Genomic DNA, 114,408 nt, shown 5'->3' with positions numbered 1-114,408 from the left:
GGATATAGGCCCATGCCTCGCCATAGCCCGCGCCCGCGCTCACGGCCTTGCGCCGGGGCGGTTCGCGGAACAGGAAGACGAGGAAGGCGAGCAGGATGCCGGGCGCGCCGGTCATGATGAACACCTGCTGCCAGGGCTGGAGCGTGCCGAAGAGCGGCCAGGTGGCAGGGCCGGCCTTCATCGCCGCGCCGACGATCGGGCCGCCCAGCAGGAAGACGATGCCCGCGCCCATGACGCCGCCCATGATGAAGACCGACATGGCGAGCGAGACGCGGTGTGGCGGGAAGCTGTCGCCGACGACCGAATAGCTGCCGGTGCCAAAGCCCGACTCGCCCGCGCCCACCCCGGCCCGCGCCATGGCGAGGCCGATGAAGCTGCCGGCAAGGCCGCAGGAGGCGGCGGCGATGCTCCACACCGTCACCGACAGATAGAGGACGATGCGGCGGCTGAAGCGGTCGAGCGCCATGCCGAGCGGAATGGCGCACAGGCAAAAGAGGAGGGCGAAGGCCGGTCCCTGGAGCAGGCTGATCTGGAGGTCGGAGAGACCCAGATCCTGTTTGATCGGGCCGACCATCAGCGCCATGATGTTCCGGTCGGTCAGCGACAGGATATAGAGCAGGAACAGGATCGCGACCGTGAGCCAGCCCATGAAGGGACTGGGATAGTCGGCGGTGGCCGGGGCAGGGGACGGCGGCGCGGGGCTGTCGATCGGCGCGGAGGGTGACGGCGAAGCGGACAGGGACAGGGCAGGTTCGCTCATCGACGGAACGCCCTGATTATCACCGATTCTCTGTTGCGCAGGCTCGACACCGACCTTCTCCATGCTGATCGCCGTGCCTGGTCCGCGGAGCGGCACGATCTGTTGCCGGCATAACGCACATTTTTGCACCATAGGTCAATATATGATGCGCCGCTTTTCGCGGCTTTATCCCCTGTCCCTAATAAGAAGGCCGGATTTCCGTTGCGGCAAGGCGGCAAATTCTTTTCGATCAAACATTTACCACTGGTGCAAAATTAGTTGACATCCACCGCTGGAGCGATAGAAATAAAAATGCACACCGGGATAATAATGACAGGTGTGGGCCAACGAGCCGACACATTGCGTCCAGGGAGAGGAAAGACCAATGTCCAAGCACAAGATTTTTGCGTCGTCGCTGGCGATCGGCGCCAGCATCGTCGCGATGACCGGCAGCGCGCTGGCGCAGGATGCGGCGGCGCCCGCACCGGCACCGGAGCAGGCCGCCGAGCAGGGTAGTGCCGCACCGGTCAGCACATCCGACATCGTCGTGACCGGCTCGCGCATCGTGCGCGATGGCTATACCGCGCCGACGCCGGTGACGGTCGCCACGACCGAGGAATTGTCGCGCACGACGCCGTCGAGCATTCCGGACGCGCTCAACAAGCTGCCGCAATTCTCCAATTCGCTGAGCCCGTCCAAGTCGGCGTCGAATTTCTCGAACGCGCCGATCCACGGCAATGTGCTCAACCTGCGCGGCCTGGGCACGCCCAGCGCCAATCCCAAGGGGCCGCTGCGCACGCTGATCCTGTTCGACGGCATGCGCGTATCGCCGACCGAATATATCGGCACGATCGACACCAATGTGCTGCCGCAGCTGCTGATGCAGCGGGTTGACGTGGTGACCGGCGGTGCCTCGGCCCAATGGGGCTCTGACGCGGTCGCGGGCGTCGTCAACTTCGTGCTCGACAAGAAATTCACCGGCATCAAGGGCGTGGCCCAGGCGGGCATTTCCGACGAGGGCGACAATGCCAACCAGCGCCTCGGCCTGGCAGTCGGCCAGGATTTTGCCGGCGGACGCGGGCATATTCTGCTGAGCGGCGAATATTCCAACAATGAAGGCATGCTGCGCAGCGATCGCGACTATGCGACCAAGGGCTATAGCTATGTCGGCAGCGTCGTGGGCTGCACCAAGCTGGCGAGCGAGCCGGCGTCGGTCTGTGCGCCCGGCGGCGCGCGCAACCCCTATACGATCGGGTCGAACATCCTGATTTCGGCGCTGGCGCCCAATGGCCGCATCACCGCCTCCAGCGTGGCGGGCAATCCCTATGTCGGGCAGGTCATCAACAATGATGGCACGACCCGGCCATTCAACACCGGCACGGCGGTCGGCACGACCGGCTTCCAGTCGGGCGGCGACGGTTACCAGATCCCGACCACCGGCGCGGCGGTCATCCCGCTGACCACCTATCAGGCCTTCGGGCGGCTGAGCTATGATCTGACCGACGACATCAACGCCTTCGTTCAGGGCAGTTGGTCGCGCTCGGACCTGGAATATTCGACCCAGGTGAATGCGCTGGTTCCCGCGTCGCAGGGCGTCACCATCTACAAGGGCAATCCCTATCTGTCGTCCGCGCTGAATTCGGCGCTGACGTCCGCGACGGACAGCTACACGGTCGGCCAATATGATGCCGGCCAGCCGACCGCCATCGCCAAGGAACGTACCGATTACTGGATGGTCAATGCCGGCTTCACCGGCAAGCTGGGCGGGCTCGACTGGAGCGCCACCTATTCGCATGGCGACTCCAAGCACATCCTGGCCAATTCCGGCCTCTATGACAGCAAGAAGCTCTATGCGGCGGCCGACGCCGTGGTCGATCCGAGCACTGGCCAGATCACCTGCCGCGTGCTGCTCGATCCGACCTATGCCAGCCAATATGCGGGCTGCAAGCCGATCGACGTGCTGCATGGCGATCCGTCCAAGTCGACGCCCGAAGGCTATGCCTATGCCACCGGCACGTCGCGTTACCGGGCCAGCATCCGTCAGGACAGCTTTGCGGTGAACCTGAGTGGCAGCCTGTTCGATTTGCCGGCCGGGCCGGTCGACTTCGCGGTCGGCGCGGAATATCGCAAGCAGACGCTGAACCTCACCAGCAATGCCGATCCCTCGCTGCTCGACACGGCGGCCGAGCGCAGCGCCTATTTCGCCGGCCTGCGCGGCGTGCCGGCCACCACCAACTTCTACTGGCTGACCAATGTCGGCACCGCGCATGGCAGCCTGAACGTCAAGGAAGCCTATGCCGAACTGGCGGTGCCGATCCTGAAGGACAAGCCCTTCTTCCGGGAACTCAGCATCAACGGCGCGGGCCGCATCACCGACTATTCGACGTCGGGCACGGTCGAAACCTGGAAGGTCGGTGCAACTTGGAAGCCGGTCGACGACCTGCTGCTGCGTGCCACCTTGTCGCGCGACATCCGTGCGCCCAACCTGTTCGAACTCTATTCGGGCGCGCAGAGCGGCATCGGCATCGTCAACGATCTGCAGACAGCCGATGGCAGCTATGGCAGCGGCCTCAACCAGAATGTGAACACGGTCACCAGCGGCAACGCCAATCTGAAGCCGGAAAAGGCCAAGACGCTGACGATCGGTGGCGTGCTGACGCCGTCCTTCTTCCCCGGCTTTTCGCTGTCGGTCGACTATTACAAGATCAAGGTCACGGGCCTGATCGACACGCTTTCGTCGCAGCAGATCATCACCAACTGCTATAATGCGGGCGGATCGGGCGTGGCCGAATGCGGCCTGATCGATCGGGCGACGCCGACCAGCCTGCCCTCGCTGGTGCATATCGTGCCGGCCAACATCGCCTTCCTGAAGACCGCCGGCATCGATTTCGACGCCAGCTATCGCACGGCGATGGGCGATGGGGCGCTCAGCCTGCGCCTCTACATGAACTATCTCGACAAGTTCGATGCCCAGCAATATGCGGGCGCGCCGATCGCCCATTATGCGGGCGTCAGCGTGGTCGGCAGCAACCCGGCCGGCTTCCCGCGCTGGCGCGGCAATTTCTCGATCGACTACAGCAACGGGCCGTTCGGCATCACCCTGTCCGAACAATATATTCACAAGATGCGGCTGGATATTCCCGGTGGGCCGGTGCCGATCCAGTTCGTCGACGATAAGGTGAAGGCGGTCTGGTATACCGACCTGGCCATGCGCTTCACCGTGCCTCAGGGGAATGGCAATTTCGAGCTGTTCGCCAACGTCAACAACCTGTTCGACAAGCAGCCGCCGATCATTCCGGGCACCGTGCCGGGGGTGAACCTGCCCACCAATATCGCAGTCTACGACTTTATCGGCCGGGCCTTCACGGCGGGCGTCCGCTTCAAATTCTGATAAAAGCCGAAGAGCCATTCGGGGCAAGCCGCTGGAGGCCGGATCATCCGGTTTTCAGCGGCTTTTTTTGTGTCGATGGGGTTGGCCAGCCGACTTGGAGATACCGGCGCCAAATAGCCGCAAAAGCGCCCAATGGCGGATCTGCGGTCGTCGCCTTTCACCGTCCTGTTCGGGTCGTTTGACGCTTGGGTCGAGCAGGAGGTACTGCCTGGCATTGAGGGCGGGACGCTGGACCGGCGGGATATGGTGGCGGTCGTCACTGCCCTGCATCGCTGGGAAGCGGACGGCACATGGGGGCAGGCATATGCTCGCTGATGGTGAACCCGCATGGCTGGTAGCATGGCGCGAGCGCGACCGTCAGTAGCAGTTGCCGTCGTAGGTAGTCACCGATAGGTTATCGCTCATGTGGGCGACAATCATTTCTGCGCTTGTGGCGCTTATCGGTTCAGCGGGTGCGATTTTGCTCACGAAGAGGCAAGAGCGTGAAGCGGCATGGCGGGCTAAGAAACTTGCTTACTACGAAGAGTTCTTGGGCGCGGCGAGCGGCATCGTAGGCGCTGCGCCCACCGAAGCCAAGATTAGGTTTGCGACGGCCGTGAACAACTTGCACCTGATTGGGTCGGGATCGGTAATCCGCGCCCTTCATGCTTTCACCGATGAAATCGCGGAGTCAAATTCACCCGGCATGACCAAGGAGCGCCACGACTTTCTGTGGTCAGAGCTGGTCTGGGAGATTCGTGCTGACCTTGGTGATGCCCCAGACGATCGTGCGTCCTTCAAGGCGAGGTTGTGGGCATCGGGCGCTGGCACAAACGCTCTACCGCGTCCCTAGCGCACTCTTACACGATGCTTATTGGTGGCGTGTAAGACCCAGTCCCGAACGGGGTAAGTTACTATATTTACTTGGAAAGTTTGGTGGACGCACTTGGGCTCGAACCAAGGACCCGCTGATTAAGAGTCAGCTGCTCTACCAACTGAGCTATGCGTCCACACTGGCCTATAAGCGATCCGCTGGGGGATCGAACCTGCATCAGGCCGATGCAGGATTTGGTGGACGCACTTGGGCTCGAACCAAGGACCCGCTGATTAAGAGTCAGCTGCTCTACCAACTGAGCTATGCGTCCATCCCGTTGCCGGTCAGTCTTGGTGGCTGATCGCTTCGGTGTGGGCGGGCTGTTAGCAGGCACATTTGATTCTGCAAACAGTAAATTGCGTTATCGCACAATTTTTTCGCGAGAGGCCCGCTCAGGCCCAGTTGCCGATGCGCGTGGTGCGCTTGGTCGAGCGGTCGATCGACATGATGATGCCCACGCACAGCATGACGGTCAGCATCGACGAACCGCCATAGGACATGAAGGGCAGGGGGATGCCGACCACCGGCGCAAGGCCCATGACCATCATTAGGTTGATCGCCATGTAGAAGAAGATGGTGGTGGTGAGGCCCGCCGCGACCAGGCGCGCGAACTTGTCGGGTGTGCGCAGCGACACGCGGATGCCCCAGCGGAACAGCAGCATGAAGGCGCCGATCAGGAACACGCCGCCGGCCATGCCCCATTCCTCCGCCATGGTGGCGAAGACGAAGTCGGTATGGCCTTCGGGCAGATATTGGAGATGGCTCTGCGTGCCCTGGAGGAAGCCCTTGCCCCAGATGCCGCCGGAGCCGATCGCGATCTTCGACTGGCTGATATGATAGCCTGCGCCCAGCGGATCGCTTTCCGGGTCCATGAAGATCAGGACGCGCTTCTTTTGATAGTCATGCAGGAAGCTGAAGGCGATCGGGATGATCGCGGCGACGGTGAGGCCGGAGCCGATGAACAGGCGCAGCGGCAGGCCGGCCAGGAACATGACGGTGATGCCGCCCGCCAGGATCATCGTCGCAGTGCCCAGGTCCGGCTGTACCAGCACCAGCGCCCAGGGAACGCCGATCAGCACCAGCGCGGGCCAGATGGCGTTCCAGCGGCGGATTTCCCCCACTGGCAGCATCGCATAGAAGCGGGCGACCGCCAGCACGATGATCGGCTTCATGAATTCCGACGGCTGCAACTGCATGAAGCCCAGGTTGATCCAGCGCTGACTACCGCCGGCGACGCCGCCGATCAGTTCCACCAGCACCAGCGACACCAGCACTGCGCCATAGGCCGGGAAGGCAAAGCGGGCGAACAGCTCCAGCGGGATGCGGCTCAGCACCAGCGCCATGACGGCGAAGATGACGAAGCGCACCCCCTGGTTGATCGCCCAGGGGGTGATGCTACCGCCCGCGGCGCTGTAGAGCACCAGGGTGCCGAACAGGGCGATGGCGGCAAGCAGGCCCAGCACGCGCCAGGGAAATTCGGTGACGGACTGGGGTATGATGCTCATTACGGGTTTCCAGGGCCGGGGGGCGCGGGCAGGTCGTCGCCATCATCGGCGTCCGCCGGGGGCGTTGCTGGTGGTGGCGGGCTGGCGGCGGGCGTGCTGGCGGTCGGCGCGGTCGCATGGGCGGCCTCGCTACCATTGGCGGCCGCCGCCGCCGGTGGCGGCGCCTGTCCCTTCTCGATCGCCTTGGCCAGGCGGAAGGCGGCCATCTGCCGGGCCTGGCGTTCGGCCGGGGTGCCGCCCCAGCCCTTTTCCAGCGTGACCAGCTTCTCCATCGCCTTCTGCGGATCGAACAGATAGGACATGGTGTCGCTCGCGATCATCGGCGCATCCTCGTTGCGGATGGTGTGGCCGCCATGTTCGATGATGCAGGCGATGGCATAACGGGGATTGTCGAACGGCGCGAAGCCCTGGAACAGGGCGTGGTCGCGCAGCTTGAAGGGCAGGCCGGCATTGCCGCGCACGCCGCCGGCGCGCTCCGCCATGGTGATGCGACGCACCTGCGCGGTGCCGGTCTTGCCGGCGATCAGCACATCGGGAATGCTCATGCGCGCCGCGCCGCCGGTGCCGCCGCCATTGACCACCGCGCTCATCGCGTCGCGGATCGTCACCAGATGCTCCTCGGGCACGCCGACCAGTGCCGGCTCGGGCCGGGCTGCGCCATGCAGGAAATTGGGCATCAACTGCCGCCCGGTCGCCAGCCGCGCCGCCATCACCGCCATCTGCAGCGGGTTGATCAGCATATAGCCCTGACCGATGGTCGCGTTGACGGTGTCGTACACCTGCCATTTCTGGTTATATTTCTTGAGCTTCCACGCCGGGTCCGGGACCGTGCCATAGCTCTGGCTGGGGAAGGGCAGGTCGAAGCGCTGGCCCATGCCGACGCGCCGGGCCATGCTGGCGATGCGGTCCATGCCGATCCGCTGGGCCATCTGGTAGAAATAGATGTCGCAGCTCTGGGCGATCGCGCCGCGCATGTTGAGCGGGCCATGGCCGCGCTTCTTGTGGCAGTGGAACAATGTGTTGCCGACGCGGATTGCGCCGCCGCAACTGACCGTCTCGGCCGGCGATACGCCCGCCTCCAGCAGCGCCAGCGCCACCATCGGCTTGACGGTCGATCCGGGCGGATAGAGGCCCTGCAGCACCTTGTTGCGCAGCGGGACATGGTCGTCCTTCGACAGCATTTCCCATTCCAGATGGCTGATGCCGTCGGAAAAGCTGTTGGGGTCGAAGCTGGGCATCGACGCGCAGGCCAGCACGTCGCCATTATGGCAGTCGATCACCACCACCGCGCCGCTCTGGGTGGCGAGGCGCCGGCCGGCATATTCCTGCAGGCCCGCGTCGATCGTCAGCTTGATCGGATTGCCGGGCGTGTCGGGGCGGGTGGTCAGTTCGCGCACGATCTTGCCGCGCGCGGTGACTTCCACCCGCTTGGCGCCGGGCTTGCCGGTCAGATGCTCGTCATAGGCGCGCTCCAGCCCGTCCTTGCCGACCTTGAAGCCCGGCGTGATGAGCAGCGGATCCTTGCGCTTCTTATAGTCTTCCGCGGTCGCCGCGCCGACATAGCCGAGCAGATGGCCGACCGTGGCGCCGGCGGGATAATGGCGCGAAAAGCCCTGGCTCGGCGCGACGCCGGGCAGGTCGGTCAGGCGGACGGAGACAGCGGCGAACTGGTCATAGGTCAGCTTGTCGGCGACCTGGACCGGACGGAAGCCGGCCGACTTGTCCAGTTCCTCCTTGATCCGATCGACATCGTCGGGCTGGAGCGAGAGGAGTTGCGCCAGATGGCCCACCGTCGCCTCGGCATCGACGATCCGCTGCGGGATCAGGTCGACGCGGAAATCGGTGCGGTTATTGGCCAGCGGACGGCCGTTGCGATCAACGATCCAGCCGCGCCGGGGCGGAATCAGCGTCAGGTTTACGCGATTGCTTTCCGACAGGAGCTGATATTTCTCGTTCTCGGCAATGCTGATCCAGCCCATGCGGCCGACCAGCAATGCGCCGATCGCGCCCTGCAGCCCGCCGACCACCATGGCCCGGCGGCTGAAGGTGAAACTCTGGGTGGCTTCGGTGACGATCTTGCGCTTGGGCGTCGGGAATTTCATGCCATCACGCGCCAGCGGTCGATCCGGGCGCATTGCCGGACGACGAAGGGAAAGAGCAATATCGTCCAGAGCATTTGGGGCGCGACCAGCAACAGTTTCACAGGACCTCCGCCGGTAATCCGCGCGAAGAAGACGCCGCCGGCGAGGCAGAAGATAATCGCCATGGTCGCGATTAACCAGTCCTGACGATAGCTGCGCCAGACGAGCCGATGCTCGATCGCGTCGATCCCGATCAGCATCACGGTCCACAGGAACATGGCCGAACCGATCGGCTGGCCGCTCATCATGTCGTCGAACAGGCCAAGCGGCAGGCCGACCCAGGCGCGCCACAATTCCGGGCGCAGCAACCGCCAGGCCAGCAGGACCAGCAGGCCGAAGGGCGGCATCGCCGGCGACTGGGCGATGACGGGCAGGATCGTCAGCATCGACCCCAGCATCACGGTCACCACCGGCGTTCCCGCCAGGCGCCAGCGCGACGGATGGCGGCCCAGGCGGGGAACCGGCGGCAGATTGCGATCGATCATGGCGTCGCGGCGTTCCCGGCGGCCAGGCCATTGGGGTCGCTGGTCGCGGCCACGCCCGGATCGGGGCGGGTCACGATCTGCTCGAAGGCGCGCTCCACCACCACGGCATCGACCTTGGTCGGGTTGGCGAGCGGCACGCCATAGGCGATCTCGCCCTGGACGCGGACGACCACGGCGACCGGGATATTGGGCTGGAAGATGCCGCCAATGCCCGACGTCACCAGCAGGTCACCCGGCTTGAACGGATTGCGACCGGCCGCGAGCGCACGGATCTCCAGCGATCCGTCGCCGCCGCCGGTGGAAATGGCCGGGACATTGTCGTTGGCGCGGCGCACCGGCACGATATTGCTCGTGTCGGTCAGCAGCAGCACTTCGGCGGTGTTGGGCGTGGTGGTATGGACGCGGCCGATCAGCCCCTCGGCTGCGCGGACCGGCATGCCCGGACGCACGCCCTGCCAGCTGCCGGCGTTGAGCCGGGCGAAGCGACGCGCGCTGCTGGCGGACGAACTGATGAGGCGCGCCGACAGCAGCGCGCTGCTGTCGACATCGACCAGCTTCAACAGCTTCTTGAGCCGCGCATTTTCCTGCGCGATGCCCTTTGCCTCGATGATCCGGTTGCGATCGGCCTCGACCTGACGGCGCAGGCCGACATTCTGGGAACCGGCGCGCCAATAGGCGGCCAGAACCTCGTCGATCGAGCTGACGCCGCTCACCGTCCGCTTCATGCCGGTGGACAGGGGGCGGGTGATTTCCGCCGTCCCTGTCCGGATCGCGGCAAAGCCGGTCGGATCGAAGATGGCGACAACGATCAGCAGCAGCGCGATCGCTGCCCCGGCCATTGCCACCACATAGCTGGCGAAGAGGCTATATTGCGCCTTCCGGTTATGACCGGGGCGTCGGCTGGGTGGCCGCGCCATCGTCTATGTCCCCCGGATCAGGCAGTCTGCAACACGCCCCGGAAGATCGGATCCTCCATCGCGCGGCCGGTGCCGATCGCGACGCAGGTCAGCGGATCTTCCGCGATGGTGACCGGCAGGCCGGTCTCGTCGCGCAATTCATCGTCCAGCCCCTTGAGCAGCGCGCCGCCGCCGGTCAGGACGATGCCCTGATCGACAATGTCGGCCGCCAGTTCGGGCGCGGTGTTTTCCAGGGCGATGCGCACGCCTTCGACGATCGTGCTGATCGGCTCGGCCAGTGCGTCGGCGATCTGGCCCTGGTTGATGCTGATTTCCTTGGGCACGCCGTTGACGAGGTCGCGACCCTTGATGTGGATCGTCTCGCCGACGCCGTCCTCGGGCGGCTGGGCAACGCCGAACTGCTTCTTGATGCGCTCGGCAGTGGCTTCGCCGATCAGCAGATTATGGTGGCGACGCACGAAGCTCACGATCGCCTCGTCCATCTTGTCGCCGCCGACGCGGACCGAGGTGGTGTAGGCCAGGCCGCGCAGCGACAGCACCGCGACTTCGGTGGTGCCACCGCCAATGTCGACGACCATCGAGCCGATCGGCTCGGTCACCGGCATGTCGGCGCCGATTGCGGCGGCCATCGGTTCCTCGATCAGGAACACCTGGCTGGCACCGGCATTGCTGGCGGCGTCGCGGATGGCGCGGCGCTCGACGCTGGTCGAACCCGACGGCACGCAGATCACGATCTCGGGCGCGCGCCAGGGGCTGTGCTTGCCGCCGTGCACCTTGTTGATGAAGTGCTTGATCATCTGCTCGGCCACGTCGATGTCGGCGATGACGCCGTCGCGCAGCGGGCGGATCGCCTCGATCGAATCCGGGGTCTTGCCCATCATCAGCTTGGCATCGTCGCCGACCGCCTTGACGCGCTTGACGCCGTTCAGCGTCTCGACCGCGACCACGGAAGGTTCATTGAGGACGATGCCGCGGCCACGGACATAGACCACGGTGTTGGCGGTGCCCAGGTCGATGGCCATGTCCTGGGAGGAAAATTTGAAGAGGCGCGAGAAGATCGACATGCTTCATCCTGTTTCGCCCGGTTGCGCCGGGACGGCAGTGTTCGTGTCCGCGCTCCGTCCCGCCCAAATCTATGCTGGAATATTTTTGGGGTCGCGGCTCGCGGAAAGCGCTCGCTTGGGCTAGTCACTAATCAATGTCAATACGCCGTCTGCCCGAACATCTGGTCAATCGCATTGCCGCAGGCGAAGTGGTCGAAAGACCCGCCAGCGCGCTCAAGGAAATCGTCGAAAACGCGCTGGATGCCGGCGCGACGCGCATCGCCGTGCGCCTGTCGAGCGGCGGGCTCGACCGGATCGAGGTCAGCGATGACGGCTGCGGCATGGATTCGCAGGACATGGCCCTGGCGCTGGAGCGCCATGCCACATCCAAGATGCCCGACGACGCGATCGAGAATGTCGCGACGCTCGGTTTCCGGGGCGAGGCGCTGCCCTCGATCGCGTCGGTCGCGCGCCTGTCGATCGACAGCCGGCCGCGCGGTGCCGATGGCTGGAACCGCACCGTCGACAATGGCGTGCTGGTGGCCGAAGGGCCGGCCGCACTGCCACCCGGCACCCGCGTTACCGTCGACCAGCTCTTCGCCAGGGTGCCCGCGCGGCGCAAATTCCTGCGCTCGGCCAAGTCGGAATATGCCGCCTGCCTCGACGTCATGCGCCGCCTCGCCATGGCGCATCCGTCGGTCGCCTTCTCGGTCGAGCATGACGGCCGCCGCGTGCTGGGCGTGCAGGCGGGCGAGGCGCGCGAGGAGCGGGTCGCCGCGCTCACCGACCGGCAGCTGGCCGACAATCATGTGATCGTCAGCCTGGAGCGGGACGGGGTGCAACTTTCCGGCGTCGCCTCGCTGCCGACCTACAATCGGGGCGTTGGCGATCATCAATATCTGTTCGTCAATGGCCGCCCGGTCCGTGATCGGCTGCTGATCGGCGCGCTGCGCGGCGCCTATGCCGACATGCTGGCGCGCGATCGCCATCCGGTGGTCGCCCTGTTCCTCGACGTCCCGCCGCTGGAGGTGGACGTCAATGTCCACCCCGCCAAGACCGAGGTGCGTTTCCGCGACCCGGCGCTGATTCGCGGCATGATCGTCTCAGGCCTGCGCCGCGCGCTTGATGCCGAGGGCTTTCGCGCCGTGCAGCATGCCGATCCCGCCGCGCTCAACGCCTGGCGGCCCGAACCGCTGTCGCCCACGCCGATCGGTGCCATGCCGATCTTCGAGGCGGCGGCCACGCCCTATGCGCCGCCCAGCTACAGCCAGTTCGCGCCATCCTCGCCCGCCAGCTATCAGGGGGTAGGGGATCGACGGCCGAATTTCCTGACCCCGCCGCCCCAGGCGCGCGCGGAGCCCGCCGCCGCGCCCGCACCCGAAGGGCACAGCTTCCCGCTGGGCGTCGCGCGCGGCCAGGTAGCCCGCACCTATATCGTCGCCGAGGCCGAGGATGGGTTGGTCATCGTCGATCAGCATGCCGCGCATGAGCGGCTGACGCTGGAACGGATGCGCCGGGCGATGGAGGGGCAGGGCGTCGCGTCCCAGGCACTGCTGCTGCCCGAGGTGGTCGAACTGGACGAGCCGGCCTGCGACCGGCTGGAGGCGCGGGTCGCCGAACTCAAGGAATTCGGCCTGGAACTGGAGCGCTTCGGCCCCTCCGCCATGCTGGTGCGCGCCACTCCGGCGATGCTGGGGCAGGGCGATGTGCAGGGGCTGGTCTCCGACCTTGCCGATGATCTTGCCGCCTATGACAGCGCCTTGTCGCTCAAGGAACGGCTCGATCTGGTCGCGGCGACCATGGCCTGCCACGGCTCGGTCCGCGCCGGTCGTATCCTGAGCGTCGCGGAAATGAACGCCCTGCTGCGCGAAATGGAGGTGACCCCGCGATCTGGCCAATGCAATCATGGCCGGCCCACCTGGGTGAAGCTCGGCCATGGCGATATCGAGAAATTGTTCGGGCGGAAGTGACGGCCTGGCGTCAGTGCCAGGCTGATCCCAGCAACGCCAGCCATCCGCGCGCATCCGCCTGGCTTGCAGGCCTGGGCGCGCCATAGCCGCGGCATTCCAGGCAGTCGGCGCGCACGCCCGCGCCGCTCACCAGCCGGCGCACATCGGCGACGGCCTGCAGCGCCCAACGCTGCTGCAGCTTCGCTTCGCGACCGATCAGGTCGCGCGGGGCGCCGGCATCGTCCTTCTCGCGGTCGGCGATCGACTGGATGAACTCGGCGAACTTGTCCGGCTGCTTCTCGATCCAGTAGGGCTTGGCCTTGGCCGGATCGATCTTGGCGCGGCGCGCGGCTTCGGCGATCGCGTCATTGAGGTCGCCGAACCGGTCAATGAGGCCGATCTGGCGGGCGGTGCCGCCGTCCCAGACGCGGCCCTGGGCGATGGTGTCGATCTGCGCCGGCGTCTTGTGCCGCGCCTGTGCGACCAGGCCGACGAACCGGCGATAGATATCCTCGACCCCCATCTGCATGATCTGGTCGAATTGCGGCGTGGTGCCGCCGGCGATGTCGGGCTGGCCCGACAAAGGCGTGGTGCGCACGCCGTCGGTGGTGATGCCCATCTTGGCCAGCGTGCCCTCGAAGCTCGGAATGATGCCGAACACGCCGATCGATCCGGTGATGGTATCGGGTTCGGCAAAGACGATGTCGGCCGGGGTCGAGACCCAATAGCCGCCGCTTGCCGCGACATTGCCCATCGACACGACGATCGGCAGGCCGCCGGACTTGGCCTCCATGATGGCACGGCGGATCTTCTCCGACGCCTGCACCGATCCGCCCGGCGAATCGACGCGCACGACCAGGGCCTTCAAGTCCTTCTCGTCCAGTGCCTTGAGCAGCAGGTCGGAAATCGTGTCGCCCGCCGCGGTGCCGGGGCCGGCCTCGCCATCGACAATGTCGCCGGCCACGGTCAGCACGCCGATCTGCCCGTCATTGGCGGGCTTCCTGGCCTTCACATAGGCGGCATAGTCGATCGCGGCATAATCGGTCTCGTCCTTGTCGGATGGATCGCCCGCAACCTTGGCCACGCGCTCTTCAAAGGCTTCCTGATCGCCCAGCTGGTCGACCAGCCCGGCGGCCAGCGCAGCCTTGGCCATGTCGCCGCCGGCAGCGCTGGCGGCGGTGGCGGGATCGGCGGCGTAGGCCGCGACCTTGGCCTTCGGGCGCGCCTTGGTCACGTCATCCTGCCAGTTCTGCCACAGCGCGCCAGCCAGTTCCTGATTGGCCTGCTTGGCCGCGGGCGACTGGTCGGCGCGGATATAGGGTTCGACGAAGCTCTTGTAGGTGCCGACGCGATAGACATGGGTGTTGACGCCCAGCTTGTCGATCAGCCCCTTATAATAGAGGCCGGAGCCGCCGCGTCCGGCGATGGCGACGCCGCCCATCGGGTCGACCCAGGCTTCGCTGGCATGGGCCGCGAGCTGGTAACTGTCGTCGCTATAGAGGGTGGCAAAGGCGAAGACCGGCTTCTTGGCGGCGCGCACCGCGTCCAGCGCCTTGCCGACGCGGGCGATGGCGACCTGACCGCCGCCGGTGAAATCGTCGAGGTCGAGCACGACCGCCTTCACCTTGTCGTCGGTGCGGGCGGCGTCGAGCGCGGTCAATATGTCGGACAGGCGATATTCCTTCGCCTGGTCGCCCGAGCCCGACAGGATGGCGGTGGCGCTGACCTCGGCCGGTTGTTCGACGATGCTGCCGTCCAGGTCCAGCAACAGCGCGCCGCTGCCGATCGGCTTGGCCGGCTTGGGCGAGAAGGACAGGGCGGCATAGAGCAGCCCGAAGAAGAGCAGGAGGAACAGGAGCACCAGTCCGTCCTTGATCGCGACCAGGATGCGCCACGCGCCCTTCACAAATGCCAAATCGCCGTTCCTTTTCCGTTGGTCGTCCCGAGCTATCGCATCGCCGGTTTGACTGCAATGTGGGCTTGTCCTGACCCGCGACAAGCTTGCGCGCATAATTTTGCCCGCTATGGCAGGCGCATCTTTCGCCCCTATCGTGCAGGAGACACGCCCGATGCCCACGCTCGTCCTCATCCGCCATGGTCAGTCGACCTGGAACCTGGAAAACCGCTTCACCGGCTGGTGGGATGTCGACGTGACGGAAAAGGGCGCGGAAGAGGCGCGCGCCGCCGGCCGGCTGATGAAGGAAAAGGGGCTGGATTTCGACCAGTGCTTCACCTCGCTCCAGACTCGCGCGATCAAGACGCTGAACCTGGCGCTGGAGGAAATGACCCGGCTGTGGCTGCCGGTCGAGAAGGACTGGCGCCTCAACGAGCGCCATTATGGCGGCCTCACCGGCCTCAACAAGGCCGAGACCGCGGCCAAGCATGGCGACGATCAGGTCAAGATCTGGCGCCGCAGCTTCGACATTCCGCCGCCGGTGCTGGAAGCGGGCAGCGAGTTCGACCTGTCGAAGGACCGCCGCTATGACGGCATCGCCATCCCGTCGACCGAGAGCCTGAAGGACACGATCGCCCGCGTGCTGCCCTATTGGGAAGGCCGCATTGCGCCGGAACTGCGCGCCGGCAAGCGCGTGCTGATCTCCGCCCATGGCAATTCGCTGCGCGCGCTGGTCAAGCATCTGTCGAACATCCCCGATGACGAGATCACCGAGCTGGAAATCCCGACCGGCCAGCCGATCGTCTATGAACTGGCCGACGATCTGACCGCGACCGATCGCTATTATCTGTCGGAACGCTGATCCTCCCCGGCACGGGGGGGGGGGCGCGAAGCGGCGTGGTGGAGGGGCACGCGCCCTCTTGCGCTTCTCTTCTTCCCCTGTGTCAGGCGGCACCTGCCCCTCCGTCAGGCCTTTGGCCTGCGACCTCCCCTGAAGGGGAGGAATAGCATTGCCCCTTGGCGGCCCGGCCGCTAAGGGGCTTTGCTTTCCGGGCAGGCCGGCGGGCCGCCCCATCAGGGGAAGCAAATTATGAGCGGGGCAGTGGAAGTCGGCATCATCATGGGCTCGCGCTCCGACTGGGAGACGATGCGTCATGCCGCCGAGACGCTGGAAGCGCTGGGCGTCGCCCATGAGTGCAAGGTCGTGTCCGCCCATCGCACCCCGCAGCGCCTCTATGATTATGCCACCAGTGCCGCCGGCCGCGGCCTCAAGGTCATCATCGCCGGTGCCGGCGGGGCCGCCCATCTGCCCGGCATGGCCGCATCGATGACCCGCCTGCCGGTGCTGGGCGTGCCGGTGGAGTCCAAGGCATTGAAGGGCATGGATTCGCTGCTCTCCATCGTCCAGATGCCCGGCGGCATCCCGGTCGGCACGCTGGCCATCGGCAAGCCCGGCGCGATCAATGCGGGCCTGCTCGCCGCGTCGATCCTGGCGACGCATGACGATGCGCTGGCGCAGCGGCTGGACGCCTGGCGCGCGCGCCAGACCGACGCCGTCGCCGAAACCGTCGAGGACTGATCCCGATCATGACGACCATTGCCCCCGGCGCCACCATCGGCATCCTTGGCGGCGGCCAGCTTGGCCGGATGATCGCCATGGCCGCGGCCCAGCTTGGCTATCGGACCCATATCTACGCGCCAGAGGAAAGCGGCCCCGCCGCCGATGTCTCGCCGAGCTGGACCCAGGGCGCCTATGAGGATGCCGCCGCGCTCGCCGCCTTTGCCGAGGGCGTGGACGTCGTCACCTATGAGTTCGAGAATATCGATCCGTCGGCGGTTGAGGTGCTGGCGAGCCATGGGCTGGTCCGTCCCGGCGCCGGTGCGCTGCGCGTCGCGCAGGATCGTCTGGCCGAAAAGCGTTTCGTCGCCGATCTGGGCGGCCTGACCGCGCCGTTCGCGCCGGTCGACAGCCTGGACGATCTGGAAACCGCGATCGAAACGATCGGCAGCCGCGCGATCCTCAAGACGAACCGCATGGGCTATGACGGCAAGGGCCAGGCCCGGATCAACGAGCCGGGCGACGCGGTCGGCGCCTGGAATGCGATCGGCCGCCAGCCCGCGATCCTTGAAGGCTTCGTCACCTTCGATCAGGAATATTCGGTGATCCTGGTGCGCGGCGCCGATGGCGCGGTGTGCTTCTGGGATTCGGCCGCCAACGTCCATGTCGACGGCATCCTCGCCACTTCGACCGTGCCGGCCGGCTCGCTGATCGAGGGGCAGTTGCCCGCCGCCCGCGCGCTGGCCAAGCAGGTCGCCGATGCGCTCGACTATGTCGGCGTGCTGACGCTGGAATTCTTTGCCAGCGCCGACGGCCCGGTGTTCAACGAAATGGCGCCGCGCGTCCATAATAGCGGCCACTGGACGACCGAAGGCGCGCTCACCAGCCAGTTCGAGAACCATGTTCGTGCGATCTGCGGCCTGCCGCTTGGCGATACGGGCCTGGCCGCCCGGCAGGTCGAGATGCGTAACCTGATCGGCGACGATGCGGCGGAATGGCTGGCGATCCTGTCCGACCCGGAAAATCACCTTCACCTCTATGGCAAGCATGAGGCGCGTCCGGGCCGCAAGATGGGGCATGTGACGCGGTTGTCGCTTTAATCTATTCACGTCGTCATCCCCGCGAAGGCGGGGATCCATCTCGCGCGTTCGCCCTATTGGCTTGGTTCGGTGATGGATTCCCGCCTGCGGGAATGACGAAATTTTTTGGCGGAGGAAGCGCGATCATGAGCGAGCAGCCCGACATCGTCCTGATCCTGGCCCGCGCCGACAATGGCGTGATCGGCCGGGATGGCGATCTGCCCTGGCGGCTGCCGGCCGACCTCAGGCATTTCAAGGCGCTGACCGCCGGCCATCCGATGCTGATGGGGCGCAAGACATTCGACAGCCTGCCCGGCCTGCTGCCCGGCCGTCGCCATATAGTGCTGACCCGCGACCGGGACTGGACGGGCGAGGGGGCGGAGGTCGCCCATGATGTCGACGCGGCGATCGCGCTGGCCGACGCGCCGGTGCTGATGGTGATCGGCGGCGCGGAAATCTATCGCCTGTTCCTCGACCGGGCCGACCGGATCGAACTGACCGAGGTGCATGTCGACGCCGAAGGCGACACCCATATCGCCTATCCCGATCCGGCGGGCTGGCGCGAGACGGCGCGTGCGGATCATCCCGCGCTGGACGGGCGGCCGGCCTACAGCTTTGTGACGTTCGGGCGGAAGCCATAAACTTTCCTTCCGTTCGCCCTGAGCGAAGTCGAAGGGGCCCGTCGAGCGCAGCGAGACGCCCCCCTCCAGTTAAGTTTGGCGTTGAGGTGCACTTCGCTCCGCTCAGTGCAAGGCTTCGACTTCGCTCAGCCCGAACGGGAGGTGGTGATCGCCAATTGCCACGCCCTGTGCGTCACCCTATAGCCCCGGCCATGGAGCGGCTTACCAGCAATGCCCCGATCCCTGCGCATCTGCGCGGCGGTGTCATGGCGCTTGGCAATTTCGACGGCTTTCATGCCGGCCATCAGGCGGTGGTCGGCCGCGCGATCGCGCGTGCGCGGGCGGAGGGGCGGCCGGCGATCGTCGCCACCTTCGATCCGCATCCGATGCGCCTGTTCCAGCCCGATACGCCGCCCTTTCGCCTGACCACGCTGGACCAGCGCCAGGCGCTGTTCGCCGCCGCCGGGGCCGACGCGATGCTGGTGTTCGACTTCACCCGTGAACTCGCCGCGCTCGACCCGGCCGGCTATGTCCGTTTGCTGATGGAGCAACTGGGCGTCGCCGCTGTGGTCACGGGCGAGGATTTCACCTTCGGCAAGGGGCGCAGCGGCACCGTCGCCAGCTTCGGCGAACTGGGCCTGTCGGCCGAGGCGGTCGCGCCGGTCATGGACGCGGAAGGGGTTATCAGCTCCAGCCGCATCCGTGCCGCATTGCAGGCGGGCGATTGCGCCACTGCCACCCGCTTGCTGACGCGTCCCTTCACGATCCAGGGCTTGGTCCAGCATGGCGACAAGCTGGGCCGCACCATCGGCTTCCCGACCGCCAATATCGACCTTGGCCCCTATCTGCGCCCGGCCTTCGGCATTTATGCCGTGCGCGGGCGGCTGGCCGATGGCCGGGTGCTGGACGGCGCCGCCAATCTGGGCATCCGCCCGACCTTCGATCCGCCCAAGCTGCTGCTGGAGCCGCATTTCTTCGATTTCGCCGAAAGCCTCTATGACCAGAGCATCGAGGTGCAGTTGATCCACTATCTCCGGCCGGAGGCGAAATATGACGGCCTCGACCCGCTGATCGCGCAGATCGCACGCGACTGCGACGACGCACGGCAAATCCTTGCGGGAACGCCTTACCTCGCGTAGGGCGACGCTTCCACTTTTCCCGTTCGTGTCGAGCGAAGTCGAGACACGCGGCCGAGCGGAGCCGAGGCCCGGTTAGAGCCCTCGCTTCCCTCGGGCCGGCCCTTCGACTTCGCTCAGGGCGAACGGATTCATAAACTTGCACGGACATTCGATGACCGACCAGCCCGATTATAAAAGCACCGTCTTCCTTCCCGTCACCGACTTTCCGATGAAGGCCGGCCTCGCGCAGAAGGAACCGGCGATTGCCGCGCGCTGGGCGGCGATGGACCTTTACGGCAAGCTGCGCGAGAAGCGCGCCGGCCGCGAACGCTTCATCCTGCATGATGGCCCGCCCTACGCCAATGGCGACATCCATATGGGCCATGCGATGAACAAGGTCTTGAAGGACATCATCGTCCGCAGCCAGTCGCTGCTCGGCAAGGATGCACCTTATGTGCCCGGCTGGGACTGCCACGGCCTTCCGATCGAATGGAAGATCGAGGAGGAATATCGCAAGAAGAAGCTGAACAAGGACGAGGTGCCCGCGTCCGAGTTCCGCGCCCAGTGCCGCGCCTATGCCGACAAGTGGGTGGACGTGCAGAAGGAGCAGTTCAAGCGCCTGGGCGTGATGGGCGACTGGGCCGATCCCTATCTGACCATGAAGTTTGATGCCGAGGCGACGATCGTCGGCGAACTGCTGAAGTTCGCGGAAAGCGGTCAGCTCTATCGCGGCGCCAAGCCCGTCATGTGGTCCCCGGTCGAAAAGACCGCGCTGGCCGAGGCGGAAGTGGAATATGAGGACATCACCTCGACCCAGATCGACGTGGCGTTCGAGATCATGGAAGCGCCGAATGCGCCCGAACTGGTCGGCGCCCATGCGGTGATCTGGACGACGACGCCCTGGACGATCCCGGTCAACCAGGCTTTGGCCTATGGGCCGGAGATTGAGTACTCGATCGGCAAACTCTTTGAAGGTGAAGCAGCAGTTCTCCGCCCCGGAGAACCGATGCCGATCATTAAGGAGCGCGGTTTCTATTTGATCGCCACTCCTCTGATCGCTGCCTTTGAAGAGCGGTTCGATCGTACGTTTCATGTCCAAGGTACGATCAAGGGTTCGCAACTCGCCGGCGCCGTCGCGCGTCACCCGATGCACGCGCTGGGCGGCTTCTTCGCCAAGCCGCGTCCGTTGCTAGCGGGCGATTTCGTCACGACCGACGCGGGCACCGGCCTTGTCCATATGGCGCCCGACCATGGCGAGGATGACTTTGCGCTCTGCAAGGCGAACGGCCTGAACCCCGTCTTCGCGGTCGAGGGCGACGGCAAATATCGCGCCGACTGGCTGTGGCTGGGCGGGCAGGGGTCGGTCATCAACCCCAAATTCGTCGGCAAGGATGGCCCGATCTGTACCGACCTGCGCGAAGCGGGCGCGCTGCTCGCCGCATCGGACGATTTCAAGCACAGCTATCCGCATAGCTGGCGCTCCAAGGCGAAGATCATCTTCCGCTGCACCCCGCAATGGTTCATCCCGATGGACAAGCCACAGGAAGGCGGGATTGCCGATGTCGATGGCGGCGTGATGCCGACCCCGATCGTCACCGGCAACGGCCCGACCCTGCGCGAGATCGCGCTCGATGCGATCGAGCATACGCGCTGGGTGCCCGAGCGTTCGACCAACCGCATCCGTTCGATGGTGGAAGGCCGCCCCGACTGGGTGATCAGCCGCCAGCGCGCCTGGGGCGTGCCGATCGCGCTCTATGTCCATCGCAAGACTGGCGACTATCTTGTTGATCCGGCAGTCAATGCCCGCATCATCGAAGCGTTCAAGGGTGCCGGTGCGGATGCCTGGTTCGGCGCCGATCATCAGGCGCTGCTCGGCCCCGATTATGACCTCAATGACTATGAGGTCGTGAACGACATTCTCGACGTCTGGTTCGACAGCGGCTCGACCCACAGCTTCGTGGTCGAGGGCCGCTATGGCGAGGGCACCCGCGCCGACCTCTATATTGAAGGGTCGGACCAGCATCGCGGCTGGTTCCAGTCCTCGCTGCTGGAAAGCTGCGGCACCCGTGGCCAGGCCCCCTACAAGGCGGTGCTGACCCATGGCTTCGCGCTCGACGGTTCGGGCAAGAAGATGTCCAAGAGCCTTGGCAATGTCGTCGATCCGCTCAAGATCATGGCCGAAAGCGGTGCCGATATCCTGCGCGTCTGGGTCGCCAGCACCGACTATTTCGATGACGTCCGCATCGGCAAGGAAGTGCTGGCCGGTTCGTCCGATGCCTATCGCAAGCTGCGCAACACCTTCCGCTACATGCTCGGCGCCCTGTCCGACTATGATGAGAGCGAGGCGGTGTCCTATGCCGAGATGCCGGAGCTGGAGCGCTATATGCTCCACCGTCTGGCCCAGCTCGACGCGGAACTGCGCGCGGTGGTCGACAAGGCGGCGAAGAGCGAGAACTGGCTGGAATTCAGCCGCTACACCCGCGCGATCTTCGACTTCGCGAACAGCGACCTGTCGGCCTTCTTCTTCGACATCCGGAAGGACTGCCTCTATTGCGATGCGAAGTCGGACCCCAAGCGTCGCGCCTATCGCACCTTGCTCGATACGCTGTTCCACGCGCTGGTCCGCTATGTCGCGCCGATCATCCCCTTCACCGCTGAGGAAGTGTGGCAGAGCCGCTTCCCAAGTGACGAGGATAGCGTCCATTTCCTGGAATGGCCGGAGGTCGACCATCGCTGGATCGACAGCCATCTGAACGACAAATGGGCGGAACTGCGCGACCAGCGCGAGCAGGTCAACGAGGCGATCGAACCCTTCCGCCGCGAAAAGGTGATCCGCTCCAGCCTGGAGGCCGACGTCACCATGGGCGAATTGCTGCCCAGCGACGGTGTGAACTTCGCCGAAATCGCCATCGTCGCCCGGATCGAGATGGGCGTGGGCGACGGCATCATCGTCAAGCCCAGCGAGTGGCACAAGTGCGGCCGCTGCTGGCGCCTGCTGCCCGAGGTCGAGGAAGACGGCACGCTGTGCAACCGCTGTGACGAGGTATTGAAGGCATGAGTGCCATCAATCACCGCCCGCTGGGGCTGACGGTCGCGATCGTCACCCTCGCGCTCGACCAACTGGTCAAATATACCGTCACCTATCCGCTCGCGCTGCAGAGCCGGGCGGATGCGGGGATCGAGATATTGCCCTTCTTCCGCCTGCGCTGGCTGGAAAATCGCGGCGTCTCGATGGGTTTCTTCCATGCCGACAACGACACGATGCGCTGGATGCTGGTCGGCATGACCATGTTGATCGCCGGCTTCGTGGGTGTGTGGATGTGGCGCGAAAAGGCGCGGTCTGACGTCGCGGCGCTCGGCCTGGTGCTGGGCGGCGCGATCGGCAATATCGTCGACCGGATGCGGCTGGGCTATGTCGTCGACTATGCCGACCTGCATTTCGGCGAATGGCGGCCCTTCCTGATTTTCAACCTGGCCGACGCGGCCATCACGTTCGGCGTGCTGATCCTGCTTGCGCGGGCGCTGCTGCTGCGCGAGAAGGGCGCAAAGACGGAGACCCTGAAGTAATGCGTAAACTGATCCTCGCCGCCGGCCTTGTTGCAACCCTGTCGGCGTGCGGCGGCGGTGGTAACGGCCTGCTCAATCGTGGCCGTCCCGACGAGTTCGCTGTGACGCGCCAGGCGCCGCTGGTCGTGCCGCCTGATTTCGCGCTGGTCCCGCCCGCGCCGGGCACCCCGGCTGCTGCCACGGTCGATTCGAGCCGCGCCGCACAGGAAGCGCTGTTCGGCGGTCCGGCCCCGCGCAGCGCATCGGAAAGCGCGGCGCTGAACTCGGCCGGCCGTGGCACCGCCGCTGCCGGTATCCGCTCGCAGGCGGGTGATCCGGGCACCGAAGTGGTCGACAAGGGCGCGACCACCCGCGACATCATCGCTGCGCCGGAAGGCGACGGCCAGGACGCCCGCGCCGCCACCGGCACGCAGACGACCCCGCCGCAGCAATAATCTAGGGGGAGGGGGGCGTCTGATCGTCCCCTTCCACGAGGGCCTTGAGCCGGGCGAGCGTGCCATCCCATTGCGCGCCGACCCGGCCGAGCCAGTCCTGCGCCGCCGCAACCGCCTCCCGGCGTAGCGCGAAATGCACTTCCCGCCCTTGCTTGCGCCTGCGCACCAGCCCGGCGCCGTGCAGTACATCCAGATGCTTGGCCACCGCCTGACGGCTGATCGGCAGGCCTTCGCCCAGTTGCACGATCGACCGGCCATTGCCGTCGCCCAGCCGCGCGATGAGGCTGAGGCGCGTGGGATCACCCAGTGCCGCGAAAATCTCAGCCGGTGACATGGTCGCGGATATTCTTCACCTGTTCCGCCCAGCCGCCGTCATTGTCGCGCATGACATTGGTCCGGCGCGGTTCGGGCACCGCATCAAACCCGCTTTCTGTCACGGTCAGGCGCGTGCCGCCGTCGATCGGCTCCAGCACGAATTCCACCAGCGTCCATTCGGGCACCGGCACGCCGCTCTCCATCAGCGCCTTGTCGCCGCCGGTCGCAGGCCATTCATAGGCAAAACGGGTCATCGGCTCGATCGCCACGACCCGCGCTTCCCAGCGATATGCCTCATAGCCCGGATAGGTCATATGCCCGGTCGAGGGCTGGCCGATGGCAAAGGGCTGGTCGAGCGCGACCTGGAACCAGGTGCCGAATTGCGCATGGTCGGTCAGGGCGTCCCATACCCGCTCTACCGGCGCGGCGATGTCGATCGTCTTGATGATGCTGTCGGTCATGATAGGCAACCTCCTGATTGCCTATATGCGCCTCATGCCAGGAATATGCAACTATATGGTTGCTCTATAGTGGCCCGCCGGCGTAGCGGATCGAGGCTCGTCCGGTCGCCCGCACCGGCAGATACAGGCCCTGGCCATGGGCGCTTATCTGGCCGATTTCCGTGCTGTCCAAATTGGTGCGGATGCGGAAATGCGGGGTTTTGCGGTCGCCGATGGCGCGCCGGATCTTGCCCTTCAACTCCTCCAGATCATGGGTGAAATTCTGGCTGAGCGCGCCAGCGATGACGCTGGAAAAGGCCGGGCTGCCGGCCAGCGCGATCAGGATGTCGCCGCCAATGCCGTCGCTGGTGCCGGTCACCTGCAGATCCTCGAAATGGACCAGCGCAGAATTGGGCTGGTTGACGGGGCGGGCGGTCAGCCAGACGGTGCCATGGGTGTCTCCTACCTTGCCGCTTGCCGGACGCGCCGCGAGCGTGACGCCCACCGCAATGCGGTTGCCCGTCGTGCCATAGGCGGTCAGCTTGTCGAACCGGGCGATGATGGGGCCCAGCTTGGGCAGGTCGAACGGGCGCACGGCGCGCTTGTGCAGGGCGCGCAGGATCACCGGCTCCAGCTGCGCATAATCGGCCCGCACCGGCAGGAAGAAATGCAGCGCGTCATTGATCGGCGCACGCGCGGGCGGTGGCAGTCCGGTCGGCTGCGGATCGACCGGTCGGTCACCGACCACGGTTTCGGTCAGCGCCTCTATCCCCAGCCGGAAGCGCAGTTGGGCGCCGCTGTTGCCATAACCGTCGAACAGGAAGCGTTGCGGGGTGATGCGCATCCATACCGGCGGATCATGGTCGTTGAGCGAAAGGCTGGTGAAGGCCGCGCGCCACAGCCGCTCGATCTTGCTGCGCAGGTCGACCTTGGCCAGTTCGCGCGGCAATTGCCGTTCGAGGTCGCGGACAACGGGCGCGATCTTGCGATCCACCTTGTCGGCGAAGGTGATGCGCTGGCCGAGGAAATCGATGCCGGGCGTCTGGGTCCAGTCATAGCTGAGCTTCAGCGTGCCGTGAGGGCGCCACTGGTCATCGATGCCGAGCTGAATCCGGGCATGGGCCATGGCGTCGCCGGTGGCCGTCTCGCCCTTCAGCAATCCGGCAACGTCGCGCGCGCTGACCTGCGCATGGATCGGGATGTCAGCGATCAGGTCGCGGCCATTGCCGCGCAGGCGGATCGGTCCGCGCGTGACTTCACCGATGATGTGGCAGTCGATCGGCGGCGTCACCTTGATCTGCTTGCCGAACAATTTGACCCGCTTGGGCTGGACGCAGCGCGTGCCTGGCCGGTCGATGCGCCACAGCTGTCGCGGCATGGCGCGTTCGATCGCCTGGGCAATCAGGGCGCGGTCGATTTCCACCGGAACGCTGATGATGGAAGATGCGCTGGTTGCCGGCACGGGATCATTGGCGCGCGGCGGCGGTTCTACCACCTGTTTCTCCGAACAGGCAGCTAGCAGCGGCAGGAGCAGCAGCCAGCGATGATGTCGACCCGGCAATGCTCTGCCCAACCGCCTTCTCCCGGACATGGTCCAGCGGAAGGCAGGCTAGGGCAGTTGGGTGAGGAGGTCCAGCGCGGACCTTCAGGCCCGTGCTTCCTCCACGCCGGCGCTGTTGTGGCGCAGCGCCGTCAGCACCGTGTCGACGATCGCATCGGCATCCAGCCGCGCATCGGCATATTGCTGTTCGGGCTTGTCCTGATCCTGGAAGATGTCGGGCAGGCGCATGGTGCGGATCTTGAGGCCATTGTCGGTTAGGCCAAGATCGCTCGCCAGCGTGAGGACATGGGCGCCCAGACCGCCGATCGATCCTTCCTCGATCGTCACCGCCACCTCATGGGTGGTCAGCATCCGGCGGATCAGCGCCTCGTCCAGCGGCTTGGCGAAGCGCAGGTCGACGACCGAGGCCGACAGGCCCTTGGCCTCCAGCGTGTCGGCGGCCTTCATCGCTTCTTCCAGCCGGGTGCCGAGCGACAGGATCGCGACCTGGCGCCCTTCGCGCACGACGCGGCCCTTGCCGATCTCCAGCGCTTCGGGGACCTCCGGCATGGCGACGCCGGTGCCGTTGCCGCGCGGATAGCGCACCGCGATCGGCCCGCTGTCATGCACGGCGCAGGTATGGACCATGTGCGTCAGTTCCGCCTCGTCGGCCGCGGCCATCACGACGAAATTCGGCAGGCTGGCGAGATAGGTGACGTCGAAGCTGCCGGCATGGGTGGAGCCGTCGGCGCCGACCAGACCGGCGCGGTCGATGGCGAAGCGCACGGGCAGGTTCTGGATGGCGACATCATGCACCACCTGGTCATAGGCGCGCTGCAGGAAGGTCGAATAGATAGCGCAGAAGGGCCGCATCCCTTGCGCCGCGAGGCCCGCCGCGAAGGTCACGGCATGCTGTTCGGCGATGCCGACGTCGAAGGTCCGGTCAGGGAAGGCCAACTCGAACTTGTCGAGCCCTGTGCCCGACGGCATGGCGGCGGTGATCGCGCAGACGCGCGGGTCGCGCTGCGCTTCGGCGATCAGCGCCTGGGCGAAGACATTGGTGTAGCTGGGCGGACCCGGAGGGGCCTTGGCCTGGGTGCCGGTGATGACGTCGAATTTCTGCACGCCATGATATTTGTCGGCGGCCGCTTCGGCCGGGCCATAGCCCTTGCCCTTCTGGGTCACGACATGGATCAGGCACGGTCCTTCGGCCGCATCGCGGACATTCTCCAGCACCGGGATCAGATGTTCGAGATTATGGCCGTCGATCGGGCCGACATAATAGAAGCCCAGTTCCTCGAACAGAGTGCCGCCGGTCGCCATGCCGCGGGCAAACTCGTCGGTCTTCTTGGCCGCCTTGTGCAGCGGGCGGGGCAGCTTGCGCGCCAGCTTCTTGGCCATGTCGCGCAGGCCCAGAAACTCGCGGCTCGACACCAGCCGGGCGAGATAGGCGGACAGGCCACCGACCGGGGGCGCGATCGACATGTCATTGTCGTTGAGGATGACGACCAGACGGTTGCCCGCCTCGCGTGCATTGTTCATCGCCTCATAGGCCATGCCGGCCGACATGGCGCCGTCGCCGATCACGGCGATGCCCTTGCCCGGCTTGTCCTGCATCTTGTTGGCGACGGCAAAGCCGAGCGCCGCGCTGATCGAGGTCGAGCTGTGCGCCGCGCCGAACGGGTCATATTCGGATTCGGCGCGCTTGGTGAAACCGCTGAGGCCGCCGCCCTGGCGCAGGGTGCGGATGCGGTCGCGCCGGCCGGTCAATATCTTGTGCGGATAGCATTGATGGCCCACGTCCCAGACCAGCTTGTCGTTGGGCGTGTCGAACACATAATGGATGGCGGTGGTCAGTTCCACGACACCCAGGCCCGACCCGAGATGGCCGCCGGTCACGCCGACGGCGGCGATGGTTTCGGCGCGCAGTTCATCGGCCAGCTGGCGGAGCTGGTCGGGCTGCAGCTTGCGCAGGTCGGCGGGGATCTTGACGGTGTCGAGCAACGGCGTGGACGGATTGGACATGGGGAACTGCCTACTCGCTTTCCTGCGCCAAGTCGAACCCTGACGTCATGCAGGGGGGCGCCAAATCTTCAATCAGGGAAACGGCGCGGGTGAAACGGCTGTCCCAATCCCCGCCGACCGAAGCCCAGGTAACGCCGCTGTCGATCAGCACGTTCCGGCTGATATCGGCAAATCGCGCCCGCACTGGATCGTCGCCATAGATGCGCGTGCCATCGTCGATCCAGGCGACATCGGGTTCCAGCAGCAGATAGAGGTCGGCCTTCGGGTAGGTGAGCAGCGCGTCGGGCGCATGGCCGATCATCATCTCGGCCCAGGCCGCCGTCATCAGCGCGTCGGTGTCGGCGAACAGGCGACGGTTCGCCAGCCGCTGGCCGGCCGCAATCGTCGCGGACTGGGCGGCACCGATCAGCAGCAGGTCGGCCTCGTCCATATCGACACTGTGAACTTCGGCCTGGGCACGGCCATATTCGGGCACCCAGATCGTGTCGAAACGCCGGGCGAGCCGTTCGGCCAGCACTGACTTGCCGGTGCTTTCGACGCCATGCAGCACGATCGTCCGGGTGAAATGCGCGCGGACCGGCGGCGCGATCCAGCGCCAATGGCTCCAGGGATCGGCGCGCACGGCACTGGCGGACAGGCCGCCCAGTCCGTCCTGGTCCGCGCCCAGGATGCGGGCACCCAGCGGCACGAAGCGCCCGCCCACTTCCTGCGCCAGCCGCAGCCCATAGGCTTCGCCCGCGAACAGCAGGTCGATCGGCTCGGGATGGGCCTGTGCCACGATGGCGCGCCAGATCGGCCAGAAGTCGTCGGAGTCCTCAGGCGCCTGCGGCACGATGGCATCATGGCCGATGACCCGGCATCCCGGCGCCAATTCGCGCATCCATTGCAGCCGCAGCGGTCCTGGGATCGGATCGTCCGGCAACCAGCAGACCAGGATGGTGAGTTGATCCACCATCGCCCGCGCACTGTCGATCAGCATCTGGTGCCCGGCATGGGGCGGCATGAACTTGCCGAGCAGGAAGCCGCGGGTCATGCCGGCGCCTGGTCCATCGTGCGGCGCCAGGCGATCAGGCCCCATAGCGCGATGAAGAAGAAGATGGCGTAGAGGATCGACGTCGCGATCAGGCCGCGGCTCCAGAACAGGCCAGTGGCAAGGGCATCGACCGCCACCCACAGCACCCAGCTTTCCACCTTGCGCTGCGACTGCAATATCTGCGCGGCGACGCTCATGCCGGCGATCATGGCGTCGGCGAAGGGCGCGGCGGCATCGGTGAAGCGGGCCATGCCCATGCCCCAGGCCAGGCTGGCGAGCGCAGTGCCCGCGATCCAGGCGAGGCGGGCCGGAACGCTAAGGCGCGCCACCGCTATGCCGCCGTCGGCGACCTTCTCGCTATGCACCCAGTTCCACCAGCCATAGGCGTTGATCACCAGGAAGAAGATTTGCAGCAGCGCGTCGCTGTAGAGCTTCGCCTCGAAGAAGACGAAGAAATAGAGCGCGACCATGGCGATGCCGAACGGATAGTTCCACAGCGAACGGCGCGCCACCAGCGCGACATTGACCAGGCCGAGCGCCGCTGCGACCCATTCGATGATGGTCATGAACCGCCCGTCAGTGGCAGGCGCTACAGGTGCCGCGCACCTCGATCACTGGACGCGCCGGCGCGAATCCGGCCTTTTCCGCCACCGACCGCAGCGATCCGGTGATGGGATCATTGTCGATATGCGTCACCTGGCCGCAGCTGTCGCAGACCAGGAAGATACAGTCATGATGGCAACCGGGATGCGCGTTGGCGATATAGGCGTTCGCGCTTTCCACCCGCATCGCGATATTGTTCGCCACGAACAGGTCGAGGATGCGGTAGACGCTGTTGGGCGCGACCCGCTTGCCGCGCGCCTTGGACACAGTGTCGGCGATATCATAGGCCGATGCCGGCTTTTCTTCGGCCGCCAGTGCGTCGAAGATGGCGGCGCGCATCGGCGTCCACTGCTCATCCTTCGCCTCCAGCGTAGCCCGCGCCGCGTCGGCCAGCTTCTTGCCGGTGGGTTCCTGATGATGATGGTGCTGATGGTCTGCCATGGCGATTATCTAGGCGTCTCCTCCGGCGGCGGCAAGTGGCTGGGTCAGCCCCGCTGCCAGTAGTTGAAGGCGGCCCAGAACCAGCCGCCGATCATCATCGCGCCGCCGATCGGCGTCACTGCGCCCAGCCAGCGCGGGCACCCCAGCGCCATGGCATAGAGGCTGACGGCAAAGATCGCCGCGCCGATCAGCAGCAACAGGGCGCCGCCGCGCGTGATGCCCATGATCGTCAGGACCGCGACGGCATGGATCAACTGATAGAGGCCGCCGGTGCGCAGCCACTCCGCCGCCTGCGGGCTGGCGGCGCCATGGGCGCCAAAGGCACCGGCAGCAATAGCGAGCGCTGCCGACAGGGCGGCCAGAATGGCGATCATGCTTCTTCTCCATCTCCGCGCGCGCGCAGGCGCATGCCCCGACCGGGGCGATACATCAGATCCTTGGCCGCCAGCAAATTTCCATGCTCGATCTGCAGGGCGAGCCGCTGGCCGTCATTCTCGCGATATTGGCGCTCGACTTCCTCGACCTCTTCGGGCGGCACACCCAGCGTCTGCATCGCCTGGACGCCCATGCAGATGGCCGATTCGAACACTTCCCGCACCACGCCGGCCAGTTCGATATCCTGCATCGCCAGGATCTGGCGACGATCGAACACGCGCGCCATCAGCGCGGCCTGGGGGAAGGCCTCGGCAATGGGCTGCAAGACGCGCCCGTCCAGCGAGGGATCGTCAATGCAGAAGGCGATCAGCCGGGCTTCGTCGGCACCGGCGCGGCGGAGCAGATCGATCCGCGTGCCGTCGCCATAATAGACCTTCATGTCGAAGCGGCTCGACACCTCGATCTGGGCGGGCTTCTTGTCGATCAGCACGACGCCGAAGCCATGGCCCATCAGCATCTGGGCCACGGTCTGGCCGAACCGGCCATAGCCCACGATGATGGCGCTGCCGCGCGGCGCATCCTCCGGCCCCGGCAGGTCGTCGCGATCCTTGGGCTGGGCGAATTCGAAGCGGCGGGCAAACAGCATCAGGAAGGGCGTGGTCGCCATGGAGAAGGTGACGATCGCGCTGAACAGGCTCGCCGCCTGCGGTGCGATCAGATAGGCATTCTGCGCCTGGGCGAAGAGAACGAAGCCGAATTCACCGCCTTGGGAGAGTAGCAGGCCGGCGCTCAGCGCCTGTTGCCAGGCCATGCCGAACAGCCGGGCGAGCAGGGCGATGATCGCGGTCTTGGCGGCCACCAGCATTGCCGCCATGCCGATGACGAACAGGGGATTGGCGGCGACGGCGCGCAGGTCCAGCACCATGCCGACGGCCAGGAAGAAGAGGCCGAGCAGGATCGAACGGAACGGTTCGACGTCGGACTCGATCTCGTGGCGATAGGGCGAATCGGCCAGCATCACGCCGGCGACGAAGGCGCCAAGCGCGGTCGAGAGGTGCAGGCTGTGCATCACCGATGCGGCGGCCAGCACGGTGAACAGGCCGACCGCGACGAACAGTTCGCGCTCGCCCTGCCGACCAACCAGGTTGAGCAACGGCCGCAGGATGAAGCGGCCGGCCAGCACCAGCCCGGCGATCGCGGCGACGGTATAGCCCGCCAGCACCCATCCGGGCGGGCCGCCAGCGTCTGCCGGATTGCGGGACAGGGCGGCGACGATGGTGATCAGCGGGACGATCGAGAGATCCTGGAAGAGCAGGATCGAGAAGACCTTCTCGCCAAAGGGCGAGTTGATGCGGCCACTGGATTTGAGGCTGGGCAGCACCTGTGCGGTCGAGGAGAGGGCGAGCGGCAAGCCGAGTGCGATCGCTGCGCCCCAGGTGAAGCCGGTCGAATAGAAGATGATGGCGGTAAGGGCGAGGCCGCACAGAACGACCTGTGCCAGGCCGAGCGCAAAGATGTCGCGCTTCAGTCGCCACAGGCGCGCGGGATGGAGTTCGAGGCCGACGAGAAAGAGCAGCAGGACGATGCCGATTTCTGCAATCGCTAGCTTTGATTCCGCGCCACCGACCAGACCAAGCCCCTGCGGGCCGACGAGGGCGCCGGCGACCAGATAGCCCAGCACCGCACCCAGGCCGAAGCGGCGGAACAGCAGGACGAAGGCGACGGCGACGCCGAGCAGGATCACGCCTTCGGACAGGAGGACGTCGGTGGCCGACATGGCGGTTTCGGCGACCGGCATCAGGCGTCCGCCATCCGCGCGGCTTCGGCAATCGCTTCGAAACCAAGCCGGATCGAGGGGTGGCGCGCGGGATAGCCGCGGGCCGGCGCCAGCACTGCAAGGCCGGGCCAGAAATCCAGATCCTCGCTCTCGCCCGACAGATAGGCGGCCAGCTTGTCGCGCGCCTCTGCCAGTTCGTCAGCAGTGAGGCCGATCGCCTGCGCCGCCATCAGCGCGGCGGAGGCCTGGCCCAGGGCGCAGGCCTTCACGTCCAGGCCCATTTCGGCGAGCCTGCCGTCGGCCATGCGGACATCGGCGGTGATGCGCGAGCCGCAGGTCGGCGATCGCTTTTCCACGCTGGCCTGCGGATCGGCCAGCCGCTGGTGGTGCGGGATGCTCGCGGCGAGGCGAAGAATGTCGTTATTGTAGAGGGATGCGCTCATTGTCCCTCCATGTAGGACAGTTATGCCTGCGGGAGAAGGCGGCAAAATGGCCTAGGGGCCGCGATAGCGCAGCGCGTCGACCAAGATGCTGAACGCAGCGGCCGGCTGGCGGCGGCTGGGATAATAGAGATGATAACCGGCAAAGGGCGGGCACCAGTCCTCCAGCACCGGGATCAGCCGGTCTTCGTCGATATCCGCGCGCACCTGATCCTCCATCACGAAGGCGAGGCCGAAGCCGGCGAGGGCGGCGCGGCGGATCATCTCGATGCTGTTGAACGCCAGTTGCCCCTCCACCCGCACCCGGATTTCATGGCCGTCCTTTTCCAGTTCCCAGGCATAAAGGCCGCCGGCGCTGCGCAGGCGCAGATTGATGCAGTCATGCGCGGCCAGATCCTGGGGTGCGCGTGGCACCGGGCGGCTGGCGAAATAGGCGGGCGCGCCGACCACGATCATGCGCAGGTCCGGGCCGATGCGCACGGCGACCATATCCTTGGCGATCGCCTCGCCCAGCCGCACGCCGGCATCGAAGCGTTCCTTGACGATGTCGACAAAGCCGGAATCGATGCTCAATTCGACATGGATGTCGGGATAGCGCGGCAACAGCCGTTGCAATGCTGGCCAGATGACCGTGTTGCTGGCATGTTCGGCGGCGGTGATGCGGATGGTACCGGCCGGCCGTTCGCGCAGGTCGCCGAGCGAAGCCAGTTCGGTCGCGATGCTGTCGAGCGCCGGGCGCAGCGTGGCGGACAGGCGATCGCCGGCCTCGGTCAAGGAGACGCTGCGGGTGGTGCGGGTGAGCAGGCGCACGCCCAGGCGCGTTTCCAGCCGCCTTATGGTATGGCTGAGCGCGGACTGCGACGTGCCGAGCAGCGCGGCCGCTCGGGTGAAATTGCCGGTGTCGGCGACCATCAGGAAGGCGTTGAGGTCGACCAGCTCTTCGCGCCGCATTCATGAACTCCGGATATAAAGTCTTGCCGCTTTTATGATCTAATCCGCCACTTGGCGACAGCCTATCTTCCGTTCGGACATCAAATCGGAGTGACCGCTATGGAAAAGCGACTTTTGGGCAAGAGCGGGCTGGAGGTTTCGGCCATTGGCCTGGGCTGCATGGGCCTCAACTTCGGCTATGGCACAGCCGTCAGCCAGGATGAAGGGATCAAGCTGATCCGCGCAGCTGTCGACTTCGGTGTCACCTTCTTCGACACCGCGGAGGTCTATGGCCCCTATACCAACGAGGAAATGGTCGGCGCCGCGCTGGCGCCGGTGCGCGACCAGGTGGTGATCGCCACCAAGTTCGGCTTCGACATCGGCGCCGGTCTTGGCGCGCTCAACAGCCGGCCGGACAATATCCGCGCGGTGGCGGACGCCTCGCTCAAGCGGCTGGGTGTCGAGGTGATCGATCTTTTCTACCAGCATCGCGTCGATCCGGCCGTGCCGATCGAGGATGTGGCGGGAGCCGTCAAGGACCTGATCGCCGAGGGCAAGGTCAGGCATTTCGGCCTGTCCGAGCCGTCGGCCGCGACGGTCCGCCGCGCCCATGCGGTGCAGCCGGTCGCCGCGCTCCAGAATGAATATTCGCTCTGGACCCGTGGCCCGGAAACCAACGGCATCCTTGAAACCTGCGAGGAACTGGGCATCGGCTTCGTGCCCTACAGCCCGCTCGGCAAGGGCTTTCTGACCGGCGCGATCGGCAAGGATACCGCACTGGCCGAGGGCGATTTCCGCAACAGCCTGCCGCGCTTTGCCGCCGAAGCGCGGGAGAAGAACCTGGCGCTGGTCGACCTGCTCAAGGGCATCGCGGCCGAGAAGGACGCGACCCCGGCACAGATCGCGATCGCCTGGCTGCTGGCGCAGAAGCCCTGGATCGTGCCGATCCCCGGCACGACCAAGCTGCACCGGCTGGAGGAAAATCTGGGCGCGGCCAAGGTCGAACTGAGTGACGCCGACCTGAGCCGGATCCGTGCGGCGGCCGATGCCATCCCGGTGGAGGGCGAGCGCTACCCGCCGCATCTGCTCGAAATCGTCGGGCGCTGACGACAGGATGGGCCGGGGCGTTTCCCCGGCCCATTGCGCGTTTGTCCCTGTCCGCCTATCGCCGCCGCGAATGGCCGGAACGAAAGGACAGCGCGGCGATGCACATATTGGTCGATGCCGACGCCTGCCCGGTGAAGGAGGAAATCTACAAGGTTGCCTTCCGCCATGGCGTGCCGGTCACCATCGTCAGCAACAGCCCGATCCGCATTCCGGCGCATGAGTTGATCGACCGCGTGGTGGTGAGCGACGGGTTCGACGCCGCCGACGACTGGATCGCCGAACGCGCCGGTGCCGATACGCTGTGCATCACCGCTGATATCCTGCTCGCCGACCGTTGCCTCAAGGCCGAGGCGGGGGTGATCGCGCCCAATGGCAAGCCCTTCACCAGCGCTTCGATCGGCAGCGCGATCGCGGTGCGGGCGATCATGGCGGACCTGCGCGCCGGCGCCGTGGGCGATCCGGTCGGCGGGCCGCCGCCTTTCTCCAAGACGGATCGATCCCGCTTCCTGTCCGCGCTGGACGAGGCCATCGTGCGCATGAAGCGGGGGCGGTGATGGGCGATTATGACGCGATAATCCTGGGCGCCGGCGCCGCGGGTATGATGTGCGCTGCCACCGCCGGCCAGCGTGGACGCCGGGTGCTGCTGGCCGACCATGCCGATGCACCGGGCAAGAAGATCCTGATCTCCGGCGGCGGACGCTGCAATTTCACCAATATCCATACCGCTGCCGACCGCTATCTGTCGGCCAATCCGCATTTCGCCAAATCAGCGCTGGGCCGCTACACGCCGCAGGATTTCCTTACCCTGATCGGCCGCTATGGCATCGCCTGGCATGAAAAGACGCTGGGGCAACTCTTCTGCGACGGATCGGCGAAGCAGGTCGTGGCGATGCTGGAAGAGGAATGCGCGGCCGGCGGCGTGACCATGGCGCTGGGCCAGCCGGTGACGGATATCAGCCATGGCGATGGCCTGTTTCGCGTCAAGCTGGGCGATCGCATCGTGTCGGCGCCGTCTTTGGTGCTGGCGACCGGTGGCCCGTCCATCCCGAAATTGGGCGCTACGGGCTTCGCCTATGAGGTCGCGCGCCAGTTCGATCTCAAGGTGGTGCAGCCCCGGCCGGCGCTGGTGCCCTTCACCTTGGGGCCGGATGACGCGCTGTTCCAGTCGCTGTCGGGCGTCTCGGCGGAGGTGGAGGTGCGCTGGAACAAGACCCGGTTCCGCGAGGCGGCGCTCTTCACCCATCGGGGCCTCTCCGGCCCGGCGATGCTGCAGATTTCCTCCTATTGGGAACATCGCACGCCGATCCACGTCAATTTCCTGCCCGATCTCGGCGTGGACTGGTTGCTGGCCGAAAAGCGCAATCGTCCGCGCACCGGCTTGCGGCGCGTGCTGGTCGAGCGCTTCCCCGAGCGCATGGCCGATGCCCTGCTCGAACGGATCGGCACGCAGGGTGACCTTGGCAATCTGCCCGACAAGACCCTGCGCCAGATTGGCGAGCGGCTGGCGGGCTGGTCCTTCATCCCGTCCGGCACCGAAGGCTATGCCAAGGCGGAGGTCACGGTCGGCGGAATCGCCACCGCTGGCCTGTCGTCGCGGACGATGGAAGCCGCCAAGGTGCCGGGCCTCTACGCCATTGGCGAGGCGGTCGATGTCACTGGCTGGCTCGGCGGCTATAATTTCCAATGGGCCTGGGCCAGCGGCTGGGCGGCCGGGCAGGCGCTCTAGGCGCGCCCTACGGTCTGGGCCTGCGCTGCTGCGATGCTGGCCTGAAGATGCTGGCGGCGGAAGGGCTTGGAAAGGCGCGGAATATCCGGCGCGATCAGGTCGACGCCTTCATAGCCGGATATGATGAGCAACGCGATTTCGGGATGGTCGACGCGCAGCCGCAGCGCCAGTTCGGCGCCGGTCATGCCGGGCATGATATGGTCGGTGACGACGATGTCGGGCCGGAAGTCGGCGGCGATCATGCTGAGCCCCAGTTCGGCATTGTCGATGTCGACCACGTCATAGCCAAGGTCGGTCAGCATTTCCCGCGTGCCATGGCGGACCAGGGCATTGTCGTCGATCAGCAGCACCTTGCCTTGCGTTGCTGCGATCTCGCCGCCATCGCCATCCGCCACGATGGCCACCGGCTTCTGCTTCTCGATTGGCAGCCAGAGCTGGACTTCCGTGCCCTGACCCACTTCACTGACGATTTCCAGCGCACCGCCCAACTGGCCGGCCAGGCCATGGGCCATCGACAGGCCAAGCCCGGTGCCATGACCGACCGGCTTGGTCGTGAAGAAGGGCTCGGTCGCGGACGCCTTGACTGCCGGGGTCATGCCAATGCCGGTGTCGGTGATACGCAAGCAGACAAATTGGCCGGGGATCAGTGGCACGGGGAGGCGGCTCTTGCACCGTTCGGCAGAAATGATGACCTGGCCGCCGTTCGGCATGGCGTCGCGCGCGTTGACCACCAGGTTGAGGATGGCCAGTTCCAGCTGATGTCGATCGGCGCGCACCGGCGGCACATCCGGCGCGGCGTCGACATGGAGAATGATCTGCGGGCCGACCGTGCTGACCAGCAAGGTCTGCATATTCTCCAGCGTCTCGGAAAGATTGACCGATGTCGGTTGCAACGGCTGGCGACGGCCAAAGGCGAGCAGCCGCTTGACCAGCGTCTGCGCGGTTTCCGCCGCCTGCATCGCGATATTGGCGGTGCGCGCTACCGCTTCGGGGGATCGGCCGCCGGCGATGATCTGGTCCAGCCCGCCGATGATCGGCGTCAGCAGATTGTTGAAGTCGTGCGCGACATGCCCGGTCAACTGGCCCAGCACGTCCATCTTCTGGATTTGCCGCAGCTTGTCCTGCGCGCTTTCCAGTTCGCTCGTGCGTTCGCGCACGCGCTGGTCCAGATGATCGTTCAGGGATTCGAGTGCGCTGAAGAGCCGGCCATTTTCGAGTGCGGTGGACGCGGCCCGCGCCAGCGCTTCGAGCAGCGAAATCTCATTGTCGGTCGGCATCGCCGGCTCGGACCAATAGGCGCCCACGGCGGCGATCGGGTCGACCCGGCCGATCGGCACCATGATCATGCTGCGGACGAAGGTCTGGCTATAGGCATCGACCGGCACCCGGACATCGTCGAATATGTCGGCGATGACCGCGGTTTCCTGGTTCAGCATCGCCCAGCCGGACACACAGGTTTCCGCCGGAAATCGTTGCCCGGCCCATAAAGGCGCCTTGGCGTCCTCGGCGATATAATGGCATTTGTCGCCGTCGCGCAGCACGACCGCGATACCGTCTGCGCCGACGGCGCGGCGGGCGAAGGCGCGCAGGACGGCGACCACCGCATCCAGGGACCGCGCGCCGGCCAGGGCTTCCATGGCCTCGGCCGCTATGGTCCAGCGGGCCGCGAGCGCCTTCTGCGTCGAATGGTCCTCTCGGCCATATGCTCCATTCATCGTATGACCTCTGAAGTGGAAGGGAATCGCACTATATCATCGATCAGACGGGCAGGGGAAATGGAGATTTGTCAGTAGGTTAAGACTAGGTATGATTACATAATATACGCAATTTTACGGCTTGTTCGTGTGGGCGCGAAGCCATGAAATGCGGGGTATCGAAATCGCCGTCATGGCTGCGGCGGTTCATTTTCCTGTGGCTGGGTCGGCGCGATCCGCGGTGGGGGCACGCCCTGCGGCGGCAGCGGCAAAGGCTGGTCGGACGGAATGCGAAGCTGGTTGCCATCGATTGTGACGGTCATTCCGCCCTGATCCATGCCGACGCCGACATTGCCGATGCCGGTTTCGACGCTGGCATTGGCGATGGCGTTGACCAGATCGGGGTCTTGCTCTTCCTCGGGCACCTTCTCGACCGGCTCGTTGATGGCGCCGGCCATGAAATTGCGCCAAATACGTGCTGGCACACCGCCACCGGCCGCGCCGCCGGGCAGCGGGGCATTGTCATCATTGCCGATCCACACCGCCGTCACCAGGCCGCCGGCATAGCCGACGAAAATCGCGTCGCGACTATCCTGTGTCGTCCCGGTCTTGCCAAAGGTGCTGGTGCGCAACGCCGCGGCGCTGCCGGTGCCGCGATTGGCGGCAGAGGACAGGAGGTCGCGGATCATTTCGAGCTGGTCGTCGCTGAAATGACGCTGGCGCTTCATGAGGCGGTCGAACCAGCCCTGTTCCTCGGGCGGCAGGCCATGGGCGAGCACCGGATAGGCGCCGGCTGCCACCGACGCATAGGCCTCGGCCAGTTCCACCAGCGGGATTTCCGACGTGCCGAGCGCGAGGCTGAGATCTTCGGTCAGCGGCGCGGTAACGCCCAGATCGCGGGCAACCTTGATGACATTGTCGACGCCGACCTTCTGGGTCAGGCGCACCGCCGCCACATTGCTCGACGCGGCAAAGGCCTGACGCAACGTGATGCGGCCGCGATATTTGCCGCCATGATTGGCCGGGCGATAGGTGCCGGTGGTGATCGGCGTATCCTCGATCATGTCGTCGGGCGTCATGCCGGCGCGGAAGGCCGCGAGATAGACGAACAGCTTGAAGGTGGAGCCGGGCTGGCGCTTGGCCTGCACGGCGCGGTTGAAGCTGCTCTTCTCGTAATTCTTGCCGCCGATCATGGCGACGACGCTGCCGTCGGGCTTCATCGCCACCAGCGCCACCTGTGCCCCGCCCAGCGGCGCGCGCCGGATCGCGGCTTCGGCGAGGCGCTGGATGCGCCAGTCGAGCGTCGTTTTCACCTCCTGCGCGCCATAGACGGCGCCGGCCCGGTCGCGCGCTTCCGGCAGCACCCAGTCGGCAAAATAGGTGCCGCTGGTGGCATCCGGGGACTCGCGGACATCCAGGCGGGCCGGGGCGAGCTGATCGCGCTGGGCCTTGCTGATATAGCCGGCCTCGACCATCGCTTGCGTCACCAGCGCGGCGCGGGCACGTGCGCCCTTCAGATTGCTGGTCGGCGCGAGACGCGATGGCGCCTTCAACAGGCCGGCCAGCATCGCGGCCTGGGATATGGTCAGCCGTTCGGGCTGACGATCGAAATAATGGAGCGAGGCGGCGCGCAGGCCATAGACATTGTCGCCGAAATAGACGTTCGAGAGGTAGCGTTCGAGGATCTGGTCCTTGGTCAGCCAGGCCTCCAGCCAGAAGGCGATCAGCGCTTCGCGCGCCTTGCGGCCCATGGTCCGGTCGCTGGACAGGAATACGCCCTTGGCCAGCTGCTGGGTGATGGTGCTGCCGCCCTGCGACGATCCGTCTGACCAGATATTGTGCCACATGGCGCGGGCGATGCCGCGCGGATCGACACCCCAATGGTCATAGAAGCGGCGATCCTCGATCGCCATGAAGGCCTGGGGCACATGGGCGGGCAGCTTGGCCACCTCCACCGGCTTGTCGATGATGGCGCCGCGCCGCGCGACCAGATGGCCGTCGGCCGACATCAGGCTGATGCTGGGCGGGGCAATGGGCTGGAGCGAACGCGACATCGGCGCCGTCACCGCCAGCCAGGCGATGATCAGCATCAACAGGGCCAGCCCTGCCGCCACGATCCAGCCGAAAATCTGCAGCCGCCGCTTCCACGGGGTGGGCGGGGTAAAGGCGCTGGGCGGGCCGGCGCCGAACGGGCGCGCTTCGTCAGCGGCCGGGGCAGGCGTGCCGGTAGGGGCGGGATTGGGCATTTCGGTCATCGGCACGGCCATGCTGTATTATGTTGTTGATACGGTCAAGTCTGTCCCGCGACGGGACATCCCGGATTTTACGAAATTTGCCATGGAACTAATGGTAAATATCGCGTTAACCAATCCTTATGAGAAACCGAGTCCTCGTCCTCACCAACGAAGCCGCCCGTCACCCCTTTCGGCAGCGGCTACCCCGTCACATCTTCCAGCTGACGGACGATGCGTCGTCGCAGGCGCGTCGGCGCCGTGATGTTGCCGTCTCCGACGATAATGACTGGAAGCTGTTCGTGCTGAGCTTTTCGGCCTTCTTCACGGCTTTCTACAGCTTCATCTTCTAAAGCTCGCCGCCGCAGGTCGGGCCGTCACAGGCCTTGTGCAGCCGCCAGGCCAGCCAGGCGCAGGGCAGGCACATCGCCGCCACCAGCAGCAGCTGATAGACCACCTCCAGGCCGGCCAGGGTCAGGCCGATCGCGATCAGCGATCCGACCACCATGGCGCCGGAATTGACGATATTATTGGCCGCCACGGTGCGCGCCGCCTCGCACTTCTCGACCGTGGTCGTGAGGAAGGCGTAGAGCGGCACCACGAACATGCCGCCAAAGGTCGCCACGCCGAGCAGGCAGAGCGACAGCGGGATCGCCATCGGATGGGCGAGGAAGCCGGCGAGCGGCAGCATCTGGCCACCGGGTGCCGGCGTCCACAGGTCGCACACCACATGGAAGGCGATGATGCAGCAGCCCATGCCGATCACCGATGCGGGGGCATATTTGGCCGAGACATGGCCGGCGAGCAGCCGGTTGATCGCGATCGATCCGATCGCGATGCCGATCGAGAAGATCGCCAGGAACAGGCTGGCAACCGACTTGTCGGCGGTCAGGACATTCTTCACCAGCGGCGGGAACTGGATGAACAGCACCGATCCCACGGCCCAGAAGAAGCTGATCGACATGATCGCCAGATAGAGGCGCGGAATGTGCATCGTGCCCCGTACCAGCGCGACCGAGGATCGGATGACGTGGAAGTCGATCGGCTGCTTGGCGAGCAGCGACGGGGCGGGCGGCACGGCCCGGCTGGCAAAATAGCCGATGAAGGCGGTCACCACCACGCCGATGGCCGCGGCCTCGATCGGGATGATGCCGGCCAGGATGGTGCCGGCCAGGATCGCGATATAGGTGCCGGCTTCCACCAGCCCGGTGCCGCCCAGGACCTCGTCATCATGCAGATGCTGGGGCAGGATCGCATATTTGATCGGGCCGAAGAAGGTGGAGTGGATACCCATCGCGAACAGGGCGGCGAGCAGCAGCGGGATCGCCAGGATATGGACGGCGATGCCGCTCCAGATCAGCGCCAGGCCGGTCGCGCCGACCGTCATGATGACGATTTCGGCTGCCTTCACCCAGCGGATGATGACGGCCTTGTCGCGCTGGTCGGCCAATTGGCCCGACAGGGCGGACAGCAGGAAGAAGGGGATGATGAAGATGCCGGTGGCCAGCGCACTGAACCAGGTTTCGGACCGCTCGTCATTATAGACCTGATACACCACGAACAGCACCATGGCGTTCTTGAACAGGTTATCGTTGAAGGCGCCGAGAAGCTGGGTGATGAAAAGCGGCAGAAAACGGCGCTTTTTGAGGAGCCTGAGTGAGGCTTGCATGAGTGCGTTTGGCTTTTCGCTGTGGACGACCGGGGGGCGGTCTAGCCGCTGCAGGCGGGCCTGTCCAATTTCCTGTTCACTTCTTGCTGCCTTCGCTTGTGCCCGATGCGGGACTGTGGCAGGTCGCCCTGATGCTGACGCTGCCCAATTTGCTGACGCTTTCGCGCATCATCACCGTGCCCTTGCTGGTGGCCCTGTTGTGGCCCGGCGAGATGGGCGCGCGCTGGACCACGGGCTATGGCCTTGCCTTCGGTCTCTACTGCCTGATGGGCATCACCGACTATTTCGACGGCTACCTCGCCCGTGCGCAGGGCGCCGTGTCCAAGCTGGGCGTGTTCCTTGATCCGATCGCGGACAAGATCATGGTCGGCGCGGTCATCCTGATGCTCGCCGCGACGCGCGACATTGCCGGCATCCATATCGCAGCCGCGATGATCATCCTGCTGCGCGAGATCGCCGTGTCGGGGCTGCGGGAATTTCTGGCCGGCCTTCAGGTGTCTGTCCCGGTGTCGCGCCTGGCCAAGTGGAAGACCACGTTCCAGTTGATCGCGCTGGGCGCCCTGATCCTGGCCGGTGCCGTGCCGCAATTCCCCTTCGTGCAGAGCGTTGGCATACTGACCCTGTGGGCCGCGGCCATCCTGACGCTGATTACCGGCTGGGATTATCTGCGCGTCGGCATCAAGCATATGGACTGACCGGCATGGCCGCTGTGACCCTCGTCTATTTTGCCTGGGTGCGCGAAGCCATTGGCCGCGATGACGAGCGGGTCGAACTGGCTTCGCCAGATGAGACCGTAGCGGAACTGGTAGCGCGACTGGCGGCACAGGGCGGTGGCTATGCCGAGGCGCTGGCCGATCCCGATCGGTTGCGCGCGGCGCTGGACCAGCAATTTGTCGGTTTCGATCAGGCAATCGGCACGGCGCGGGAACTGGCGCTGTTCCCGCCGGTCACGGGTGGATGAAACGGGTCGCCATCCAGGCGGATGATTTCGATATTTCGGCTGAACTGGCCGCGCTCGAAGCGCTGGGCGGCGGCGGGGTGGCCAGTTTCACCGGTATCGTCCGCGGCGAAGAGGGGCTGGTGGCGCTGGAACTGGAACATTATCCGGCGATGACGCAGCGCCAGGCTGAACGGATCGCGGAGGAGGCGATGGCGCGCTGGCCGCTGCTGGGGCTGTCGATCATCCATCGCCATGGTCGGTTGCTGCCGGGCGAGCGGATCGTGTTCGTCGGCACGGCATCGCGGCATCGCGCGGCGGCGCTGGAAAGCTGCGCCTTCCTGATCGACTGGCTGAAATCGCGCGCGCCCTTCTGGAAAAAGGCGTATTATGCCGATGGCGCAGGCGCCTGGGTCGCGCCCCGCGCCGAGGATGAGGCCAAGGCGCAGGGCTGGGATCGCTGATCGATCAGGCGGCGTTGGCGCGGATCGCGGGATGGTCCGCTGCGTCGCGCAATATCTCGGCGAGCAGATGGAATTCCTTTTCGCGCGGACTGTTCTTGCGCCAGACTAGGGCAATATCGCGCCAGGCATGATCGGACTGCAGCGGGCGCGCGGTGATATTGGTATGTTCCAATATGCCGCCGGCCAGCGCCATTTCCGGCAGCATCGTGACGCCCAGGCCATTGTCGACCATCTGGATCAGCGTGTGGAGCGAGGTGCCCATCATCGTCGCGCTGGCGCGCAGGTCGGGGCGATTGCAGGCAGCCAGCGCATGGTCCTTCAGGCAATGCCCGTCCTCCAGCAGCAGCAGCTTGTTCTCGTCGATCATGTCCGGCTTGATCCAGTCCGGCGGATTGGTCGGATCGTCGCGCGGGAAGGCAACATAGAGCGGATCCTGGAACAATATCTCGCTGTCCAGTTCGCCGGTGGGATAGGGCAGAGCCATCAGCACGCAGTCGACATTGCCATGGCGCAGCGAATCGATCGCCGCCTGGGTCGTTTCCTCGCGCAGGTAGAGCTTCAATTCCGGCCGGTCGGCCCGCAGGCGCGGCAGCAGGCGCGGCAGCAGGAAGGGCGCGATCGTCGGGATGACGCTCATCCGCAATTCACCGGTCAGCGGCTTGCCCGACGCCTCGGCGATCGCGGCTAGCTCCTCCGCCTCGCGCAGGACGCGGTGCGCCTTTTCGACGATGCGATCGCCCAGCGCCGTGAAGCGCACGACGCGGCGCGTTCGCTCGACCAGTGTGACGCCGATCAGGGACTCCAGTTCGCGGATGCCGGCCGACAGGGTGGACTGGGTCACATAGCAGCTGTCGGCCGCCTTGCCGAAATGGCCATGTTCCTTCAGCGCAACCAGATATTGCAGCTGCTTGAGCGTGGGCATGTAGTTCGACATTTATCGGATTCCTGAATTAGAAATCCGAATATAAGCGAATTATCCGATATAACCAAGATATTTGGCGATGCCGAAGGCCGACGTCAGGGTCAGGATGATGCCGACGGCCACGAACAGCACCTTGGGGGCGACATGGCGGGCCAGCATGGCGCCAAAGGGGGCTGCCACCACGCCGCCGATCAGCAGGCCGATCGTGTAGGTGGTGAAGCTTTCCCAGCCCAAATGGAACAGGAAGGTCAGGCTGATCGACAGGGTCAGGATGAATTCGACGCTGTTGACCGTGCCGATGGTGTGTCGCGGGCTCGATCCCTGGATCAGCAGGTTGGACGTCACGACCGGGCCCCAGCCCCCGCCGCCCGATGCGTCCATGAATCCGCCGACCAGGCCCAGCGGCGCGACCCATTTCGGGCTCTTGCTGTGCGGGGGGAAATGGAAGCCGCGCCAGATCAGGTAGATGCCGATCGCTGCCAGATAGAATTGGACGAAGGGCTTGATGATCGCGCCGTCGATATTGGAGAGCAGGTAGGCGCCGGCCACGCCGCCGATCACGCCGGGAATGACGAGCCGGGCGAACAGGCCCCAGTCGACATTGCGGTGCAGGATATGGCTGATCGCTGACACGCCGGTGGTGAAGGTTTCGGCGGCATGGACGCTGGCGGACGCGCGGCTGGGCGGCACGCCCATGGCCAGCAACAGGGTGCTGGAAATCACGCCATAGGCCATGCCGAGGGCGCCATCGATAATCTGCGCGCCGAAGCCGATCAGGATGAAGGGCAGTATTTCGCCAAAATGGGCGATAAATGTGTCGATCATCCAAACACCTTCGTTCTAATTGTCTACCTCAATGATTGGTATATCTTGAGGCGCCAAGCAAGTTTCTGTTTTGGGCCGGGAAGGCGAATTAGGGCGCGCTCTGGAAAAATTGCCGCTTAATCTCTATGTTGCTGGCAACAGGGTAAAAGGGGCGCGCCAGCAGGGCGGGTCCGTTCAGGGACGTTTCGATGCTGCGTAATCTCATCGCCTATCTGGATTCGGTCAAGTCGCGCGACCCTGCGCCGCGATCGCGGGCGGAAATCCTGCTCTATCCCGGTATCTGGTCGCTGGCCTTCCATCGCGTGGCGCATCGTCTCTATCGGGCGCGGCTCTATTTCCTGGCGCGGGCAGTCAATCATCTGTCGCGCTTCCTGACCGGCAATGACATTCATCCCGGCGCGAAGATCGGCAAGCGCTTCTTCATCGATCATGGCTTCACCGTGATCGGCGAGACGGCGGAGATTGGCGACGACGTCACTCTCTATCAGAATGTGACGCTGGGCGGGACCGATCCCGCCAACGGGATCGCCGGCAAGCGCCATCCGACGCTGGAAAATGGCGTGATCGTGGGGTCGGGCGCGCAGGTGCTGGGCCCGGTCCGTGTCGGCGCCCGTGCCCGTGTCGGCGCCAATGCGGTGGTGACCAAGGATGTTGCGGAGGCCGCGACCATGGTCGGCATCCCCGCGCGCGCGATGCTGGTCGATGTCACCGCCTATCAGCGCGACTTCCTGCCCTATGGCACGCCCTGCTCCGATTGCTTCGATCCGGAAAAGCAAAAGCTGGAATTGCTGCAGTGCGAAGTGGAGCAGTTGCAGAAGCGTCTGGCCGAGTTGCTGGCGCAGAAGCAGGCGCCCGAACTGCCTGCCGATGACGTAGCCCTGTTCAAGGAGCGTGGCCGGGCCTGATGTCCAATGTGACGCCGTTCCCAGCACCCAACGGCCAGCAACAGGGGCAGGTCGGGTTCGATCGCCTGGAGTTGCAGCGGATCATGGATCTCTATGGCCGCATGGTCGCCGCCGGACACTGGCGCGACTATGCCATGGACCTGGGGCGCGAGGCGGCAATTTTCTCCGCTTTCCGGCGTTCTGCCGAGCGTCCTGAATATCGGATCGAGAAGCGGCCGGCGTTGCGCAACCGTCAGGGCATGTGGGCGCTGGTGGGTGAAGCGGGTCATGTGCTCAAGCGCGGGCAGGAGTTGCAGGGCATCTTGGCGCCTGTCGAACGCAAATTGATGCGCATCGTCGAGGATTGACCCGCAGATCCGGTTAATCGTGCCCGCATGCTTCGGCGGTTCGGCGCATTTTCCCTTCGCCCCACGTCCACATGTGCCCGCGTAGCGCCAAGTCGCGTTGCAACGGCGTCATGACCCGACTTATGCTGCATCGCGTCAACAGGTGGCTGGTTCCACTGACGCGGCAACTGTCCGAACAGGCCGGGGGCTTCGATCTTTGTCAGGGCGAGAGGTGCGCGCATCCGGATTTTCCGGAGTGCTCTGTCGCGTCCTGTCCGGATCGGGGCGATCGGTTGCGGGCATATTGTCGATTAGCTTGCACATTGGACAAGGAGAATTGTCATGCGGATCGTGATGACCGGATCTGGTTATGTTGGTCTGGTATCGGGCGCCTGCCTCGCGGATTTCGGACACGAAATCATCTGCGTCGACAAGGATGAGCGCAAGATCGCCAAGTTGCGCGAAGGCGGCGTGCCGATCTATGAGCCGGGCCTGGCCGATCTCATCGCGCGCAACGTCAAGGCGGGCCGGTTGAGCTTCACGACCGATCTGGCAACGTCCGTGGCAGACGCCGATGTCGTCTTCATTGCGGTCGGTACGCCGGCGCGTCGGGGCGATGGCCATGCCGACCTCAGCTATGTCTATGATGCTGCGCGCGAGATTGCCGGGGCGCTCAAGGGCTTTACCGTTGTGGTTACGAAGTCGACCGTGCCGGTCGGCACCGGTGACGAGGTCGAACGGATCATTCGTGAAACCAATCCCGACGCCCAGTTTGCGGTCGCCTCCAATCCCGAATTCCTGCGCGAGGGGGCCGCGATCGAGGATTTCAAGCGCCCGGATCGCATCGTCGTCGGCATCGAGGACGAGCGTGCTCGTCCGGTGATGGAAGAGGTCTATCGCCCGCTCTATCTCAACCAGGCGCCGCTGCTGTTCACCGGTCGTCGCACCAGCGAACTGATCAAATATGCCGCCAACGCCTTCCTGGCGATGAAGATCACCTATATCAACGAGATGGCCGAACTGTGCGAACGGGTCGGCGCGGATGTGCAGCAGGTGGCGCGCGGCATTGGCCTGGATAACCGGATCGGTTCGAAATTCCTGCATGCCGGACCCGGCTATGGCGGCTCCTGCTTCCCCAAGGATACGTTGGCGCTGGTCAAGACGGCAGAAGATTCCGGCGCGCCCATTCGCCTGATCGAAACCACCGTCGCGATCAACGAAAGCCGCAAGCGGGCCATGGCGCGCAAGGTGATCGGCGTGTGCAACGGATCGGTGCGTGGCAAGACGATCGCGGTGCTGGGCCTGACCTTCAAGCCCAATACCGACGATATGCGTGATGCGCCGTCGCTGTCGATCATCCAGGCACTGCAGGACGGTGGCGCGCAGATCCGCGCCTTCGACCCCGAAGGGATCGAGGCTGCCCAGCCGCTGCTGCAGAATGTCGATTTCTTCCACGATCCCTATGCCGCAGCGCAGGGGGCATCGGCCGTCGTGCTGGTCACCGAATGGGATGCGCTGCGCGCGCTCGACCTGTCGCGCCTGCGCGGCGTGATGGCTGGCAATGGCCTGGTCGACCTGCGCAACATCTATCGGCCCGAAGTCGCTGAAGCGGCTGGATTTATCTATGACAGCGTTGGCCGTGGCATGGCGCCGGAGCCCGAAATGCTGGTTGAAGCTGCCGAGTAAAAGTTCCTCGCCTCGTCGCAAAAATGGCTGATTTGCGACGAGGCGAGCTTGTCTGGAAGCAATTGTTAACCCTCGTGGCGGACCCTTTAGGGACACCAAAACGGGGGTTGCATTATGCGCAGCAAATCGGCTGGCTCCATGATCGGAGCCGGAGCAATCATTACGTCTGTCTTCGCGGCGGGCGCCGCCACGATCCTGTCGGGCGGAACCAGTACGACCAGCAGTTCATCGACCAGCACGGCCGATAGCGGCACGGTCACCATCTCCAGCAGCAGTGCGAGCAGTGCGACGACCAGCACGGCGACGACCAGCAGCACCAGCAACAGCTTTGCCGACTTCGACTTCGCCAACGGCACGGTGTTGCCGGGCAAGGCGACGCTCTGGATCGGCAACGCCACCTACAAGCCGGGCAGCAGCACCGCCTATGTCCCGGTCTATCTCGATCGGGCGACGCCCAACACGGTGATCGCGCGGATCACCACGGTGAACGGCACCGGCACGCTGAAGGCCACGTCCGGCACCAACTACAGGACGGTCGATACCGTCGTCATCTTCCGGCCGGGCGACCCGCTGGAACAGACGGTGGAAGTGCCGGTTATCAGCGCGACCGAAGGCCAGCAGTTCAGCGTGAAGCTGCGTGAGGCGCCCTGGGGCGCATTGCAGGGGCAGTCGACGGCAACCGTCACGGCCAAGGCCTATGTCGCGGCGACCGAGAAGGCGAGCGGCACCTTCCGCGAAGCGCGGACCTTCGCGGCCTCGGGCACGCTGCAGTTCGAACTGCTCAAGGACACGCACAAGCGGTCGGTCGATGGCGGCTGGGACCGCTGGGCCACGACCCTGTCGCATGGCCGGGCGCAGACCGGCAATGGCGAGACCGGCCTCTATGTCGACACCACCACCTATCCGGGGATCGAAGGGCCGGTCTACTGGAGCAACAAGGGCCTGGTGCTGCACAGCCAGGTGCTCAAGACGCCGATCAGCTATCAGGGCGTGACCTATAATTATGGCGCGTCGATTCTGGATGGCCGAAATTTCCTCGCCTCGCAGATCGGCTATGGCCAATATGAGTGGGAAGCGAAGATGCCCAACCGGCGCGGTTCCTGGCCCGCTTTCTGGCTGATCTCGACCAGCGGCTGGCCGCCGGAAATCGATGTCTATGAAGGCTTTGGCTATCAGAGCTATTGGGATTTCGATCGCCATGTCGGCCAGACGATCCATGTCGGCGCCAACAGCACCCGCTATGACCAGCGTGGCATCGTCATCCAGACCGAACAGGCCTATGGCCTGTCGGGCTATTCGCAGGATTTCCACAAGTTCGCGGTCGATATCCAGCGTGACTACATCACCTGGTTCGTCGACGGCAAGGAAACCTACCAGTCGGTCAACCCGTTCAAGGGCTTCCGCTTCTATCCGCTGATGAATGTCGCGGTGAAGACGACGGGTGCCTATGACGATGGCAGCGGCGACATGACCATCCGCAGCTTCAAGGTCTATTCGGCGCCATAATAAGCCCGGCTGCCCCGGCCCGTCAGGGCATAGAGGCGGCCCCAGCATTTGATCCACTGCCCGGCGATGTCGACCCGTCGCGCGCCGGGCAGTAACATGGCGAGGAGGCCGGCGGTGCGCATCGCGAACACCGCCAACGTCCGCCCGAACAGGGTGAGGGTGCCGACGATGCCGGGCCGATGCTTCCGGCGGGTCAGCGTCTCGGTAAAGCCGATCCGCCACATGCGGGACAGTATCCAGCCGAGCCGGACCCGTTCGGGCGGCACCCATTCGCTGACGCGCGCATCTGCGGCCCAGCCGAAACCGATGCCGGCATCGCGCAGGCGCGTCAGATAATCCAGATCCTCGCCGCCGCTAAGGTTGAAACGCGGATCGAACCAGGGGGCGGGCAGCTGCTCCAGCGCCGCGCGGCTGAGCAGCAGATTGTTGCTGGCCCAAAGCATGTCGGTGGCGCCCGAGGGCCGATCCTCGGCCCGGAATACCAGCGCTTCGCGTGCCCAGTGTGGCGGGGGACGCAGGAAATGGGCGTCGACGGGGCCGCCAACCACATCGGCGCCACACATTTCTCGGGCCGCAAGGAGTGCGTCAAGCCAACCGGGCTGTGGCCATTCGTCATCATCGATCATCGCCAGATACTGCATAGCCGGAGCCGCGAGCGCGGTGGCGACGATCGCGTTGCGGACCGAGCAAAGGCCTGGCTCTGGCACATGCAGGATATGGATCGGCAAAGGATAATCGGGGTCATCCTGCATCTCGTGCGCGACCAGCGCGCCTTCCTGCCCGACGGGGTCGTTGTCGGCGACCAGCAACTGGACATCGTCATGCGGCACGACGGCGGCTAGGCTTTCGAGCAGGTGGCGCAACTGCCCCGGCCGGCGGAAGGTCGGGATCGCGATCCAGATGGTCGGGGCGGGGGGCATCAGGCAGCAACCTTGACCGGGGCCGGGCGGGCACGCCCGCCGCGTTGCAGCCATTTGATGATCTTGTGGCCCGGCAGTTCGATCAGGCGATAGCTGGCCCAGCAGAGCAACCAGGTAGCGACCAGCATGGCGGCGATGAAGATCCAGTCATGGCCGACAAAGCCATGGCGATGGGCGATCCCCATGACGCGGGCCATGATGTCGCGGACCAGCGGATGCCACAGATAGATGGAGTAGCTGATCAGGCCCAGATGATAGCTGACCGGGTTGGCCATCACCGCGCGGGCGGCGGCGCCATCATAATAGCAGGTGAGGACCAGCGCCGGCATCAGGCACACGACCAGCACGTCGGCGGCTCGGGGCAGCATCAAGGCGACAGCGATGATGACACATATGGCGGCGAATCGGCCGGGGCCGGCAAGCAGGCTGCGGGTCAGCGCCATGTCGCGGATGCGATAGGTCAGGACGCCCAGCGCAAAGCCGGCAAGGCAGCGCAGCAGCGTCAGCACTGTGTCATAATCGTTGACATCCATGGGGCCACTGGCGCCTCGGCCGGAACTGGCGACCAGCACCAGGATGCCGACGCACAGCGCGAGTTGCGCCCAGGCCCAGCGGGAAAAGGCCATGATCGCGATCAGCGGGTAGAGGAGATAGGCGGCGACCTCCGTGCTGACCGACCAGCTATTGCCGGCAATCGGCTGCGTGCCCCAGCCCCAGCTCTGGATCATCAGCAGGTTGGTGAGGATGTTCGGCAGGTCGAGCGGGATCGCCTGCGTCCCCGATACATTGACCAGGATGCGGGCCATGAAGACCAGGGTGACGATCAGGTGCAACGGCCAGACGCGGGCGGTGCGGTTGATCAGGAAGTCCATGTAACTGGACCGCCCCAGATTGTGCATCAGCCGGTCATAATAGCCGTAGGAAATGACGAAGCCGCTGAGAATGAAGAAAAGATCGACCGCCAGATAGGCGCGCGAGAAAAGCGGGATCGCGAAGGCCTGAAAGGCCGGCGCATGGGGAATATGGTAGAGCAGGACCGAAACGGCGGCGATACCGCGCAGGCCCGTGAGCGAGGAAATTCTCATGCGGCATGTCTCCCGGCCGGCGGCGCGTCGTCGAAGGCGGCGGCGATGGCGTCCCACAGCGGCTTGCGGCGCAGGGAACCGTCCAGCGGCAATCCGCGCGACAGCTGGCCGTCGGGCCATTTATAATCCTTGTAGTTGGACAGCCAGGAATAGCGGTCCGACAGACCCCAGCAGAGCACGGCCTGCATCGCCGGATTGTCCAGCGCGACATCGATGAAGGCCCGGCCGACACTGGCAACTTCGCTGTCACGCTTGGCCGGGTTGGGCGGTCCGCCAATGTCGGCAATGTCGAACTCGGTAATCTCCAGCTTCAGGCCATAGCCGCGCAACTGGTCGAGGAAATCGGCGAAGCGGCGCTCGTTGAACCCTTCCTTATAGGGTTTGAGATGACCCTGGATGCCGATCGCGTCGATTGGCACGTCGCGGGCCTTCAACCGGTCAAGCAGCTTCAGCATCGCGGTCCGGCGCCGTTCGCAGCGGGGCGAGTCATGTTCGATGCCATAATCGGTCAGGAACAGGGTCGCCTTGGGATCGGTCTCGCGCGCGGTGTGGAAGGCGATGTCGATATAATGTTCGCCCAGCGCCTGCATCCACATGCTGTCGGCGCGCATCCCGTCGGCGCGGCCGTCATTGGGCTCCAGCGCCTCGTTCACCACGTCCCATTCCTGGATGCGGCCGGCATAGCGGGGCATGGCCGTGGTGATATAGCTGGTCATCAGTTTCCGGCGGCCGCGATCGCTGGCGGCTTGCAGTGCGGGTTCCAGCCATTTGGGCTGGGCGGCATACCAGACCAGGGCATGACCGCGCGCGCGCATGTCATGCTTCTGGGCGAAATCGATGATCTGGTCGGCACCGCTGAAATCATATTGGCCCGGCTTGGGCTCGGTCGTGCCGCGCTTCAGCTCATATTCCTGCACCAGGATATTGCATTCTTGCGCTACCGCCTGGGTGAAGCCGGCATCCTCGCGCAACTGGCGCGACTTGACCGCCGCGCCGAAATAACGGCCCTTGGCGCGGGCATGGGTGGCGAGGCCGGGCGGCATGGCGGCTGCCGCAACGCCGACGGGCAGCGTCGCCGCCAGCGCCATGCCGCCGGCCAGAAATTCGCGACGCTTCACAGGCGCGGCCTCCCGCCCACCATCTGGGCCATGTCGATCCATCGGTCGGAAATCCGGCGATAGACCGGGTCGGGCAGGATGATCTGCATCAGCACGGTGGCGGCCAGCCGCGGGCCGAAGGCGCCACGCAGCACCGCGCCGACATAATAGCGCATCGCCTGAAACCGGCTGGTCGGCCAGATGCTCTTGGCCGCATGCCAGCCCATATAGGCGGAAAAGGCACGGGCCGAGATATGCGGGCGCAGGTCGCGCAGCCAGATCAGGCTGCCGACGCTGCCGCGCACCGCCGACAGTCGATGTTCGGCATCGCGGTCGGCCCAGATCGTGCCGGGCCGCGCGGTCATCTGGAACTGGCCGCCGGCCAGCGCCAGGCGAACGGCAAAGTCGGTATCGTCGCCGAACTTCACATCCTCGCGATAGCGGACCTTGTTGGCGAGGCCGCGACTGAGCGCCAGGCTGCTGGTCTGGATGAAACCCCGATCGCACATGAGATAGCGGTCGATCGTCTCGCCGGTCGCGATCGCGCGCGGGGGCTTGAGGAAATTGCGGCCCTGGCCGCGATCGACCAGCACCTGGCCATAGGCGACCACATTTTCGTCCTGTTGCAGCAGGGGCAGCAGGTCGGCGAGATGATGGGGCAGGAAACGGTCGTCGCAGTCGAGGAAGGCGATATAGCGTCCGCGGGCCTGCGCGATCCCGGTGTTGCGCGCCGCGGATGCGCCGCGATTGGGCTGGACGATGACGCGCAGGCGCGGGTCTGCGATCCCGGCCAGTACCTGTTCGGTGTCGTCGGTCGATCCGTCGATCACGACGATCACCTCGATAAGCGCGATTGTCTGGTCGAGAGCGGACAGGACCGCGTCGACCACCTTGTCGCGGCGCTGATAGGTCGGGATGACCACGGAAAAGAGCGGCGAGGCCGCCTGTTCCTGCAGCGCGGACGGAGGTTGCCAGGCCGCCATCACGAACGGGCGCCGCTACTGAGGGCATCGGCCTTGCCGAAGCGCAGGACGAAGCCGTTGACGAGCGAACGATAGAGCGACTTGGGCATGTAGGAGCGCAGCAGCTGGCGCGCGATCACCCGTGGCGGCACGCCGCCGGCGGTCAGGCCGATGGCAAGGTCGCGGATCGCCGCGACCGGGCGGATCGGCGCCATATGATAGGCGAGCACGGTGGCGCGATAGCCACGCCGCGCCCGGTTGGTCAGCATATGGCCGCAGCGATCGAGCCAGTCGAGCGAGGTTTCATAGCCGCGCACATAGGAGGTGCGGCCGACCTCGGTCGCGTCCAGCCAGATGGTGAGCGGGCGCTCGATCATCCGGAAGCGCGCACCGGCGCCCTGAAGTCGGACGCAGAAGTCGAGATCCTGCCCCTTCTTGAGCGCGGGGTCGAACAGCACCTGCTGGGCCATGCGGGTCGGCACGACCATCGTCGAGGTCTGCATGAACTGGTTGGCGCAGAAGAGATATTCGCCGACATCCTCGTCTTCTCGAATGCCGCGGTCGGGGCGGATCCAGTAGCGATCGACGCCTCGATCGACTTTCATCCGCGAATAGAGAACCGTGCGGCCGCCGTCGCCCGCCAGCGCTTCCGCCATGGTCGACAGCTTGCCGGGCAGGAACAGGTCGTCGGAATCGAGGAAGGCGATGTAGCGCCCCTCGGCGGCGAGGATGCCCCGATTGCGCGCCGCGCCACCGCCGGCATTGTCCTGCCGGATGTAACGCAGGCGCGGGTCGCCGATCGCCTCGATCACCGGGCGGGGATTGTCATGCGAGCCGTCATCGACGACCACGATCTCGAAATCGGTCCAGTCCTGTGCCAGCACCGATCGGATCGTGTCGGTGACCACGTCGGCGCGGTTGTAGAGCGGGATGACGACGGAGAAGAAGGGGATGTTGGTCATGCGCCATGGACCTTTCGATATTCTTCATAATGGACGCCGGTGAGGCCGGCGATCTTGCCCGCGGCGCGATAGAGCTTGCCGAGGCGCTCCACCCGCTTGCCGCGGTCCAATGTGGTGAGGGGGCCGACCGCGCCGACCAGGAAGCCGACCGCGATGCGGGGGCTTTCGCTGAGCGCTGCACGAAGGGCGCCGCCATGGGTGCGGGCGACGATCATGTCGGTCATGCCGACGCGATAACCGCGCATCAGCAGCCATTTGGCGGTGACGCGGCTGGCCGGGATGAGTTCGGTGACCAGCGCTTCCTCCGACCAGGCGAAGCGGAAGCCGGCGCGCTGCATTCGGGTGAAGAGCTGCTTGTCCGACCCGCCGGTGAGCGCCATGCGCTCGTCGAACGGACGGGCGCCGATGCGACGCAATGCGTTGGCGGACATCAGCACATTGGCGGTGCTGTCGACCAGCGAGACCGGGCCGGACTTGTCGCGGCGCTTGGGCTGGAGCAGCGGATGACGCGAGGCCCAGGCGGGCAGCGGGCTGTCCATCTCGCGCAGCACCGCGCCGCCGACGACATCGGCGTCCCAGCGATCGGCCGCCGTCACCAGCGCGTCGATCCAGCCAGGGCATGCCGCCTCGTCATCGTCCATCATCGCCACATGGGTGACACCGGGACGGGCGAGAGCCGCCTCGACCAAGGCGTTGCGGACCAGGGGGATACCGCGTTCCCGCACCAGCAGCGCCTCGATCGGCCAGCGATAGCCCGATGTCGCCAGCGCCTCCACCACGGCCAGCCCCTGCTGCTCCCTGGCGTCATTGTCGGCGACCAGCACATCGATTCGGTGCCGGGTTTCCAGCGCGGCGAGCGAGGCAAGCGTGCGCCGCAACCCCTGAGGGCGATTGCAGGTCGCGATGCAGATGACGACATTAGCCATGGGTAGCCTCCGGGCGGGCGAGAAAGCGGCGGCGCCACTGCGGAAGCGGGCGCGCCTTGTAGGTGGCGTGGGCAGCGGCGATGGCCGCCAGGAAGATCACCCAGACCTGCCGATCCTTGTCGAAGAACGAGGTTTCCAGCAGATTCTGGTAAAGGACGAAGACCCAGATCGCGAAGCAGGGCACCATGATCGGCCGGTTCTGCGGCGTCGCCCCGGTCAGGAACCAGATGGCGGGCAGCGCCAGGAAGGTCAGCAGCAGCATGATGAGGCCGAGCGGTCCGGTCGTCACCAGGATTTCCAGATAGCCATTGTGCGAATGGGCGGTCAGCGTCTGGAACGCCTGGTTGAGATAATCGAGCGAGGGGCTGCGATCGCCGACCTGCCAGAAGCCGCCGAAACCCGCACCCAGGAAGGGATGATCCTTGAGATAGGCCAGATCGACTTCCCAGATGGACACGCGGCCAGTGAAGGAGGTGGGGTCGGCGAAGATCCGCTCCACCACCGGCTGGAAAGCGACATAGAGCCACAGCACCCCGACCATGCCGAGCGCGACCATGATCAGCAGCACGGCCCGTTTCTGGGTGGAATCGCTCAGTGCCCGATAGACGGCGCAGACGCCCAGGATGGCGAAGGACAGGGCGAGCGAGGTCTTGCTCTTGGTGCCGATCACGAAGACGAAGGCCATCACCGAGAAGAGGGCATAATACCATTTCTTGGTATCGACCCAGGCATTGGCCGCAACCATGAAGGTGAGCGCCATGACCGCGCCGGCAATATTCTTGTGGAAGAAGAAGCCGCGCCAGGCGCCGATCAGCGCCTTGTCGCTCTCGGTCGGCGGATGGACCGCCGCCGAGGTCAGGGGCAGCGAGACCCAGCAGATGATGAGGGACAGGATCAGGGCATAGCGCAGCGCCTGGAGCAATCTTTCAGGACCGATCAGGCTGAGCGCGCTGAAGGTGATATAGATCACGATCAGCTGCTGCATCGCCCGCTTGAACGATACGAACGGATCGACGCCCCAGCTGCAGGTGATGAAGAACCAGGCAAGCATGATGGCCAGCGGCCAGAGCGTGAAGCGATAGCGTGGCGGATAGCGGCGGATCAGCTGCACGCCGGTCAGCAGCATGGCAAAACCGATGAACAGCGCCTGCTTGAACAGGTCCGATCCGTTATTTTCCTGTGCCATGGCCACAAGTTCATCCTGGGTGCGCGAGGCGAAGGGCTGCTGGCCGATGAAGACCAGCATCAGGAAGGTGAAATAGAAGATTTGGGCGACCAGGATCAGCCGGGCGCTTTCGGTCTTCTTGATGGCGGCGACGCCCGGCCGGGTCAGGACCGGGGCGGGAATGTCACGATGCCAGGGGGTGCTTGCCATCGCTCAACCCTCCGCCTGGTTGCGGCGCCAGCTGCGGTCCAGCTGCCAGATGCCGAGCATCATGACGAGTTGCGACAGCACGACGCCGGCGATCGAGAAGACGGGCGCGACCAGCAGGGTCAGCAAGGTGACGGCGGCAATGCCGACGCCGCAGCTGCGCAGGCTCTGGGCTGCGAGCGGACGGAACGCCTTGCGGGCCTGGGTCATGACGCTCATCGGCGTCTGCACGCACTGGACCAGCGAGAGCAGCGCGCAGAGCGCCACGGCAGTGATCACCAGCTGATGGTCGAGCGTGGGCTTGAGGATCAGGCCGGGGAAGAAATAAAGCGCGCCGGCCGCGACGACGCAGGTGCCGAGCCACAGGAAGACAAGGGCGCCCATGAAGATGCGTTCCGACTGGATCGCGGCCTGATGATCGCCGCGTGCCACCGCGCGGGTCATGCGCGGGCGTTCCAGCTGGGTGAGGGCGGTGATGCAGACATTGACCGGGCGGAAGAACAGCATGCCGACGGCGATCGGCGCGAAGGCGGTCGGCCCCGCGAGCAGGGTCACGGCATAGCTGTGGGCGTTCGACGTCGCCTCGGTCGACAGCACGCCGACCAGCGTCCAGGCCGACTGTTCCTTCCACACCGGGCGGTAGGCGCGCAGGGCGGCCAGCGGCGACATGGCGACATGGCGGCGCAGATAGGGACTGCCGAAGGGCAGCAGGCCAGCGAGGCTGGCGGCGACCAGCATGGTGCCGATGCCGGTCAGGTCCGCGCCGGTGCGCATCGCGACCAGCAGGCCGATGAGGATGGTCGCGGCATAGGCGATGTCGGATCGGGCCGCCTGCATCGGCGCATGATGGGCATAGGCGTTGGACCGGCCGAACCAGCGGACCAGCGACAATGTGCCCGCCAGGCCGAAGACCAGCGCGGCCTGTGGCGAGGCGGTGGTCCAGGCGATGGCGGCGCAGATCAGCCCCTGGCTGAGCGAGAGCAGCAGGTTGACCGGGAAGAAGAAGCCATGCGCCGCGCGATCGACATCCTCGCCCTGATTGACGGCGATCGTATAGGGCGTCGACACCAGCGCGTTGGACAGGCTGTAGCCGAACTGGATGATGACCAGCAGGAAGGCGAGCACGCCGATGCCGGTGGTAGCGAGATGGTGGATCGAGAAGAGCTGGACCAGCAGATGGCTGACCGAGACGATCGCCGAGGAGAAGCTGGCGAGGCCGAAGCGGCCGAATATGGTGCCCAGGCGCTGGGTACGGCCGGAAGCCGCCTGCGCCTCAGCCATGGCGGTGCTTCCAGATCAGCCACAGGGCATGAGGATTGGTGGTGATGTAGCGCCAGGCCAGTTCCTTGGGCCGGGTGCCCATGCGGTGCAGCCATTCCAGGCCATTGCGCTGCATCCACATCGGCGCGCGCGGATAATCGCCGGTGATATAGTTGAACAGGCCGCCGCAGGTGACGATCCAGCCGGCCTTGATCCGATCGCGATTGCGCACGCAAAAGGCCTGCTCGCGCGGCTTGCCGGTGCCGACCCAGAGGACGTCAGGCGCGGCCGCGTTGATCGCGTCGATCACCGCATCTTCTTCCTCCGGCTTCCAGAAGCCGTTGCGGCGTCCCGCGACGGTGAGGCCGGGTGCCATCTCGATGATCCGATCGGCGCAGGCGGCGTTCACCTTCTCCTCGCCGCCGAGCAGATAGTAGCTGACCCTCGCCTTGGCTGCGGGCACCAGGCTGTCGATGAACATGTCGGTGGTGCTCGACCGATCGGCGATCGGCGGCTGGCCGACCCAGCGCGAGGCGGCGACGACGATCTGGCCATCGGCATGGATCAGGTCCGCCTGCGCCAGATTGTCGCGAAACCCCTTGTCGGTGGCGTTCATCGACAGGCCCTGACCATTGCAGTCGAAGATCAGCAGCGGACGCTGGTCGAGCGCGCGGCGCAGCGGCGCCTCGCCCAGCATCCGGTCGATCAGCGCGTCGAGCGACAGGGTCGACACCGGAATGCCGCCGACCAGGGCGATCTCCTCAGGTGTGGACACGGGCTGTTGCAGCGGCTGACGGGGAATGGCCTGCTCCAGGCTCATGCGATCACGCTCCCTGCGATGCTGATATTATGACGGTCCAGATCGTCGATCACGCGGCGCATGTCGGCGATCGCGGTCTCGCCGCGCCGGGCGACGATAGTGACGGCATCAAAGCCCGCGAGGATAGAGCCGAACGGCGTCTGCTCGCCGCGCCGCTGGGCGAGGTAAAAGAGCATCGACGTGTCGTGCAGGCCCCAGCCGGCGGCGGTGTCCGCCAGCGGTCCCTTGGTCACCAGGCTGGATGCGCTGCCCGATGCCCGGCCGGCGGTCATCAGCCACAGGCCATCGACCGCCGTGCGCGCGGCAGGCAGCAGCGCGGCGCTGCCAAGCAATTGTTCGGCCAGACCCGCCTTGTTGGCGACGCGGAACAGCCGATCGAGCGAGGGGCGGTCGATATCGACATCGACCAGCATCGTCTGCCCGTCCATCTGCGCCATCACGACGGCCAGATTGGCGGCAAGGATCGCGGCCTCGTCGCCCGCGTCGATCGACAGGATGGCAAGGCGCAGGGCTGCGCCGTCGCTGTCCTTTGCCGCCGCGCGCATCTTGGCGCGGATGGTGCGGACCTTGGCGGCATAGGCGTCCGCCGGGTCGAAGGCGCTGACCACCAGCGGATCGACCCGCTGGTCACCGGCCGCCAGCAGCGGGAAGCCGCCCTGCATGGCGAGGATGATGCCCGCCGTCTCGGGATCGAGCAGGCCAAGGTCGATCGCGGCCTGCTGGAAGGGCTGGCCGGCGGCATGGCCATGGGCTTCGATCCGGCCGATGTCGGTTTCGGCGAGGAAGCCATGTTCGACCGCGAGCTGCGCGAAATCCTTGGTGTCGCGGGCGCGGGGCTTGAGGCCGGTCGTGGCGCCGGCGGTCAGATGGGGATGGGCACTAGCCGTGGAACGCAGTCTCATGCGGCCTCCTGTCGCTTGGGGAGCCAGCCGCCCCGTGCGGGGGCAGGCAGCAATTCGGTGATGACTTCGACCTCGGTCGCGCGGGCCACGCCGGCGGCGGAGCGGACGCGGGGCTGGGCGATTTCGATCAGGACGACCGCCGCAATGCCGCCGACCAGGCCAAGGGCGATGCCGCCCACCAGCCAGAGCAGCAGGTTGGGCTTGGCGGGTAGCAGCGGTACGGTCGCCTCGTCGAGCAGGCTGGCATTGGGTTGCGAGATCTGGCTCTTGAGCGCCGCTTCGTTGAAGCGCTGGCGCACCGTGTCATAGGTCTGGCGGGCAGCATCGACGTCGCGTTGCATGACCATCAACTGGTCCTGCACGTCGGACATGCGGATCATGCGGTCTTCCTGCGACGCCATGTTCGACTTGAGGTCGCCCTCGCGGCGGCTGGCGGCGACGCTGTTGGCGCTGACCGCACCGGCCTGGCTGGCGCGGGCGGCGCCAAGCTTGGTCTGGAGTTCGGACAATTGCGCCGAAGCGGCCGCCATGGTCGGATGGTTCGGACCAAGCGTCTTGCCCAGTTCCTGCACCTTGGCCGACTGGGCAGCAACCTGTTCCTGCAAATTCTGGACGATCAGCGATCCTTCGATGTCGGACACCGAACCGGCGCCGGCCTTGCCGCGCGCGGCGGCGGCTTCGGCCTGGGCTTGGGTCAGCTGATAGGACATGTTCTTCAGCTTCTCGGCCTCAAGATCCATGCGGTTGATGCCGATGATGTCATGGGCGCGCTGGAAGTCGGACAGGCGCTTCTGCGCATCCTCATAGCGGCGGCGCACGTCGGCGGTCTGTTCGTTGAACCATTTGGCCGAGGTGCGCGCCGGCGAGGCACGCAGTTCCACCTGCTCGCGCATGTAGATCTGCGCGGCGAGGTTGGCGACGCGGGCGGCGACCTGCGGATCGGGATCGAGATACTGAATCTGCAGCACGTTGCTCTGGCGGCCGGTGGTCACCAGCAGCCCGGCCCGCACGCGCGCGGCGGCCTGTTGCAGGCGGGCATCGGCCGGCATGTCCGCGGGCAGCGCGTCGATGAAACCCGCTTCCTTGGCGACCGCGTTGATCACCTTGGCACTGCGGATGATGTCGGTCTGGGTGCCCAGGATCGAGTCCACCTCGACCCGGCCCTGATTCTGGGTCGTGTCGGTCGGATCGGTCTGCGACAGGTCCAGCATCAGCGAGGTGGTCGCCATATATTGGCGCGACTGCATGAAGGCCGCGACCGCGATCAGCAGGAACAGGGCGCCGCCGATCATCGCGGCGACCCGCCAGCGCGCCTTGACGGCGGCGGCAAGGTCCAGGGGGTTCATCGTCATAGTCCGTCCACTCCTCGGAGCATGGCGCGCATTTCCTCGGCCGGCGTCGGCGCGACCGTGCGCGGCGCGGGCTGCTTGGCCATCAGCAGCAGGAATTGCGGCGCCAGCGTATCTTCAAACATCCACAATTCGCCGCCCGGCGTGGGCGTAAGGGCTGGCTGCAACCGGGCCAGCGCATCGCTGGCATCGGCCTCCATGCCCGGATATTCGCCCAATATGTCGCTGCCGACGCGCAGCAGCCGCTCCAGCGAAGTTGCCGACATCTGCGATGCGACGATGCCGGCCAGCGCGATCATCCGGCGCCCCGATGCGCTGTCACGCAGGGCGCGGGTGAACAGGCCATGGCTGGCGCTGCTCATTTCCGCCCAGTCGTCCAGCGCGCTGGCCAGCCCCTGTTCGACATCGCTGGCGGTCACCTGCTCGCGGCCGCCGGCCTCGGTCACAAGCGCCGCCTGCATGCCGAACAGCCGGGCATGATAGGGCGACCCCATTGCCGCGCCGGCCAGCGCCTCCACGGCTTCGGGCGTGATCGACAGCCCGGCCTTCTCGCCGCAGCTTGCCAGCAGCAGTTCCAGTTCGGGGCGGGCGATCGGGCTGACCCGCTGGGGCGCGATATGGCGGCGAAGCGAGGGATGGGCGGCGATCAGGCCGTCGACATCGCCGGCGATGCCGACCAGCACCACCTGCACCGGCGAATGGATATCGGTCAGCAGCTTGAGCAGCGTTGCGACATCCTGCTTGGCGGTGTCGGAGCGGACCCGGTCATATTCGTCGAGGATCAGGATGGAGCGCTGGCGCACCTCCTCGACCAGCAGGGTCGCAAGGCCATTCACGTCCAGCGGACCGGTGGCGAGCTTGCGGGCCCGTTCCTGACCCGCGCCGCTCATCGGCAGTTCGGTGAGGAAGGGACGGAACAGCGAGTCGAAATCGGCCTCGCCGCTCGCCGATCCATAGAGAGCAACGCAGCCCGCCTCGTCCGCCAGATCGCCGAAGACGCGCGCAAGCGAGGTCTTGCCCGATCCGCGCGTGCCGAAGATGATCGCATGCTTGCGCTGGACCACGATCGCTTCGACCAGCTTTTCCAGCTCATTGTTGCGGCCGGCCAGGCCATGGCGGTCGGTCACCGGCATGGCGGTGTTGAAGGCGCTGTAGATCGAATCCCGGCGCAGGCTGATGGGCTTGAGCGGCGTTGCCATCGCGCCCATCGAAAGCGGTCGCGGGGTGTCGTCGGGCACCGGTTCGGGCTCGGCCGTCCGGTGGAAGCTCGGTGCGACCGGTTCCTCCAGCAGCAACGGGGCCTGATCGGGGATGACACGGGCGGAGGGGCTGGAGCCGCCGGCCAGTCGGCGCGGCAGGGACCAGAGCCAGTCGAGCGTGCCCGCCGAGCGGGCGCCGAAATCATGTTCCATCGCGGTCAAAACAGCTTCTCCCGGATGATGAGGACGTCTTCGGGCTTTACCGGATCATCCAGCTTGGCCTGGACCTCCTGTCCGCCGCGCTTCACCTTGATGCTGCGGGTCGAACCGGCCAGGGTCGGACCACCGGCCAGGGCAAGCGCCTGGCGGAAGGTCTGGCCCGCGACATAGGAGAAGGCGCCGGGTTGCTGGACCTGGCCATAGACATAGACCTTCTCGGCCGGCGGCACGAACAGGATGTCGCCGGCCTGGAGCGGCCGGCCGGCGCCGGCGCTCATGTCGGTGAGCGAGATGCGCACGGCGCCGCTGCCATCGGCCGGGGTCAGGATGACGGCATTGGCGCCGGCCGTCGTCGCGCCGCCGGCCTTGGCCAGCATCGACGCCACGGTATAGTTGCGGTCGAGCGGATAATTGCCGGCCTGGGGCACATTGCCCAGCACCGTGACCGAGCGGCTGACATAGTCGCTCACTTCGACACTGACCGAGGGTTTGGTCAGATAGCCGCCACCGGCATAGCTGGCGGCGATGTCGGACGCGAGCTGGGACGTGGTCTTGCCTTTCGCATCCACCGGCCCGACCAGCGCGAGCAGCACCGTGCCGTCGGCCTTGATCCGGGTTTCGGTCGACAGGTCGGGCTGGCCGAAGATCGAGATCTTCAGCTGATCGTCCGGGCCGAGCAGATAGCCAGCTGGCGCGGGCGTCGCCGGCCGCGCTGGCGTGGCGGCAACCGCCGCAGCCGCCGCAGGCGCCTGTGCCGTCTGAGTTTGCGCCGACAATGCGGTCGGCACCGCCAGCAGGGGGAGGGCGGCAAGGATATGGAAGCGTGTCGCTATTCTCATGGGTCAGGCTCCCTTCGGGTCAAAAGCGCAGCAGGGCTGAGAGCGTCACCTGCGTGCCGCTATAGTTGGAGACATCGGTGTCGGTCCGACGGCGGTAATGCTGGGCGTCGAGGCTGAGATCGAAGCGATCGGTCAGCTTGCGCTTGAGCGTCGCGCCGAACTGGCGATTACGGTCCGCCTCGATCGAGAAGGGGCGCAGCGCCGCATCCTGCCGGAACTTGCGCCTCTGCCAGTCGGCATAAAGGCCGGCCGAGGTCAGTTCGCTGATCGCGAACTCCCCTTCGATCCGATAGCTGGACCGGATCGCGAAGCCGCTGGCGATCAGGCTGTCGTTCATGATGTCGCGGGCGGTGGAGGCGGTCAGCTTCACGCGCGGGATGATGCTGGTCGACAGCCGCACATCCCAGCCCATGCCATTATAATTACCGACGGCGGCGGAATCGCTGCTGACATCCAGCCATTGCAGGTCGGCGTCGATCTGGGTGATCGGCGTCACCGACCGCTGGAAGCGCAGGCCATAGGCGTTGATGCGGTTTTTGATGCCCAGCGTGCGCCGGTCGCTGACCGTGCGCTCATAATAAGTGGTGAGCGTGCCGAAGCTGGGCTTGTTATAGCCAAGGCCAACCTTGAAGCTGTCGCTGTCCTGGTCGGCATAGTCGAAATCATCGGCGTTGCGGGTCGTGTCATGCTGGTAGCCGGCGACCGGGAAGAAGCCTGGCCGTTCGCACGACAGGTCGGCCCCCAGCGTGGAGAAACGCTGGAGATTTTCGGTCGCGGCGTTGATGTCGCCATAATCGGCCCGCTGCTGGCGATAGCTGGCGCGCGGCGTGATGCCGCAGGTCGCTCCGAATCGAATCGTCGCCCTGGCCTCTGCATCGAGTCGCAGCTTGCTGCGCTGGGTCTCCGATACGAACTGGTCATAGCCGGCCTTGGCCCGGATCTGGATGTCGTGCCGCCCGATCGGATGGGCATAGGTCGCCTCGATCGAGGGCGTGACGATCAGGTCGCCGGTGGGGTCTTCGATCCGGTCGTCGACGCGATAGACATTGTCGTCATAGAGAAGATCGAGCCCAGCCGTCAGGTGCAGGCCGAGCGTATCTATGCGCTTGTCATCATCCTGAGCCTGCGCCGTGGAGGGCAGGCCGGCGAACAGCATTGCGCCGCCAAGAGCGGCCATGGCGGCCGCATGCGGCCATGCAAAATCATTTGCTGCGGGCGCACAGGGGCGCGCCCGCAAACACGGGTTATGGGCATTATCCAAACGCATGAATCCTTATTGCATTGCAGCAACAAGGGGCATGCTAATCGTATTTTTACGTAATGCACACGGGTCCGGACGCGACTTGTCGCGCCAAAACAACGGCTCGTTTCATCGACGAAAGGAGCCGTTAACAGCCGATCCCGGCTGTTAATCTGAGGGCAAGGAAACTGGCCCCGATCAGAAGATCAGATAAGCGATCGCACCGATTGCCGCGCAGAAGGCGAGGATGCCTGCCCAGCGCGAAACAAACTGAATCGGCCCTTCCGCGCGGTCGGCGATCGACAGCACATGGCCGTTTTCGGGGAGATCGCGGACGGCGATGCCCGCATCGGAAAAGGAGGTTTTCGTTGCGGCAACTGCCGCCAATTCATCAGCCACGACCGTCATCCTGGGAACTTTATGAACGGTCGTTAATATAGGATTCTAGGGTTCACAAATAGTTTACATCGGCATGAAAGCCGGCTCAGCTCATCGCAAAAGCCGGCTTCTGATGCTGAAAATCCTCAATCCTGGTCAAAGCCCCTGTAAACATTGGGGCTTCGTCAGGGCGTGGGATCAATAGGCGTTGCGGTGAACCAGAACCCGTGCCGTGCCGACCAGGATGCCGATGTCGCGCATCAGGCTCCAGCCGTGCAGATATTCAAGATCCGCCTCGACCCGGTTCAGAATGTCGCGCCGGGTTTCGGTCGCGCCGCGGAAGCCGCGGATCTGGGCCAGGCCGGTGATGCCAGGCTTGAGCGCATGGCGATGCCAATATTGGCGGTCGACCTGCCAGAACAGCTGGTCCTCGGCGGTCGAACCCAGCGCATGGGGGCGCGGGCCAACCAGGCTCATCTCGCCAAGCAGCACGTTGAGGAGCTGGGGCAGCTCGTCGATGCTGGTGCTGCGGATGAAGCGGCCGACGCGGGTGATGCGGTTATCGTCGCGCTGGGTCGAGGTGGCGCCGGCGGTGTCGCACTGTTCCACCCGCATGCTGCGGAACTTGAGGATGTGGAACAGGCGGTTGCCACGGCCGATCCGTTCCTGGCGGAAGAAGACCGGGCCCGGCGAGTCCAGTCGGATGGCGACGGCAACGGCGATCATCAGCGGCGCCAGCGCGATCAGCACCGGCACGGTCAGGATGATGTCGAGCAGCCGCTTCTTGGCGCGATTGGCAAGGTTGAGCGGACCGCGGGCGACCACCAGCGTCGACACGCCGCGATGGCTCTGCACCGCGAGCGGCGCCATCGGGTCGAGTTCCGGCACGATGATCTCGCCCAGGATATTGCCGCCCTTGAGCATCTGCGCCCAGTCGGCCTTGCGCTCCAGCGGGCAAGAAATGACCACGCGATCGAAATCGCGCAGCAGCATGCCCAGGCGATGCAGCATATAGGGATCGTCCAGATCGGCGCGCAGGCCAAGCGTCGGTGCGTCCACAATCGTCATGCCGTTGACATCGTCGGGGATCAGGCCGTCGTCGATGATCAGCAATTGGGCGAACAGTCCTTCGGCGAAATGGCGACGAACGGCGCGGACGACCAGCACCCGCTGCATCACGATCAGCGCGCCGCTGAAGAACAGGCCAGTGCTGATGCCCAGGCGCGAGAAATTGTCGGTGACCTTCAGCGAGAAGACGACCAGCAGGAAGATCAGCAGGGTTCCGGCGAAGGCCATTACTGCACTGCGGCATGAAGCCGTCATGCTGGTCAGGCAGCGCGGGTTGTAGGCCTGATTGTGAAAGGCGATGGTGCCATAGACCAAGATCCCGCCGGCGAGCGGCTGCCAGACCTCCATCGACAGGATCGGAATACCCGCCACGCGCAGGCCGATGACGAACCCTGCGGCGAGGGCCATCATGTCTGCAAGCAGCAGAACTAGGCTCAGCCACAGGCGCGCGTTCCGCTGGAAAGCGGCGGTGGCGGGCTGGCGACTGGGGGTTCCTGCAATCGCCAGATCTATTTTGGACATCGGCAACCCTTTAAATGCGTCGTGACGTCATGGTCCGCCCGCCCGTCGTCAGACGGTGGCGATCTTTCCCCAGGACATCCGCTGCCTTTGATTTATGTTGCGTAGCAGCAGGACATAGTTGCTCGGTTGTTACAATTGGGGGAGGGATATTCGGACGCACATTTCCGACGATCCGTTGAGCGCCCATTTTTCATCCTGCCGCCCCTTCGTTCTGTCGCAGGGAAAAACGATCAGACGCGGTGAGAGGCCTTGCCGGCCTGATGGAAACGACGTCGAATCAAATCGCTCAGCGAAACAGCCACCAGCCGATCAGAAGGAATGCGCCGACGAGGGCCACGGGGCCGGCCCAACGTGACAGAAATTGCACGCCGGATTCGGCCAGATGATGGGGGAAAGGCCAGATTCTCGGGCCATCCGCATCCTCGCCATGCTGCGGGACGGGATCATGCCGTGGCGCCGACCGGGCGCTGTCGTGTCCGGCATTGCGATCCTGTGGTGGCGGAAACAGATCGACCATCATCATTCCCGATGCGATGCGAGAATAGCGACCGCAGATCACGATAACCTGCGGCCGGGCAAAGATAAACCATTATCCCCACCCGGCCACGTTCGGTTCAATAGCGGAAACGCGCCGATGCATAGACGGTGCGTCCCGGTTCGGGAAAACCATCCGTCAGCGTGTAATAGTCATCTAACAGATTGCGCCCACCAATGCTGAGGTCGATCTGGTCGGTCAGCGCCAGATCGACGCGCAGGCTGGCATTCACATAGGCGCCGGTGCGGTAATAGCGGGCTGGCTGCGACGCCGGGGTTGCGGTGAACAGGGTCCAGCGGTTCGACGCCAGATCGACGCTGGGGACGATGTGCAGCCGTTCGACCGGCGCCCAGTCGAGATAGGCAAAGCCCTTGTGCGTGGGAACCCCGGTGGGACGGAAGCGCGCATTGGACGGATCGGTCAGGTCGCGCTTGATGCCGGTATAGTTGATGCCCGCGTCCAGCCACGGCAGCAGCGTCGCCGACGCCGACAGTTCGATGCCATAATATTCGCCCTTGCCGACATTGCGGCTCTGGCTGAGGTTGGTGAGGGCGCAGCCCGTGGTCGGCACGGCGGGCGGCGTGGTCGATGCGGTGCAGGGATAGGCCGGCGTCGGCACGCTGAAGATCGCGTCCCGCACCCAACTGTAGAAGAGCGCGCCTTCCAGCCGGATCGATCCCTGACTCCAGCTTCCGCCGATCTCCGCATTGGTCGCCCGTTCGGCCTTCAGGTCGGGGTTGGGAATGGCGGTGTTGAAGCGCTGGCTGAACCGTTCAAAGATGGTCGGGAAGCGGGCGCGAGACGAGAGGCTGGCGTGGAGCGCGAGGGCGTCGCCTGCCTGCCAGTCGAATCGGCCCTGCGCATTCCAAGTGTCGGCGTCCCTGCGCGGGTAATTGTAGATGACCGATGGCGTCCCCGACGTGCCGAGCGGGGCGCCATATTCCTCGGCCCGTTCCAGGTTGCGCCAGTCATAGCTGCCACCCAGGGTGAAGCGAAGCGTCGGGCTCAGCGCCAGCTCATTTTCCAGCGCAATGGAATAGGTGGCCTCGCTCTGGGTCTGTTTCGGCTCCGTGGTGGCGACGCCGGCCGTCGAAAAGCTGGTCTGATATTCGACATGCTCATCATGGCGATAATGGAAGGCGAGGCGCAGCGTGTCCGCATCGGTCGCGGTGAAATCGAGTTGGGCCGATCCGCCCCACGCCTTGTCTTCATAGGGGCTGTCAAAGGCGTAGGGCCGGCTCTGCGTGGTCAGCGTCCGGTCGTTGAAGGAGCGGAGCATCGAATCGAACTGGTTATAATAGGCGCGGGTCTTGAGCGTGGCCCGGTCGCCCAGCGCCGTGGTCGACAGGAAATAGACGCTGGTGATGTCCCAGGACGGCCAGTCCCAGAAACGGGCCGTGGTGACCGTGTCGCTGATATGCAGCGGCGCGCTCTTCGATCCTTCCTGATGGGTATAGCTCAGCGCATATTCGTCGGTGGCATTGGGAGTGAAGCCGAGCTTGGCATTGACCCGCCAGTCCTCCGCCCGTGAAAAGTCGCGCGCCCCGCCATCTTCGAGCGTGGACACGCGCGGCGTGAAATCATTGGGCAGGTCCCAATGATCGGTAAAGCTGCGGGCATAGCTGGCCTGCGCATACCAGAGATCGTGCCGGGTGCCGACCTTGGCCGACGTGGTATAGCCGGCATAGTCCATGTCATTGTCGAAGTTGACCTGTCCGCGAAGATCGATGTCGAGCGCCTTGGTCGGCTTGCTGGTCACCAGGTTGATGGCGCCGCCCATGGCACCGGGGCCGTCCAGCACGGAGGCATAGCCCTTGGCCACCTGGACCTCGGCAATGTCGGTGGTCAGGAAGCGTCCATAATCGAGCCGGTTGTCGGCGGGCAGATAGACGCGGATGCCATCGATCGAGAGCGGTACCTGGAACCGGTCGAAGCCACGCACGAAGACCAGTCTCTCGTTGCGGGTGCCGCCGCTGTTGCCGGCGGACACGCCGGGCATGAGGTTGACCGCATCGTCGAGCGAGGTGCGGTTGAAACTGTAGATGGCATCGGAAGACAGCGTACTGCCGTCAATCTCGATCCCGCTGGTGCGGGGGGCGGTGACGATGATCTGGCCGAGCGAGAAGCGATCGCTGTCGCCGGTCGCGTCGGGCGCGCCCTGTGCCTGGGCCGTCGCGGTCCAGCAGCAGGCGCTGGCCAGCAAAATGCGCATCATGGTCTGTCGCATGAAAATCCCCCTATTCTTGGTCGTTCGACTCGCTATATCCCGCCGTATATAGTTTTGCCTTCGGGAGGGAAGTCCGTGCGTCAGCCACTGTTCCTGCTGTTTCCGGCCCTGTGTGCGGCTGTGGTGCCGGCATCGGCCTTCGCGCAAATGTCGGGCACGCCGGCCTGCGCTGCCCCGGCCGATCCGCCGGCGGAGATGGCATCCTGGCGCGCGCCGCAGCCGATGAAGGCGGCGGCGGATGCCAAGGGAGCCAGCAAGGTCAAGCTGAAAGCCGGGCAGGCCGTGGCGCTGACCCTGCTGCCGACGCCCAGGATCAGCTATCCGCTTCGGCCGGCCAAACCCGGCGGCAGTGTCAGCTTCGGTGGCATCGTCCATTTCACCGTCGATCAGCCCGGCACATGGCGGGTGGCGCTGAGCAGTGGCGCCTGGGTCGATGTGGTGAAGGACGGCACTGCCGCGACCTCGATCGCGCATGGCCATGGCCCCGATTGCACCGGCATCCGCAAGATGGTCGATTACAGCCTGGAACCAGGCGACTATATCCTGCAACTCGCGGCCAATGGCGATCCGCAGATGACGGTGCTGGTGACCCGTCTGCCGTGAAGCCGGCGCGCTGGTTGCTATTGCTCGCGACGCTGCTGCTGATCGGGGCGGGGCGGCCGTGGCATTGGAGCTTGGCCCTGGGCGAAGCGCCGCCCCCAGTCCCGGTCGGCAACGCAATGAGCGCGGCGAAGGTCGAGCTTGGCCGCCGCCTTTTCTATGACGCCGACCTGTCGGCCAATGGCACGTTGAGCTGTGCTGGATGCCATGAGCAGCATCGTGGCTTTGCCGACGGCAATCGCACGCGGCCCGGCGTCCATGGCGATCCGGGGCTGCGCAATGTGCCGGGCCTGGCCAATGTCGCCTGGTTGCCGCGCCTCACCATTGCTGATCCGGCGATCACCAGCCTGGAGGCGCAGGTCGCCGTGCCGCTGCTCGGCGAGCATCCCGTCGAAATGGGGATGAAGGGGCTGGAGGCGGAACTCCCGCGTCGGCTGGGCGCCGATGCCTGCTATCGCCGGATGTTCGCGCGCGCTTTCCCGGACCGTCGCGGCCGGATCGACATCGCGACGGTGTCGGCGGCGCTGGCGGCGTTCGAACGCACGCTGATTTCGCGCGACAGCCCCTATGATCGCGATCGACGGGGGCAGGCCGATGCCCTGTCGCCATCGGCCCGGCGGGGCGCACATCTGTTCGCGGACAAGGGCTGCGCGTCCTGTCATGCGGGGCGGGATTTCAGTGACGGCGCCTATCATCGGCTGGAACCGGCGACGGCCACCGATCCGGGACTGGCCGAAAAGACGGGGCTGACCAGTGATGCGGGACGGTTTCGCACACCCCCGCTCCGCAACGTCGCGGTGACCGGCCCCTGGTGGCATGATGGGTCCGCGCAAACGCTGGATGCGGCGATCCTGCGCCATGGCCAGAAACTGACCGACGCCGAACGGATCGCGATCACGGCTTTCCTCGACAGCCTGACCGATCAGGCGTTCCTCACCGATCCACGCTTCGCCATGCCGGCTGAAGCCTGCGGCAAGAAACTATGAAAGAGGGGCGGGCAGGGGGATCTGCCGTAGCAGGGCGTCAAGCTGGCCCTGCGCCTGTCCGCCGGTCGCGGTGAGCGCGACCTCTTCCAGCGCGCGATAGGCGGCGAGCACGGCCTGACCTGCTTCCGTCACCCGCGCGCCACGATCACGGCCGCCGCCAGCGACCGTCTCGACCAGCCGGTCGTTCCAGCAGCGGTTCATCGTATCAACCAGCAGCCAGCTGCGCCGATAGCTCATGCCCAGCGCCCGCCCGGCCGCCGATATGGAGCCGTGCTGCGCGATCGCGTCTAGCAGATCGGCCTTGCCCGGTCCCATGGCGATCTCGCCCCCGCAAAGGATCTGGATCTTGAGCTTGAGCGTTCCGGTCTGCATGGCCCTGCCTGATTGCGTGCAATTTGCCCCTCTTAGCCCGTTGTCGCAGGTTCAGCGAGGGGGTGGCATGGCCCGCATTTGCTGCCGCCTTGGAATTGCCGAATTCCTGTGGGACAGGCGCAATGGTCGCCGAAAAACATAGATAGCCGGATAGAGAGACATGCCCCAGCCTTCCGCCCCGATCCCGACCGCGCGCCTGCGCCAGCCGATCGGCCTGTTGATCGGAACGGCATTGGGGGCTGCATTGCTGACGCCGGGCCTTGCGGCCGAGCCTGCGCCGTTCGAGCTGACCGGGCCGGACCTCAAGGTCAGCGTGACCCGCGGCACGACCAGCTTGCCGATCAGCCAGGTGCCGAGCCTGCGGGCCGGCGACAAGCTGCTGATCGAGCCGAACCTGCCCAAGGAACAGGGCGCCAATTTCGTGCTGATGTCGGCCTTCCTGCGGGGCGCGACAAACCCGCCGCCCAAGGACTGGATCGACAGCGCGGAGACATGGAAGAAGAAGGACAAGGATCGCCGCCTCGCCCTGACAGTGCCGGACGGCGCGCGACAGATGGTGCTGTTCCTGGTGCCCGAGACCGGCGGTGGCGAGGGTACGGTTAGTGACGCGGTGCGCGGCAAGCCGGGCGAGTTCGTGCGGGCTACGCAGGAACTCAATCAGGCGTCGCTTGATCGCTCGCGGCTGGATGCCTTCATGACGGCAATCCGGACACAGGAAAACAGCCATCCCGAATTCCTGCGCAGCGTCGCCCCGGCGCTGGCCCGCAGCCTGTCTATGAAGCTCAACGAGGATTGCCTGTCCAAGGTGATCGAGCTTCAGGCGGCCTGTCTGCTGGAGAATAAGGATCAGCTGGTCCTCGCCGATGTTCACAGCAGTTCGATTGCCGAGACGTTGAGCGGCACGCCGACCGACCTGGCCCTGCAACTCGCCTCCACGCGTGAAGCGGGCTATGGCTATTACAGCCCCTATATTGGCGTGGTGCGCGATCTGGCCCGGATGTTCGGGGCCTTTAGCAGCCCCAGTTTCGAATATCTGCCGACCGTCAGCCTGCGCCGCGACGACAATATCGGGCTGATGCTGAACAAGGCGCCGTCCTTTGCCAAGCCCAAGTCGGTGATGGTGGTCGGCATGCCCTCGATCGAGGCGGACAGCCCGCCACGCTTGCGCAGCGGTGCGCAGGCGCCGATTTGCGCGGCATTGCCCGGCACGGTGCTGCCGGTCGAGGGAGCGCCGCTCATCTATTCGACCAGCTATGCGCGCGGCATGACGGTGCAGTTGAAGGCGGCGTCGGGCCAGACGATCGAATATCCGCTGGAGGCACGGGCCGACCGGGGCGGTTATGTGATCCGCGCCGATGGTCCCTGGCCGGCTGACTTCAGGGGATCGATCGAGGCCCATGTCTATGGGCAATGGGGGTTCGACCGGTTCGAAGGGCCCGATTATATCCTGCAGCGGCCCGATGACGCGGCCTGGCAGGTGAAGGGCGAGGCGCCGACGCTGGTCGTCGGCCGCGACAATGGCCTGACGCTGACGGGCGGTGCGCCTTCTTGCGTCGAAAGTGTCACCCTGCGCCAGGGCAATGCAGCGCCCCAGGCGATCGGCTGGAAGGTGCAGGGCCGCGATGCTCTGGACCTGACCCTGCCGCTTGCTGATCGGCGCGCCGGACCTGTCACTGTCGATGTCAAATATCAGGGCGTCGCCAAGCCATTCTCCATGGCGCTGCGCGCCTATGCCCCGGCGAGCAAGCTGGACTGGCTGACCGTGCATCAGGGCGATGCCTGGGGTGAAATGACGGGGCAACGGCTCGATCAGGTGGCGAGCGTCGACCTTGGCGGGCGTAGCTGGAAACCCGATGGCCTGACCCGCGACGGTTCGGTCGATCGGCTCCGTCTGACGGCCGCGGGCGATGGGACTGTGCCCGCCGAAGGCGCCAGCGCCCGCGTGCAGCTGGAGGATGGGCGCATCGTATCCGTGCCGGTCACGATCGCCCCCGCGCGGCCCCGCGTGACCCTGCTCAACAAGAGCGTCACGCCAGCTGCGGCAACGGGTCTGCCGGTGACGCTGGGTGGATCGGATGTGCTGCCCAATAATGGCCGCCTCATCTTTTCCGTGCAGGCGCAGGACGGCACCAAATTGGCCATGACCGATGCGATCGAGGTGGCGACGCAGGATGGCGGCGCCAGCGTTCGGCTGACGGCCGGTTCCGGCCTGCAACTGCAAAGTCCGCAGGTGATGGTGGCGACGCTTGATCCGGCGGCGCTCGGCCCCGCCTTTGGTCCGCTGCAATTCCGCATCGTGCGGGGCCGCGAACAGGGGGATTGGCAGCCGCTGATGCCGCTTGCCCGCCTGCCGCGGATCGAGGCGGTGGATTGCGCGGGCAAGGAGCAGAAGGATCAGGGCTGCACCATCAAGGGACGCGACCTGTTTCTGGTCGATGCCGTCGCCGGCAATCCCGCCTTCGATCAGCCGGCTCCGGTGGCGCAGGGCTTTACCGGATCGACCCTGACGGTCCCGGCACCGACCGACGGCAAGCTTTATGTCCGGCTGCGCGACGCGCAGGGCGCGATGCTGGTGGTGCAGGCACCGTCGCCCGCCGCCTGATCGCCTTCCCGATCAAGGCTGGCCGCGCTAAGCTGACAGAATAGCATGATTTCGAGGCCCGAATGACCGTCATTGCCGCCTATCTCTATCGCAACGGCCAGCGCGTGCGCGAAGTGTCGATCACCGAACGGATCGACTGCGCCGAAGACAAGTCGGAGTTCGTCTGGATCGGCGTTGCCAGCCCGACGGCCGAGGAAATGCGGACGCTGCAGCAAAATTACAATCTTCACCCGCTGGCGGTGGAAGATGCGATCAAGGCTGACCAGCTGCCCAAGGTCGACATTTATGGCGAGCAACTCTTCGTTGTCGCCCGCACCGCCCATGTCGAAGAGAAGACGATCGCCTATGGCGAGACCGCCATCTTCGTTGGCCACAGCCATATCATCAGTGTCCGCCATGGTTCGGCGCGCGGGCATATCGAGCTGCGTCATGCGCTGGAGGCGGTGCCGGACCGACTGGCCCATGGCGTCGATTATGTGCTGCACGCCATCCTCGACTTCATCGTCGACGGCTATCTGCCGATCGTCGAGGGGATCGAGGAGGAAGTGCTGACCATGGAGCAGCACACGGTCGACAATTTCCTCGGCCGTGACGAGATCACCCGTATCTTCAATCTGCGGCGGCAGCTTATCCGTTTCCAGCGCATATTGGGGCCGATGCAGGAGGTCGCGACCAAGTTCGTCAAGATCGACCTGCCCTGCATCGACCCGGAAACCCGACCTTATTTCAGCGATGTGCGCGACCATGTGCGGCGGGTACAGACGATGGTCGACGATCTGCGCGAGGTGCTGAATTCCGTCTTCGAGTTCAGCAATTTGCTGGAACAGCAGCGCACCGGCACGATCACCCGTCAGCTTGCCGCCTGGGCCGCGATCCTGGCAGTGCCGACCGCAATCGCCGGCATCTACGGCATGAATTTCGAGCATATGCCCGAGCTCAAGACCCGCTACGGCTATTTCGTCGTGTTGGCGGTGATCCTGCTGATCTGTTCCATCCTCTATCGGCGGTTCCGCAAGCTCAACTGGCTCTGAGCACATCGCCCCGCCGAAATGGAGCGGCAGTCGCTTGACCTATTCGGACAGGCGGTGCCAGCCTGTCCGAATGGGAGGTCAGGCGATGGATGAGGATCGCGACGCGTTCGAGGCGATCAATGCGCATATGCTGCGGTTCCTGCCGGAGCTGGTGGCGGAACTGGGCGGCGAGGCGCCGGACAGCGGCGATGCGTCGCCCAGCTATCGCCAGACCATTGCGCTGATCGAGGATGCGGCGCATCGGCTCGCCTGCCCGGATTTCGGCATGCGCCTTGCCCTGCGGCAGCGCGGCGTGGACCTGTTCGGGCCGCTCGGCGACGCGATGCGCAACGCGCCGACCTTTGGCGCGGCGATCGATTATGTGTGCAGCCATAATTATGCGCACAGCCTGGCGGCGTCGGTCTGGCTCCGCCGCTTTCCCGCGGTCCGCCATGTCTTCGTCGGGCATGACATCCTGCTCGATGGCGTGCCCAACCGGGCGCAGGCGATGGAGCATATCCTGCTGGTCGGCCATCTTTTCGCGATGGAACTGACCGGCGGCCGGGCACGGGCGCGGCGGGTGCATTTCCGCCACCAGCCGATCTCGCCGGCGCGCATCTATCGCCGCTATTTTGGATGCCCGGTCCATTTCGGCCAGAATGAGGACGGGATCAGCTTTTCCGAGCGCGACATGGCATGCCCGGTGATCGACCGGGACGCTGCGGTCTTCGCCGCCGTCACCGCCTATATCGAACGGGAATTTCCCAATCGCCACCCGCCGCTGCATGCGCAGGTGCGCGGTATCGTCATGCAATGGCTGTGGACCGCCCATTGCTCGAATGACCGGGTCGCGGCTGAACTGGGGCTGCACCCGCGGACCCTGCACCGGAGGCTGGCGACGGAGGGCACGAGTTTCCAGAAGATCAAGGACGAGGTGCGACGCGACATATTGCGCTACTATCTGGAGCAGACTGACATCGACTTCGCCCATGTGTCGGAGAAGCTGGGTTTTTCCGAACAGTCAGTGATGACGCGCAGCTGCAATCACTGGTTCGGCGCGTCGCCGACGCGGTTGCGGGCGCGGTTGCACGCGCCCGCCTGATCCTTCAGCCCGCAATCGAGGTGCGGTGCATCATCCGCCCGGAATCGCGGGCATAGGGAACCACCCGGTGCAGCGCGCCGGTATTGCTCCAAATGACGAAGTCGCCCGCGTGCCATTGATGCTGATAGACGAAATCGGGCTGGGTCGCCCATTCGTTGAGCCGGGCGATATAGGCGCGGCCATAGGCCAGCTCCATGCCGACGATCCGGTCGGCGGTCGACCCGACGATCAGGCTCTTGCGGCCGTTCTTGTGGGTCTGGACCAGCGGCCGTTCCTTCTCGACGCCGATCGCCAGCTTGCCCTTTTCCGCTTCGGGAATAGCGTCGGCGATCGAACGTAGGCTGGCAGCGACGCTGTGGATGATGCGCAGATCCTCGATCTCGGTGCGCTGTGATTCCGGCATCTGTTCATAGGCCGCGAAGGTGTTGGCGAATTCGGTCTGGCCGCCCTTGGGCGCCAGCCGGCGGGCCGAGAGCAGGGTCGCGAGCGGCGGCGGCATTTCCATCGGCATGCCGTCCATGTGCCAGAAGAAGGTGCCCAGCACATATTCCGGCGCGCGGTTGATCTTGCGATCCAGCGTCACCTGATAGACGTCCTCGTCCTTGTTGGTCGTCGCTTCGCTGGTGAGGTTGAGCCGCCCGCCGAGCAGATCGGTAAAGGCCAGTTGCTCCTCATTGGTGAAATGGACCTGCGGCATGACCAGGACGGTTCGCTCCTCCAGCATGTCGCGGCACTGGGCGACCACCTCGGGATCGAACAGCGCCTCCCGATCGGCCTCGACCACCGCGCCGATCAGCGGCTTGACCGGGCGGAAGGTCACGCGGCTCTTGTGAATGACGTTCATGATCCTGCTCCTTCGATCTCAACCCTGTTCGGCGGCCATGCCGGAAAAGCCGATGCAATAGCCGCCATCGACCGGCAGCAAGGTGCCGGTGATGTAGGACGCCTCGTCACTGGCGAGGAACAAAGCGGCATTGGCGATTTCGCTGGCCAGGCCCCACCGGTCCATCGGGATGCCGGGCACGCGGAAGATGCCCGGCGGCGGTTCGGGATGATCCTTTGCCATCGGCACCAGCCCGGTCCAGATCGATCCGGGCAGCACGGCGTTCACGCGGATATGGTGCGCGGCATAATCGAGCGCGGCGCATTTTGTCATCTGGCTGACCCCGCCCTTGGCGGCGGCATAGACGCCATGGCCCTTCCACCCGACCATGCCAGTGGCCGATCCGATATTGACGATCGCGCCGCCGCCGCTCTCCAGCATGGCGATCACGCCATATTTCATGCCCAGGAATACGCCCTTCAGATTGACGGCATGGACCCGGTCCCAATTGTCGCTGCTCTGTTCGTGCAGCGGCATGATGCCGCCGCCGAAGCCGGCATTGTTGACGAGGATGTCGACCCGGCCAAAGCCGTCGCGGGCCGCGGCGATCATCGCCTGCACGTCCGCTTCCTCGGCCACGTCGACATGCAGGCCGATCGCGCCATTGCCGATGGCGGCGGCGACCTCATCCTGTGCGCCGCTGATGTCGGCGCACAGCACGCGCGCGCCCTCCTGCGCGAAGCGCTGCGCCATCGCCTTGCCCATGCCCGATCCCGCGCCGGTGATGACCGCGCTCTTGCCCGCCAGCCTCATGGCATCGGCTCCGTGTCGATGGTCGGCTGGATCAGGATACGGCTGAGATTGGCCCGGCGCGGCAGGCTGACGGCGAGCAATATGCCTGCGACGATATCGTCCGGCGCCATCGCGCCGTCCTTGTGGGTGTGCTGCTGGATCATGTCGCGCCATTGCGGGTCGGAAATGGAGCTGGCGATCTCGGTCGCGGTCGCGCCCGGTTCGATGATCGACACGCGGATGCCAGCCTGGCCGCCCTCCTGCCGCAGGCTTTCGGTGAAGCCGGTCAGGCCGAACTTGCTGGTCGAATAGGCGGCAAAGCGCCAGCCCGATCGGCGGCCGGCGGTCGAGGAGATGTTGACGATGTCGCCGCTGCCCTGTGCTTTCATCACCGGGAAGGCGGCGCGGCAGGCATGGATGGTGCCCATCAGGTTGATGTCGATCACGCGCTGCCACTGAGCGCTGGTCAGGCTTTCGATCCCGCCCGCCTCGTTGACGCCGGCGGAGTTGACGAGGATGTCGAGCCGGCCGAACCGCGCCACCGTGTCGGCGACGGCGGCCGCTGCATCCACCTCGATCGAGACATCGCCGGGCAGGGCGATCGCCGTGCCGCCTGCCGCTTCAATCCGGGCGACCAGCGCGTCGAGCCGATCGCGACGCCGTCCGTTGACAGCGATGTTGACACCCTCAAGCGCCAGCGCGAGCGCTGCCGCCTCGCCAATGCCGGAGGATGCGCCGGTGACCAGCGCGACCTTGTTTTCCAGTGCTGCCATGACCTCTCCTTGCCCCGCTGGCCTGTGCTGGACCGCGATGCTGAACAGGTTGTTAGCAGGGGTGGGCGGGGTGGTGCGATGGCAGGGTCGGTAATAGCGCCGGGGCGATCATTTGGCTTCGAGTTGGTCCAGCATCGCCTCGATCATGGCCAGGGCCTGGTCATGACCCTCTGTCAGGCCAAGCGCTGTTTCGCTGACCAGCATGCGGGCGAGCGAGGCGGTGATCATCACCAGGCCGCTGGCGTTGGCGGCCTGATCGGCTGGTAGCAATGCTGCTACTGCCTCTGCCTGATGCGCGCGAAAGGCCTGAGCGGCGGTGACGATCTCGGCCCGCACCGCCTCGCGATGATGGGCGATGGCGCTGAGTTCGGCCGCGAGCGCAGCGGTCGAGGGATCGCGCATCATCTCCCACATGGCGCGCAGCGGGCGGGGGGCGGCCAGTGCCTGCTCGAACCGGGACATGCGCCGATCGTTGATCCGCTGCACCACGGCGCGGAGCAGATCGTCCATCGTGCGGAAATAATAATAGAGAAGCTGGGTCTTCAGGCCCGCCTGCTGTGCCACCTGCCGCGCGGAAATGCCATGTTCGCCGACCTCTGTCAGGATCGCTTCGGCCGCGTCGATGAAGCGGGCGCGGTTCTGCGATCCTTCGGCGCCAAGTCTGCGAGCGGTAGCCATATCGTCCTTTCCGTCCTTCTCCGCCTCCGCTTCTGGGCAATTTTATGAGGCGCGGCAATGGCCGGGCGCCTGTCCATTTTGGTCAAGTCGTGGTGTCGGGGCGTCGCTAGCCTTGGCGCCAAACAAGACCCTTGCGGAGAGACGATCCATGACCAGCCCGACGCTCGATTGTTCGGATATCGACAATTATCTGGGCAAGCCGATCCAGCCCGCGCGGATGGTCGAGCCGATCAACAATGGCGATATCCGCCGCTGGGTGCAGGCGATGCATTATCCCAACCGGCTCCATTATGATGCGGGTTATGCCGCGCAGAGCCGCTGGGGCGGCATGGTCGCGCCACAGAGCTTTGCCGTGACGATGGACTGCGCCCATGGCTCCGCGCCGTCCTGCATCGGCCGGGTGCCCAATTCGCACATGCTGTTCGGCGGCGACGAATGGTGGTTCTACGGCCCGCGCATGGTGGCGGGCGACCGCATCCTCAACGAACGCATCCCGTTCGACTATACTGTCAAGGATACCAAGTTCGCCGGCCCCACCTGTTTCCAGCGCGGCGACAATTTCTATTATAACCAGCAGGGTGACCTGATCGCCAAGCAGCGCTCCACCTCGATCCGCTACAGCCAGGAAGCGGGCAAGGACAATGTCCCGACCGAAGGCTTTGACGATCCGGTCTGGACCGACGACCAGTTGGAGGAACTGGAAGCGCGCAAGATGCAGTGGGTCCAGATGCTCCACGATCTGGGCCATGACCGGCGCTGGTGGGACGATGCGACGGTCGGCGCGGCGCTGCCCGAGCGGGTGGTCGGCCCGCATTCGATCGTCTCCTTCGCGACCGAATGGCGATCCTATATCTTCACGCAATGGGGCGGCACCCATCGGCGCACGGATCTCGACATGGAGGCGCTGGGCTTCGTCAAGGAAATGGCGGGGCATGAGAATGACCCGGTGATGGAGGCGATCAATCCCGAATTCACCGACGGCGCCTATGTCGGCCCGTCGCGCGGCCATCTCTTCCCGCGTTGGGCGCGGTTCATCGGCATGCCGCGCGGCTATGGCTATGGCGCGTCGATGGGGGCGTGGATCACCGATTATTTCGCCGGTTGGGCGGGGGAATGGGGAATGATCCGCCATTCCGCCTGCAATTATCGCAGCCCGGCGCTGACCGGCGACATCACCATCACCACCGGCACCATCCTCGACAAGTTCGTGGATGAGGACGGCCGGTACATGGTGCAGGTCGATTGCCGCATGGCCAATCAGGCGGGGGCAGTGCTGGCCACGGCCAAGGCGGAGATCGAACTGCCCAAACGGCCGGCCTGATCCGTCTGGTCAAGCGCGCCGCGCTGTGGGATAGCGCGGCGATGGATTTAGACGATCAATTTCGCCATTATTTCGGCACCGACGACCTTGCCAGCGTACCGCCCGAGGGCATGGCGGCCGGGATCGAGCGGATGCAGGTGGCCTTCGGGCTGGAGACCGACCGTCCCCGGCGCTTCGCCCTGTGGACGTTGCTCTACATGCTGGGCGCGGCGCCTGATCTGGATGTCGCCTTCGAGGATGAAGCCGATCGCAATGCCGCGCGCGACGTGATGGACATGCTGGACGAATAGGCCGCAGGGGCGATGGAAAAAGGCATAACCCGCGCCGGCAGGAAGGAACGCGCATCGGCGCGCGGCGCGATATTGGCCGCGACCGAGAGGCTGATGGTGGAGGAGGGCTATGCCGCCGTCACCACCCGGCGCGTGGCGAAGATCGTCGGCGTAACGCCGGCGCTGGTCCATTATCATTTTGCGACGACCGACGACCTGCTGCTGGCGCTGTTCCGCAGTCTGTCGGCCCGGTTCAAGGAAGAATTGGCCAGCCGGCTGGATACGCCCGATCCGCTGCGCGCGCTGTGGCAGCTCAATTCCGATCCGGATGGCAGCGCGATCGTGCTGGAGTTCATGGCGCTGTCCAACCATCGCAAGGCGATCCGCCAGGAAATCGCCGCCTTTGTCGAGGAATTGCGGGATATCCAGGCGCGGGCGATCGGCGCGGCCGACGGCGCGGGGCTGTCGCCTGTGGGGCTTTCGGTGCTGACGGCGGGCATGGCCCGGTCGATCGTGATGGAGCAGAGCCTGGGCGTGACGCTGGGCCATGAAGAGGCGCTGGCCATGGTGGAGGCGCTGATGCGCCACGCCACCGGCAAGGATGCCGACGAACCCACCGCCTAGCCGGTCAGCCGGCGCGATGATGCGCGCCGGCCTTATCCTTATTTCTTGGCCGGAATTTTGTTGAGATCGGCCTGCACCTTGGCAAGCGCGGCGTCGGTCAGCGTGTCGGCAGCATATTGCTGCACGCCCTTCAGCGTCATCGAACGCGCCATGTCGATCTGCGGATTGGCGGTGAAGCCCGGCAGATTCTTGTCCAGGACGGCCTTGGTCGCCGGATTGTCGAGCAATGTGCCGATGTCGGTCGTCTCGACGCTATAGGCTGGGGCAGGCGCGGCGGCAGGGGCCTGCGCCATGGCGATGTGCGGCGTGGTCGCAGCGAAGATCAGGCTGGTGGCGATCAGGGCGGTTTTCATCAGCATCCTCTCAAGGCAACAGGTCTTGTCCCGACGTCCAGCGGCCGTGAGACGATCTGTATCATAAGCGGGGCCGAGCAGGCAGGGAACCGGGGCGCGATCCAACCGCCCCGGCGATGTTTGGTTCAGTAGCTGCCGCCGATCCAACTGCGCACGACCGCGCCCTGGGCATTCAATTGCAGCAGGTCGGCGCGCAGGCCGGGCGCGATGCGACCGGTTTCGGCGGCAAGGCCGAGGAAGGCGGCCGGGGCCGCCGATGCCATGGCGATGGCGCGCTCGATCGGGACGTCCAGCATGGCGACGCTGTTGTGGACGGCGGTGATCATGTCGAGATTGGAACCGGCCAGCGTGCCGGCATCATCGGTGCAGGCGCCGTTGCGGACCAGGATATGGCGACCCTGGAGCATGAACTCGTCCGCGTCGGAGCCGACCGAGGGCATGGCGTCGGTGACGAGCATCAGCGTGCCTTCCGGCTTGCAGCGCAGCGCGATCTTGAGCGCGGTGGCGCTGACATGATGGCCATCGACGATGATACCGCAGGTCACGCTGTCCTGCTCCAGCGCGGCGCCGACGATGCCGGGCTTGCGCGAGCCCAGTGGCGACATGGCATTGTAGAGATGGGTGACGCCGGACAGGCCGGCCTCGACCGCGCCGATCATATCCTCATAGCCGCCATTGCTGTGGCCCGCCGCGACGATCACGCCGCGCTCCACAAGTTGGCGCACCATGTCGGGCGAGGTCCGCTCGGGCGCCAGCGTGACCAGGGTGCGACCGCGCCTGAGCGAAGACAGCACTTCCAACCCCTCGGCATCGAGCGGGCGGATCTTGTCGCCGTCGTGAATGCCCTTGCGCTCGATATTGAGATAGGGCCCTTCGATATGGATGCCGAGCACGCCCGGCACGCCGGCCTCGATCGCGGCATCGACGGCGGCGACCGCCTGGCGGATGACGGCCAGATCGTCGCTGATGAGCGTCGGCAGGAAGCCGGTGGTGCCGAAACGACGATGGGCGGCGCCGATCGCGGCGATGCCTTCGACCGTCGGGGCATCATTGAACAGCACGCCGCCGCCGCCATTGACCTGCGTATCGATGAAGCCGGGCACCAGCCGGTCGCCGCCCAGGTCGCGCCGCGCGACATCGGTCGGGACATCGGCGTCGGGCAGGATCGCGGCAATGCGATTGCCCTCGATCAGCAGCGCCTTGCCGGCATGGAAGTGGCCGTCGATCAGGATCGACCCGTTGACCAGAGCGTGACGCATCAGAGGGTCTCCGTCACCTTGGCAAGGTGCGGGGGCTGGTCCGGGTTGAAGCCGCGCCGGACCGACAGCGCGTTGACCGCGCGGTAGAAGGCCTGGACCTGCAGCATCGGTTCGATCGCCGGATGGGCGGTGGGCACCGGCAGGTGGATGGCGCCATCCACCGGCTCCCCGGCGATCAACACCTGGCCGCCGCGCGTAACGACCTCGCGCACCAGTTCATCGACGCTTTCGGCGGTTTCATCCGCCTGGCGGAACACCAGCAGCGGGAAATCGGGGCCGACCAGCGCCATCGGGCCATGTTTGACCTCGGCCGCGCTGAACGCTTCGGCATGAAGGCCGCTGGTTTCCTTGAACTTGAGCGCAGCTTCCTGCGCGATGCCGAAGCCGATGCCGCGGCCGATGACGTAGAGGCCGCGCGCGGTGGCGAGCTGTTCGACGAGCGGCGTCCAGTCGCAGGCCCAGGCCTGGGCGAGCAGGGCAGGGGCAGTCTCCAGCGCCGCCAGCAATTCCGCATCCTCGCTCCAATGGGCGGCAAGGTTCAGCAGGCTGGCGATCGAGGCGATATAGGATTTGGTGGCGGCGACGCTGCGTTCCGGGCCGGCGTGGAGCGGCAGCAGCGTATCGACCTGGCCGGCAAGCGGCGAGTCGGCGACATTGACCATCGCGACGGTCCTTGCGCCCGCGCTTTTTGCAGCATCGACCGTGGCCAGGATGTCGGGGCTCTTGCCCGACTGCGAGATGGCGATGGCCAGCATGTCGGCGAGCGCCGGGGCGGTGCCATAGACCGAAGCGATCGAGGGTGCGGCCGACGTGGTCAGCAGGCCCAGGCGCGTTTCGAACAGATATTTGGCGAAGGTCGCCGCATGATCGGAACTGCCGCGGGCACAGGTGACGATGCCGCGCGGCGGATCGGCGCGCAGGCTGGCGGCCAGCGCCTTGACCGTTTCGGCGTTGGCGGCGAACTGGCGGGCGATGACGGCGCCGGCCTCTGCGGCCTCGGCGAACATCAGGGTATCTTGCGGATTGAGCATCGTATCAGGCATCTTTTCGGTCAGGCGCGCATGTCGAGTTCGGCAACGAAGTCATAGGCATCGCCCCTGTACCAGCTTTGCGTCGCTTCGATGACGCGGCCATCGTCCAGGAAGCCGCGCCGTTCGATATAGAGGCCGGGCGCCCCTGCCTCGATGCCCAGCAGCTTGGCCTGTTCGGCGTTGAACAGGACGGCGCGCAGGCGCTGGAGGGCACGGACCGGACGGTTGCCGGCAGCTTCCAGGGCTGCATAGAGCGAGGCGCCGACGACATCGACACCGTCGAGGCCGAAGCCGGGAATGGTCGAATATTCGAGCGCCATCGCGACATCGTCGGCATAGCGAATGCGGTTGAAACGGTAGACGGCCGCGCCGGGGCTGAGGCCCAGCGTCAGCGCGTCGTCGGGCGTGACGGCGCCGATGCTGCGGCCCAGCCACTCGCTGCGCACCGTGCGGCCGCGTGCCGCCATATCCTCGGAAAAGGAGGAGAGCTTGGCGAACTGCTTTTCGACCCGGTTGGCGACGAAGGTGCCGGCGCCCTGCTTGCGGACCAGCAGTCCTTCCTCGACCAGGGAATCCAGCGCCTTGCGCAGGGTGATGCGGGACACCGAGAGTTCCGATGCCAGGTCACGTTCGGGCGGCAGCGCTTCATTGGGTTTCAGTCGCTGGGTGCGCAGCGCTTCGCGCAGCGCGTCTTCGAGCCGGCGATAGAGCGGGCCACCGCCCAGCGCGTCGAGCGGTCCAATCTGTTCGGCAAGCAGCGGCATCTCGTCTCCACCAGCATCTGTGTTGTCTGCACACTAAGACCAATTAAATACCATATGCCAGTGAAAAATTTCAAACCCCGTCACAATTTTGAAAATATCCCTCTTGACGGCGGTATGACTTCGGCGGATGGTCTGCTTATTGGTATGCAGTTGGTCCGCCCAATTGGTGCCATGCATCAAATATAAATAAGGGGTGAGATATGGGGATTCGGACTTTTCTGGTCGGTACCGCCAGCGCCATCGCGCTGTTTTCCGGTGCCGCGCATGCGCAGGGAAGCGATGCTTCCGCGCCGGACGCCGATGCAAATGCCAGCGATATCGTCGTCACCGGTTATCGCGCCTCGCTCGCCAAGGCGATCGACGTCAAGCGTAACGCTGACGCGATCGTCGACAGCATTTCCGCCGAAGATGTCGGCAAATTCCCCAATACCAATGTCGCCGAAGCGCTGACGCTGGTGCCGGGCGTCACCGTCGACCGCCAGTTTGGCCAGGGCGAAAAGGTATCGATCCTGGGCACCGATCCGGCGCTCAACCGCACCCTGCTGGACGGCCAGACCGTGGCGTCGGCCGACTGGTTCATCCTCGACTCGCCGGGCCGCACCTTCAACTATGCGCTGCTCGCGCCGCAACTGGTCGGCCGGGTCGATGTCTACAAGTCGCCCGAACCCCGCATCGACGAAGGTTCGATCGGCGGCACGGTCAATGTCGTGACCCGCAAGCCGCTGGACTTGAAACCCTTCACCATGGCGGGCCAGCTTGGCTATCTCTATAATGATCGCTCGAAGAAGGGCGATATCCAGGGATCGGCGCTGGTCAGCTGGCATAATGAGGAAGGCACGTTCGGCATCCTCGCCTCGTTCCAGCGCGCCAAGGACCGGCTGCGCCGCGACGGCGTCGAAACCTATGGCACGATGAAGGCCGATCAGTGGGCCGGCGGCAATGCCGACAATCCGGTGGACTCGCGCGACAATGGTTGCGTCGGCGAATGCGCCACCACGCTGAGCAATAATCTCGACGCGATCAGCCCCAACGCCTTTGGCACCTCCTATTTCGAACAGGGCCGTGAGCGCCTGACCTATTCGGCCACCGCCCAGTGGAAGCCGGTCGACGAGCTGACCCTGGAAGCGAGCTGGCTCAAGATCGACGCCACCTACAACAACCTCAACCAGTCCATGTATGCCTTCCAGGGCAATACCTGGAACAGCTTGGGGGCGCTGACCGGTCTGGAGGTCAATAACGGCATCGTCACCAGCGCAACCTTCAAGAATGCGCTGTCGGTGCTGGACGTCCAGTATCGCGAGGCGGAAATGAAGTCCGATACCTATCGCGGCAAGGCGCGTTGGGACGGTGGCACCTGGGATCTGACGGTCGAAGGCGGCCTGTCGGACGCGGACGGCGGCACCAAGCGGCAGGTCTTCCTCGAATTCCTCAACTGGGCGGATTATACCGTGAATATCGGCGGCGCCCCCAAGTCGCCCGGCTCGCTGAGCTATGCCACCGATGTTCAGGGCAACCCCAATGCCTTCGTGACCGATCCGGGCTGGAGCGGCAACACCGTCACCAAGCCGACCAGCGACAAGGAGCGTTACGGCCAGGCTGACCTCGGCTTCGATTTCGACGGTGCTTTGAAGCGCATCCAGATCGGCTATAAATATCGCCATCACGAGACCGGCCAGCAATATGCGGGCATTGCGCTCAATGGTCTGGGCGTCGCGGCGGCGCAGTTCGATCCCAAGACGGTGGCGGGCAATTATCTGCGCGGCTTCAGCGGCGTGAACGACCAGATGACCGACCGCTTCATCATCAGCGGCCCGTCGATGGTCGACTATCTGGAAGGCCAGACACTACCGACGCCGTCGATCTTCGCGGCGGCGGAATTTACCGCCGGTAACTGGAACATCCAGGAGGATATCAACGCGGTCTATGCCCAGGCCAATTTCGACACCGGCACGCTGCGCGGCAATTTCGGCGTGCGCTATGTGAATACCAAGACCGACAGCGCCGGCTATGTCTGCAACGCTGGCGCGCCCTGCAACAGCGCAGCTGACTGGACCTGGCAGACGACCAAGCGCAGCTATGACAACTGGCTGCCCAGCGCGAATATCGCCTGGACCGCGCAGCAGGATCTGATCCTGCGCTTCTCCGCCGCCAAGGTGATGTCGCGTCCCAACTATGCCGACATGACCAATTATTTCTGGCTGTCGGACACGGTGCTGACCGGCGGTGGCGGCAACCCGAACTTGAAGCCCTACACGTCGGGTAATCTCAACGCCTCGGTCGAATGGTATTTCAAGCAGGGGTCGATCCTGTCGGCCGAAGTCTTCTACAAGGATATCAGCAACTATATCCTGCAGAAGACGGCGCCCGAGAGCTATTTCAACCAGTCTCAGGGCCGGGTGACGACCTATCAGATCAGCCGTCCCTACAATGCCGGTTCGGCCGAGGTGAAGGGCTTTGCCGTCGCCTATCAGCAGAACCTGCCCTATGGCTTCGGCATATTGGCCAACTACACCTATTCCGACGGTTCGGGTGAAGGCGGCCAGGCGCTGCCCTATAATTCCAAGCATCAGGCCAGCGTCAGCCCCTTCTTCGAAAGCGGCCCGGTCGCGCTGCGCGCCACCTACACCTGGCGGTCGAAATATTTCACCGGCATCGACCGCGGCGACAATATGTTCGTGCGGGACTCCGACAATCTGGACGTGTCGGCGACCTATAATGTCACGCCGCAGATCGGCATCACCCTGTCGGGCATGAACCTGACCGACGCGGAATATTATGCCTATGCCAACACCACGGCACTGCCGCGCGGCGTCTATCGCTCGGGCCGCAAGTTCCTGGCGACGGTGAACTTCAACTATTGATTGCCTCGCCTGTCAGAAGGCGCATGACTTGAAGACGGCGGGACGGAACGCAACAGCGTCCGCCCGCCGCACGTCCCTTGTCGCGTCCGCGCGGCGCGGCAAGGGCACGCTATTTTCGGGAGCCTGTTTCGTGATCCGTGCCCGCCGCCTGACGCTGCTTGCGTCGCTGATGCTGTCCGGCATCGCCACCGCCCCGGCCATGGCCGAACTGCCCCGCCTGTTGCCGGTGCCCGCGCAGATGCGGGAAGGGCAGGGCGTTTTTCTCATCAGCTCGACCACGCCGATCCGGGTGCCTGTCGGCGATGCCGCTGCCCGCAACGCGGCCGAGCGGTTCGCCGATCTGGTCGCGCGCAGCCGGGGCTTTCGTCCCCGGATCGAGACGGGCGCTGACGCCAACAATGCGATAGTGTTCCGCCGCGCCAAGACCGGTGCAGCGGAATCCTACACCCTCGACGTGACCGGCAAGGGTGCCACGATCGCCGCCGGCGACGATGCGGGGCTGCTCTATGGCGCGGTGACGCTGTGGCAGGCGATGACGCAGGATCAGGCTGCTGGCCCGGTATCGGTCGCGGCGATGCACATTGCCGACGCGCCGCGCTTCCAGTGGCGCGGGCTGATGCTCGACAGCGCCCGCCATTTCCAGTCGCCCGCCTATGTGCGCCAGTTGATCGACTGGATGGCGGTCAACAAGCTCAACCGGCTACACTGGCATCTGGTCGATGATCAGGGCTGGCGTATCGAGATTCCCAAATATCCGCGCCTCACGGAAGTTTCCGCCTGGCGCGTGCCCGCTGGCGCACCCGGCGCGCCGCCGCTGCCCAAGGTCGGTGGCTTCTACACCCAGGCCGAAATTCGCGATATCGTCGCCTACGCCGCCGCGCGCGGCGTCATGATCGTGCCGGAGATCGAGATGCCGGGCCATGCGCTGGCGGCGATCCGCGCCTATCCTAAGCTCGGCATGGGCGTGCCGATCCCGCCGGGCACGGAGTCCGACTGGGGCGTCTTCCCCTGGCTCTATAATGCCGATGACGCGACCTTTGGCTTTCTGGAGGACGTGCTGACCGATGTGATGGCGCTGTTCCCGTCGCCCTATATCCATATCGGCGGCGACGAGGCGGTGAAGGACCAGTGGAAATCCTCGCCGGCGATGCAGGCGAAGATGAAGGCGCTGGGCATCAGCAGCGAGGATGCGATGCAGGGCTGGTTCATGCACCGCATCGACGATTTCCTGACCAAGCATGGTCGCAAGCCGATCGGTTGGGACGAGATATTGGAAGGCGGCGCCTCGCCCCATGCCACCATCACCTCCTGGCGCGGGATCGAGGGGGCGGTGACCGCCGCCAAGTCCGGCCATGACGCGATATTGAGCCCGGCGCCGATCCTCTATTTCGACAATCGCCAGGGCTTTGGGCCGCTGGAGTCGCCGGGGCGCGGCCATCTGTCCGACCTGCACAGCGTCTATGACTTCAATCCCGAACCCGAAGGGCTGAGCGCCGCCGAGCAGCAGCATATATTGGGGCTGCAGGGCAATCTCTTCACCGAGCATGTCCGCACCGAGGAACGCGCCCAGTGGCAGCAATTCCCGCGCGGCAGCGCCGTCGCCGAAATCGGCTGGTCGCCGGTCGCGAGCCATGATTTTGCCAGCTTCATGGACCGGCTGGTGCCGCAGATGACGCGGATGGGAACGCTGGGCCTGAAGCCCGCGATCAGCGCGCTGACGGTGACGGCGAAGACGGATTATGCGTCAGGCGACAAGGCGGCGCGGGTGACGCTGGAAAGCCAGTCGGGCTTTCCGATCCATTATACGCTGGACGGCAGCGCGGTGACGCCACGCGCGCCGGTCTACAAGGACGGTCTCAGCCTGCCGGTCGGCACCCGGTTGCGGGCCGGCACCGTCTGGCGCGGCGGGATGATGCCGGGCGCGATCGACATCGGTCTCGACGCGTCCTTCCTGCGCCGCCGCACCGACGAGCAACTGGCAAGCTGCGCCAACAAGGTCGTGCTCTCGCTGGAGGATGATGCCCCGGCGCAGGGCGAGCGGGCGCATTTCCTGATCGATATCCTGCAGCCTTGCTGGCTCTATGTCGACGCCCCGGTTGGCGGCGCGTCCAGGATCGCGATCGAGGTCGGCCAGCTTCCGTTCAATTTCCAGATCGGCAAGGATCGCGACGCCATCCATTTCCGCCCCCCGGCGACCCCGGCGGGCGAGATGGAAGTGCGGGCCGGCAATTGCGAGGGCGAGCGCATCGCCGTGCTGCCGCTGGCGCCGGCGGTCGGGAACCCGGAAGTGACCCGGCTGGTCGGGCCGATCGCGCCGCGCAGCGGCAAGGCAAATTTGTGCATCACCTATACGGCGAAGGATGTTGAGCCCCTATGGGCGATCAAGCAGGTGGAACTGATCCCATGAGCGGGATGATGGCCAGCGTGACCTTGCGCGCGCCCCTGGCGGGCTGGCTGGCGCCGATCGAAAGCGTGCCCGATCCGGTTTTTGCCGAGGGGATGATGGGTGAGGGCTTTGCCATCGACCCGATCGCAGGCGAAGTCCGCGCGCCGGCCGACGCGACCGTGCTGACGGTGGCGCCGACCGGCCATTCGGTCTCGCTGCGCCTGGCCAATGGCGCGGAACTGCTGATCCATGTCGGGCTGGAGACGGTGACGCTGGGCGGCAAGGGCTTTACGCCGAAAGTGAAGCCGGGCGATGCCGTTGCGACCGGAGACCTGCTGATCGGTTTCGATCTCGACGCCGTGGCGCAAGGGGCCAAGGCGCTGATCACGCCGGTGGTGCTGGCGGGCGAGGGCTATGCCCTGTCGCTGGAGCCGCTCGACCGGCGGGTCGGCTGGCAGGATGGCGTTGCGCGGATCACGGCGCTGGCGCCTGCAGCGGTCAAAGGTGACAGCGAAGGTGACAGCCATCAACGGGTCGTGTGCGTCGACGCCCCCCATGGCATCCACGCCCGTCCGGCCGCGCGGATCGCGGCGCTGCTCCGCACCTTCGTCGCGCCGGTGGCGATCGTGCGGGACGGCAAGAGCGTCAATGCGCGCAGCACCGTTGGGCTGCTTGGCCTTGGCGTGCGTAGCGGCGATGAGATCATCATCCGGGGCGAAGGCAGCGATGCCCGCGCGGCGGTCGAGGCGCTGGTGGCGCTGATCGAAGCGGGGCTGGGTGAGGAGGCGAAGGTCGATCATCCCGCGCCCGCGCCGGTCGTGCCGCAGCACGGCCCGGTGACGGCTGCGCCGGGGCTCGCAATCGGACAGGTGGTGCAGCTGCGCGTCGCCGATGTCGACGTGCCGCGCGACGGGCAGGGCGGCGCGGCCGAACATGCCGCGCTCGCGCGGGCGATGGCGACAGTCGATGCCGAATTGTCGGCGGGCCATGGCCTGGCGGCCGAGATTGCGGCGGCGCATCGCGCGCTGCTGGCCGACCCGGAACTGGCCGAGGCGGCCGGGCACCAGATCGATGCCGGGCGCAGCGCCGCCTTCGCCTGGCGCCATGCGACCGCCCAGGCGGCCGAGGCGATCCGTGCGACCGGCGATCCGCTGCTGATGGAACGTGTCGCCGACCTGATCGATATCGAGCGACAGCTGATCGCCGCCCTGCTTGGCAGCGAGGCAAGCGCGGTGCCGCCGCTGCCCCCTCAAAGCATATTGATCGCTGAGGATCTGCTCCCCTCGCAGTTCCTGGCGCTCGATAGGGACCGTCTGGCCGGAATCTGCACGGCGGCCGGCGGTCCCACTTCCCATGTCGCGATCCTCGCGGCGTCGGCCGGCATCCCGATGCTGGTCGCCGCCGGCCGGGATGTGCTGGCCATCGCCGAGGGGCGGACGGTCATCCTGGACGCGGACGGGGCGCGGATCGATGCCGATCCGGGCGTGAACACATTGTCGGAGGTCAGCGCGCGGATCGCCGCCGCGCGCGAGCAGCGCAGCCGCGACCGGGCGCAGGCTCATGCCGATTGTCGCATGGCCGACGGCACCCGGATCGAGATTTTCGCCAATCTGGGATCGCAGGCCGATGCCGCCGCCGCCGTGGCGGCCGGGGCCGAGGGGTGCGGCCTGCTGCGCACCGAATTCCTGTTTCTGGAGCGGGCGGAGGCGCCGGACGAGGCCGAACAACGAGAAATATATTCCGGTATCGCAACGACATTGGGCGATCGGCCGCTGATCGTGCGGACGCTCGACATTGGCGGCGACAAGCCGGTGCCCTATCTGCCGATGGCGGCCGAGGAAAATCCGGCGCTGGGCTTGCGCGGCGTGCGCCTCAGCCTCGCCCGGCCGGACTTGATGCAGGTACAGTTGCGCGCGATCCTGCGCGCCGTGCCGGCGGACCAGTGCCGCATCATGCTGCCGATGATTGTGGACCTGTCCGACTATCGCGCGGTCAGGGCGATGCTGGACGCGGAAAAGGCGGCGCTGGGTATCGACGCGCCGGTGCCGCTGGGCGTGATGATCGAGACGCCGGCGGCGGCGATGCTGGCGGACATGCTGGCGGCCGAGGCCGATTTCCTGTCGATCGGTACCAATGACCTGACCCAATATACGCTGGCCGTCGATCGCGGCAACGCGGCGGTGTCGCACCGGATCGATGCGCTGCATCCCGCGGTACTGCGCCTGATCCGCGAAGTCGGGCACGGCGCGCAGCGTCATGGCCGCTGGGCCGGCGTCTGTGGCGGCCTTGCCTCCGACCCGCTCGCCGCACCGATCCTGATCGGCCTTGGCATCACCGAATTGTCGGCCACGCCCGCCGCCATTGCCCGGTTGAAGGCGGTGGTGCGCACGCTCGACATGGCCCGTTGCATCGACCTGGCGGAGCGCGCCTGCGCCGCCGAAAGCCCCGCTGCCGTGCGCGAAATGGCCCAAGGAGTCCTGCCATGAGCTTCCGTCCCGCCAACCTGCTGGCCCGGCTACAGCCCCTTGGCCGGGCGCTGATGCTGCCGATTGCGGTGTTGCCGATCGCCGCGCTGCTGCTGCGCCTTGGCCAGCCCGACATGCTCGCCATTCCCTTCGTCGCGGCAGCGGGCGACGCGATCTTCTCCAATCTCGGCCTGCTTTTCGCCGCCGGTGTCGCCGTGGGCCTCGCCCGCGAAAATCATGGCGCGGCGAGCCTCGCCGGGGTGATCGCCTATCTGGTGACGACCGAGGGCGCGAAGGTATTGCTGGTCCTGCCGCCCGACGTGGCGGAGGCGGCGCAGGCCGCCTGGCGCGCCAAGGAAATCGCCAAGGTCTCCGTGCCGGCCGGCATCCTGTCGGGCATCGTCGCGGGCCTGCTCTACAACCGCTTTTCCGACATCAAGCTGCCCGACTATCTGGCCTTCTTCGCCGGGCGCCGGTTCGTGCCGATCGTCGCGGGGCTGGCCGGCCTGTTCGGCGCGCTGATGTTCGGCCTTGGCTTCCCCTGGATCGAGGCGGGGATCGATCGCCTGAGCCAATGGGTGGTGGCGGCCGGACCGCTCGGCCTGTTCGTCTATGGCCTGCTCAACCGGTTGCTGCTGATTACCGGGCTGCACCACATCATCAACAATGTCGCCTGGTTCCTGCTTGGTGACTTCCATGGCGCGACCGGCGATATCAAGCGCTTCTTCGCGGGCGATCCGACCGCTGGTGGTTTCATGTCGGGCTTCTTCCCGGTGATGATGTTCGGCCTGCCGGCCGCCTGCCTCGCCATGTATCGCACCGCTTTGCCGGATCGGCGCAAGCGCGTCGGTGGCCTGCTGCTCAGCCTTGCGCTCACCTCCTTCCTCACCGGCGTGACCGAACCGATCGAGTTCAGCTTCATCTTCCTGGCGCCGATCCTCTATGTCGTCCATGCGGTGCTGACCGGCCTGTCGATGGTGGTCATGGACGCGCTGGGCGTGAAGCTGGGCTTCGGCTTTTCCGCTGGCCTGTTCGACTATCTGATGAATTATGGTCTGGCGACCAAGCCGCTGATGCTGATCCCGGTCGGGCTTGTCTATTTCGCTGTCTATTATGCCACCTTCAGCTGGTGCATCCGCCGCTTCAACCTGAAGACGCCGGGACGCGAGGATGAAGCTGCCGCTGCGGTGGACATGCCGAACGTGGCCGGTGCGCGCGGGCCGGCGATGGTCGCGGCGCTGGGCGGGAAGTCCAATGTACGATCGGTCGATGCCTGTACCACCCGGCTGCGTCTGGTGCTGGGCGACAGTGCAATCGCGGACGAGGCCCGTTTGCGGGCGCTGGGCGCGCGCGGCGTCGTCCGCCTGCGCGACGGCGGTTTCCAGGTGGTGCTGGGGCCGATCGCCGATCAGGTCGCAGCGGAGATCCGCAGCGCGCTGGCCGGGCATGATCCGGCGCCGATCGCGGGCACGTCCGATCTGGTCGCTCTGCTCAAGGGCGCCGGCGTGCGCGCGGTCGAGCCGCGCGGCACGCGCCTTCTGGTGCGCGTCGATCGGCCCGCTGCCGTGGACGCGGCGGCGTTGCGGGGCGCCGGGGTCAAGGCCTGGGTGCTGCCGGCATCGGCCGATGGCTGGCTGCACCTGATCCTGGGCGATCAGGTGCAGCCACTGGCGGAAGCGTTGCGGGCCGCCTAGCCGAGCGCAATCCGGCGCGTGATGCCGATCGCGTCGAGAAAGCGCGCGTCATGGCTGACGACCAGCAGGGCGCCATCATAGCCGCGCAGCCCAGCCTCCACCGCCTCGATCGCTTCGAGGTCGAGATGGTTGGTCGGCTCGTCGAGGATCAGCAGTGGCGGCGGCGCGCTGCCCAGCACACAGGCCAGGCCCGCGCGCAGCATCTGCCCGCCGCTGAGGCTAACGACCCGTTGCAGCGCGGCGTCGCCGCGAAAACGGAAATGGGCGAGCAGGGCGCGACGGCCATTTTCGTCGAGTTCGGGATGCAGGCGCGCGAGATTGTCCGCGATCGATAGGGCAGGATCGAGCAGCGCGGCGGTTTGGTCCAGTACGGCGTGGCGCACCGGGCGGTCGATCCGTCCGGCGAGCGGCGGCAATGTGCCGGCCATGGTCGCAAGCAGGCTGGTCTTGCCCGATCCATTGGGGCCGGTGATGGCGATCCGTTCCGGCCCTTCGACCAGCAGGTCGACATGCGCCAGCAAGGGCGTGGCGGGATCATGGCCGACGCTGACATCGGTGAGGCGCAGGACGATCCGATCCGGCGCCAGGCCAGTCGAGGGCAGGGCGATGCGGATCGGCTCCAATATCTCGACCCGGCTGCGTGCGGCTTGCGCCTGATCCTCCGCCTCGGCGCGCAGCCGCTCCGCGACATGGCGGCCAGCGGCGGAAGAGGCTTCCGCCTGGTTCTTGCGCGCGCCGATCAGGATGCGGGGCATGTCGCCGCGCGCGCCCTTGCGGGCGCCGGCGGCGTCGCGTCGCTGCTGGCGCTCGGTCGCGAGCTGGGCCTTGCGCGCGGCCTGCTTGACCTGTCGTTCCGCGATGTCGAGATCATGGGCGGCGGCGGTGAGTTCGACCGCCTTGCGCGCGCGATAATGGGACCAGTTGCCGCCATAGCGCTGGGCGCCGAGGCCGGTGAGTTCGACGATCGCGTCGACGCGCTCCAGCAACTCGCGATCATGGCTGACGAGGATCAGGCCGGCGCGCCAGCCATCGACCAGTTCGGCGACGGCCGCGCGCCCGGCCCGGTCGAGATTGTTGGTCGGTTCGTCCAGCAACAGGAAATCGGGGGCTTCCAGGATCGCGCCGGCGAGCGCGGCGCGGGTGCGCTGGCCGCCCGACAAAGTGCAAAGCCGGGTATCCGGCCCGGCAGCGAGCCCGACCCGCTCCAGCGCGGCGTCGATCCGGCTTTCGAGCGTCCAGTCGGCATCGGCCAGTTGCTCGGCGGTGGCATCGCCACTTTCGGCGAGGCGCAGCAGGGCGATGGCATCGGCCACGCCCCACAGATCGGCGATCCGTTCATCCGCGCCGAACTGCACGGCCTGGCGCAGGCGGGCGAGCCGGCCCTGCACGGCGATGCTGCCGCTGCTGGGGGTGAGATCGCCGGCGATCAGGCGCAGCAAGGTCGTCTTGCCGACGCCGTTGCGGCCGACAAGGGCGGTGCGCTCGCTCTGGAAACGAAGGTCTAGACCGGAAAGGACGGACTGGCCGTCAGGCGTGGTCCAGCCGAGATTGGAACAGGATATGGCGGGCATGAGCATGAATTTCCCTGGCAGCGTTGCGGATCGGCATTGCGGTCAGGTTGAAATCCACGGCACGGTCTCTTTTCTGGTGAATTGATGCATCAATTTAGCTGCGATCGCCGCCCTGTTCAAGCGCCGGGCCGCACAGGACAAACATCGGCATCGCGATAAACGACGAAAAATCGCGCTTTTCTGCGGCTTGGCGGGATGTTTTCGCCTGTCGGTGCGCATGCTGTCGCCGGCCGTGGACTTGTGCCGTCGGGCGCTGCTCCGCCATGGCAGGGCGGAACAAAGATTTCCTCGGAGGGGAACCATGAGCATAGCCGTCTTCGACTGTTCGGATATCGACCAATATCTCGGCAAGCCGATGCAGCCTGCGCGGATGCGCGAGCCGATCCACAATAATGACATCCGCCGCTGGGCGCAGGCGATGCATTATCCCAATCTGCTCCATTATGATGCCGATTATGCCGCCGAGGGGCGCTGGGGCCGGCTGGTCGCGCCGCAGAGCTTTGCCGTGACGATGGATGACGGCCATGGCGCCGGGCCGGCCTGCGTGGGTGCCATCCCCAATTCGCATCTGCTGTTCGGCGGCGATGAATGGTGGTTCTATGGCCCGCGTATCCAGGGCGGCGACCTGGTCCATAATGAGCGCATCCCGTTCGACTATACGGTCAAGGATACCAAGTTCGCCGGGCCGACCTGTTTCCAGCGTGGCGACAATAATTATTACAACCAGAATGGCGAACTGATTGCCAAGCAGCGCTCCACCTCGATCCGCTATCTGGCCGAGGCGGGGCGCGAGAAGACGACCGATGTGGTCGAGGGCACCGAAGATCCGGTGTGGAGCGACGAGGAACTGGCGCAGATCCAGGATCGCAAGTTCGACTGGGTGCAGATGCTGCACGAACTGGGCCATGGCAAACGTTATTGGGACGATATCCAGATCGGCGCCGCGCTGCCTGAACGTGTCATCGGCCCGCACAGCATCGCCAGTTTCACCACCGAATGGCGCGCCTATCTGTTCACCATCTGGGGCGGCACGCACCGGCGCACCGATCTCGACATGGAGGCGCTCGGCTTCGTCAAGGAAATGGCGGGGCATGAAAATGACCCGGTGATGGAGCGGATCAATCCGGAACTGACCGACGGCGCCTATTTCGGGCCGTCGCGCGGCCATCTCTTCCCGCGCTGGGCCCGCTTCATCGGCATGCCGCGGGCCTATGGCTATGGTGCATCGATGGGCGCATGGATCGTCGATTATCTGGCCGGCTGGGCCGGCGAATGGGGCATGGTGACCCATTCGGTCGCTTCCTATCGCGGGCCGGCCTTCACCGGCGACATCACGATCATGACCGGCACGGTGGTCGACAAGTTCGTCGACGATGACGGTCGCGACGTGGTGCAGATCGACTGCCGCATGGTCAATCAGCTGGGCACGACCCTGGCGACCGCCAAGGCGGAAGTTGCATTGCCGCGCAAATAAGCGCGGCAATGGCCGCGGCGCGTTTTTGCGGCTCGCGGTGCCAAGATGTTGAAGCAAAAAGGGGATTTTCCTGCGTGCGACGAACGGTGCGTCGCACGCAGCGCCCGCAATGCCGCAACTTCTTCGAATTTCTAAAGATTTTGTTAACCATTTTACTCTAGGTTTTCCTTGGATATCAGGGAGAACAGGGCCATGCGCTCCGACGCAGAAAGCCTTCTGGCCCGGCTGGGGCGCCGGGATTTTCGCTATCGCGAGTTCGCGGACAGTTTCGCGGACATGGAGTTGTGGCCGATCTTCGAGGCCCTGCTGACCGACCCGCGCGTGGTCGGACGTCCCCTGTCCAAACTGGAAGCGCGCGAGGCCGAAGCCGTGCTGGCGATCCGCCGCGCCGAGCCCGAGCAACATGTGCCCGCACCCCGCGCCAATGTGACCAGCATGTTCGACGCCTATCAGGACGCGCCACCATCCGCTGCGCCGCGCGGCAATCTGCGCGATTTCCTGGGCCATCTGTCGAACGATCCCGACAAGCGAGATTATTGATGCCGCTGATCCTCTGTCATTCGCCCAAGGGCGGCGTCGGCACCAGCTTCATCGCGGCGCAACTGGCGATCCATCTGGCGCAGCGCGGGCATGATGTCAGCGCGCTCGACTTCACCTATCAGGATTCTCTCAAGCTCTATTTCGGCCTGACCCCGGCCCAGGGCCTGCCGGAACTGAACGACGGCAGCGCGGACCAGATCGCGGTGTCGGGCGTCGCGCTCTTTTCCGCCTATGGCCTGCGCCGTGACGCGACCTTCCAGGATCTGCTGGGCAAGCCGGATCATTCGCCGTTCGCCGGCAAGAAGATCTTCATTGCCGATGTGGCGGCGGGTGACCGCGAGACCAAGGACATGTTGTTGCCGCATGCCGCCCTGCATGTCTGCCCCCTGCATCCGCGTCCCGGATCGCTCGCGGCCCTGCCCAAGGTCGAGCCGGGCACGGCGACGATCGATCTCGCCAAGACCGGGTTCGTGCTCAACCATCTGGACGATACCCATCGCCTGTCGCGCCACACGCATATCTTCCTGCGCGAACTGTTCGGCAGCAAGCTGCTCGGCACGATCCGCCGTGACGAGGCGGTGAACGAGGCAAGCGCGATGTTCGAGCCGCTGGCCCGCTTCGCGCCGGCCAGCGTGGCGCTCAACGATCTGCGCAGGCTGGTCACGACCGTGGAACAGGCGGCTGGCCTGGTTGAGGCGGCCGAGGAGGCTACTTCGTGAAGGCCCGGCAGGCGATCCTGAGCAACGGGTTGCTGGTGCTGGCCGGGCTGTTCGCCCTGCTGGCGATCACCGTGCCGCTCGATCTGGAAGCGCAGTGGATCTTTGCCGGCATCACCATCGTGGGCGCGACCATATTGGGGCGGATGCGCAGCCGTCGTGCCCTGCTGGTGCTCGCGATCCTGTCGATGATCGTATCGACCCGCTACATGTTCTGGCGCACCACCGAAACGCTGGAGTTTGGCACCCTGGCAGAATTCCTGTTGGGGTCTGGCCTGTATCTGGCCGAAGTCTATGCCTGGCTGATCCTGGTGCTGGGCTTCCTCCAGACCGGCTGGCCGCTCGACCGTGAAGTCGTGGAGATCGAGGGTGAGCCCGATCAATGGCCCAGCGTCGACGTCTATGTCCCGACCTATAATGAAAGCCTGGAGATCGTTCGCAACACCGTGTTCGCGGCGATGGACATGGATTATCCCGCCGATCGTTTCCGCGTCTTCATCCTGGATGACGGTCGCCGGCCCGAATTTCAGGCGTTCGCGCGCCAGGCCGGCTGCGGCTATCTGACCCGCGGCGACAATCTTCATGCCAAGGCCGGCAACCTCAATGCCGCGATGAAGAAGACCAATGGCGAACTGATCGCCATCTTCGACTGCGACCATGTGCCGACCCGCGCCTTCCTGCAGATGACCGTCGGCTGGTTCCAGCAGGATCCCAAGCTGGCGCTGATGCAGACGCCGCACCATTTCTATTCGCCCGATCCGGCCCAGCGCAACCTGGGCACGGTGCGCGACCTGCCGGGTGAGGGCGACCTGTTCTATGGTGCGGTCCAGTCTGGCAACGATCTTTGGAACGCGACCTTCTTCTGCGGTTCCTGCGCAGTCATCCGCCGCGATGCGCTGGCCCAGACCAACGGCTTTGCCGGTGAGACGGTGACCGAGGACGCCCATACCGCGTTGAAATTGCAGCGCATGGGCTGGAATACCGCCTATATCGGCGCGCGCCTGTCCGCTGGCCTCGCGACCGAACGGCTGGTGCTGCATATCGGCCAGCGCATCCGCTGGGCGCGCGGCATGACCCAGATCCTGCGGATCGACAATCCGCTGTTCGGGCGCGGCCTCAATTGGCAGCAGCGGCTTTGCTACCTGAATGCGATGCTGCATTTCCAGTTTCCGCTGCCGCGCATCGTCTTCCTGACCAGCCCGCTTGCCTATCTGATCTTCGGCCAGAACATCATCCATGCCTCGGCATCGCTGATCTTCGCCTATGCGCTGCCGCATCTGGTCTGTTCGATGACATCGTCGGCGAATACGCAGGGCGGGGATCGCCGACCGTTCTGGGGTGAAATCTACGAGACGATTCTGGCCTTTCACCTGGCGCGCCCGACGGTCATGACCTTCTTCCAGCCGCGCAAGGGCAAGTTCAACGTGACGGACAAGGGCAGCCTGCTCGACCGGACCTATTTCGACCTGTCGACGGTGCGCCCGCACCTGATCTGCATCGGCCTCATCATCTTCGGCATCGGGCTGGCGATCGTGAAGCGGGTCTTCTTCCCGCATCTGTTCAACATCCAGACCGATACGCTGGTGCTGAACGTCGTCTGGGCCGTGTTCAGTCTGATCATCCTGATCGCCGCCGTTTCGGTCGCGCGCGAGACGCGGCAGGCGCGCGAATATATCCGCATCGTCACCGAATTGCCGGTCACTCTCTACATGGCCGATGGCTATGTGATCGACGCGACGACGATCGACATTTCGATGGGGGGCGCGGCGATCGCCGTGCCGCCCGACTTCCCGCTGCGCGACCGGCGCGTCGCCTATATGTCGCTGCCGATGGGCGACGAGAAGCTGACGATCCCGGTCGAAATGGTCCGGTTCGATCGGGGCGAGGTCAATCTGCGCTTCCAGGAACTGGACATGATCTCTTCGCGCCACCTTGTCCGCGCGGTGATGGGCCGTGCCGATGCATGGCAGCCCGCTGCCCCCCGCAAGCCGGTTTCGGCCCTGCACTCTCTCTGGGATATCATCGTGGTCGACTATATGACCCTCAAGCGCCTGTTCCGCCTCAACCGCACGGAGCGCCGCAAGCAGAAGAAGGCCGTTCGCCTGGCCGCCGCGGCGAAAGCCGCCAAGCAGGCTGCGGCCGCATTGCTGGGCCTGGCCGCGATCGGGACGCTGCTGCTCGCAGGCAGCGGTCACGCCTTCGCGCAGGCGGCACAGGCACCTGCCGCGACGCTGGCACCCGCCACCGCGGCGGGCGTGCAGAAGCAGCGGCTCAGCTTCCGCGACCTGCAGGTCAAGATGCCGATCCGCCTGGCCGGGACGCGCGGCGAAATCGGCATTCCCTTCGGCATGCGCCGCAACGAGGTGGTGACCGATAGCAGCCTGACGCTGAACTTCGCTTGGTCGCCGGCCATGCTCGGCGATCTCAGCCAACTGGTCGTGTTGCTGAACGGCGAGGTGGTCCGCACCATTCGCCTTACCCCGGCGGAATCCGGTGGTCAGAACATCACCATTCCGGTCAATCCGGCGCTGTTCCTGCCGGGCGACAACCAGCTGAACCTGCGCCTGGTCGGCCATTATGCGCGCGATTGCGAGGATCCGTTCCACAGTTCGCTCTGGGCCAATATCAGCAATGTCCGGTCCTGGTTCGACCTCAGCGTCCAGACGCTGCCGATGGCGCCGGATCTGGGCCGTCTGCCCGGTCCCTTCTTTGATCGGCACGACAATCTGCCGCTGCGCCTGCCCTTCGTCTTCGCCGGCACGCCGCGCGCTGGCGAGCTGGAGGCGGCCGCCAGCCTGGCTTCCTGGTTGGGTGCGCAAGCCAGCTATCGCGGCTTTTCGTTCAAGCCGGTCTACAACCAGATCCCGACCGGAAACGCGATCCTGTTCGCGACGCCGGACCGGCCGATCGCCGGCCTCAACCTGTCGATCACCGGGCCGAGCGCCACCGTCATCCGCAATCCTCGCGACACGTTCGGCGAATTGCTGGTGGTGATGGGCCGCAACGCCAGCGAATTGAAGCTGGCCGCTGCGGCGATCGCCAGCGGTCGCGGCGTGCTGAGCGGCGCGCGGATGAACTTTGATGGCGTCCGCATCCCGACCTTTGCGCGCTATGCCGCGCCGCGCTGGCTGCGCACCGACCGCCCGGTCCAGCTGGGCGAGATCATGGATGCCAATGCGCTGCAGGGCATGGGCCTGCCGCCTGGCCCGCTGTCGGCGCGCTTCCGGGTCGCGCCCGATCTCTTCTTCTGGCCGCGCCAGGGCGGTCGCCTCGACCTGCGCTATCGCTATCCGGCGGCCAAATGGCTTGATCGTCGCGCCTCGCGTCTCGATGTCTCGATCAACAACCAGTATCTCCGCACGCTGCCGCTCGCCGGGGCTGGCTGGTGGGACAGCCTGTTCGGGGCGCAGGGCGCATCGTCCAACGATTCCAGCGCCTCGATCGTGTTGCCGCGCTACAATCTGTTCGGCCAGAACGAGCTGATTTTCGACTATAATCTGATCATTGCCGACAAGAAAAAGTGCGAAGGGACGCTGCCCGACAATGTCCGGGTCAGCGTGCGTCCGAGCAGCAGCATCGACCTCAGCCGCGCCTATCATGCGCTGCACATGCCCGATCTCGCGACCTTTGCCGGCGCCGGCTATCCCTTCACCATCCGTCCCGACCTGTCGGAAACCACGGTGCTGATGGGCGGCCAGCCTTCCGCCGGGGCGGTCGAGGCCTTCCTGGTGCTGATGGGCCGCATGGGCGATTCCACCGGCGCGCCAGTGACCGGGGTCGTCGTCGCCAACGCTGTCGATGGCGAGCGGCTGCAGGGGCGTGACATCATCGTTATCGGCGGCAGCAGCGTCGCGGGTTCCGACCAGCTCTTTGCCGGCGCGCCGGTCCGCTATGAAAATGGCCGGCTGCAGGTGACGGAGATGAGCCCGATCCAGCGCATCTTCGCCTTCTTCTCGCCGTTCGATCGATCGGGTGATGGCGAAGCGGACGCGTTTGTCACCTCGTCCAGCGGCTTTGCCGGCATTGTCGGCTTCGAATCCCCGTTCGAGGGTGGTCGCAGCGTCGTGGCCCTGCTGGCGGACGATCCGCGCGCCTTGCCCGATCTGGTCGGCGGCATGGCCGATGCCAAGATCAACGCCCAGATCCAGGGCGACCTGGCCGTCACCAGCGGCGACGGGATGAGCAGCTTTGCGGTCGGACCCGGCTATTGGGTCGGTTACCTGCCCTTCTGGATGAAGGCGGCCTTCTGGCTGAGCCAGCGGCCGTTGCTGATGGCCGCCTGCGGCCTGCTCGCGGCGCTCATCCTCGCCGGACCGCTTTATCTCTATCTCAGCCGGCAGCAGCGCCGCCGCCTGAGCAAGGAGGATGAGGCATGAGCCGCACCCTCCGCCTGCCTGTCACCTGCGCCGCCCTGGCGCTGGCCTGCATGGCGCCGATGCCCACGCTGGCCGAAGTGCCGGGCGTCGCGCCGCTGATCCAGCAGGGCCGCTACTGGCAGTCCAAGGGGCGACAGGATCTGGCAAACCAGGCCTATCGCCGGGCACTGGCGCTCGATCCCAATAATGCCGAAGCGCGCAAGGGACTGGCCGGCCCGCCGCCCAAGGCACAGCCGGCACCGAAACCCACGCCCGCGCCAGCGCCGGCACGGCGCGCCGAAGCGACGCCACGCCCGACGCCCACGCCGACAGCGGCTCCCTCGGCGGCAAATCGGACGCAAGCAGCGCGCCCGAGCGGCAATGTAGGCGGTGGCGCGTCGCGCGCGAGCGGTTTCAAGGCGCTCGACGCCAATGATCTGGATGGCGCCGAGCGGGCGTTCGAGCGCGCCGTGGCCGCCAATCGCAATGATGCCGACGCGCTGGGCGGTCTTGGCCTGGTGCGCTTGCGCCAGGGGCGCTTCGGCGAAGCGCGTGACCTGCTCGATCAGGCATCGCAGCGCGGTTCAGCGGCGCAATGGGCGCAGGCGCTGGCCTCCGCCCGCTTCTTTGGCGGGCTTGCGGATGCGCGTGCGGCGCTGGCGCAGGGCCGGCTTGGCGAAGCGCAGGCCGATGCCGAGGCGCTGGTCCGTTCCGGCTATCCGCAGCGTGGCCCGGCGCTCGAATTGCTGGCCGATATCTATGAGCGGCAGGGGCGCTATGCCGATGCGGCAGACCTTTACCGGCAGGCAAATGAAGGGGCCAAGCAGTCCGATGGTCGGCTGGCGAGCCGGGCGGCGCGCGATCGCGCCCGTGCCGCGGCCGCGCGCGGCGATGATGTCACCGCCGAACAGGAATTTCATTCCGGCCTGTTGCTGGACCAGCAGGATCCGTGGATCCGTTATGAGTTTGCCCGTTATCTGATCCAGCGCCAGCGCCTGCCCGAGGCGGAATCGCTGATCAACTCGCTGGGATCGTCGAGTGATCCCGACTGGCTTTATGCCGCTGCGCTGCTCAACGCCGATCGCGGCCGGGCGTCGGCCGCCGATACGCTGATGGCGCGGATTCCCGAAATGCAGCGTACGGAACAGATGCGCAATTTCGCTGTCGGCCTGAAGGTGGACGGCGCGATCGAGCGGGCCAAGGCGATGGCCGCGCAGGGGCGGCAGGCCGATGCGCTGATGGCACTGCGCCAACTGGCCGCGACCCCCGGCATCGACCCGACCAAGCAGGCTGCTGTGGCCGATGCGATGTTCGAACTGGGTGACCGGGAAGGAGCGGCGCAACTGGCGCAGCAGGCGCTGACCGCCGGGACCATCACCGACCCGGCCGGCTATGAACCGATCGTGCGCGTGCTGGCCAAGACCGGGCGCGATGCCTTTGCCACCAGCGCCGTGCAGCGCGCCGCGCAACTGGCGGGCAATACGCCCGACGGCCAGCGTGTCGTCGCGCGGATGAACGGCATCATGGCGGCGTCGCAGGCCGATCGGCTGCGGCTCGCAGGCCAGAACGCGCAGGCCTTCGACCTGCTGCAGGGCGCGTGGAACGCTGCGCCGGGCAATCAGGAAGTGCTGGCCGCGCTGGCACGGCTTTATCAGTCGGGTGGTATGCCGGCTCAGGCGGCGCAGACCTACCAACTGGTCCTGGCCCAGTCGCCCAATGACAAGGGCGCGCTGATGGGCCTGATCGAGACGGCGGGCGCAGCGGGCGACAAGGATCTGGCACGCGCCACGATCGAGCGCGCCTTGCAGCAATCGCCCAATGATTATCAGATCTACATGGCGGCGGCGCGGATGGAGCAGGCGCGGGGCGACGAGGGCGCCGCGCTGCGCTACCTGAAGCGCGCGAAGGAAGTCTATGCCGCGCAGAGCGGCGCAGGCAATGTCACTGCCAGCAATCCCTTTGCCGCGACGATGCAGGGCAACAACCCGTTCCGCAACCAGTCGGCTGCGGCCGCCCCGGCGGCGGTCAATCCGTTCGCGCTGGGATCGGGCGCGCGGCTGGCCGGACAAGCGCCGTCACCGGCAGGCATGGCGTTCGCGCCGATGCCGCAGGCTGGCGAAGCCGGCGGATTCCCGCCGGCGGTCGTGGCCCAGTCTGCGCCGATGCCGGGCGGTTATCCGGCGGTTGGCGTGCCGGCGTCCGCGCCGGGCGGATCGATGATGACAAGCGGCGATCCGGTGATGGACCGTATCCAGACCGAGATCCGCACCCTGACCCGCGACAGTGGCCCGCGCGCCGAACTGCGCACCGGCTATCGCGAGCGATCGGGTGAAGCGGGCCTGAGCGAACTCAAGGAACTGACCGGATCGGCCGAAGTCTCCACCAGCCTTGGCAACGGCCGGATCAAGGCGAGGGCGGAAGCCGTGGTGCTGGATGCCGGCCGCCCCAGCCGGTCGGGGCTTGCCCGCTTCGGTCGCAATGCGACGCCCGAAGCGCAGGGGATCGTCGATCAGGAAGAATCCGCACTGGTGGACGCCGATACCCAGCATGCGTCCGGCGTGGCGCTGTCGGCTGCTTATGAGACGCCGCTGCTGAAGCTGGAGGCTGGCGTCACGCCACTCGGTTTCGAGGATAGCGACGTCACCTGGCATGCAGCGATCAGCCCGCGCTTCTCGCCCTATGCGACGGCCCGCGCCTGGTTCGAGCGCAAGCCGGTGACCGACAGCGTCCTGTCCTATGCTGGCACACGCGATCCCGTGACCGGGGCGATGTGGGGCCAGGTGATGCGGACCGGTGGCGGCGCATCCTTCTCCTATGATCAGGATGGGGCGGGGGTCTATGGCGACCTGTCCTATTATAAATATGCCGGGCATGATGTCCGCAAGAACCATGGCTTCCAGGCGAACGTCGGTGGCTATCTGCCCTTCTATCGCGGCGACCGTTCGTCGATCACCGGCGGCGTCAATGTGAACTATCAGGATTTCGACAATAATCAGAACTACTTCACCTACGGCTTTGGCGGCTATTTCAGCCCGCAGAGCTTCTTCAGCATCAGCCTGCCGGTGCGTTATGCCTATGCGTCGGACCTGCTGGAGGTGAAGGCGGGCGTGGCGCCTGGCTATCAGAGCTACAGCCAGGATCAGGTCAATGTCTATCCGACCGATCCGGCGGCACAGGCGGTGCTGGATGGCCTCAAGGCCCAGAACAGCGATGTGCGCTCCTATTATGACAGCCTGAGCAAGACCGGCTTTGCCCTTTCGGCGGACGGCTCGATCTATTATCGTGTCAGTCCCAGCACGCGGGTCGGCGGTGAGATGAGCATCAACACCTTCGGCAGCTATGACGAGTTCAAGTCGCTGATTGGGATCAAACAGTCTCTGGGAGGCAATTGATGATCCGGGAAGCCGTGGAATATCAGCCCGCCGAAACCGATCAGTGGACGATGGACGGGCTGTCGCTGCTGACCGCGATGATTGGCAGCGAGGTGTTCGGCACCGCGACCCGTGGCCAGGCCGACGCCTTTTTTGGCGCAGTCGGTCGGCGCATCGCGTCGCTGCTTCAGGTCGCCGACATTTCGGACGGGGATGCGCTGATGGCGCGGATCAACCGGCTGTGGCGGACGTTGGGCTGGGGTGAGGCGCAATTGCGGATGACGGACGATGCAATCATGATCCAGCATGTCGGTTTGCCCGAAACGCTTCAGGGCGATGTCGATGGCCGCTGGGCGGACATGGCGCCGCCGCTGCTGCGTGGCGCCTATGATGCCTGGTTCCGGGCGCTGGGCGGCGGCGCGGACCTGCATACATCCGTGCTGCAATGGCGCGACGGCATCATGGAAATACGCCATGGGCGTTGACCGGCGTGCGTTGCTGGTGGGGATGGGACTGGTTTTCACGGCAGCCTGCGCCAAGGCGCGCCAGCCGCGGGGCAGCAGCGTGAGCAATGGCGACTGGGCCCGGTTCAAGGCGGCGTTTCTCGACCCGTCCGGCCGCATCATCGACAATGGCAATGGCGGTGTCAGCCATAGCGAGGGGCAGGGTTATGGCCTGGGCCTGGCATTGTGGAACGATGACCGGGAAGCATTCGACGCCATCCTGCGCTGGACCGATAGCAATCTGGTCCGGCCCGACATGGCGCTTTACGCCTGGCGTTATGATCCCCGGCAGCCCAATCCGGTGGCCGACACCAATAATGCGACCGATGGCGACCTGTTCATCGCCTGGGCACTGGCGGAGGCGGCCAAAAGCTGGGGCGAGGGGCGTTATGCCACCCGCTCGGCCGAGATCCGCGCCGCCATCCGCCAGCATCTGGTGCTGGAACGCCATGGGCGCACATTGCTGCTGCCCGGCCTGCAGGGCTTCGTCACGCCGGAGGCGGTGACGCTCAACCCTTCCTATTTCGTCTGGCCCGCGCTCGACGCCTTCCGTCGCCTGGATGGCGAGGCGGCCTGGGGGCGGATCATCAGCGACAGCGAAGCGCTGATGGCGGCGGCGCAATTCGGTCCGCTCAAGCTGCCGACCGATTGGGTGGATGTGACGGGGCATGACATGGTCGTGCCGGCCGTGGGCAAGCCCGCCCGTTTCGGCTTCGACGCGATCCGCGTGCCGCTCTACGCCCAGGCCGGGCGCCGGGCGGCGCTGCTGAAGCCGATCCGCGACTATTGGCAGGGCTATGTGACCCGGCAACAGCCGATCCCGGCCTGGGTCGATGTCCAGTCCGGGGAAGTCGCGCCCTATGCCCTGTCGGCGGGTGGCATGGCGATTGCCGGCAAGATCATGGGCCTGCCGCAACCGGCAGGCCTGTCGACCGATTATTATGCCGCCTCCTTGCAGATGCTGGCCGGCAAGCTCGCCTGATCGGGGCTGAGCCGGCGGCTCAGCCCAATATCCCCGGCAGATCCAGCCCCTTTTCACGGGCACAGTCGCGCGCGATTTCGTAGCCCGCATCGGCATGGCGCATCACGCCGGTTGCCGGGTCGTTCCACAGCACCCGCTCCAGCCGCGCGGCCGCTTCCGCCGTGCCATCGGCGACGATCACCATGCCGCTATGCTGGCTGTAACCCATGCCGACGCCGCCGCCATGGTGGAGCGATACCCAGGTCGCGCCCGATGCGGTGTTGAGCAGCGCGTTGAGCAGCGGCCAGTCGCTGACCGCGTCCGATCCGTCCATCATCGCTTCGGTCTCGCGATTGGGGGAGGCGACCGAACCGCTGTCGAGATGGTCGCGGCCGATGACGACCGGGGCCTTGAGTTCGCCCTTCGCCACCATCTCGTTGAAGGCGAGACCGAGGCGATGGCGATCGCCAAGCCCGACCCAGCAGATGCGGGCGGGCAGACCCTGGAAGTGGATCTTCTCCCGCGCCATGTCGAGCCAGTTATGGAGATGGGCGTTGTCGGGCAGCAGTTCCTTCACCTTGGCGTCGGTCTTGTAGATATCCTCCGGATCGCCCGACAGCGCCGCCCAGCGGAACGGGCCGATGCCGCGGCAGAAAAGCGGACGGATATAGGCGGGCACGAAGCCGGGGAAGTCGAAGGCATTGTCCACGCCCTCATCCTTCGCCATCTGGCGGATATTATTGCCATAGTCGGTGGTGGGGACGCCGGCCGCCTGGAAATCCAGCATGGCGCGGACATGGACCGCCATGCTGGCCTTGGCCGCCTTGGCCACCGCTTCGGGCTCGCGCTCGCGCCGCTCGATCCATTCGGCGACGGTCCAGCCGGCGGGCAGATAGCCGTTGACCGGATCATGGGCGCTGGTCTGGTCGGTTAGCAGGTCGGGGCGAATGCCGCGCGCGAACATGTCGGGCAGGATTTCGGCCGCGTTACCGAGCAGGCCGACCGAGACGGGTTTCTTGTCGGCGCAGCTCTTCTCGATGATCGCCATGGCTTCCTCGATCGTCGCGGCGGCGACATCCAGATAGCCGGTGCGCAGGCGCATCTCGATGCGGCTGGGCTGGCATTCGATCGCCAGACAGGACGCGCCGGCCATGACGGCGGCGAGCGGCTGGGCGCCACCCATGCCGCCCAGGCCCGCTGTCAGCAGCCATTTGCCGCTGAGGCTGCCGCCATGATGCTGGCGCCCCATCTCGACGAACGTCTCATAGGTGCCCTGCACGATGCCCTGGGTGCCGATATAGATCCAGCTACCCGCGGTCATCTGGCCGTACATGGCGAGGCCCCGCTTATCGAGTTCGTTGAAATGCTCCCAATTGGCCCAGTGCGGCACCAGATTGGAGTTGGCGATCAGTACGCGCGGTGCATCGCGATGGGTGCGGAACACGCCGACAGGCTTGCCCGACTGGACCAGCAAGGTCTGGTCGTCGTCCAAGCGCTTCAGCGTCTCGACGATCCGGTCATAGCTTTCCCAGTCGCGCGCGGCACGGCCGATGCCGCCATAGACGACCAGTTCCTCGGGCCGCTCCGCGACATCGGGATGGAGATTGTTCATCAGCATACGCAGCGGCGCTTCGGTCAGCCAGCTCTTCGCGCTGAGATCGGTGCCGGTGGCGGGCTTGATGATGCGGCTATTGTCGATGCGGGTCATGAAGGTCAGCCTTCCTGGCGGGTGAAGGCGAGGCAGGCCTTCAAGATGGCGGTGAGGGTGGCGGTCAGCGGCGCGGCATGGGCCGGGTCCAGCGGCGGCGGCCAGTTGGCCTCGGTCCGCTCGGTGGGCTCGTGGAGATAGCCGCGCATCGCAAGCTCCATCTGGATCGCATGGACGCCCTGTTCGGGGCGGCCATAATGGCGCGTGGTCCAGCCGCCGCGGAAACGGCCGTCGACGACATGGCTCATGCCGCTTGCCGCGCAGAGCCGGGCGATTTCGGCGGTCAGGTCCGGCGAACAGGTCGTGCCGAAATTGGTGCCGATATTGAACTGCGGCAATGCGCCGTCGAACAGGCGTGGCACATGGCTGCGGATCGAATGGGCATCATAGACCACGACCCGGTCATGCCGGGCGCGCAGCCGGTCGATCTCAGCCTGTAGCGCGGCATGATAGGGTGTGAACCAGTTGGCCCGCCGCCGGTCGATCTCGGCCGCGTCGGGGGCGGCGCCGGCATAGAGCGGTTCGCCATCGAAATCGGTCGTCGGGCAAAGCTCGGTCGTCGCCTGCCCCGGATAGAGCGAGGCACCGGAAGGATCGCGATTGACGTCGATCACGCTGCGCGAAATGGCGGTGCGGATCGTCGTCGCGCCCAGATCGCAAGCAAAGGCGTAAAGCTGGTCCACCCACCAGTCGGCATCGGCGCGCGCGATCCAGGGCGAGCGGAACGCGTTACCGACATCGGCGAGATCGGTGCCGGTGTGGGGAAAGGCGACGATCAACGCCGCCTCGCCCCGCCGGATGTCAAGCCAGTCGTTCATCCCAGCACCGGGAGGGCGTGACCAGCGGCCGCCACCAGCGCGCCCGATCGGACGATGCGGTTGGCCGCTTCCATGTCGGGATGGAAATGGCGGTCGTCGGTCAGGTGCGGCACCTGATCCCGCACGCAAGTGCGCGCCGCTTCCAGTGCCGTGCTGGAGGTGAGCGGGGCGTGGAAGTCCATGCCCTGCACCGCCGCCAGCAATTCGATGCCGATCACCGCGGTCGCATTTTCCGCCATGTCGAGCAGGCGGCGGGCGCCATGCGCGGCCATGGAGACATGATCCTCCTGATTGGCGCTGGTCGGGATCGAATCCACGCTGGCGGGATAGGCGCGCTGCTTGTTTTCCGACACCAAAGCGGCGGCCGTGACCTGCGGGATCATGAAGCCGGAATTGAGGCCGGGCTTGGGCGTCAGGAAGGCCGGCAGGCCGCTCAGCGCCGGATCGACCAGCATGGCGATGCGCCGCTCGGCGATCGATCCGATCTCGCAGATGGCGAGCGCGATCATGTCGGCGGCAAAGGCGACCGGCTCGGCATGGAAATTGCCGCCCGACAGCGCCTCGTCGCTGTCCGGGAAGATCAGCGGATTGTCCGACACGCCATTCGCCTCGATGGCCAGCGTGGTTGCTGCCTGGCGCAGCAGGTCGAGCGCGGCGCCCATCACCTGCGGCTGGCAGCGCAGGCAATAGGGATCCTGCACGCGTTCATCGCCCTTCAGATGGCTCGCGCGGATGGCGCTGCCTGCCATCAGGCCGCGCAGCGCATCGGCGGTCTCGATCTGCCCGGCATGGCGGCGCAGCGCGTGGATGCGTGGATCGAAGGGGGTATCGGAGCCCTTGGCCGCTTCGGTCGAGAGCGCGCCGGTGACGAGCGCGGACTGGAACAGTGTTTCCGCCTCGAACAGGCCAGCGAGCGCATTGGCGGTCGAGAATTGGGTGCCGTTGAGCAGCGCCAGCCCTTCCTTGGGGCCAAGTTCCAGCGGGGCGAGGCCGGCACGGACCAGTGCTTCGGCGGCGGGCAGGCGTTCTTCGCCCAGCATGATCTCGCCGACGCCAATCATCGCGGCGGCCATGTGCGACAAGGGTGCCAGATCGCCGCTCGCGCCGACCGATCCCTGCGCCGGCACCACCGGGGTCAGCCCCTGAACCAGCATCGCCTCCAGCAGGGCGACGGTCTGCGGCTGCACGCCCGATGCGCCCTGGCCCAGGCTGGCGAGCTTTAGTGCCATCATCAGGCGGATGACCGGCGCGGGGGAGGGGGCGCCGGTGCCGGCAGCGTGGCTCAGCACGATATTGCGCTGGAGCGTGGCCAGATCCTCGTCACCAATGCGGACGCTGGCCAGCTTGCCGAAGCCGGTGTTGATGCCATAGACCGGCTCGCCCTTCGCCAGGATGCGCGCCACCGCTGCCGCGCTCTCGGCGATGCGCGGGGCCGACGCGCCATCGAGCCGGGCCGTCGCGCCGCGATAGATGGCGCGCCAGTCGGCCAGCGAAGCTTCGCCGGGGACGAGGATGATAGCGTTCATTGACCACTCCAGATGCGGGCATGGAGCGGGTTATACCCCATGCGATAAACCAGTTCGGCAGGGCGCTCTATGTCCCAGATGGCAAGGTCGCAGCTTTTGCCGACCTCCAGCGTGCCGATGTCCTTGTCGAGACCGAGCGCGCGGGCCGCGTTGCGGGTCACGCCCGCCAGGCATTCGTCGATGGTCAGGCGAAACAGGGTCGCGCCCATGTTCATGACCAGCAGCAGCGAGGTGAGCGGCGATGTGCCGGGGTTGCAGTCGGTCGCCAGCGCGATCGGCACGCCGGCATGGCGCAGCCCGTCGATCGGCGGCAGTTTCGTCTCGCGCACGAAATAATAGGCGCCAGGCAGCAAGGTTGCGACCGTGCCGGCGCGGGCCATGGCGGCGATGCCGTCTTCGTCCAGATATTCCAGATGATCGGCCGACAGCGCGCCATGGCTGGCGGCGAGCGCCGCGCCATGCAGGTTGGAAAGCTGTTCGGCATGGAGCTTGACCGGCAGGCCGAGGGCGCGCGCGGCGGTGAACAGCCGGTCGGTCTGCGCCGGCGAAAAGCCGATCCCCTCGCAAAAGGCGTCGACCGCATCGGCCAGCCCTTCGGCCGCGACGGCGGGCAGCAATTCGTCGCATAGCATCGCGATATAGGCGTCGGCATTGCCGGCATATTCGGGCGGCAGGGCGTGGGCGCCCAGGAAGGTCGTGATGATCCGCACCGGCCGTTCGCGGCCCAGCTGGCGCGCGGCGCGCAGCATCCGCAGTTCGGAGACGGGATCAAGGCCATAGCCGGACTTCACCTCGACCGTGGTTGCGCCCTCGGCGATCAGCGCGCCGAGCCGGGGCAGGGCGCTGGCGACCAGTTCCGCCTCGCTCGCTGCGCGGGTGGCGCGCATGGTCGAGACGATGCCGCCGCCGGCTCGGGCAATTTCCTCATAGGAGGCGCCGGCCAGGCGCAGCTCGAACTCGGCGGCGCGATCGCCGCCATGGACCAGATGGGTGTGGCAGTCGATCAGGCCCGGCGTGATCCAGCGGCTGGCGCAGTCGATCGTCTCAACGGGGGCGAATGCTGGGGCATCGGCACGCGGACCGGCATAGATGATGCGGCCATCGCGCGCGGCGATCACACCATCCTCGACCGCGCCGATCCCATCACCCGCCATCGTCGCCAGCCGGGCCTTGGTCCATAGCCGGTCGCATATCATCGTCATCGCCAGCCTCCCTTCACGGCCTCCCGCCCAGATTGCATGATTCGATATTTAATGTATAGACATTATATCGGTCCGGGAGATTTGCAGTCCATGACGTCCCTGTTTTTCGACCATGTGTTGCTGCCGGAGGGCTGGGCGCAGGACATCCGGATGGTGCTGGATGACGGCGCGATCGCGTCGATCGAGCGGGGCACCGCGCCGCAGGCCGAGGATATCCGTCAGCCCGTCGCGCTGCCGGGTCTGCCCAATCTCCACAGCCATGCCTTTCAGCGGGCGATGGCGGGGCTGACCGAGGTGCGCGGCCCGGCGGGCGACAGTTTCTGGACCTGGCGCGACCTCATGTATCGCTTCGTCGGTCGCATGGACCCGGACGACATTGCGGCGATCGCGGCGCAGGCCTATGTCGAGATGCTGGAAAGTGGCTTCACCCGCGTCGGCGAATTTCACTATCTGCATCACGCCCCGGACGGCGCGCCCTATGCAAACCCGGCCGAAACCAGCCTGGCGATCATGGCGGCGGCGGCGGAAAGCGGCATCGGCCTGACGCTGTTGCCGGTCTTCTACGCCTGGTCGGGTTTTGGCGCCCAGCCGCCGAGCGCGGGCCAGCGGCGTTTCGTCAATGATCTGGACGGTTTTGCCCGGCTGCGCGAGGCGGCCATCACGGGCGCGCGAAAATTGCCGGACGCCGTGGTCGGCGTGGCGCCGCACAGCCTGCGCGCGGTCGCACCCGACGAACTGGCGCTGCTTGCCCGGATCGCGGGTCATAATCCGGTTCATATCCACATCGCCGAGCAGCAGAAGGAAGTGGCCGACTGCATCGCCTGGAGCGGCCAGCGGCCGGTCGAGTGGCTGCTCGACCATGCGCCGGTGAGCAACCGCTGGTGCCTGGTCCATGCGACGCACATGACTGAGGATGAGGCGCGGGCAATGGCGGCCAGCGGCGCGGTAGCCGGCCTCTGTCCGATCACCGAAGCCAATCTGGGCGACGGCCTCTTACCGGCCGAACCCTTCCTGGATGCCGGCGGCGTCTATGGCGTCGGCAGCGATTCCAATGTCCGCATCGATGCGACCGAGGAATTGCGACTTTTGGAATATGGCCAGCGCCTGGGCCTGCAGCAGCGCAATGTGCTGGCGCGCGAAGCGGGTATGTCGACCGGCGATCGCCTTTATCGTGCGGCAGTGGCCGGCGGCGCGCAGGCGCTGGGCGTCGCGGCCGGATTGCGGGGCGGCGCATCGGCCGATTTCGTGACGCTGGACCTTAATCATCCCTCGCTGTCCCATCGTCCGGTCGAGCGGCTGCTGGACGGCTTGATCTTCGGCGCCGGGCGCGAGGCGATCGATACGGTCTGGCGCCGGGGCGTGCAGATGGTAAGCGGCGGGCGGCATCGCGCCCGCGACGCCATCGCCACCCGCTATCGCCGGACGCTGGAGAAACTGACCGCGTGAAACAGCCGCTGCACGAGAAGATCCGCGCCGATTTCGAGGCCCGCATCCTGGCCGGCACGCTGGCGCCGGGCGACCGGCTGCCGACCGAGCAGGAACTGATGCAGGCGCATGGCTGTTCGCGCATGACCGTGAACAAGGCGCTGTCGGCGCTGCAATCAGCCGGCCTGATCGAACGGCGCAAGAAGGCGGGCAGCTTCGTCGCGCGGCCGCGCGTGCATTCGATGGTGCTCGATATCCCGGACCTTGCCGTCCAGATCGGCGAGCGCGGCCAGCGCCACAGCTATCGCCTGACCCGGCGGCAGCTGCGCGGCCCGATCGCCGGGCGCGACGAGGAAGCGGCGCTGGCCAATGGCGCGCAAC

General features: G+C 65.8%; 98 protein-coding genes and 2 tRNA genes (2 of these 100 running past the window's edge). 43 read left to right on the top strand and 57 right to left on the bottom strand.

From position 1 onward, the window contains the following. Positions 1-760 carry the 5' portion of an MFS transporter gene (locus A0U87_RS01740; RefSeq protein WP_048936595.1) on the bottom strand. It extends 623 nt beyond the left edge of the window, so 760 of the gene's 1,383 nt are visible here — the first part of the coding sequence; its start codon is at positions 758-760; the stop codon falls past the left edge of the window. Positions 761-1,124: 364 nt separating this feature from the next. Here A0U87_RS01740 and A0U87_RS01735 point away from each other — a divergent pair, with 364 nt between their 5' ends. Both A0U87_RS01735 and A0U87_RS01730 read left to right on the top strand, forming a co-directional pair. Further along, entirely contained in the window at positions 1,125-4,130 is a 3,006-nt protein-coding gene (locus A0U87_RS01735; RefSeq protein ID WP_137405190.1) for a TonB-dependent receptor, read from the top strand. A 403-nt stretch (positions 4,131-4,533) separates the two neighbouring features. Next, positions 4,534-4,962, top strand: coding sequence for a hypothetical protein (locus tag A0U87_RS01730; protein ID WP_048936593.1), 429 nt, complete (start codon positions 4,534-4,536; stop codon positions 4,960-4,962). A gap of 81 nt (positions 4,963-5,043) precedes the next feature. Here A0U87_RS01730 and A0U87_RS01725 read toward each other — a convergent pair. The 7 genes from A0U87_RS01725 to A0U87_RS01695 all read right to left on the bottom strand — a co-directional run bounded on the left by A0U87_RS01725 (position 5,044) and on the right by A0U87_RS01695 (position 11,095). Further along, positions 5,044-5,119, bottom strand: a tRNA-Lys gene (locus tag A0U87_RS01725). Between the two features lie 59 nt (positions 5,120-5,178). Further along, positions 5,179-5,254 (bottom strand) — tRNA-Lys (locus A0U87_RS01720). Between the two features lie 121 nt (positions 5,255-5,375). Continuing rightward, positions 5,376-6,488 carry a rod shape-determining protein RodA gene (gene rodA, locus A0U87_RS01715; protein WP_017499258.1) on the bottom strand — a complete coding sequence of 371 codons (1,113 nt, stop codon included), beginning with the start codon at positions 6,486-6,488 and terminating at the stop codon, positions 5,376-5,378. Beyond that, a complete protein-coding gene (gene mrdA / locus A0U87_RS01710; RefSeq protein WP_048936688.1) occupies positions 6,488-8,590 on the bottom strand; it encodes a penicillin-binding protein 2 in 2,103 nt (700 codons plus the stop codon). Before mrdA ends, rodA begins: the two co-directional genes overlap by 1 nt. Beyond that, positions 8,587-9,114: a rod shape-determining protein MreD gene (gene mreD / locus A0U87_RS01705; protein ID WP_017499256.1), complete on the bottom strand. Its 528-nt coding sequence runs from the start codon at positions 9,112-9,114 to the stop codon at positions 8,587-8,589. Before mreD ends, mrdA begins: the two co-directional genes overlap by 4 nt. Continuing rightward, entirely contained in the window at positions 9,111-10,031 is a 921-nt protein-coding gene (gene mreC / locus A0U87_RS01700) for a rod shape-determining protein MreC (RefSeq protein WP_004212358.1), read from the bottom strand. The genes mreD and mreC overlap by 4 nt, the downstream gene beginning before the upstream one ends. Before the next feature lie 17 nt (positions 10,032-10,048). Beyond that, complete coding sequence (locus A0U87_RS01695) at positions 10,049-11,095, bottom strand: rod shape-determining protein (protein ID WP_004212359.1); 1,047 nt, start codon at positions 11,093-11,095, stop codon at positions 10,049-10,051. Positions 11,096-11,229: 134 nt separating this feature from the next. On the opposite strand from A0U87_RS01695, the gene mutL reads away from it, so the two are divergent. Then, positions 11,230-13,044: a DNA mismatch repair endonuclease MutL gene (mutL, locus tag A0U87_RS01690; RefSeq protein ID WP_048936592.1), complete on the top strand. Its 1,815-nt coding sequence runs from the start codon at positions 11,230-11,232 to the stop codon at positions 13,042-13,044. Positions 13,045-13,054: 10 nt separating this feature from the next. Here the strand turns inward: mutL and sppA are convergent, their stop codons facing one another. Next, positions 13,055-14,938 (bottom strand): signal peptide peptidase SppA, encoded by a 1,884-nt coding sequence (gene sppA, locus A0U87_RS01685; RefSeq protein ID WP_048936591.1) that lies wholly within the window; start codon positions 14,936-14,938, stop codon positions 13,055-13,057. A 154-nt stretch (positions 14,939-15,092) separates the two neighbouring features. Here sppA and gpmA point away from each other — a divergent pair, with 154 nt between their 5' ends. The 8 genes from gpmA to A0U87_RS01645 all read left to right on the top strand — a co-directional run bounded on the left by gpmA (position 15,093) and on the right by A0U87_RS01645 (position 23,293). After that, entirely contained in the window at positions 15,093-15,779 is a 687-nt protein-coding gene (gene gpmA / locus A0U87_RS01680) for a 2,3-diphosphoglycerate-dependent phosphoglycerate mutase (RefSeq protein WP_004212364.1), read from the top strand. Between the two features lie 228 nt (positions 15,780-16,007). Then, the gene (gene purE, locus A0U87_RS01675) at positions 16,008-16,496 is read left to right on the top strand and encodes a 5-(carboxyamino)imidazole ribonucleotide mutase (protein WP_010339039.1); all 489 of its coding nucleotides are present in this window, start codon (positions 16,008-16,010) and stop codon (positions 16,494-16,496) included. Positions 16,497-16,504: 8 nt separating this feature from the next. Continuing rightward, complete coding sequence (locus A0U87_RS01670) at positions 16,505-17,575, top strand: 5-(carboxyamino)imidazole ribonucleotide synthase (RefSeq protein ID WP_048936590.1); 1,071 nt, start codon at positions 16,505-16,507, stop codon at positions 17,573-17,575. Positions 17,576-17,700: 125 nt separating this feature from the next. Next, complete coding sequence (locus A0U87_RS01665; protein WP_048936686.1) at positions 17,701-18,195, top strand: dihydrofolate reductase; 495 nt, start codon at positions 17,701-17,703, stop codon at positions 18,193-18,195. 191 nt (positions 18,196-18,386) lie between these two features. Continuing rightward, a complete protein-coding gene (locus A0U87_RS01660; RefSeq protein WP_048936589.1) occupies positions 18,387-19,313 on the top strand; it encodes a bifunctional riboflavin kinase/FAD synthetase in 927 nt (308 codons plus the stop codon). Positions 19,314-19,464: 151 nt separating this feature from the next. Next, complete coding sequence (gene ileS / locus A0U87_RS01655) at positions 19,465-22,350, top strand: isoleucine--tRNA ligase (protein WP_048936588.1); 2,886 nt, start codon at positions 19,465-19,467, stop codon at positions 22,348-22,350. Continuing rightward, positions 22,347-22,859, top strand: coding sequence for a signal peptidase II (gene lspA, locus A0U87_RS01650; protein WP_004212370.1), 513 nt, complete (start codon positions 22,347-22,349; stop codon positions 22,857-22,859). Before ileS ends, lspA begins: the two co-directional genes overlap by 4 nt. Further along, positions 22,859-23,293 carry a DUF3035 domain-containing protein gene (locus A0U87_RS01645; protein WP_004212371.1) on the top strand — a complete coding sequence of 145 codons (435 nt, stop codon included), beginning with the start codon at positions 22,859-22,861 and terminating at the stop codon, positions 23,291-23,293. Before lspA ends, A0U87_RS01645 begins: the two co-directional genes overlap by 1 nt. A gap of 1 nt (position 23,294) precedes the next feature. Here A0U87_RS01645 and A0U87_RS01640 read toward each other — a convergent pair whose 3' ends face one another. The 11 genes from A0U87_RS01640 to A0U87_RS01590 form a co-directional block, all read right to left on the bottom strand. Continuing rightward, positions 23,295-23,627: a metalloregulator ArsR/SmtB family transcription factor gene (locus A0U87_RS01640; protein WP_048936587.1), complete on the bottom strand. Its 333-nt coding sequence runs from the start codon at positions 23,625-23,627 to the stop codon at positions 23,295-23,297. Beyond that, positions 23,614-24,069 (bottom strand): SRPBCC family protein, encoded by a 456-nt coding sequence (locus A0U87_RS01635; protein WP_048936586.1) that lies wholly within the window; start codon positions 24,067-24,069, stop codon positions 23,614-23,616. The genes A0U87_RS01640 and A0U87_RS01635 overlap by 14 nt, the downstream gene beginning before the upstream one ends. A 64-nt stretch (positions 24,070-24,133) precedes the next feature. Next, positions 24,134-25,543, bottom strand: coding sequence for a DUF4403 family protein (locus A0U87_RS01630; RefSeq protein ID WP_240700490.1), 1,410 nt, complete (start codon positions 25,541-25,543; stop codon positions 24,134-24,136). A 150-nt stretch (positions 25,544-25,693) separates the two neighbouring features. Next, the gene (dxs, locus tag A0U87_RS01625; RefSeq protein WP_048936584.1) at positions 25,694-27,613 is read right to left on the bottom strand and encodes a 1-deoxy-D-xylulose-5-phosphate synthase; all 1,920 of its coding nucleotides are present in this window, start codon (positions 27,611-27,613) and stop codon (positions 25,694-25,696) included. A 10-nt stretch (positions 27,614-27,623) separates the two neighbouring features. Continuing rightward, entirely contained in the window at positions 27,624-28,646 is a 1,023-nt protein-coding gene (locus A0U87_RS01620) for an AAA family ATPase (RefSeq protein ID WP_048936685.1), read from the bottom strand. Continuing rightward, positions 28,643-29,212 (bottom strand): nicotinamide riboside transporter PnuC, encoded by a 570-nt coding sequence (gene pnuC / locus A0U87_RS01615; protein WP_048936583.1) that lies wholly within the window; start codon positions 29,210-29,212, stop codon positions 28,643-28,645. Before pnuC ends, A0U87_RS01620 begins: the two co-directional genes overlap by 4 nt. Before the next feature lie 10 nt (positions 29,213-29,222). After that, positions 29,223-29,690 carry a transcriptional repressor gene (locus A0U87_RS01610; protein ID WP_048936582.1) on the bottom strand — a complete coding sequence of 156 codons (468 nt, stop codon included), beginning with the start codon at positions 29,688-29,690 and terminating at the stop codon, positions 29,223-29,225. A 44-nt stretch (positions 29,691-29,734) separates the two neighbouring features. Then, positions 29,735-30,064, bottom strand: a complete 330-nt coding sequence (locus A0U87_RS01605) for a DUF423 domain-containing protein (RefSeq protein WP_048936581.1) — start codon at positions 30,062-30,064, stop codon at positions 29,735-29,737. After that, positions 30,061-31,863, bottom strand: a complete 1,803-nt coding sequence (locus A0U87_RS01600; RefSeq protein WP_048936580.1) for a cation:proton antiporter — start codon at positions 31,861-31,863, stop codon at positions 30,061-30,063. The genes A0U87_RS01605 and A0U87_RS01600 overlap by 4 nt, the downstream gene beginning before the upstream one ends. Next, positions 31,863-32,285, bottom strand: coding sequence for an iron-sulfur cluster assembly scaffold protein (locus A0U87_RS01595; RefSeq protein ID WP_017499237.1), 423 nt, complete (start codon positions 32,283-32,285; stop codon positions 31,863-31,865). The genes A0U87_RS01600 and A0U87_RS01595 overlap by 1 nt, the downstream gene beginning before the upstream one ends. A gap of 51 nt (positions 32,286-32,336) precedes the next feature. After that, on the bottom strand, positions 32,337-33,233 hold the full coding sequence (locus A0U87_RS01590; protein ID WP_137405189.1) for a LysR family transcriptional regulator: 897 nt from the start codon (positions 33,231-33,233) through the stop codon (positions 32,337-32,339). Positions 33,234-33,332: 99 nt separating this feature from the next. Between A0U87_RS01590 and A0U87_RS01585 the strand changes: the two genes are divergently transcribed. The 3 genes from A0U87_RS01585 to A0U87_RS01575 all read left to right on the top strand — a co-directional run bounded on the left by A0U87_RS01585 (position 33,333) and on the right by A0U87_RS01575 (position 36,045). Next, a complete protein-coding gene (locus A0U87_RS01585; RefSeq protein WP_048936578.1) occupies positions 33,333-34,319 on the top strand; it encodes an aldo/keto reductase in 987 nt (328 codons plus the stop codon). A 98-nt stretch (positions 34,320-34,417) separates the two neighbouring features. After that, on the top strand, positions 34,418-34,873 hold the full coding sequence (locus tag A0U87_RS01580; RefSeq protein WP_048936684.1) for a YaiI/YqxD family protein: 456 nt from the start codon (positions 34,418-34,420) through the stop codon (positions 34,871-34,873). Continuing rightward, on the top strand, positions 34,873-36,045 hold the full coding sequence (locus tag A0U87_RS01575; protein ID WP_048936577.1) for an NAD(P)/FAD-dependent oxidoreductase: 1,173 nt from the start codon (positions 34,873-34,875) through the stop codon (positions 36,043-36,045). Before A0U87_RS01580 ends, A0U87_RS01575 begins: the two co-directional genes overlap by 1 nt. Here the strand turns inward: A0U87_RS01575 and A0U87_RS01570 are convergent. Continuing rightward, complete coding sequence (locus tag A0U87_RS01570) at positions 36,042-37,760, bottom strand: ATP-binding protein (protein WP_048936576.1); 1,719 nt, start codon at positions 37,758-37,760, stop codon at positions 36,042-36,044. The genes A0U87_RS01575 and A0U87_RS01570 overlap by 4 nt on opposite strands. 170 nt (positions 37,761-37,930) lie before the next feature. Continuing rightward, complete coding sequence (locus A0U87_RS01565) at positions 37,931-40,006, bottom strand: PBP1A family penicillin-binding protein (protein ID WP_137405188.1); 2,076 nt, start codon at positions 40,004-40,006, stop codon at positions 37,931-37,933. Between the two features lie 107 nt (positions 40,007-40,113). Between A0U87_RS01565 and A0U87_RS01560 the strand changes: the two genes are divergently transcribed. Continuing rightward, positions 40,114-40,323: a hypothetical protein gene (locus tag A0U87_RS01560; RefSeq protein ID WP_004212393.1), complete on the top strand. Its 210-nt coding sequence runs from the start codon at positions 40,114-40,116 to the stop codon at positions 40,321-40,323. Here the strand turns inward: A0U87_RS01560 and A0U87_RS01555 are convergent. Then, complete coding sequence (locus A0U87_RS01555) at positions 40,320-41,639, bottom strand: MFS transporter (protein ID WP_048936574.1); 1,320 nt, start codon at positions 41,637-41,639, stop codon at positions 40,320-40,322. The genes A0U87_RS01560 and A0U87_RS01555 overlap by 4 nt on opposite strands. Positions 41,640-41,770: 131 nt before the next feature. On the opposite strand from A0U87_RS01555, the gene pgsA reads away from it, so the two are divergent. Genes pgsA through A0U87_RS01540 form a run of 3 tightly spaced genes read left to right on the top strand, consistent with a single transcriptional unit; the run spans position 41,771 to position 43,040 of the window. Then, positions 41,771-42,334, top strand: a complete 564-nt coding sequence (gene pgsA, locus A0U87_RS01550) for a CDP-diacylglycerol--glycerol-3-phosphate 3-phosphatidyltransferase (protein ID WP_004212395.1) — start codon at positions 41,771-41,773, stop codon at positions 42,332-42,334. 5 nt (positions 42,335-42,339) lie between these two features. Further along, positions 42,340-42,600, top strand: a complete 261-nt coding sequence (gene moaD / locus A0U87_RS01545; protein WP_048936573.1) for a molybdopterin converting factor subunit 1 — start codon at positions 42,340-42,342, stop codon at positions 42,598-42,600. Continuing rightward, positions 42,597-43,040 carry a molybdenum cofactor biosynthesis protein MoaE gene (locus tag A0U87_RS01540; RefSeq protein WP_048936572.1) on the top strand — a complete coding sequence of 148 codons (444 nt, stop codon included), beginning with the start codon at positions 42,597-42,599 and terminating at the stop codon, positions 43,038-43,040. Before moaD ends, A0U87_RS01540 begins: the two co-directional genes overlap by 4 nt. A 4-nt stretch (positions 43,041-43,044) precedes the next feature. Here A0U87_RS01540 and A0U87_RS01535 read toward each other — a convergent pair whose 3' ends face one another. Beyond that, positions 43,045-43,974 carry a hydrogen peroxide-inducible genes activator gene (locus A0U87_RS01535; protein ID WP_004212401.1) on the bottom strand — a complete coding sequence of 310 codons (930 nt, stop codon included), beginning with the start codon at positions 43,972-43,974 and terminating at the stop codon, positions 43,045-43,047. Positions 43,975-44,013: 39 nt separating this feature from the next. Continuing rightward, the gene (locus A0U87_RS01530) at positions 44,014-44,787 is read right to left on the bottom strand and encodes a sulfite exporter TauE/SafE family protein (RefSeq protein WP_004212403.1); all 774 of its coding nucleotides are present in this window, start codon (positions 44,785-44,787) and stop codon (positions 44,014-44,016) included. Between the two features lie 188 nt (positions 44,788-44,975). Here A0U87_RS01530 and epsC point away from each other — a divergent pair, with 188 nt between their 5' ends. The 4 genes from epsC (at position 44,976) to A0U87_RS01505 (ending at position 49,210) form a co-directional block, all read left to right on the top strand. After that, complete coding sequence (gene epsC, locus A0U87_RS01525) at positions 44,976-45,692, top strand: serine O-acetyltransferase EpsC (RefSeq protein ID WP_004212405.1); 717 nt, start codon at positions 44,976-44,978, stop codon at positions 45,690-45,692. After that, positions 45,692-46,039, top strand: coding sequence for a DUF2794 domain-containing protein (locus A0U87_RS01520; protein ID WP_004212406.1), 348 nt, complete (start codon positions 45,692-45,694; stop codon positions 46,037-46,039). Before epsC ends, A0U87_RS01520 begins: the two co-directional genes overlap by 1 nt. A 321-nt stretch (positions 46,040-46,360) precedes the next feature. Beyond that, positions 46,361-47,704, top strand: a complete 1,344-nt coding sequence (locus A0U87_RS01515) for a UDP-glucose/GDP-mannose dehydrogenase family protein (protein ID WP_004212408.1) — start codon at positions 46,361-46,363, stop codon at positions 47,702-47,704. 360 nt (positions 47,705-48,064) lie between these two features. Beyond that, complete coding sequence (locus A0U87_RS01505; RefSeq protein WP_048936683.1) at positions 48,065-49,210, top strand: family 16 glycosylhydrolase; 1,146 nt, start codon at positions 48,065-48,067, stop codon at positions 49,208-49,210. Here the strand turns inward: A0U87_RS01505 and A0U87_RS01500 are convergent. From A0U87_RS01500 to A0U87_RS01415, 18 genes are all read right to left on the bottom strand, one after another. Beyond that, on the bottom strand, positions 49,195-50,130 hold the full coding sequence (locus A0U87_RS01500; RefSeq protein ID WP_048936571.1) for a glycosyltransferase: 936 nt from the start codon (positions 50,128-50,130) through the stop codon (positions 49,195-49,197). The two genes, A0U87_RS01505 and A0U87_RS01500, sit on opposite strands and share 16 nt — an antisense overlap. Beyond that, on the bottom strand, positions 50,130-51,215 hold the full coding sequence (locus A0U87_RS01495; RefSeq protein WP_048936570.1) for an acyltransferase: 1,086 nt from the start codon (positions 51,213-51,215) through the stop codon (positions 50,130-50,132). Before A0U87_RS01495 ends, A0U87_RS01500 begins: the two co-directional genes overlap by 1 nt. Next, entirely contained in the window at positions 51,212-52,333 is a 1,122-nt protein-coding gene (locus tag A0U87_RS01490) for an endo-1,4-beta-xylanase (protein WP_048936569.1), read from the bottom strand. Before A0U87_RS01490 ends, A0U87_RS01495 begins: the two co-directional genes overlap by 4 nt. After that, on the bottom strand, positions 52,330-53,295 hold the full coding sequence (locus A0U87_RS01485) for a glycosyltransferase family 2 protein (RefSeq protein WP_004212417.1): 966 nt from the start codon (positions 53,293-53,295) through the stop codon (positions 52,330-52,332). The genes A0U87_RS01490 and A0U87_RS01485 overlap by 4 nt, the downstream gene beginning before the upstream one ends. Continuing rightward, positions 53,295-54,236 (bottom strand): glycosyltransferase family 2 protein, encoded by a 942-nt coding sequence (locus A0U87_RS01480; protein ID WP_048936568.1) that lies wholly within the window; start codon positions 54,234-54,236, stop codon positions 53,295-53,297. The genes A0U87_RS01485 and A0U87_RS01480 overlap by 1 nt, the downstream gene beginning before the upstream one ends. After that, positions 54,233-55,162 (bottom strand): glycosyltransferase, encoded by a 930-nt coding sequence (locus A0U87_RS01475; protein ID WP_048936567.1) that lies wholly within the window; start codon positions 55,160-55,162, stop codon positions 54,233-54,235. Before A0U87_RS01475 ends, A0U87_RS01480 begins: the two co-directional genes overlap by 4 nt. Continuing rightward, positions 55,155-56,537, bottom strand: coding sequence for an O-antigen ligase family protein (locus tag A0U87_RS01470; RefSeq protein ID WP_048936566.1), 1,383 nt, complete (start codon positions 56,535-56,537; stop codon positions 55,155-55,157). Before A0U87_RS01470 ends, A0U87_RS01475 begins: the two co-directional genes overlap by 8 nt. A 3-nt stretch (positions 56,538-56,540) precedes the next feature. Further along, positions 56,541-57,815, bottom strand: a complete 1,275-nt coding sequence (locus A0U87_RS01465; RefSeq protein WP_048936565.1) for a polysaccharide biosynthesis protein — start codon at positions 57,813-57,815, stop codon at positions 56,541-56,543. After that, positions 57,808-58,614, bottom strand: a complete 807-nt coding sequence (locus A0U87_RS01460) for a WecB/TagA/CpsF family glycosyltransferase (protein WP_048936564.1) — start codon at positions 58,612-58,614, stop codon at positions 57,808-57,810. The genes A0U87_RS01465 and A0U87_RS01460 overlap by 8 nt, the downstream gene beginning before the upstream one ends. Beyond that, entirely contained in the window at positions 58,611-59,516 is a 906-nt protein-coding gene (locus A0U87_RS01455) for a hypothetical protein (RefSeq protein WP_004212423.1), read from the bottom strand. The genes A0U87_RS01460 and A0U87_RS01455 overlap by 4 nt, the downstream gene beginning before the upstream one ends. After that, positions 59,513-60,868, bottom strand: a complete 1,356-nt coding sequence (locus A0U87_RS01450; protein ID WP_017499212.1) for a GNVR domain-containing protein — start codon at positions 60,866-60,868, stop codon at positions 59,513-59,515. The genes A0U87_RS01455 and A0U87_RS01450 overlap by 4 nt, the downstream gene beginning before the upstream one ends. Beyond that, positions 60,865-62,277 carry an ATP-binding protein gene (locus A0U87_RS01445; protein ID WP_137405193.1) on the bottom strand — a complete coding sequence of 471 codons (1,413 nt, stop codon included), beginning with the start codon at positions 62,275-62,277 and terminating at the stop codon, positions 60,865-60,867. The genes A0U87_RS01450 and A0U87_RS01445 overlap by 4 nt, the downstream gene beginning before the upstream one ends. Positions 62,278-62,282: 5 nt before the next feature. Beyond that, complete coding sequence (locus A0U87_RS01440) at positions 62,283-63,122, bottom strand: polysaccharide biosynthesis/export family protein (protein ID WP_048936562.1); 840 nt, start codon at positions 63,120-63,122, stop codon at positions 62,283-62,285. A gap of 19 nt (positions 63,123-63,141) precedes the next feature. Further along, positions 63,142-64,299: a hypothetical protein gene (locus tag A0U87_RS01435; protein ID WP_137405187.1), complete on the bottom strand. Its 1,158-nt coding sequence runs from the start codon at positions 64,297-64,299 to the stop codon at positions 63,142-63,144. Positions 64,300-64,560: 261 nt separating this feature from the next. Then, positions 64,561-64,770 (bottom strand): hypothetical protein, encoded by a 210-nt coding sequence (locus tag A0U87_RS01430; RefSeq protein WP_048936561.1) that lies wholly within the window; start codon positions 64,768-64,770, stop codon positions 64,561-64,563. Between the two features lie 168 nt (positions 64,771-64,938). Continuing rightward, positions 64,939-66,330, bottom strand: coding sequence for a sugar transferase (locus A0U87_RS01425; RefSeq protein WP_004212431.1), 1,392 nt, complete (start codon positions 66,328-66,330; stop codon positions 64,939-64,941). 286 nt (positions 66,331-66,616) lie between these two features. Further along, on the bottom strand, positions 66,617-66,853 hold the full coding sequence (locus A0U87_RS01420; RefSeq protein WP_234415555.1) for a hypothetical protein: 237 nt from the start codon (positions 66,851-66,853) through the stop codon (positions 66,617-66,619). A gap of 91 nt (positions 66,854-66,944) precedes the next feature. Continuing rightward, on the bottom strand, positions 66,945-69,092 hold the full coding sequence (locus A0U87_RS01415; RefSeq protein ID WP_048936560.1) for a TonB-dependent receptor: 2,148 nt from the start codon (positions 69,090-69,092) through the stop codon (positions 66,945-66,947). A gap of 75 nt (positions 69,093-69,167) precedes the next feature. Between A0U87_RS01415 and A0U87_RS01410 the strand changes: the two genes are divergently transcribed. Both A0U87_RS01410 and A0U87_RS01405 read left to right on the top strand, forming a co-directional pair. Next, complete coding sequence (locus A0U87_RS01410) at positions 69,168-69,695, top strand: hypothetical protein (protein WP_048936559.1); 528 nt, start codon at positions 69,168-69,170, stop codon at positions 69,693-69,695. Further along, positions 69,692-70,678, top strand: coding sequence for a cytochrome c peroxidase (locus A0U87_RS01405; protein WP_048936558.1), 987 nt, complete (start codon positions 69,692-69,694; stop codon positions 70,676-70,678). The genes A0U87_RS01410 and A0U87_RS01405 overlap by 4 nt, the downstream gene beginning before the upstream one ends. Here the strand turns inward: A0U87_RS01405 and A0U87_RS01400 are convergent. Further along, complete coding sequence (locus A0U87_RS01400) at positions 70,673-71,050, bottom strand: LysR family transcriptional regulator (RefSeq protein WP_048936557.1); 378 nt, start codon at positions 71,048-71,050, stop codon at positions 70,673-70,675. The two genes, A0U87_RS01405 and A0U87_RS01400, sit on opposite strands and share 6 nt — an antisense overlap. Positions 71,051-71,210: 160 nt before the next feature. Between A0U87_RS01400 and A0U87_RS01395 the strand changes: the two genes are divergently transcribed. The 3 genes from A0U87_RS01395 to A0U87_RS01385 all read left to right on the top strand — a co-directional run bounded on the left by A0U87_RS01395 (position 71,211) and on the right by A0U87_RS01385 (position 75,764). Beyond that, positions 71,211-73,652 carry a hypothetical protein gene (locus A0U87_RS01395; RefSeq protein ID WP_048936556.1) on the top strand — a complete coding sequence of 814 codons (2,442 nt, stop codon included), beginning with the start codon at positions 71,211-71,213 and terminating at the stop codon, positions 73,650-73,652. Positions 73,653-73,714: 62 nt separating this feature from the next. Beyond that, positions 73,715-74,683, top strand: coding sequence for a magnesium and cobalt transport protein CorA (locus A0U87_RS01390; RefSeq protein ID WP_004212440.1), 969 nt, complete (start codon positions 73,715-73,717; stop codon positions 74,681-74,683). 85 nt (positions 74,684-74,768) lie between these two features. Continuing rightward, a complete protein-coding gene (locus A0U87_RS01385) occupies positions 74,769-75,764 on the top strand; it encodes an AraC family transcriptional regulator (RefSeq protein WP_048936680.1) in 996 nt (331 codons plus the stop codon). 4 nt (positions 75,765-75,768) lie between these two features. On the opposite strand, the gene A0U87_RS01380 is transcribed toward A0U87_RS01385, so the two are convergent. The 4 genes from A0U87_RS01380 to A0U87_RS01365 all read right to left on the bottom strand — a co-directional run bounded on the left by A0U87_RS01380 (position 75,769) and on the right by A0U87_RS01365 (position 78,830). Beyond that, positions 75,769-76,608, bottom strand: coding sequence for a TauD/TfdA family dioxygenase (locus A0U87_RS01380; RefSeq protein ID WP_048936555.1), 840 nt, complete (start codon positions 76,606-76,608; stop codon positions 75,769-75,771). Positions 76,609-76,626: 18 nt separating this feature from the next. Beyond that, a complete protein-coding gene (locus tag A0U87_RS01375) occupies positions 76,627-77,400 on the bottom strand; it encodes an SDR family NAD(P)-dependent oxidoreductase (protein ID WP_048936554.1) in 774 nt (257 codons plus the stop codon). After that, on the bottom strand, positions 77,397-78,152 hold the full coding sequence (locus A0U87_RS01370) for an SDR family NAD(P)-dependent oxidoreductase (protein ID WP_048936553.1): 756 nt from the start codon (positions 78,150-78,152) through the stop codon (positions 77,397-77,399). Before A0U87_RS01370 ends, A0U87_RS01375 begins: the two co-directional genes overlap by 4 nt. Before the next feature lie 108 nt (positions 78,153-78,260). Continuing rightward, positions 78,261-78,830, bottom strand: coding sequence for a TetR/AcrR family transcriptional regulator (locus tag A0U87_RS01365; protein WP_048936552.1), 570 nt, complete (start codon positions 78,828-78,830; stop codon positions 78,261-78,263). A 148-nt stretch (positions 78,831-78,978) separates the two neighbouring features. On the opposite strand from A0U87_RS01365, the gene A0U87_RS01360 reads away from it, so the two are divergent. The 3 genes from A0U87_RS01360 to A0U87_RS01350 are packed head-to-tail and all read left to right on the top strand — an operon-like array spanning position 78,979 to position 81,044. Beyond that, positions 78,979-80,151 carry a MaoC family dehydratase N-terminal domain-containing protein gene (locus A0U87_RS01360; protein WP_048936551.1) on the top strand — a complete coding sequence of 391 codons (1,173 nt, stop codon included), beginning with the start codon at positions 78,979-78,981 and terminating at the stop codon, positions 80,149-80,151. Positions 80,152-80,192: 41 nt separating this feature from the next. Beyond that, on the top strand, positions 80,193-80,441 hold the full coding sequence (locus A0U87_RS01355) for a hypothetical protein (RefSeq protein ID WP_004212448.1): 249 nt from the start codon (positions 80,193-80,195) through the stop codon (positions 80,439-80,441). Between the two features lie 12 nt (positions 80,442-80,453). Then, positions 80,454-81,044, top strand: a complete 591-nt coding sequence (locus A0U87_RS01350) for a TetR/AcrR family transcriptional regulator (RefSeq protein ID WP_048936550.1) — start codon at positions 80,454-80,456, stop codon at positions 81,042-81,044. Between the two features lie 38 nt (positions 81,045-81,082). Here the strand turns inward: A0U87_RS01350 and A0U87_RS01345 are convergent, their stop codons facing one another. From A0U87_RS01345 to A0U87_RS01330, 4 genes are all read right to left on the bottom strand, one after another. After that, on the bottom strand, positions 81,083-81,397 hold the full coding sequence (locus A0U87_RS01345; protein WP_037521534.1) for a hypothetical protein: 315 nt from the start codon (positions 81,395-81,397) through the stop codon (positions 81,083-81,085). 125 nt (positions 81,398-81,522) lie between these two features. After that, on the bottom strand, positions 81,523-82,656 hold the full coding sequence (nagA, locus tag A0U87_RS01340; protein WP_048936549.1) for an N-acetylglucosamine-6-phosphate deacetylase: 1,134 nt from the start codon (positions 82,654-82,656) through the stop codon (positions 81,523-81,525). Continuing rightward, the gene (locus A0U87_RS01335) at positions 82,656-83,699 is read right to left on the bottom strand and encodes an SIS domain-containing protein (RefSeq protein ID WP_170978339.1); all 1,044 of its coding nucleotides are present in this window, start codon (positions 83,697-83,699) and stop codon (positions 82,656-82,658) included. Before A0U87_RS01335 ends, nagA begins: the two co-directional genes overlap by 1 nt. An 8-nt stretch (positions 83,700-83,707) precedes the next feature. Further along, positions 83,708-84,451: a GntR family transcriptional regulator gene (locus A0U87_RS01330; protein ID WP_048936547.1), complete on the bottom strand. Its 744-nt coding sequence runs from the start codon at positions 84,449-84,451 to the stop codon at positions 83,708-83,710. Positions 84,452-84,651: 200 nt separating this feature from the next. On the opposite strand from A0U87_RS01330, the gene A0U87_RS01325 reads away from it, so the two are divergent. The 4 genes from A0U87_RS01325 to nagE all read left to right on the top strand — a co-directional run bounded on the left by A0U87_RS01325 (position 84,652) and on the right by nagE (position 93,857). Beyond that, positions 84,652-87,312 (top strand): TonB-dependent receptor, encoded by a 2,661-nt coding sequence (locus A0U87_RS01325; RefSeq protein WP_048936546.1) that lies wholly within the window; start codon positions 84,652-84,654, stop codon positions 87,310-87,312. Between the two features lie 130 nt (positions 87,313-87,442). Beyond that, positions 87,443-89,719 (top strand): family 20 glycosylhydrolase, encoded by a 2,277-nt coding sequence (locus A0U87_RS01320; RefSeq protein ID WP_048936545.1) that lies wholly within the window; start codon positions 87,443-87,445, stop codon positions 89,717-89,719. Further along, positions 89,716-92,184 (top strand): phosphoenolpyruvate--protein phosphotransferase, encoded by a 2,469-nt coding sequence (gene ptsP / locus A0U87_RS01315; protein ID WP_048936544.1) that lies wholly within the window; start codon positions 89,716-89,718, stop codon positions 92,182-92,184. Before A0U87_RS01320 ends, ptsP begins: the two co-directional genes overlap by 4 nt. Then, the gene (gene nagE, locus A0U87_RS01310) at positions 92,181-93,857 is read left to right on the top strand and encodes an N-acetylglucosamine-specific PTS transporter subunit IIBC (protein WP_048936543.1); all 1,677 of its coding nucleotides are present in this window, start codon (positions 92,181-92,183) and stop codon (positions 93,855-93,857) included. The genes ptsP and nagE overlap by 4 nt, the downstream gene beginning before the upstream one ends. On the opposite strand, the gene A0U87_RS01305 is transcribed toward nagE, so the two are convergent. Beyond that, positions 93,854-95,434 (bottom strand): ABC-F family ATP-binding cassette domain-containing protein, encoded by a 1,581-nt coding sequence (locus A0U87_RS01305; RefSeq protein WP_048936542.1) that lies wholly within the window; start codon positions 95,432-95,434, stop codon positions 93,854-93,856. The two genes, nagE and A0U87_RS01305, sit on opposite strands and share 4 nt — an antisense overlap. A 295-nt stretch (positions 95,435-95,729) precedes the next feature. Between A0U87_RS01305 and A0U87_RS01300 the strand changes: the two genes are divergently transcribed. The 7 genes from A0U87_RS01300 (at position 95,730) to A0U87_RS01270 (ending at position 107,369) form a co-directional block, all read left to right on the top strand. Next, entirely contained in the window at positions 95,730-96,902 is a 1,173-nt protein-coding gene (locus A0U87_RS01300; RefSeq protein ID WP_037521545.1) for a MaoC family dehydratase N-terminal domain-containing protein, read from the top strand. Positions 96,903-97,094: 192 nt separating this feature from the next. Further along, positions 97,095-97,442, top strand: a complete 348-nt coding sequence (locus A0U87_RS01295; protein WP_048936541.1) for a hypothetical protein — start codon at positions 97,095-97,097, stop codon at positions 97,440-97,442. Further along, entirely contained in the window at positions 97,442-98,161 is a 720-nt protein-coding gene (locus A0U87_RS01290; RefSeq protein WP_004212465.1) for a cellulose synthase operon protein YhjQ/BcsQ, read from the top strand. Before A0U87_RS01295 ends, A0U87_RS01290 begins: the two co-directional genes overlap by 1 nt. Beyond that, a complete protein-coding gene (gene bcsA, locus A0U87_RS01285; protein ID WP_122928034.1) occupies positions 98,158-102,534 on the top strand; it encodes a UDP-forming cellulose synthase catalytic subunit in 4,377 nt (1,458 codons plus the stop codon). Before A0U87_RS01290 ends, bcsA begins: the two co-directional genes overlap by 4 nt. Continuing rightward, entirely contained in the window at positions 102,531-105,905 is a 3,375-nt protein-coding gene (locus tag A0U87_RS01280; RefSeq protein ID WP_053094323.1) for a cellulose biosynthesis protein BcsC, read from the top strand. The genes bcsA and A0U87_RS01280 overlap by 4 nt, the downstream gene beginning before the upstream one ends. Then, positions 105,905-106,369: a hypothetical protein gene (locus A0U87_RS01275; protein ID WP_010339109.1), complete on the top strand. Its 465-nt coding sequence runs from the start codon at positions 105,905-105,907 to the stop codon at positions 106,367-106,369. The genes A0U87_RS01280 and A0U87_RS01275 overlap by 1 nt, the downstream gene beginning before the upstream one ends. Continuing rightward, positions 106,359-107,369: a glycosyl hydrolase family 8 gene (locus A0U87_RS01270; protein ID WP_048936539.1), complete on the top strand. Its 1,011-nt coding sequence runs from the start codon at positions 106,359-106,361 to the stop codon at positions 107,367-107,369. The genes A0U87_RS01275 and A0U87_RS01270 overlap by 11 nt, the downstream gene beginning before the upstream one ends. 19 nt (positions 107,370-107,388) lie before the next feature. Here the strand turns inward: A0U87_RS01270 and hutU are convergent, their stop codons facing one another. Genes hutU through hutI form a run of 4 tightly spaced genes read right to left on the bottom strand, consistent with a single transcriptional unit; the run spans position 107,389 to position 112,596 of the window. Further along, a complete protein-coding gene (gene hutU / locus A0U87_RS01265; protein ID WP_048936538.1) occupies positions 107,389-109,056 on the bottom strand; it encodes a urocanate hydratase in 1,668 nt (555 codons plus the stop codon). Positions 109,057-109,061: 5 nt separating this feature from the next. Next, positions 109,062-109,874, bottom strand: a complete 813-nt coding sequence (gene hutG, locus A0U87_RS01260; protein WP_048936537.1) for an N-formylglutamate deformylase — start codon at positions 109,872-109,874, stop codon at positions 109,062-109,064. After that, the gene (gene hutH, locus A0U87_RS01255; RefSeq protein ID WP_122928036.1) at positions 109,871-111,400 is read right to left on the bottom strand and encodes a histidine ammonia-lyase; all 1,530 of its coding nucleotides are present in this window, start codon (positions 111,398-111,400) and stop codon (positions 109,871-109,873) included. The genes hutG and hutH overlap by 4 nt, the downstream gene beginning before the upstream one ends. Continuing rightward, a complete protein-coding gene (gene hutI / locus A0U87_RS01250) occupies positions 111,397-112,596 on the bottom strand; it encodes an imidazolonepropionase (RefSeq protein ID WP_170978341.1) in 1,200 nt (399 codons plus the stop codon). Before hutI ends, hutH begins: the two co-directional genes overlap by 4 nt. 96 nt (positions 112,597-112,692) lie before the next feature. Between hutI and A0U87_RS01245 the strand changes: the two genes are divergently transcribed. After that, positions 112,693-114,048: a formimidoylglutamate deiminase gene (locus tag A0U87_RS01245; protein WP_048936534.1), complete on the top strand. Its 1,356-nt coding sequence runs from the start codon at positions 112,693-112,695 to the stop codon at positions 114,046-114,048. Further along, positions 114,045-114,408, top strand: the 5' portion of a protein-coding gene (gene hutC, locus A0U87_RS01240; RefSeq protein ID WP_048936533.1) for a histidine utilization repressor. The gene runs 347 nt beyond the window's last position; the window shows 364 of its 711 coding nt (coding positions 1-364); it begins with the start codon at positions 114,045-114,047; its stop codon lies off the right edge, out of view. The genes A0U87_RS01245 and hutC overlap by 4 nt, the downstream gene beginning before the upstream one ends.

It is taken from the genome of Sphingobium sp. MP9-4, assembly GCF_005281675.1.
In the GTDB taxonomy this organism is placed as follows: domain Bacteria; phylum Pseudomonadota; class Alphaproteobacteria; order Sphingomonadales; family Sphingomonadaceae; genus Sphingobium; species Sphingobium yanoikuyae.
The sequence above is the reverse complement of the archived record's forward strand: the minus strand, read 5'-3'. Positions and strand labels throughout refer to the sequence as shown.

What these genes read in the sequence shown, in the direction of transcription:
- A0U87_RS01735 (WP_137405190.1), top strand. Translation starts at nt 1,125, where the DNA reads ATGTCCAAGCACAAGATTTTTGCGTCGTCGCTGGCGATCGGCGCCAGC.
- A0U87_RS01730 (WP_048936593.1), top strand. Translation starts at nt 4,534, where the DNA reads ATGTGGGCGACAATCATTTCTGCGCTTGTGGCGCTTATCGGTTCAGCG.
- rodA (WP_017499258.1), bottom strand. Translation starts at nt 6,488, where the DNA reads ATGAGCATCATACCCCAGTCCGTCACCGAATTTCCCTGGCGCGTGCTG.
- mrdA (WP_048936688.1), bottom strand. Translation starts at nt 8,590, where the DNA reads ATGAAATTCCCGACGCCCAAGCGCAAGATCGTCACCGAAGCCACCCAG.
- mreD (WP_017499256.1), bottom strand. Translation starts at nt 9,114, where the DNA reads ATGATCGATCGCAATCTGCCGCCGGTTCCCCGCCTGGGCCGCCATCCG.
- mreC (WP_004212358.1), bottom strand. Translation starts at nt 10,031, where the DNA reads ATGGCGCGGCCACCCAGCCGACGCCCCGGTCATAACCGGAAGGCGCAA.
- A0U87_RS01695 (WP_004212359.1), bottom strand. Translation starts at nt 11,095, where the DNA reads ATGTCGATCTTCTCGCGCCTCTTCAAATTTTCCTCCCAGGACATGGCC.
- mutL (WP_048936592.1), top strand. Translation starts at nt 11,230, where the DNA reads ATGTCAATACGCCGTCTGCCCGAACATCTGGTCAATCGCATTGCCGCA.
- gpmA (WP_004212364.1), top strand. Translation starts at nt 15,093, where the DNA reads ATGCCCACGCTCGTCCTCATCCGCCATGGTCAGTCGACCTGGAACCTG.
- purE (WP_010339039.1), top strand. Translation starts at nt 16,008, where the DNA reads ATGAGCGGGGCAGTGGAAGTCGGCATCATCATGGGCTCGCGCTCCGAC.
- A0U87_RS01670 (WP_048936590.1), top strand. Translation starts at nt 16,505, where the DNA reads ATGACGACCATTGCCCCCGGCGCCACCATCGGCATCCTTGGCGGCGGC.
- A0U87_RS01665 (WP_048936686.1), top strand. Translation starts at nt 17,701, where the DNA reads ATGAGCGAGCAGCCCGACATCGTCCTGATCCTGGCCCGCGCCGACAAT.
- A0U87_RS01660 (WP_048936589.1), top strand. Translation starts at nt 18,387, where the DNA reads ATGGAGCGGCTTACCAGCAATGCCCCGATCCCTGCGCATCTGCGCGGC.
- ileS (WP_048936588.1), top strand. Translation starts at nt 19,465, where the DNA reads ATGACCGACCAGCCCGATTATAAAAGCACCGTCTTCCTTCCCGTCACC.
- lspA (WP_004212370.1), top strand. Translation starts at nt 22,347, where the DNA reads ATGAGTGCCATCAATCACCGCCCGCTGGGGCTGACGGTCGCGATCGTC.
- A0U87_RS01645 (WP_004212371.1), top strand. Translation starts at nt 22,859, where the DNA reads ATGCGTAAACTGATCCTCGCCGCCGGCCTTGTTGCAACCCTGTCGGCG.
- A0U87_RS01640 (WP_048936587.1), bottom strand. Translation starts at nt 23,627, where the DNA reads ATGTCACCGGCTGAGATTTTCGCGGCACTGGGTGATCCCACGCGCCTC.
- A0U87_RS01635 (WP_048936586.1), bottom strand. Translation starts at nt 24,069, where the DNA reads ATGACCGACAGCATCATCAAGACGATCGACATCGCCGCGCCGGTAGAG.
- dxs (WP_048936584.1), bottom strand. Translation starts at nt 27,613, where the DNA reads ATGTCCAATCCGTCCACGCCGTTGCTCGACACCGTCAAGATCCCCGCC.
- A0U87_RS01620 (WP_048936685.1), bottom strand. Translation starts at nt 28,646, where the DNA reads ATGACCCGCGGCTTCCTGCTCGGCAAGTTCATGCCGCCCCATGCCGGG.
- pnuC (WP_048936583.1), bottom strand. Translation starts at nt 29,212, where the DNA reads ATGACCATCATCGAATGGGTCGCAGCGGCGCTCGGCCTGGTCAATGTC.
- A0U87_RS01610 (WP_048936582.1), bottom strand. Translation starts at nt 29,690, where the DNA reads ATGGCAGACCATCAGCACCATCATCATCAGGAACCCACCGGCAAGAAG.
- A0U87_RS01605 (WP_048936581.1), bottom strand. Translation starts at nt 30,064, where the DNA reads ATGATCGCCATTCTGGCCGCCCTGTCGGCAGCGCTCGCTATTGCTGCC.
- A0U87_RS01600 (WP_048936580.1), bottom strand. Translation starts at nt 31,863, where the DNA reads ATGCCGGTCGCCGAAACCGCCATGTCGGCCACCGACGTCCTCCTGTCC.
- A0U87_RS01595 (WP_017499237.1), bottom strand. Translation starts at nt 32,285, where the DNA reads ATGAGCGCATCCCTCTACAATAACGACATTCTTCGCCTCGCCGCGAGC.
- A0U87_RS01590 (WP_137405189.1), bottom strand. Translation starts at nt 33,233, where the DNA reads ATGCGGCGCGAAGAGCTGGTCGACCTCAACGCCTTCCTGATGGTCGCC.
- A0U87_RS01585 (WP_048936578.1), top strand. Translation starts at nt 33,333, where the DNA reads ATGGAAAAGCGACTTTTGGGCAAGAGCGGGCTGGAGGTTTCGGCCATT.
- A0U87_RS01580 (WP_048936684.1), top strand. Translation starts at nt 34,418, where the DNA reads ATGCACATATTGGTCGATGCCGACGCCTGCCCGGTGAAGGAGGAAATC.
- A0U87_RS01575 (WP_048936577.1), top strand. Translation starts at nt 34,873, where the DNA reads ATGGGCGATTATGACGCGATAATCCTGGGCGCCGGCGCCGCGGGTATG.
- A0U87_RS01570 (WP_048936576.1), bottom strand. Translation starts at nt 37,760, where the DNA reads ATGAATGGAGCATATGGCCGAGAGGACCATTCGACGCAGAAGGCGCTC.
- A0U87_RS01565 (WP_137405188.1), bottom strand. Translation starts at nt 40,006, where the DNA reads ATGGCCGTGCCGATGACCGAAATGCCCAATCCCGCCCCTACCGGCACG.
- A0U87_RS01560 (WP_004212393.1), top strand. Translation starts at nt 40,114, where the DNA reads ATGAGAAACCGAGTCCTCGTCCTCACCAACGAAGCCGCCCGTCACCCC.
- A0U87_RS01555 (WP_048936574.1), bottom strand. Translation starts at nt 41,639, where the DNA reads ATGCAAGCCTCACTCAGGCTCCTCAAAAAGCGCCGTTTTCTGCCGCTT.
- pgsA (WP_004212395.1), top strand. Translation starts at nt 41,771, where the DNA reads ATGCTGACGCTGCCCAATTTGCTGACGCTTTCGCGCATCATCACCGTG.
- moaD (WP_048936573.1), top strand. Translation starts at nt 42,340, where the DNA reads ATGGCCGCTGTGACCCTCGTCTATTTTGCCTGGGTGCGCGAAGCCATT.
- A0U87_RS01540 (WP_048936572.1), top strand. Translation starts at nt 42,597, where the DNA reads ATGAAACGGGTCGCCATCCAGGCGGATGATTTCGATATTTCGGCTGAA.
- A0U87_RS01535 (WP_004212401.1), bottom strand. Translation starts at nt 43,974, where the DNA reads ATGTCGAACTACATGCCCACGCTCAAGCAGCTGCAATATCTGGTTGCG.
- A0U87_RS01530 (WP_004212403.1), bottom strand. Translation starts at nt 44,787, where the DNA reads ATGATCGACACATTTATCGCCCATTTTGGCGAAATACTGCCCTTCATC.
- epsC (WP_004212405.1), top strand. Translation starts at nt 44,976, where the DNA reads ATGCTGCGTAATCTCATCGCCTATCTGGATTCGGTCAAGTCGCGCGAC.
- A0U87_RS01520 (WP_004212406.1), top strand. Translation starts at nt 45,692, where the DNA reads ATGTCCAATGTGACGCCGTTCCCAGCACCCAACGGCCAGCAACAGGGG.
- A0U87_RS01515 (WP_004212408.1), top strand. Translation starts at nt 46,361, where the DNA reads ATGCGGATCGTGATGACCGGATCTGGTTATGTTGGTCTGGTATCGGGC.
- A0U87_RS01500 (WP_048936571.1), bottom strand. Translation starts at nt 50,130, where the DNA reads ATGCCCCCCGCCCCGACCATCTGGATCGCGATCCCGACCTTCCGCCGG.
- A0U87_RS01495 (WP_048936570.1), bottom strand. Translation starts at nt 51,215, where the DNA reads ATGAGAATTTCCTCGCTCACGGGCCTGCGCGGTATCGCCGCCGTTTCG.
- A0U87_RS01485 (WP_004212417.1), bottom strand. Translation starts at nt 53,295, where the DNA reads ATGGCGGCCTGGCAACCTCCGTCCGCGCTGCAGGAACAGGCGGCCTCG.
- A0U87_RS01480 (WP_048936568.1), bottom strand. Translation starts at nt 54,236, where the DNA reads ATGACCAACATCCCCTTCTTCTCCGTCGTCATCCCGCTCTACAACCGC.
- A0U87_RS01475 (WP_048936567.1), bottom strand. Translation starts at nt 55,162, where the DNA reads ATGGCTAATGTCGTCATCTGCATCGCGACCTGCAATCGCCCTCAGGGG.
- A0U87_RS01470 (WP_048936566.1), bottom strand. Translation starts at nt 56,537, where the DNA reads ATGGCAAGCACCCCCTGGCATCGTGACATTCCCGCCCCGGTCCTGACC.
- A0U87_RS01465 (WP_048936565.1), bottom strand. Translation starts at nt 57,815, where the DNA reads ATGGCTGAGGCGCAGGCGGCTTCCGGCCGTACCCAGCGCCTGGGCACC.
- A0U87_RS01460 (WP_048936564.1), bottom strand. Translation starts at nt 58,614, where the DNA reads ATGAGCCTGGAGCAGGCCATTCCCCGTCAGCCGCTGCAACAGCCCGTG.
- A0U87_RS01455 (WP_004212423.1), bottom strand. Translation starts at nt 59,516, where the DNA reads ATGAGACTGCGTTCCACGGCTAGTGCCCATCCCCATCTGACCGCCGGC.
- A0U87_RS01450 (WP_017499212.1), bottom strand. Translation starts at nt 60,868, where the DNA reads ATGACGATGAACCCCCTGGACCTTGCCGCCGCCGTCAAGGCGCGCTGG.
- A0U87_RS01445 (WP_137405193.1), bottom strand. Translation starts at nt 62,277, where the DNA reads ATGGAACATGATTTCGGCGCCCGCTCGGCGGGCACGCTCGACTGGCTC.
- A0U87_RS01440 (WP_048936562.1), bottom strand. Translation starts at nt 63,122, where the DNA reads ATGAGAATAGCGACACGCTTCCATATCCTTGCCGCCCTCCCCCTGCTG.
- A0U87_RS01435 (WP_137405187.1), bottom strand. Translation starts at nt 64,299, where the DNA reads ATGGCCGCTCTTGGCGGCGCAATGCTGTTCGCCGGCCTGCCCTCCACG.
- A0U87_RS01430 (WP_048936561.1), bottom strand. Translation starts at nt 64,770, where the DNA reads ATGACGGTCGTGGCTGATGAATTGGCGGCAGTTGCCGCAACGAAAACC.
- A0U87_RS01425 (WP_004212431.1), bottom strand. Translation starts at nt 66,330, where the DNA reads ATGTCCAAAATAGATCTGGCGATTGCAGGAACCCCCAGTCGCCAGCCC.
- A0U87_RS01420 (WP_234415555.1), bottom strand. Translation starts at nt 66,853, where the DNA reads ATGATGATGGTCGATCTGTTTCCGCCACCACAGGATCGCAATGCCGGA.
- A0U87_RS01415 (WP_048936560.1), bottom strand. Translation starts at nt 69,092, where the DNA reads ATGCGACAGACCATGATGCGCATTTTGCTGGCCAGCGCCTGCTGCTGG.
- A0U87_RS01400 (WP_048936557.1), bottom strand. Translation starts at nt 71,050, where the DNA reads ATGCAGACCGGAACGCTCAAGCTCAAGATCCAGATCCTTTGCGGGGGC.
- A0U87_RS01395 (WP_048936556.1), top strand. Translation starts at nt 71,211, where the DNA reads ATGCCCCAGCCTTCCGCCCCGATCCCGACCGCGCGCCTGCGCCAGCCG.
- A0U87_RS01390 (WP_004212440.1), top strand. Translation starts at nt 73,715, where the DNA reads ATGACCGTCATTGCCGCCTATCTCTATCGCAACGGCCAGCGCGTGCGC.
- A0U87_RS01385 (WP_048936680.1), top strand. Translation starts at nt 74,769, where the DNA reads ATGGATGAGGATCGCGACGCGTTCGAGGCGATCAATGCGCATATGCTG.
- A0U87_RS01380 (WP_048936555.1), bottom strand. Translation starts at nt 76,608, where the DNA reads ATGAACGTCATTCACAAGAGCCGCGTGACCTTCCGCCCGGTCAAGCCG.
- A0U87_RS01375 (WP_048936554.1), bottom strand. Translation starts at nt 77,400, where the DNA reads ATGAGGCTGGCGGGCAAGAGCGCGGTCATCACCGGCGCGGGATCGGGC.
- A0U87_RS01370 (WP_048936553.1), bottom strand. Translation starts at nt 78,152, where the DNA reads ATGGCAGCACTGGAAAACAAGGTCGCGCTGGTCACCGGCGCATCCTCC.
- A0U87_RS01365 (WP_048936552.1), bottom strand. Translation starts at nt 78,830, where the DNA reads ATGGCTACCGCTCGCAGACTTGGCGCCGAAGGATCGCAGAACCGCGCC.
- A0U87_RS01360 (WP_048936551.1), top strand. Translation starts at nt 78,979, where the DNA reads ATGACCAGCCCGACGCTCGATTGTTCGGATATCGACAATTATCTGGGC.
- A0U87_RS01355 (WP_004212448.1), top strand. Translation starts at nt 80,193, where the DNA reads ATGGATTTAGACGATCAATTTCGCCATTATTTCGGCACCGACGACCTT.
- A0U87_RS01350 (WP_048936550.1), top strand. Translation starts at nt 80,454, where the DNA reads ATGGAAAAAGGCATAACCCGCGCCGGCAGGAAGGAACGCGCATCGGCG.
- A0U87_RS01345 (WP_037521534.1), bottom strand. Translation starts at nt 81,397, where the DNA reads ATGAAAACCGCCCTGATCGCCACCAGCCTGATCTTCGCTGCGACCACG.
- nagA (WP_048936549.1), bottom strand. Translation starts at nt 82,656, where the DNA reads ATGCGTCACGCTCTGGTCAACGGGTCGATCCTGATCGACGGCCACTTC.
- A0U87_RS01335 (WP_170978339.1), bottom strand. Translation starts at nt 83,699, where the DNA reads ATGCCTGATACGATGCTCAATCCGCAAGATACCCTGATGTTCGCCGAG.
- A0U87_RS01330 (WP_048936547.1), bottom strand. Translation starts at nt 84,451, where the DNA reads ATGCCGCTGCTTGCCGAACAGATTGGACCGCTCGACGCGCTGGGCGGT.
- A0U87_RS01325 (WP_048936546.1), top strand. Translation starts at nt 84,652, where the DNA reads ATGGGGATTCGGACTTTTCTGGTCGGTACCGCCAGCGCCATCGCGCTG.
- ptsP (WP_048936544.1), top strand. Translation starts at nt 89,716, where the DNA reads ATGAGCGGGATGATGGCCAGCGTGACCTTGCGCGCGCCCCTGGCGGGC.
- nagE (WP_048936543.1), top strand. Translation starts at nt 92,181, where the DNA reads ATGAGCTTCCGTCCCGCCAACCTGCTGGCCCGGCTACAGCCCCTTGGC.
- A0U87_RS01305 (WP_048936542.1), bottom strand. Translation starts at nt 95,434, where the DNA reads ATGCTCATGCCCGCCATATCCTGTTCCAATCTCGGCTGGACCACGCCT.
- A0U87_RS01300 (WP_037521545.1), top strand. Translation starts at nt 95,730, where the DNA reads ATGAGCATAGCCGTCTTCGACTGTTCGGATATCGACCAATATCTCGGC.
- A0U87_RS01295 (WP_048936541.1), top strand. Translation starts at nt 97,095, where the DNA reads ATGCGCTCCGACGCAGAAAGCCTTCTGGCCCGGCTGGGGCGCCGGGAT.
- A0U87_RS01290 (WP_004212465.1), top strand. Translation starts at nt 97,442, where the DNA reads ATGCCGCTGATCCTCTGTCATTCGCCCAAGGGCGGCGTCGGCACCAGC.
- A0U87_RS01280 (WP_053094323.1), top strand. Translation starts at nt 102,531, where the DNA reads ATGAGCCGCACCCTCCGCCTGCCTGTCACCTGCGCCGCCCTGGCGCTG.
- A0U87_RS01275 (WP_010339109.1), top strand. Translation starts at nt 105,905, where the DNA reads ATGATCCGGGAAGCCGTGGAATATCAGCCCGCCGAAACCGATCAGTGG.
- A0U87_RS01270 (WP_048936539.1), top strand. Translation starts at nt 106,359, where the DNA reads ATGGGCGTTGACCGGCGTGCGTTGCTGGTGGGGATGGGACTGGTTTTC.
- hutU (WP_048936538.1), bottom strand. Translation starts at nt 109,056, where the DNA reads ATGACCCGCATCGACAATAGCCGCATCATCAAGCCCGCCACCGGCACC.
- hutG (WP_048936537.1), bottom strand. Translation starts at nt 109,874, where the DNA reads ATGAACGACTGGCTTGACATCCGGCGGGGCGAGGCGGCGTTGATCGTC.
- hutH (WP_122928036.1), bottom strand. Translation starts at nt 111,400, where the DNA reads ATGAACGCTATCATCCTCGTCCCCGGCGAAGCTTCGCTGGCCGACTGG.
- hutI (WP_170978341.1), bottom strand. Translation starts at nt 112,596, where the DNA reads ATGATATGCGACCGGCTATGGACCAAGGCCCGGCTGGCGACGATGGCG.
- A0U87_RS01245 (WP_048936534.1), top strand. Translation starts at nt 112,693, where the DNA reads ATGACGTCCCTGTTTTTCGACCATGTGTTGCTGCCGGAGGGCTGGGCG.